83 protein-coding genes are annotated in these 85,030 nt (G+C 58.8%); 38 read left to right on the top strand and 45 right to left on the bottom strand.

Going from position 1 to position 85,030, the window contains the following annotated elements; genetic code table 11:
- Nucleotides 1-157 precede the first annotated feature (157 nt).
- On the top strand, nucleotides 158-1,462 hold the full coding sequence (locus AC1D19_RS09970) for an MFS transporter (protein ID WP_477763101.1): 1,305 nt from the start codon (nucleotides 158-160) through the stop codon (nucleotides 1,460-1,462).
- A 249-nt stretch (nucleotides 1,463-1,711) separates the two neighbouring features.
- On the opposite strand, the gene glmS is transcribed toward AC1D19_RS09970, so the two are convergent.
- From glmS to rpmH, 21 genes are all read right to left on the bottom strand, one after another.
- Entirely contained in the window at nucleotides 1,712-3,544 is a 1,833-nt protein-coding gene (gene glmS / locus AC1D19_RS09975) for a glutamine--fructose-6-phosphate transaminase (isomerizing) (protein WP_477763102.1), read from the bottom strand.
- 1 nt (nucleotide 3,545) lies between these two features.
- Nucleotides 3,546-4,322 (bottom strand): DeoR family transcriptional regulator, encoded by a 777-nt coding sequence (locus AC1D19_RS09980; RefSeq protein ID WP_477763103.1) that lies wholly within the window; start codon nucleotides 4,320-4,322, stop codon nucleotides 3,546-3,548.
- Between the two features lie 173 nt (nucleotides 4,323-4,495).
- Nucleotides 4,496-5,863 carry a bifunctional UDP-N-acetylglucosamine diphosphorylase/glucosamine-1-phosphate N-acetyltransferase GlmU gene (glmU, locus tag AC1D19_RS09985; RefSeq protein ID WP_477763104.1) on the bottom strand — a complete coding sequence of 456 codons (1,368 nt, stop codon included), beginning with the start codon at nucleotides 5,861-5,863 and terminating at the stop codon, nucleotides 4,496-4,498.
- A gap of 113 nt (nucleotides 5,864-5,976) precedes the next feature.
- Nucleotides 5,977-6,402 (bottom strand): F0F1 ATP synthase subunit epsilon, encoded by a 426-nt coding sequence (locus AC1D19_RS09990; RefSeq protein WP_007969909.1) that lies wholly within the window; start codon nucleotides 6,400-6,402, stop codon nucleotides 5,977-5,979.
- Between the two features lie 45 nt (nucleotides 6,403-6,447).
- Complete coding sequence (gene atpD / locus AC1D19_RS09995) at nucleotides 6,448-7,827, bottom strand: F0F1 ATP synthase subunit beta (protein WP_034152182.1); 1,380 nt, start codon at nucleotides 7,825-7,827, stop codon at nucleotides 6,448-6,450.
- A gap of 27 nt (nucleotides 7,828-7,854) precedes the next feature.
- On the bottom strand, nucleotides 7,855-8,715 hold the full coding sequence (atpG, locus tag AC1D19_RS10000; protein ID WP_085723558.1) for a F0F1 ATP synthase subunit gamma: 861 nt from the start codon (nucleotides 8,713-8,715) through the stop codon (nucleotides 7,855-7,857).
- Nucleotides 8,716-8,765: 50 nt separating this feature from the next.
- Nucleotides 8,766-10,310, bottom strand: a complete 1,545-nt coding sequence (gene atpA, locus AC1D19_RS10005; protein ID WP_030132553.1) for a F0F1 ATP synthase subunit alpha — start codon at nucleotides 10,308-10,310, stop codon at nucleotides 8,766-8,768.
- Between the two features lie 21 nt (nucleotides 10,311-10,331).
- Nucleotides 10,332-10,868 (bottom strand): F0F1 ATP synthase subunit delta, encoded by a 537-nt coding sequence (locus AC1D19_RS10010; protein WP_108218799.1) that lies wholly within the window; start codon nucleotides 10,866-10,868, stop codon nucleotides 10,332-10,334.
- Nucleotides 10,869-10,880: 12 nt separating this feature from the next.
- Nucleotides 10,881-11,351, bottom strand: a complete 471-nt coding sequence (locus tag AC1D19_RS10015) for a F0F1 ATP synthase subunit B (RefSeq protein ID WP_116262423.1) — start codon at nucleotides 11,349-11,351, stop codon at nucleotides 10,881-10,883.
- 58 nt (nucleotides 11,352-11,409) lie between these two features.
- A complete protein-coding gene (gene atpE / locus AC1D19_RS10020) occupies nucleotides 11,410-11,667 on the bottom strand; it encodes a F0F1 ATP synthase subunit C (protein WP_003097235.1) in 258 nt (85 codons plus the stop codon).
- A 134-nt stretch (nucleotides 11,668-11,801) separates the two neighbouring features.
- On the bottom strand, nucleotides 11,802-12,671 hold the full coding sequence (gene atpB / locus AC1D19_RS10025) for a F0F1 ATP synthase subunit A (RefSeq protein ID WP_477754448.1): 870 nt from the start codon (nucleotides 12,669-12,671) through the stop codon (nucleotides 11,802-11,804).
- Between the two features lie 16 nt (nucleotides 12,672-12,687).
- Nucleotides 12,688-13,095 carry a F0F1 ATP synthase subunit I gene (locus AC1D19_RS10030; protein ID WP_477763105.1) on the bottom strand — a complete coding sequence of 136 codons (408 nt, stop codon included), beginning with the start codon at nucleotides 13,093-13,095 and terminating at the stop codon, nucleotides 12,688-12,690.
- 148 nt (nucleotides 13,096-13,243) lie between these two features.
- A complete protein-coding gene (locus tag AC1D19_RS10035) occupies nucleotides 13,244-14,116 on the bottom strand; it encodes a ParB/RepB/Spo0J family partition protein (protein WP_108218795.1) in 873 nt (290 codons plus the stop codon).
- Nucleotides 14,117-14,125: 9 nt separating this feature from the next.
- Nucleotides 14,126-14,923: a ParA family protein gene (locus AC1D19_RS10040; protein ID WP_007969897.1), complete on the bottom strand. Its 798-nt coding sequence runs from the start codon at nucleotides 14,921-14,923 to the stop codon at nucleotides 14,126-14,128.
- Nucleotides 14,924-14,941: 18 nt separating this feature from the next.
- The gene (gene rsmG, locus AC1D19_RS10045; protein WP_007969895.1) at nucleotides 14,942-15,586 is read right to left on the bottom strand and encodes a 16S rRNA (guanine(527)-N(7))-methyltransferase RsmG; all 645 of its coding nucleotides are present in this window, start codon (nucleotides 15,584-15,586) and stop codon (nucleotides 14,942-14,944) included.
- Entirely contained in the window at nucleotides 15,583-17,481 is a 1,899-nt protein-coding gene (mnmG, locus tag AC1D19_RS10050) for a tRNA uridine-5-carboxymethylaminomethyl(34) synthesis enzyme MnmG (RefSeq protein ID WP_477763106.1), read from the bottom strand. Before mnmG ends, rsmG begins: the two co-directional genes overlap by 4 nt.
- 550 nt (nucleotides 17,482-18,031) lie before the next feature.
- A complete protein-coding gene (gene mnmE, locus AC1D19_RS10055; RefSeq protein ID WP_477754446.1) occupies nucleotides 18,032-19,402 on the bottom strand; it encodes a tRNA uridine-5-carboxymethylaminomethyl(34) synthesis GTPase MnmE in 1,371 nt (456 codons plus the stop codon).
- A gap of 79 nt (nucleotides 19,403-19,481) precedes the next feature.
- Complete coding sequence (yidC, locus tag AC1D19_RS10060) at nucleotides 19,482-21,161, bottom strand: membrane protein insertase YidC (RefSeq protein ID WP_477763107.1); 1,680 nt, start codon at nucleotides 21,159-21,161, stop codon at nucleotides 19,482-19,484.
- A gap of 2 nt (nucleotides 21,162-21,163) precedes the next feature.
- Nucleotides 21,164-21,409: a membrane protein insertion efficiency factor YidD gene (gene yidD / locus AC1D19_RS10065; protein WP_010207715.1), complete on the bottom strand. Its 246-nt coding sequence runs from the start codon at nucleotides 21,407-21,409 to the stop codon at nucleotides 21,164-21,166.
- Complete coding sequence (rnpA, locus tag AC1D19_RS10070) at nucleotides 21,402-21,803, bottom strand: ribonuclease P protein component (protein ID WP_056727027.1); 402 nt, start codon at nucleotides 21,801-21,803, stop codon at nucleotides 21,402-21,404. The genes yidD and rnpA overlap by 8 nt, the downstream gene beginning before the upstream one ends.
- A gap of 16 nt (nucleotides 21,804-21,819) precedes the next feature.
- A complete protein-coding gene (rpmH, locus tag AC1D19_RS10075) occupies nucleotides 21,820-21,954 on the bottom strand; it encodes a 50S ribosomal protein L34 (RefSeq protein ID WP_003213577.1) in 135 nt (44 codons plus the stop codon).
- Nucleotides 21,955-22,520: 566 nt separating this feature from the next.
- Here rpmH and dnaA point away from each other — a divergent pair.
- Genes dnaA through gyrB form a run of 4 tightly spaced genes read left to right on the top strand, consistent with a single transcriptional unit; the run spans nucleotide 22,521 to nucleotide 28,731 of the window.
- Nucleotides 22,521-24,041: a chromosomal replication initiator protein DnaA gene (gene dnaA / locus AC1D19_RS10080; RefSeq protein WP_477759768.1), complete on the top strand. Its 1,521-nt coding sequence runs from the start codon at nucleotides 22,521-22,523 to the stop codon at nucleotides 24,039-24,041.
- A 39-nt stretch (nucleotides 24,042-24,080) separates the two neighbouring features.
- Entirely contained in the window at nucleotides 24,081-25,184 is a 1,104-nt protein-coding gene (dnaN, locus tag AC1D19_RS10085) for a DNA polymerase III subunit beta (protein ID WP_007969885.1), read from the top strand.
- A gap of 20 nt (nucleotides 25,185-25,204) precedes the next feature.
- Nucleotides 25,205-26,308, top strand: a complete 1,104-nt coding sequence (gene recF / locus AC1D19_RS10090; RefSeq protein WP_007985068.1) for a DNA replication/repair protein RecF — start codon at nucleotides 25,205-25,207, stop codon at nucleotides 26,306-26,308.
- 5 nt (nucleotides 26,309-26,313) lie between these two features.
- Nucleotides 26,314-28,731: a DNA topoisomerase (ATP-hydrolyzing) subunit B gene (gene gyrB, locus AC1D19_RS10095; RefSeq protein WP_057397325.1), complete on the top strand. Its 2,418-nt coding sequence runs from the start codon at nucleotides 26,314-26,316 to the stop codon at nucleotides 28,729-28,731.
- Nucleotides 28,732-28,793: 62 nt separating this feature from the next.
- Here gyrB and AC1D19_RS10100 read toward each other — a convergent pair whose 3' ends face one another.
- A complete protein-coding gene (locus AC1D19_RS10100) occupies nucleotides 28,794-29,510 on the bottom strand; it encodes a response regulator transcription factor (protein ID WP_477763108.1) in 717 nt (238 codons plus the stop codon).
- A gap of 170 nt (nucleotides 29,511-29,680) precedes the next feature.
- On the opposite strand from AC1D19_RS10100, the gene AC1D19_RS10105 reads away from it, so the two are divergent.
- Nucleotides 29,681-31,216 carry a sensor histidine kinase gene (locus tag AC1D19_RS10105; protein ID WP_477763109.1) on the top strand — a complete coding sequence of 512 codons (1,536 nt, stop codon included), beginning with the start codon at nucleotides 29,681-29,683 and terminating at the stop codon, nucleotides 31,214-31,216.
- Between the two features lie 206 nt (nucleotides 31,217-31,422).
- On the opposite strand, the gene AC1D19_RS10110 is transcribed toward AC1D19_RS10105, so the two are convergent.
- The 4 genes from AC1D19_RS10110 to glyQ all read right to left on the bottom strand — a co-directional run bounded on the left by AC1D19_RS10110 (nucleotide 31,423) and on the right by glyQ (nucleotide 35,848).
- The gene (locus AC1D19_RS10110; protein WP_477759767.1) at nucleotides 31,423-32,202 is read right to left on the bottom strand and encodes a lysophospholipid acyltransferase family protein; all 780 of its coding nucleotides are present in this window, start codon (nucleotides 32,200-32,202) and stop codon (nucleotides 31,423-31,425) included.
- 91 nt (nucleotides 32,203-32,293) lie between these two features.
- Nucleotides 32,294-32,839 (bottom strand): D-glycero-beta-D-manno-heptose 1,7-bisphosphate 7-phosphatase, encoded by a 546-nt coding sequence (gene gmhB, locus AC1D19_RS10115; RefSeq protein ID WP_477755072.1) that lies wholly within the window; start codon nucleotides 32,837-32,839, stop codon nucleotides 32,294-32,296.
- Between the two features lie 4 nt (nucleotides 32,840-32,843).
- Nucleotides 32,844-34,898 (bottom strand): glycine--tRNA ligase subunit beta, encoded by a 2,055-nt coding sequence (glyS, locus tag AC1D19_RS10120; RefSeq protein ID WP_477755067.1) that lies wholly within the window; start codon nucleotides 34,896-34,898, stop codon nucleotides 32,844-32,846.
- Nucleotides 34,895-35,848, bottom strand: a complete 954-nt coding sequence (gene glyQ / locus AC1D19_RS10125; RefSeq protein WP_003187265.1) for a glycine--tRNA ligase subunit alpha — start codon at nucleotides 35,846-35,848, stop codon at nucleotides 34,895-34,897. The genes glyS and glyQ overlap by 4 nt, the downstream gene beginning before the upstream one ends.
- 81 nt (nucleotides 35,849-35,929) lie before the next feature.
- Between glyQ and tag the strand changes: the two genes are divergently transcribed.
- On the top strand, nucleotides 35,930-36,487 hold the full coding sequence (tag, locus tag AC1D19_RS10130) for a DNA-3-methyladenine glycosylase I (protein WP_477755066.1): 558 nt from the start codon (nucleotides 35,930-35,932) through the stop codon (nucleotides 36,485-36,487).
- Nucleotides 36,488-36,527: 40 nt separating this feature from the next.
- The gene (locus AC1D19_RS10135; RefSeq protein ID WP_477755065.1) at nucleotides 36,528-37,415 is read left to right on the top strand and encodes a lysophospholipid acyltransferase; all 888 of its coding nucleotides are present in this window, start codon (nucleotides 36,528-36,530) and stop codon (nucleotides 37,413-37,415) included.
- A 108-nt stretch (nucleotides 37,416-37,523) separates the two neighbouring features.
- Here AC1D19_RS10135 and AC1D19_RS10140 read toward each other — a convergent pair whose 3' ends face one another.
- From AC1D19_RS10140 to def, 5 genes are all read right to left on the bottom strand, one after another.
- A complete protein-coding gene (locus AC1D19_RS10140) occupies nucleotides 37,524-37,847 on the bottom strand; it encodes a tetratricopeptide repeat protein (RefSeq protein ID WP_223459118.1) in 324 nt (107 codons plus the stop codon).
- A 110-nt stretch (nucleotides 37,848-37,957) separates the two neighbouring features.
- Nucleotides 37,958-39,334, bottom strand: a complete 1,377-nt coding sequence (trkA, locus tag AC1D19_RS10145; RefSeq protein WP_429386834.1) for a Trk system potassium transporter TrkA — start codon at nucleotides 39,332-39,334, stop codon at nucleotides 37,958-37,960.
- 22 nt (nucleotides 39,335-39,356) lie between these two features.
- Nucleotides 39,357-40,667: a 16S rRNA (cytosine(967)-C(5))-methyltransferase RsmB gene (gene rsmB / locus AC1D19_RS10150; protein WP_477763110.1), complete on the bottom strand. Its 1,311-nt coding sequence runs from the start codon at nucleotides 40,665-40,667 to the stop codon at nucleotides 39,357-39,359.
- Nucleotides 40,664-41,623 carry a methionyl-tRNA formyltransferase gene (gene fmt / locus AC1D19_RS10155; protein WP_477763111.1) on the bottom strand — a complete coding sequence of 320 codons (960 nt, stop codon included), beginning with the start codon at nucleotides 41,621-41,623 and terminating at the stop codon, nucleotides 40,664-40,666. Before fmt ends, rsmB begins: the two co-directional genes overlap by 4 nt.
- 57 nt (nucleotides 41,624-41,680) lie before the next feature.
- The gene (gene def, locus AC1D19_RS10160; RefSeq protein ID WP_477754537.1) at nucleotides 41,681-42,187 is read right to left on the bottom strand and encodes a peptide deformylase; all 507 of its coding nucleotides are present in this window, start codon (nucleotides 42,185-42,187) and stop codon (nucleotides 41,681-41,683) included.
- A gap of 173 nt (nucleotides 42,188-42,360) precedes the next feature.
- On the opposite strand from def, the gene AC1D19_RS10165 reads away from it, so the two are divergent.
- The 3 genes from AC1D19_RS10165 (at nucleotide 42,361) to tsaC (ending at nucleotide 44,985) form a co-directional block, all read left to right on the top strand.
- The gene (locus AC1D19_RS10165) at nucleotides 42,361-43,185 is read left to right on the top strand and encodes a peptidoglycan-binding protein (protein ID WP_477763112.1); all 825 of its coding nucleotides are present in this window, start codon (nucleotides 42,361-42,363) and stop codon (nucleotides 43,183-43,185) included.
- An 81-nt stretch (nucleotides 43,186-43,266) separates the two neighbouring features.
- The gene (dprA, locus tag AC1D19_RS10170) at nucleotides 43,267-44,373 is read left to right on the top strand and encodes a DNA-processing protein DprA (RefSeq protein ID WP_477754535.1); all 1,107 of its coding nucleotides are present in this window, start codon (nucleotides 43,267-43,269) and stop codon (nucleotides 44,371-44,373) included.
- Between the two features lie 54 nt (nucleotides 44,374-44,427).
- Complete coding sequence (gene tsaC, locus AC1D19_RS10175; protein ID WP_347909892.1) at nucleotides 44,428-44,985, top strand: L-threonylcarbamoyladenylate synthase type 1 TsaC; 558 nt, start codon at nucleotides 44,428-44,430, stop codon at nucleotides 44,983-44,985.
- Nucleotides 44,986-45,072: 87 nt separating this feature from the next.
- Here the strand turns inward: tsaC and AC1D19_RS10180 are convergent, their stop codons facing one another.
- Nucleotides 45,073-46,050, bottom strand: coding sequence for an NADPH:quinone reductase (locus tag AC1D19_RS10180; protein WP_477763113.1), 978 nt, complete (start codon nucleotides 46,048-46,050; stop codon nucleotides 45,073-45,075).
- 163 nt (nucleotides 46,051-46,213) lie between these two features.
- On the opposite strand from AC1D19_RS10180, the gene hemF reads away from it, so the two are divergent.
- Both hemF and aroE read left to right on the top strand, forming a co-directional pair.
- Nucleotides 46,214-47,128 carry an oxygen-dependent coproporphyrinogen oxidase gene (gene hemF / locus AC1D19_RS10185; RefSeq protein ID WP_477763114.1) on the top strand — a complete coding sequence of 305 codons (915 nt, stop codon included), beginning with the start codon at nucleotides 46,214-46,216 and terminating at the stop codon, nucleotides 47,126-47,128.
- Between the two features lie 13 nt (nucleotides 47,129-47,141).
- A complete protein-coding gene (gene aroE, locus AC1D19_RS10190; RefSeq protein ID WP_477763115.1) occupies nucleotides 47,142-47,963 on the top strand; it encodes a shikimate dehydrogenase in 822 nt (273 codons plus the stop codon).
- Nucleotides 47,964-48,041: 78 nt separating this feature from the next.
- On the opposite strand, the gene AC1D19_RS10195 is transcribed toward aroE, so the two are convergent.
- From AC1D19_RS10195 to betC, 3 genes are all read right to left on the bottom strand, one after another.
- Complete coding sequence (locus AC1D19_RS10195) at nucleotides 48,042-49,610, bottom strand: SulP family inorganic anion transporter (RefSeq protein WP_477763116.1); 1,569 nt, start codon at nucleotides 49,608-49,610, stop codon at nucleotides 48,042-48,044.
- Nucleotides 49,611-49,800: 190 nt separating this feature from the next.
- The gene (choX, locus tag AC1D19_RS10200) at nucleotides 49,801-50,721 is read right to left on the bottom strand and encodes a choline ABC transporter substrate-binding protein (RefSeq protein WP_477763117.1); all 921 of its coding nucleotides are present in this window, start codon (nucleotides 50,719-50,721) and stop codon (nucleotides 49,801-49,803) included.
- A 16-nt stretch (nucleotides 50,722-50,737) separates the two neighbouring features.
- On the bottom strand, nucleotides 50,738-52,252 hold the full coding sequence (gene betC, locus AC1D19_RS10205) for a choline-sulfatase (protein WP_477763118.1): 1,515 nt from the start codon (nucleotides 52,250-52,252) through the stop codon (nucleotides 50,738-50,740).
- A 114-nt stretch (nucleotides 52,253-52,366) separates the two neighbouring features.
- On the opposite strand from betC, the gene AC1D19_RS10210 reads away from it, so the two are divergent.
- On the top strand, nucleotides 52,367-53,317 hold the full coding sequence (locus AC1D19_RS10210) for a choline sulfate utilization transcriptional regulator (protein WP_150728139.1): 951 nt from the start codon (nucleotides 52,367-52,369) through the stop codon (nucleotides 53,315-53,317).
- Here AC1D19_RS10210 and AC1D19_RS10215 read toward each other — a convergent pair.
- A complete protein-coding gene (locus tag AC1D19_RS10215) occupies nucleotides 53,314-53,976 on the bottom strand; it encodes an NAD(P)-dependent oxidoreductase (protein ID WP_477754527.1) in 663 nt (220 codons plus the stop codon). The two genes, AC1D19_RS10210 and AC1D19_RS10215, sit on opposite strands and share 4 nt — an antisense overlap.
- Before the next feature lie 86 nt (nucleotides 53,977-54,062).
- On the opposite strand from AC1D19_RS10215, the gene AC1D19_RS10220 reads away from it, so the two are divergent.
- On the top strand, nucleotides 54,063-54,389 hold the full coding sequence (locus AC1D19_RS10220; protein ID WP_477754526.1) for a DOPA 4,5-dioxygenase family protein: 327 nt from the start codon (nucleotides 54,063-54,065) through the stop codon (nucleotides 54,387-54,389).
- On the opposite strand, the gene AC1D19_RS10225 is transcribed toward AC1D19_RS10220, so the two are convergent.
- Nucleotides 54,390-54,791, bottom strand: a complete 402-nt coding sequence (locus AC1D19_RS10225) for a GFA family protein (protein ID WP_477754525.1) — start codon at nucleotides 54,789-54,791, stop codon at nucleotides 54,390-54,392.
- Between the two features lie 366 nt (nucleotides 54,792-55,157).
- On the opposite strand from AC1D19_RS10225, the gene AC1D19_RS10230 reads away from it, so the two are divergent.
- The 9 genes from AC1D19_RS10230 to AC1D19_RS10270 all read left to right on the top strand — a co-directional run bounded on the left by AC1D19_RS10230 (nucleotide 55,158) and on the right by AC1D19_RS10270 (nucleotide 65,469).
- Nucleotides 55,158-56,465 (top strand): CitMHS family transporter, encoded by a 1,308-nt coding sequence (locus AC1D19_RS10230; RefSeq protein WP_477754524.1) that lies wholly within the window; start codon nucleotides 55,158-55,160, stop codon nucleotides 56,463-56,465.
- 85 nt (nucleotides 56,466-56,550) lie between these two features.
- Nucleotides 56,551-57,318, top strand: coding sequence for a TerC family protein (locus AC1D19_RS10235; protein WP_477763119.1), 768 nt, complete (start codon nucleotides 56,551-56,553; stop codon nucleotides 57,316-57,318).
- A gap of 292 nt (nucleotides 57,319-57,610) precedes the next feature.
- Entirely contained in the window at nucleotides 57,611-59,269 is a 1,659-nt protein-coding gene (locus tag AC1D19_RS10240) for a Na/Pi cotransporter family protein (protein ID WP_477753455.1), read from the top strand.
- Between the two features lie 56 nt (nucleotides 59,270-59,325).
- A complete protein-coding gene (locus tag AC1D19_RS10245) occupies nucleotides 59,326-60,702 on the top strand; it encodes a M16 family metallopeptidase (protein WP_477763120.1) in 1,377 nt (458 codons plus the stop codon).
- Nucleotides 60,703-60,878: 176 nt separating this feature from the next.
- A complete protein-coding gene (locus AC1D19_RS10250; RefSeq protein ID WP_477763121.1) occupies nucleotides 60,879-61,907 on the top strand; it encodes a DUF5924 family protein in 1,029 nt (342 codons plus the stop codon).
- Between the two features lie 53 nt (nucleotides 61,908-61,960).
- A complete protein-coding gene (locus AC1D19_RS10255) occupies nucleotides 61,961-63,109 on the top strand; it encodes an ABC transporter permease (protein ID WP_477763122.1) in 1,149 nt (382 codons plus the stop codon).
- Nucleotides 63,106-63,909 (top strand): ABC transporter ATP-binding protein, encoded by an 804-nt coding sequence (locus AC1D19_RS10260; RefSeq protein WP_477763123.1) that lies wholly within the window; start codon nucleotides 63,106-63,108, stop codon nucleotides 63,907-63,909. The genes AC1D19_RS10255 and AC1D19_RS10260 overlap by 4 nt, the downstream gene beginning before the upstream one ends.
- Before the next feature lies 1 nt (nucleotide 63,910).
- Entirely contained in the window at nucleotides 63,911-64,849 is a 939-nt protein-coding gene (locus tag AC1D19_RS10265; protein WP_477763124.1) for an MlaD family protein, read from the top strand.
- Nucleotides 64,846-65,469, top strand: coding sequence for an ABC-type transport auxiliary lipoprotein family protein (locus AC1D19_RS10270; protein ID WP_477763125.1), 624 nt, complete (start codon nucleotides 64,846-64,848; stop codon nucleotides 65,467-65,469). Before AC1D19_RS10265 ends, AC1D19_RS10270 begins: the two co-directional genes overlap by 4 nt.
- 121 nt (nucleotides 65,470-65,590) lie before the next feature.
- Here AC1D19_RS10270 and AC1D19_RS10275 read toward each other — a convergent pair whose 3' ends face one another.
- Together AC1D19_RS10275 and AC1D19_RS10280 are read right to left on the bottom strand one after the other, a co-directional pair.
- Nucleotides 65,591-66,241: an HAD family hydrolase gene (locus AC1D19_RS10275; protein ID WP_477763126.1), complete on the bottom strand. Its 651-nt coding sequence runs from the start codon at nucleotides 66,239-66,241 to the stop codon at nucleotides 65,591-65,593.
- Nucleotides 66,242-66,267: 26 nt separating this feature from the next.
- Nucleotides 66,268-66,813 carry a gamma carbonic anhydrase family protein gene (locus AC1D19_RS10280; protein WP_477763127.1) on the bottom strand — a complete coding sequence of 182 codons (546 nt, stop codon included), beginning with the start codon at nucleotides 66,811-66,813 and terminating at the stop codon, nucleotides 66,268-66,270.
- Between the two features lie 88 nt (nucleotides 66,814-66,901).
- Here AC1D19_RS10280 and prlC point away from each other — a divergent pair, with 88 nt between their 5' ends.
- Both prlC and AC1D19_RS10290 read left to right on the top strand, forming a co-directional pair.
- A complete protein-coding gene (gene prlC, locus AC1D19_RS10285) occupies nucleotides 66,902-68,953 on the top strand; it encodes an oligopeptidase A (RefSeq protein WP_477763128.1) in 2,052 nt (683 codons plus the stop codon).
- The gene (locus AC1D19_RS10290) at nucleotides 68,950-69,237 is read left to right on the top strand and encodes a YheV family putative zinc ribbon protein (protein WP_008018424.1); all 288 of its coding nucleotides are present in this window, start codon (nucleotides 68,950-68,952) and stop codon (nucleotides 69,235-69,237) included. The genes prlC and AC1D19_RS10290 overlap by 4 nt, the downstream gene beginning before the upstream one ends.
- A gap of 41 nt (nucleotides 69,238-69,278) precedes the next feature.
- Here AC1D19_RS10290 and AC1D19_RS10295 read toward each other — a convergent pair whose 3' ends face one another.
- The 3 genes from AC1D19_RS10295 to AC1D19_RS10305 form a co-directional block, all read right to left on the bottom strand.
- On the bottom strand, nucleotides 69,279-69,923 hold the full coding sequence (locus AC1D19_RS10295; RefSeq protein ID WP_477763129.1) for a phosphatase domain-containing protein: 645 nt from the start codon (nucleotides 69,921-69,923) through the stop codon (nucleotides 69,279-69,281).
- Between the two features lie 158 nt (nucleotides 69,924-70,081).
- On the bottom strand, nucleotides 70,082-70,666 hold the full coding sequence (locus tag AC1D19_RS10300) for a hypothetical protein (protein WP_477763130.1): 585 nt from the start codon (nucleotides 70,664-70,666) through the stop codon (nucleotides 70,082-70,084).
- A 97-nt stretch (nucleotides 70,667-70,763) separates the two neighbouring features.
- Complete coding sequence (locus AC1D19_RS10305) at nucleotides 70,764-71,069, bottom strand: hypothetical protein (RefSeq protein WP_477763131.1); 306 nt, start codon at nucleotides 71,067-71,069, stop codon at nucleotides 70,764-70,766.
- A gap of 209 nt (nucleotides 71,070-71,278) precedes the next feature.
- Between AC1D19_RS10305 and AC1D19_RS10310 the strand changes: the two genes are divergently transcribed.
- The 3 genes from AC1D19_RS10310 to AC1D19_RS10320 all read left to right on the top strand — a co-directional run bounded on the left by AC1D19_RS10310 (nucleotide 71,279) and on the right by AC1D19_RS10320 (nucleotide 74,932).
- On the top strand, nucleotides 71,279-72,337 hold the full coding sequence (locus AC1D19_RS10310) for a PA0069 family radical SAM protein (protein WP_477763132.1): 1,059 nt from the start codon (nucleotides 71,279-71,281) through the stop codon (nucleotides 72,335-72,337).
- Between the two features lie 243 nt (nucleotides 72,338-72,580).
- Nucleotides 72,581-73,312: a carbonic anhydrase gene (locus AC1D19_RS10315; RefSeq protein ID WP_008045785.1), complete on the top strand. Its 732-nt coding sequence runs from the start codon at nucleotides 72,581-72,583 to the stop codon at nucleotides 73,310-73,312.
- Nucleotides 73,313-73,402: 90 nt separating this feature from the next.
- Nucleotides 73,403-74,932, top strand: coding sequence for a SulP family inorganic anion transporter (locus AC1D19_RS10320; protein ID WP_477763133.1), 1,530 nt, complete (start codon nucleotides 73,403-73,405; stop codon nucleotides 74,930-74,932).
- Between the two features lie 120 nt (nucleotides 74,933-75,052).
- Here the strand turns inward: AC1D19_RS10320 and AC1D19_RS10325 are convergent, their stop codons facing one another.
- Nucleotides 75,053-75,703: a hypothetical protein gene (locus AC1D19_RS10325; RefSeq protein ID WP_477763134.1), complete on the bottom strand. Its 651-nt coding sequence runs from the start codon at nucleotides 75,701-75,703 to the stop codon at nucleotides 75,053-75,055.
- A gap of 370 nt (nucleotides 75,704-76,073) precedes the next feature.
- Between AC1D19_RS10325 and coxB the strand changes: the two genes are divergently transcribed.
- The 4 genes from coxB to AC1D19_RS10345 all read left to right on the top strand — a co-directional run bounded on the left by coxB (nucleotide 76,074) and on the right by AC1D19_RS10345 (nucleotide 80,485).
- Nucleotides 76,074-77,201, top strand: a complete 1,128-nt coding sequence (coxB, locus tag AC1D19_RS10330; protein ID WP_477753439.1) for a cytochrome c oxidase subunit II — start codon at nucleotides 76,074-76,076, stop codon at nucleotides 77,199-77,201.
- Between the two features lie 82 nt (nucleotides 77,202-77,283).
- Nucleotides 77,284-78,882 (top strand): cytochrome c oxidase subunit I, encoded by a 1,599-nt coding sequence (gene ctaD / locus AC1D19_RS10335; protein WP_477753438.1) that lies wholly within the window; start codon nucleotides 77,284-77,286, stop codon nucleotides 78,880-78,882.
- Nucleotides 78,883-79,020: 138 nt separating this feature from the next.
- Entirely contained in the window at nucleotides 79,021-79,572 is a 552-nt protein-coding gene (locus AC1D19_RS10340) for a cytochrome c oxidase assembly protein (protein ID WP_477753437.1), read from the top strand.
- A 25-nt stretch (nucleotides 79,573-79,597) separates the two neighbouring features.
- A complete protein-coding gene (locus tag AC1D19_RS10345) occupies nucleotides 79,598-80,485 on the top strand; it encodes a cytochrome c oxidase subunit 3 (RefSeq protein ID WP_477753436.1) in 888 nt (295 codons plus the stop codon).
- 19 nt (nucleotides 80,486-80,504) lie between these two features.
- Here AC1D19_RS10345 and AC1D19_RS10350 read toward each other — a convergent pair whose 3' ends face one another.
- Nucleotides 80,505-80,708, bottom strand: coding sequence for a twin transmembrane helix small protein (locus tag AC1D19_RS10350; protein WP_223455081.1), 204 nt, complete (start codon nucleotides 80,706-80,708; stop codon nucleotides 80,505-80,507).
- Nucleotides 80,709-80,779: 71 nt separating this feature from the next.
- Between AC1D19_RS10350 and AC1D19_RS10355 the strand changes: the two genes are divergently transcribed.
- The 5 genes from AC1D19_RS10355 to AC1D19_RS10375 are packed head-to-tail and all read left to right on the top strand — an operon-like array spanning nucleotide 80,780 to nucleotide 84,682.
- Nucleotides 80,780-81,520 carry an SURF1 family protein gene (locus AC1D19_RS10355; RefSeq protein WP_477753456.1) on the top strand — a complete coding sequence of 247 codons (741 nt, stop codon included), beginning with the start codon at nucleotides 80,780-80,782 and terminating at the stop codon, nucleotides 81,518-81,520.
- A complete protein-coding gene (locus tag AC1D19_RS10360; RefSeq protein ID WP_477763135.1) occupies nucleotides 81,486-82,079 on the top strand; it encodes a hypothetical protein in 594 nt (197 codons plus the stop codon). The genes AC1D19_RS10355 and AC1D19_RS10360 overlap by 35 nt, the downstream gene beginning before the upstream one ends.
- Nucleotides 82,080-82,089: 10 nt before the next feature.
- A complete protein-coding gene (locus AC1D19_RS10365; protein WP_477753434.1) occupies nucleotides 82,090-83,163 on the top strand; it encodes a COX15/CtaA family protein in 1,074 nt (357 codons plus the stop codon).
- Nucleotides 83,151-84,050, top strand: a complete 900-nt coding sequence (cyoE, locus tag AC1D19_RS10370) for a heme o synthase (protein WP_477763136.1) — start codon at nucleotides 83,151-83,153, stop codon at nucleotides 84,048-84,050. Before AC1D19_RS10365 ends, cyoE begins: the two co-directional genes overlap by 13 nt.
- Nucleotides 84,047-84,682 (top strand): SCO family protein, encoded by a 636-nt coding sequence (locus tag AC1D19_RS10375; protein WP_477763137.1) that lies wholly within the window; start codon nucleotides 84,047-84,049, stop codon nucleotides 84,680-84,682. The genes cyoE and AC1D19_RS10375 overlap by 4 nt, the downstream gene beginning before the upstream one ends.
- A gap of 136 nt (nucleotides 84,683-84,818) precedes the next feature.
- On the opposite strand, the gene AC1D19_RS10380 is transcribed toward AC1D19_RS10375, so the two are convergent.
- Nucleotides 84,819-85,030, bottom strand: a 212-nt coding sequence (locus AC1D19_RS10380; protein ID WP_477763138.1) for an integrase core domain-containing protein, incomplete at its 5' end; no start/stop codon positions are given.

The following is an 85,030-nucleotide window of genomic DNA, read 5'->3' on the forward strand; positions in this document are numbered from 1 at the left end:
CGTCTTGAATATGTTAGAAAAGCCCCCCCTCACGTTCCTCGGGCCCTTCCAGTTACTGTAAGAAAACTCTCTAGTCAGTGAAGGCTGCATCCGTAAATAAAAGATTCTTGAACATCCTGCTTGTGCAGTCGCCCCTATCTGAATCAAAGATACATTCATGAATGGAAATTTTTCAGGTATTACTTGGGGTTTTCCCGATATCGACCGGCGCCTGCTGAAACTGCAATTCAGCTTTTTGCTGATCACTCTGGGTGGACGGTGCAATCAACTGGCGGTGGCCTGGTGGGCCCTGCAGGTAACAGGCTCTGCGACCTACTTCGCCAACATGATTGCCTGTTCCATCGCGGCGGAAGTGTTAGCCAAACCCTTGCTGGGATGGCTGGGCGACAAGTACAACAAAATCCTCATCATCAAACTGACCTCATGGATCAGCCTGCTGACAGCGTTATTGATGGCGGTGCTGTCCGCCACGGAGGCTTTCAACCCTTGGGCGGTTGGCGTGCTGATGATGCTCAGCAGTGCGATCGTCGGCGTTCGCGACCCTCTCCAGGCGTCGATCATTCCTTTGTTTGCAGACGACGATAAAGTCTCCTTGGCCTTTCGGACCAAAAGTGTGATGTCGTCCTTATCTATTCTTCTGGGGCCGGTACTTGCCAGCGGATTGATTTACGGGTTCGGCATCACATTCGCCCTTGCCACCGATTTTTTTGCAATTCTCATCGCCGGCGCATTGATCGCAACCATCCCGGGCCACATCGGTGCGGCTGACGAATTCGAAAAAACACCACGTGCCAGTGGCTTCAGCATGATCTATTCCGGCTTCAAAGTGGTTTATGGTGTGAAAGTCGAATTTTACCTGGCGATTATTTCGATGCTGATCAACTTCGCCCTGTTTCCGTTTTTCACTATCCTAATCCCGCTGTATGTAAAGGACGTCATCCAGTACCCAGTCACTTACATCGGTCTTCTGGATTCGTGCTTCGGGCTGGGCATTTTGGCAGGTAGTTACAGAATCATCGGATGGTTATCCACCCGGTTACCTCGTGACATGTGCGTGTCCGCAGGTTTTGCGCTACTGGGAAGCAACCTCGTGGTGGTTGGGACTGTTTCATCGTCGTTCTTCATACCCGTAGCCTTTTTCTGCGGAGGCGTCGGTCTGATGTTAATCAATATTCCCACCTCTGCCGTGAGGTTGTTGGCGACGCCAAAGCTCCATCGCAACAGGGTTTTCGCCATAGTTTCATTTCTGTCTGCGGCGGCCAGCCCCTTGGGCAGTTTCGCGATGCCCTCCCTGATCGTTTATCTAGGAGTCGCATTGACAATCACGCTGCTGGGCGTATTGGTTCTACTGTTGTCTTTGCTGGTCTTTCTGGTACCCGATTTCACGACTTTCATGCGTTCCCGGGATACGCAGCTCAACGGTGCCTATTCGGTCAAATACCCTAAAGCGTTTACGCAGTGACGTGCCTCGACGTACACCAGCAAAAAGTCATAGGAAAATATCAGAGCTGTGAATAAGTCTGAGTACCAATACCAGACTAATTCCCTAGCAAGATCACAGACAAAATTGGACATATGGTGGAGGATATAAAAAAGCCCCTGAAATCAGGGGCTTTTGGCATTTTTCAAAATCTACTATTTGGCGTCAGAATGTTTTGTCTGTTGTCAAAATCATTTGTCTGAAACCAGGTTTCTTTCATCTGTGGATAACTTATTCCACAGTGACCGACTTCGCCAGGTTGCGCGGCTGGTCGACGTCGGTGCCTTTGAGTACGGCAACGTAGTACGACAGCAGCTGCAGCGGGATGGTGTAGAGGATCGGCGACAGGATGTCGTGGATGTGCGGCATGTGCACCACGTGGGTGCCTTCACCGTTGGTCATGCCGGCCTTCTCGTCAGCGAAGACGATCAACTGGCCACCGCGGGCGCGGACTTCCTGGAGGTTGGACTTCAACTTCTCCAGCAGTTCGTTGTTCGGCGCCACGGTCACCACTGGCATGTCGTTATCCACAAGCGCCAACGGGCCGTGTTTCAACTCGCCGGCCGGATAGGCTTCAGCGTGGATGTAGGAGATTTCCTTGAGCTTGAGTGCCCCTTCCATCGCTACCGGGAACTGCGCACCGCGGCCGAGGAACAGCGTGTGGTGTTTCTCGGCGAACAGCTCGGAGATTTTTTCCACGGTGCTGTCCATGGCCAGCGCTTCGCTCAGACGGGCTGGCAAACGACGCAGTTCTTCGACCAGCGTCGCTTCAACATCTTTGGCCAATGTGCCACGAACCTGGCCCAGGGAAAGCGTCAGCAACAACAGGCCAACCAATTGCGTGGTGAAGGCTTTGGTCGATGCCACACCGATTTCGCGACCGGCCTGGGTCAACAGGGTCAGATCGGACTCGCGTACCAGCGAGCTGATGCCGACGTTGCAGATCGCCAGGCTGGCGAGGTAACCCAGTTCCTTGGCGTTGCGCAGTGCGGCCAGGGTGTCGGCGGTCTCACCGGACTGGGAAATGGTCACGAACAAGGTGTCCGGCTGCACCACCACCTTGCGGTAGCGGAATTCGCTGGCGACTTCGACCTGGCAAGGAATGCCGGCCAGCTCTTCGAGCCAGTAACGCGCGACCATGCCGGCGTGGTAACTGGTGCCACATGCGACGATCTGTACGTTACGCACTTTGGCGAACAGCTCGGCCGCCTGTGGGCCGAATGCTTGAACCAGTACCTGGTTCTGGCTCAGGCGACCTTCCAGGGTGCGCTGCACCACGGATGGTTGCTCGTGGATTTCCTTGAGCATGAAATGGCGGAACTCGCCCTTTTCAGCGGCTTCGGCACCGTCGCGATACTGCACGGCTTCGCGCTCGACAGCCTTGCCGTCAACGTCCCAGATCTGCACGCTGTCGCGGCGGATTTCGGCGATATCGCCTTCTTCCAGATACATGAAGCGGTCGGTGACCTGACGCAGGGCCAACTGGTCGGACGCCAGGAAGTTTTCCCCCAGGCCCAGGCCGATCACCAGCGGGCTGCCGCTGCGGGCTGCGACCAGACGATCAGGTTGCTTCGAGCTGATCACTGCCAGACCGTAAGCACCGTGCAACTCTTTGACGGTCGCCTTGAGGGCCACGGTCAGATCGCGCAGATCCTTGAGTTTGTGGTTCAGCAGGTGCGCGATGACTTCGGTGTCGGTGTCCGAAGTGAACACATAGCCCAAGGCCTTGAGTTGTTCACGCAGGGCTTCGTGGTTTTCGATGATGCCGTTGTGCACCACCGCCAGGTCACCGGAGAAATGCGGGTGGGCATTGCGCTCGCACGGTGCACCGTGGGTGGCCCAGCGCGTGTGGGCGATACCCAGACGACCGACCAGCGGCTCGGTGGCCAATGCCTGCTCCAGCTCACTGACTTTGCCCGGGCGACGCAGGCGCTCGAGTTTTTCATCGTTGGTGTAGACCGCCACGCCAGCGCTGTCATACCCACGGTATTCGAGGCGTTTCAGGCCTTCGACGAGGATGGCGGTGATGTTACGTTCTGCGACTGCGCCGACAATTCCACACATGCTATTTCTCCTGACTGATAGCCGCGCAAATCAAATTGATGCCGCGGGCCTGAATCTGATCGCGAGCCTCAAGCGGCAGGCGTTCATCCGTAATAAGGGTATGGATGCTGCTCCAGGGCAGCTCCAGGTTGGGAATCTTGCGGCCGATCTTGTCGGCCTCCACCATCACGACCACTTCGCGGGCGACTTCGGCCATGACCCGGCTCAGCCCGAGCAGTTCGTTGAAGGTGGTTGTACCGCGAACCAGATCGATGCCATCGGCCCCGATGAACAGCTGGTCGAAGTCGTAGGAGCGTAGTACCTGCTCGGCAACCTGCCCCTGAAAGGACTCGGAATGCGGGTCCCAGGTGCCACCGGTCATCAACAGCACCGGTTCATGCTCAAGTTCGCTCAGGGCATTGGCGACATGCAGCGAGTTGGTCATCACCACCAGACCGGGTTGCTGCCCGAGTTCCGGGATCATGGAGGCGGTGGTACTGCCACTGTCGATAATGATGCGCGCATGCTCGCGAATCCGCGCGACGGCGGCACGAGCGATGGCTTGCTTGTATATGGAAACCGGCTGACCAAGGTCCGCGACCAGCTCCTGAGGCATGGTGATCGCCCCGCCGTAACGACGCAGCAACAGGCCATTGCTTTCAAGTGCTGCCAGATCCTTGCGAATCGTAACTTCCGATGTTTCGAAGCGCTTGGCCAACTCATCCACACTGACTTCGCCCTGCTCATTGAGCAAGGCGAGGATGTTGTGACGACGTTGAGGTGTGTTGCGCTTCGACATGAGCTGATAAGTTTCGTTTCGAAAGATAGCAGAAGCAATCAAAACCTATCAGCGAAACTTCGTCAAGCGCCATGCGATAAAAAGAGTTGTGGATAAAAGCATCGCGGGCAAGCCCGCGAATGCAATGGATCTGGCTGTGAATAACTGCAGCCGAGCATTGGACTGTGGATAACTCAGCTCTTCTTGATCTTCTCCGGCCGCTTCCAGCCGTCGATGTTCTTCTGACGAGCACGCCCGATGGCCAACTGGGATTTATCCACAGCCGAGGTAATAGTCGAACCGGCCGCCGTGGTCGCACCATCCAGGATATCCACAGGTGCTACCAACGAGTTGTTGGAACCAATGAACACATCTTCACCCAACACGGTTTTCCACTTGTTGGCGCCGTCATAGTTGCAAGTGATGGTGCCAGCACCGATGTTGGTGCGCGCGCCCACTTCAGCATCACCCAGATAAGCCAGGTGACCGGCCTTGGCGCCTTCTCCCAAGTGCGCGTTTTTCAACTCGACGAAGTTACCCACATGCGCCCGGGCTTCCAGCACGGTACCTGGACGCAGACGCGCGAATGGGCCGGCATCGCTGCCTTCACCCAGAATGGCGCCTTCGATATGGCTGTTGGCCTTGATGACCACGCCTTTGCGCAAGGTGCTGTCCTTGATCACGCAGTTCGGGCCGATCACCACGTCGTCTTCGATTACCACCTTGCCTTCGAGGATCACGTTGATGTCGATCAGCACGTCGCGGCCTACGGTCACGTCTGCGCGCACGTCGAAACGTGCCGGGTCGCGCAGCGTCACACCTTGAGCCATCAAACGACGACCGGCGCGCAATTGATAATGCCGCTCCAGCTCGGAAAGCTGCTTGCGGTCGTTGGCACCCTGCACTTCCATGGCGTCATGCGGTTGCTCGGTGGCCACCACCAGACCATCGCTCACTGCCATGGCAATGATGTCAGTCAGGTAGTACTCGCCCTGGGCGTTGTTATTGGAGAGGCGACTCATCCAGTCGCCAAGACGGGCAAAAGGCAGCGCCAGAATGCCGGTATTGCCTTCGGTGATCTGGCGTTGGGCTTCATCGGCATCTTTCTGCTCGACAATGGCGGCAACCTTGCCAGCGCTATCACGAACGATTCGGCCGTAACCGGTCGGGTCATCCAGTTCGACGGTCAGCAGGCCCAATTGCTCTGGACCCACTTGCTTGAGCAGGCGCTGCAGGGTTTCGACCTCGATCAACGGCACATCACCATAGAGCACCAGCACGGTGTCGGACTGAATGAATGGCACTGCTTGAGCAACGGCGTGACCGGTACCCAACTGTTTATCCTGCAGGACGAAGTTGAGGTCATCCGCCGCCAGGCGTTCGCGCACGGCGTCGGCACCATGACCGATTACGACGTGGATGCGCTGTGGATCAAGTTGCCGAGCGCTGTGGATAACATGACCGAGCATGGAGTTGCCGGCAATCGGGTGCAAAACTTTTGGCAAAGCGGAACGCATGCGCGTGCCTTGGCCTGCAGCGAGAATAACGATTTCAAGAGACATGACTGGCTACCAATCCTGGGTGGTCAGCGGCTGCGACCGGGTTGTAAAAATCGGAAAAGAAAAAAGGGTAGCCGAGGCTACCCTTTTTAATCAATCACACAACAAGTGCTGCCTTAGTGGCCGAACTTCTTGCGGATCTGCTGGACGGTGCGCAGCTGAGCTGCAGCCTCGGCCAGACGTGCGGCAGCGGAACCGTAATCGAATTCAGCGCCACGTTCATGCAAGGCCTTCTCGGCAGCCTTGACGGCTTCCTGAGCGGAGGCTTCATCCAGGTCGGCAGCACGTTGCACGGTGTCGGCAAGTACCTTGACCATGTTCGGCTGAACCTCGAGGAAACCACCGGAGATGTAATACACCTCCTCTTCCCCGCCCTGCTTGACCAGGCGGATCGGACCTGGCTTCAGATTAGTGATCAGCGGCGCGTGACCCAGAGCGATACCAAGATCACCCAGTGCACCGTGCGCAATCACCATCTCGACCAGACCGGAAAAGATTTCCCCTTCCGCGCTGACGATATCGCAATGGACTGTCATAGCCATCTGATTGCCTCAACCTAAATTAGCGCCCGTTGCCGGGCGCCGGGATTACAGTTTCTTGGCTTTCTCGATCGCTTCTTCGATGCCGCCAACCATGTAGAACGCTTGTTCTGGCAGGTGGTCGTAGTCACCGTTGAGGATGCCTTTGAAGCCAGCAATGGTGTCTTTCAGGGAAACGTATTTACCTGATGCACCGGTGAAGACTTCAGCCACGAAGAACGGCTGCGACAAGAAGCGCTGGATCTTACGAGCACGGTTTACCAACTGCTTGTCGGCTTCCGACAGCTCGTCCATACCCAGGATCGCAATGATGTCCTTCAGTTCTTTGTAACGCTGCAGAACGTACTGAACGCCGCGAGCGGTGTCGTAGTGGTCCTGGCCGATTACGTTCGGGTCCAGCTGGCGCGAAGTCGAGTCGAGTGGATCGACCGCCGGGTAGATACCCAGGGAAGCGATGTCACGGGACAGAACGACGGTAGCGTCCAAGTGGGCGAAGGTGGTCGCTGGCGACGGGTCGGTCAAGTCATCCGCAGGTACGTATACCGCCTGGATCGAAGTGATCGAACCTTCCTTGGTCGAAGTGATACGTTCTTGCAGAACGCCCATCTCTTCAGCCAGGGTCGGCTGGTAACCTACTGCCGAAGGCATACGGCCCAGCAGTGCGGATACTTCAGTACCGGCCAGGGTGTAACGATAGATGTTGTCGACGAACAGCAGAACGTCGTTACCTTCGTCACGGAACTTCTCGGCCATGGTCAGGCCGGTCAGAGCTACGCGCAGACGGTTACCCGGCGGCTCGTTCATCTGACCGTAAACCAGTGCCACTTTGTCCAGAACGTTGGAGTCCTTCATCTCGTGGTAGAAGTCGTTACCCTCACGAGTACGCTCACCCACACCGGCGAACACGGAATAACCGCTGTGCTCGATGGCGATGTTACGGATCAGTTCCATCATGTTTACGGTTTTGCCTACACCGGCACCACCGAACAGACCGACTTTACCGCCTTTGGCGAACGGGCAAACCAGGTCGATAACCTTGATGCCGGTTTCCAGCAGGTCGTTACCGCCTGCTTGTTCAGCGAACGAAGGTGCTGGACGGTGAATGCCCCAACGCTCTTCGGTGTCGATCGGACCAGCTTCGTCGATCGGGTTACCGAGGACGTCCATGATCCGGCCCAGAGTCGCTTTACCGACCGGTACGGAGATGGCTGCGCCAGAATCGGTAACTTCCAGACCGCGCTTCAAGCCCTCGGTGGAACCCATCGCAATGGTGCGAACCACGCCGTCGCCCAGCTGTTGCTGAACTTCCAGAGTGGTTTCAGCCGCGCTCATTACTTTCAGCGCGTTGTAGATGCTCGGTACGCTGTCGCGTGGAAATTCCACGTCGATAACGGCGCCGATGATTTGAACGATACGTCCGCTACTCATAGCTGGATCCTCTGAATATTTGAACCGTTAAACCGCGGCAGCGCCGCCGACGATTTCCGAGATCTCTTGGGTGATCGCAGCCTGACGCGCCTTGTTGTAGACCAGCTGCAAATCGCTGATCAAATCACCGGCGTTGTCGGTAGCGTTCTTCATCGCGATCATCCGCGCAGCCTGTTCAGCCGCGTTGTTCTCGACCACCGCCTGGTAGACCTGCGACTCGACGTAACGGACCATCAAGCCGTCAAGCAGCTCTTTGGCATCCGGTTCGTAGAGATAGTCCCAGTGGTGCTTGAGGTCTTGATCCGGGGTTGCCACCAGTGGAATCAACTGCTCCACGGTAGGCTGTTGCGTCATGGTGTTGATGAACTTGTTGGACACCACGGACAGGCGGTCAATACGGCCGTCCAGGTAGGCATCCAGCATCACCTTGACGCTGCCAATCAGATCATTGATCGACGGCTCTTCACCCAGGTGGCTGATAGCTGCTACGACGTTACCGCCGAAGTTGCGGAAGAAAGCCGCACCCTTGCTACCAACGACACACAGATCGATCTCGACGCCGTTTTCGCGGTTTACCGCCATGTCCTTGACCAGAGCCTTGAACAGGTTGGTGTTCAAGCCACCACACAAACCACGGTCACTGCTCACTACGACATAACCAACTCGCTTTACTTCACGGTCGATCATGAACGGGTGGCGATATTCCGGGTTAGCGTTGGCCAGATGACCAATAACCTGGCGGATGCGCTCCGCGTAAGGACGGCTAGCAGCCATGCGCATTTGTGCCTTGCGCATTTTACTGACCGCCACTTTTTCCATGGCGCTGGTAATCTTTTGCGTGCTTTTGATGCTCGCAATCTTACTGCGAATCTCTTTTGCGCCTGCCATGTAACACCTATCAGGTTAGCAAGCGGGAGCCTTGCGGCTCCCGCTGCGGCTTACCAGGTTTGGGTGGCCTTGAACTTCTCGATACCGGCTTTCATGCCAGCGTCGATTTCGTCATTGAAGTCACCCTTCACGTTGATCTTCGCCATCAAATCGGCGTGATCGCGGTTGAAGAAAGCAATCAGCGCTTGTTCGAAGCTGCCGATCTTGGCGATTTCAACGTCAGTCAGGAACCCACGCTCAGCGGCATACAGCGACAGCGCCATGTCAGCGATCGACATTGGTGCGTATTGCTTCTGCTTCATCAGCTCGGTAACGCGCTGACCATGCTCAAGTTGCTTACGGGTCGCTTCGTCCAGGTCAGAAGCGAACTGGGCGAATGCCGCCAGTTCACGGTACTGAGCCAGAGCGGTACGGATACCACCGGACAGCTTCTTGATGATCTTGGTCTGAGCGGCACCACCCACACGGGATACCGAAACACCGGCGTTCACTGCAGGGCGGATGCCCGAGTTGAACATGGCCGATTCCAGGAAGATCTGACCGTCGGTGATGGAAATCACGTTGGTCGGAACGAACGCGGAAACGTCGCCAGCCTGGGTTTCGATGATCGGCAGTGCGGTCAGGGAACCGGTTTTGCCGGTCACTGCGCCGTTGGTGAACTTCTCTACGTATTCTTCCGAAACGCGGGATGCGCGCTCCAGCAGACGGGAGTGGAGATAGAACACGTCGCCTGGGTAAGCTTCACGGCCTGGTGGACGGCGCAGCAGCAGGGAAATCTGGCGGTAAGCCACTGCTTGCTTGGACAGATCGTCATAAACGATCAGCGCGTCTTCACCGCGGTCGCGGAAGAATTCACCCATGGTGCAACCGGAGTACGGTGCCAGGAATTGCAGCGCAGGAGATTCCGAAGCACTGGCAGCCACGATGATCGTGTTGGCCAGGGCGCCGTTTTCTTCCAGCTTGCGAACCACGTTGGCGATGGTCGATTGTTTCTGACCGATCGCTACGTAGACGCAGAAAATGCCGCTGTTCTTCTGGTTGATGATCGCGTCGATCGCCAGAGCGGTTTTACCGATCTGACGGTCACCGATGATCAGCTCACGCTGGCCACGGCCGACCGGGATCATGGCATCGACAGCCTTGTAGCCAGTCTGTACAGGCTGGTCTACCGACTTACGCCAGATCACGCCTGGAGCAACTTTCTCGACCGCGTCGGTCTCGGTGTTGCCCAGTGGACCTTTGCCGTCAACAGGGTTACCCAGTGCGTCGACTACGCGACCCAGCAGTTCCTTACCAACCGGAACTTCGAGGATGCGGCCAGTGCACTTGGCGCTCATGCCTTCAGCCAGAGACTGGTATGCGCCCAGTACAACGGCACCTACGGAGTCTTGCTCCAGGTTGAGGGCCATGCCGAAGACGCCGCCCGGAAACTCGATCATCTCGCCGTACATTACGTCGGCCAGACCGTGAATCCGCACGATACCGTCAGATACGCTGACGACAGTGCCTTCGTTACGGGCTTGGGAGGTCACATCGAGCTTGTCGATGCGGCCCTTGATAATTTCACTTATTTCGGAAGGATTGAGTTGCTGCATTGCTCTGCTGCCCCTTCAAACTCAAGATTTCAATGCTTCGGCCAGTTTCGCGATTTTGCCGCGAATCGAGCCATCGATAACCAGGTCGCCGGCGCGGATGACGACACCACCAATAAGGGCAGCGTCCTCCGCAACTTGCAGGCGCACTTCCCGGTTGAGTCGTGCACTGAGAACCTTGGCGAGTTTGTCTTGCTGTTCTTGGTTCAATGCAAAAGCACTGGTCACTTCAACGTCTACCGACTTCTCTTGCTCGGCCTTGTACAGGTCGAAAAGAGCGGCAATCTCCGGCAATAGCAGGAGACGGTCGTTTTCGGCAACGACATTGATGAAGTTCTGTGCCTTGGCATCAAACTTGTCGCCACACACGTCAATGAACGTGGTGGCCTTTTCTGCGCTCGTCAGTCGCGGGGCCTTGAGCACGCGCTGCAGAGTGTCGTCTTGCGACACCGCTGCAGCCAGGCCGAGCATGGCTGACCAATTGGCCAGTTGCTGGTGGGCCTGAGCGTGCTCGAAGGCCGCCTTAGCGTAAGGTCGGGCCAACGTGGTCAGTTCTGCCATGATCGCCCTCGCTTAGATTTCAGCAGCCAGTTGGTTAACCAGCTTTGCGTGCGCGTTTTGATCGATTGTGGCACCCAGGATCTTCTCGGCGCCTTCGACTGCCAGCAAGCCCACTTGGGCACGCAGCACGTCTTTGACACTGTTCAGTTCCTGTTCGATCTCGGCCTGAGCCTGAACCTTCACACGGTCAGCGTCGACACGGGCTTTTTCAACAGCCTCTTCGACAATCTGATTACCGCGTTTCTTGGCTTGCTCGATGATTTCAGCTGCCTGAGCTTTCGCTTCGCGCAGTTGCTGACCCGCTTTCTCTTGGGCCAACTCCAGGTCGCGAGCTGCTCGGCTGGCAGCGTCCAGACCATCAGCGATCTTCTTTTGACGTTCGTGCAGAGCCGCAATGACCGGAGGCCATACGAACTTCATGCAGAACAGTACAAAAATCAGGAACGCAACGGACTGGCCAATCAGGGTCGCATTAATGTTCACGCCAACACCTCGCAGTTACGTTGTCCATCACACCAAATTACCCGGAAGATCCGAGTAATCAGCCAGCGATTTGACCAACGAACGGGTTCGCAAAGGTGAAGAACAGAGCGATACCAACACCGATCATGGTTACGGCGTCGAGCAGACCGGCAACGATGAACATTTTAACTTGCAGCATTGGAACCATTTCTGGCTGACGCGCTGCGCCTTCCAGGAACTTGCCGCCCAGCAGGCCGAAACCAATTGCGGTACCCAGTGCGCCCAGGCCGATCAACAGTGCAACAGCGATAGCGGTTAGACCAACTACAGTTTCCATCTTTCCTCCCGACTTTTACGTCGTATGGTTTAGGTTTTTTTAATTTAAAGCGGTAAAACAAATCGTTTCAGAGGCCCCGTTAAGAGCCCCCTCCCGTTTAACGGGGAGGGACATCAGACTAGTCGAGACTGGTCTTAATGGTTTTCTTCGTGTGCCATCGACAGGTAGACGATGGTCAGCATCATGAAGATGAACGCCTGCAGGGTGATGATCAGGATGTGGAACACAGCCCACGCCCACTGCAGAACAACGCCCAGGCCACTAAGCCAGAGCAGACCGCTGCCGAACATCACAGCAATCAGAATGAAGACCAGCTCGCCGGCATACATGTTGCCGAACAGACGCAGAGCCAGGGAGATCGGCTTGGCGATCAGGGTCACGAATTCCAGCAGGAAGTTCACCGGGATCAGCAGCGCCTGAAGGAAGATGTTCTTGCTGCCGAACGGGTGCAGGGTCAGCTCGCCGATGAAGCCGCCGAGGCCCTTGATCTTGATGCTGTAGAAAATGATCAGCGCGAACACCGAGAAGGCCATGGCCAGAGTAGCGTTCGGGTCGGTGGTCGACACGGCACGGAACGGGATGTGGTGATCGCCGGAGATCAGGATGGCCAGCTGAGGAATCCAGTCGACCGGTACCAGGTCGACGGCGTTCATCATGAACACCCAGACGAAGATGGTCAGTGCCAGTGGTGCAACCACCGGGCTACGGCCATGGAAGCTGTCTTTCACGCTGCCATCGACGAATTCGACCAATACTTCAACGAAGTTCTGCAAAGCACCAGGAACACCGGTAGTCGCCTTCTTCGCCGCCATGCGGAAAAGGAGAACGAAAATCAGACCCAATGCGACCGACCAGCCGAGAGTATCGACGTGGAAAGCCCAGAAGCCCATTTCCTTGGCTTCTGCTGCGGTGTGGGCAAAGCCCCAGCCGCCGTTGGGTAGCTGACCGAAGGTCAGGTTCTGCAAGTGGTGCTGGATATAGCCCGAAGCGGTTGTTTCTGCCATGGTTGCCTCAAACGCCCTAAGGTCTCGAAAGTCTTGTTCTCATCAGCAGGGGAGCGAACCAGCTGACCGACTGAGTCAGCACGAAGGCACCGAATACTGCAATCGGCGCCAGTGGCTTCACACCTGCAAACACCAGTGCAAACAGCACTGCCGTCAAAATCAGTTTGCCTGCCTCGCCGGCATAAAAAGACCGGACGATGGACTGGGCTGCTCGGGCGCCGGTAAACCGAAATGCCTTGTGAGCGAAATAAATATTGGGAAGCAAGGCTATCAGGCCTCCGCAAAGTCCCGAGTACCCGGCAACGACTCCATACCGTTGCCAGAGCGCCAAAGCGGCAATGAGCAGAACGACAAATTGAGCCATTAACACCGGAAAAACTGCCAGGCGATGGAAGGGCAGGCGGTTTGGCGTGCGGGTTTCCATCACTTTTACTCCCCAATGGTCGGCTGCCGAAATTCAATAACTTGGCATAATTTGTGCCGACAAAATGCGCGCAGAGTATAGGGGCGGTTCTGCCCCTATTCAACTGTCAGGTAGTGATTTCCGACTGCGCGCTACATGAGGAAATGTTTCAGCGGATATGCGCAAGTACGCCTTGAAGCTCATCCAGTGAGTTGTAGCCAATCACCAACTGCCCTTTACCCTTCTTACCGTGGCGGATCTGCACCGCAGAGCCTAGGCGCTCGGCCAGGCGCTGTTCAAGACGGGCGATATCCGGGTCCGGTTTTGCCGCTTCAACAGGCTCCGGTTTACCACTCAACCACTGGCGAACCAGTGCCTCGGTTTGGCGCACGGTCAGCCCGCGTGCGACAACATGTCGCGCCCCTTCAACCTGTTGAATTTCCGGCAAACCGAGCAAAGCACGGGCGTGACCCATTTCCAGGTCGCCGTGGGACAACATGGTCTTGATGACTTCCGGCAAGGAAATCAGGCGCAACAGGTTAGCCACTGTCACCCGGGACTTGCCCACTGCCTCGGCGACCTGTTGCTGGGTCAGCTGGAACTCCTGCTGCAACCGCTGCAGAGCCACCGCTTCTTCGATCGGGTTCAGGTCTTCGCGCTGGATGTTCTCGATCAGCGCGATGGCAATAGCGGTTTCATCGGGTACATCGCGAACCATCGCCGGGATGGTTTCCTTCCCGGCTTGCTGGCTGGCGCGCCAGCGGCGTTCGCCGGCAATGATTTCAAAACGGCCGCTGCCGATCGGGCGAACCACGATGGGCTGCATGACGCCCTGGGCCTTGATCGACTGCGCCAGCTCTTCGAGCGCCTGCGGATCCATGTCACGACGCGGCTGGTATTTGCCGCGCTGGAGCAGATCCAGGGGAAGGTGCTGCAGCTCACGCTGATCGGCTTGCGCCGCTTGTTCTTCCAGCGAGCTGACAGTCGGACCACTCAACAGAGCATCCAGTCCACGTCCGAGACCTCGTTTCTTGACGGCCATGGGGATTCCTTAAGTTGCCTGAGCAGCGGCGATGCGTGAGTTTTTGCGTTGACGACGAACCATTTCGCCCGCCAATGCCAGATAGGCAACGGCGCCTCGCGATGCTTTGTCGTACGCCAGCGCCGGCATGCCGTAGCTTGGCGCTTCGGCCAGACGGATGTTGCGCGGAATGACGGTGTCGTAGAGCTGTTCGCCGAAGTGTTCCTTGAGCTGCGCCGAGACATCGTTCATCAGGCTCAGGCGCGGGTCGTACATCGTCCGCAGCAGGCCTTCGACCTTCAGGTTCGGGTTCAGCAGTTCAGCGATACGCTTGATGTTATCCACAAGGTCGCTCAAGCCTTCGAGTGCGAAGTACTCGCACTGCATGGGGATAATTACCCCGTCGGCGGCAACCAGTGCGTTCAGGGTCAGCATCGACAGCGACGGTGGGCAGTCGATCAGGATGTAATCGTAGTTTTCCCGGATCGGCGCCAGCGCGCTGCGCAGACGGCTTTCCTTCATCTGCATTTCCAGCAGCACTACTTCGGCCGCGGTGAGGTCGCGGTTGGCTGGCAACAACTGGTAACCACCGTGTTCGGAAAAGTGCATGGCCTGGGCCAGGTCGCACTCACCGATCAGCAGGTCGTAGACCGAGTTTTCCAGGCCATGTTTATCCACACCGCTACCCATGGTGGCGTTGCCCTGTGGATCAAGGTCGATCAACAGCACCCGGCGCTTGGTCGCGACCAGGGATGCTGCGAGGTTGATGCAGGTGGTGGTTTTGCCCACGCCACCCTTTTGGTTCGCAATCGCGAATACCTTAGCCATTCTTGCTTGTGTTCCCAATCATGCCGTGCGGCGCAGTATCAGCAGATGGCGTTGGCCTTGGCAACCAGGTACGGCCAGGGCGTGTTCGCTATCGAGGTGGAAGTCTGCCGGCAATGCTACCAGCTCATCGGCCGGATGAACGCCCTTCATTGCCAGCCAGCGTGTTTCGCTATCGCCGAGGTGGCGAGTCCAGTTGCTGAAGTTCTCCATGCTGCTGAACGCCCGGGAAATGATCCCGTTGAACGGCTGGGCAGGCTGGAAGGCTTCAACGCGACTGTGGATAACTTGCAGGTTATCCAGTTTGAGTTCGAGTTTTACCTGGGTCAGGAAGCGGGTTTTCTTGCCGTTGCTGTCCAGGCAGGTCACCTGGGACTCGGGAAACAGGATCGCCAGCGGAATGCCAGGCATGCCGCCGCCACTGCCGACGTCGAGCCAACGACCGTTTTCGATGAACGACATCACACTCAGGCTATCGAGCAAGTGACGGGAAACCATTTCGTCCGGATCACGCACGGCGGTGAGGTTGTAAGCCTTGTTCCATTTGATCAACAGGGCCAGGTAACCCAGCAGTTGTGCGTGCTGGGTTTCTGTCAGCGTGACGCCAAGCTGGCGGGCACCTGTGGATAACTCTTCTGCGTGTTGCGAAGTGACCAACGAACTCAAGCGCTTTGCTCCAACTGACGGCCCGCGCCGCGTTTTTTCAAATGAATCATCAACAGCGAAATGGCTGCCGGCGTAACGCCCGGGATACGCGAGGCCTGGCCCAAGGTTTCTGGACGGGTCGCGCCGAGCTTGCTCTGGATCTCTTTGGAGAGACCGGAAATATTTGTGTAATCGATATCCACAGGCAATTTGGTGTCTTCGCTGGCGCGCAGGCGGGCGATTTCATCCTGTTGACGATCGATGTAGCCGGCGTACTTGGTCTTGATTTCGACCTGCTCGGCAACCTGTGGATCTTCTGCGCCCCCACCGGTCACGGCGATCAGACCAGCGTAGTCGATTTCCGGACGGCTCAAGAGATTGAGCAGGTTGTATTCGTGAGTCAGTGGCGTGCCGAACTTTTCGGCAATCGCATCGCCTTGTTCGGTGCCCGGGCGTACCCAGGTGCTTTTCAGGCGCTGCTCTTCGAGTTCGATGCTTTCGCGTTTTTTGCAGAAAGCCGCCCAGCGCACGTCATCCACCAGGCCCAGTTCGCGACCTTTTTCGGTCAAACGCAGGTCGGCGTTGTCTTCGCGCAGAATCAGACGGTATTCGGCACGGGACGTGAACATCCGATACGGCTCTTGGGTACCGAGGGTAATCAGGTCGTCGACCAACACGCCAATGTAGGCCTCGTCGCGACGCGGGCACCAGGCGTCTTTGCCTTGCGCACGCAGCGCAGCGTTGGTCCCGGCGAGCAACCCTTGGGCACCGGCTTCTTCGTAACCGGTTGTGCCGTTGATTTGCCCGGCGAAGAACAGGCCGCCGATGACTTTGGTTTCCAGGCTGAATTTCAAATCCCGTGGATCGAAGTAGTCGTACTCGATCGCGTAGCCCGGACGCACGATGTGCGCGTTTTCCATGCCGCGGATCGATTGCACGATCTGCAATTGCACGTCGAACGGCAAGCTTGTGGATATCCCGTTCGGATACAACTCATGGGTGGTCAAACCTTCCGGTTCGATGAACACCTGATGGCTTTCCTTGTCGGCAAAGCGATGGATCTTGTCTTCGATCGACGGGCAATAACGCGGGCCGATGCCTTCGATCTCACCGGCAGCGGAATACATCGGCGAACGGTCGAGGTTCGCGGCAATGATTTCGTGGGTGCGGGCGTTGGTATGAGTAATCCAGCAGCTGACTTGCTTCGGATGCTGCTCTTTGGACCCCATGAACGACATCACCGGGATCGGCGTATCACCCGGTTGCTCGGACATCACCGAGAAATCCACAGACCGGCCGTCGATACGCGGCGGAGTACCGGTTTTCAAACGACCCACACGCAATGGCAGTTCACGCAGACGGTGAGCCAGCGCGATCGATGGCGGATCACCGGCGCGACCGCCGGAAAAATTCTGCAAACCGATGTGGATAAGTCCACCGAGGAATGTGCCAGTGGTCAACACCACGGAATCGGCGAGGAAACGCAGGCCCATTTGGGTGACAACACCACGGACTTGTTCCTGCTCGACGATCAAGTCGTCAGCGGCCTGTTGAAATATCCACAGGTTCGGCTGGTTCTCCAGGATTTCGCGGACAGCTGCCTTGTACAGAACCCGGTCTGCCTGTGCGCGGGTTGCTCGCACGGCCGGGCCTTTGCGGCTGTTCAACACGCGAAACTGGATACCGCCTTTATCGGTAGCCATGGCCATCGCGCCGCCGAGGGCGTCGATTTCCTTGACCAGGTGGCTTTTGCCGATCCCGCCAATGGCCGGATTGCAACTCATGGCACCGAGGGTTTCCACGTTGTGCGTCAGCAACAGGGTTTTAACCCCCATACGTGCTGAGGCCAGTGCTGCCTCGGTACCGGCATGACCGCCGCCGATGACGATCACTTCAAAACGGGAAGGGAAATCCACCACGCACCTCGTGCCTGCTTAAGTAGGTAATTCAGGAATAGTTTGAGCTCAGGTTTTTGGACCTGGTCGACAAGTATAGGGACTTCGCCCTTCCTAAAGAACCCTTTGCACAAAATTTAACCAGCTGTGGAAAAGTCGGAGTTATAGAAATTAAAAAGAAAGAAATTTATTAAATCTTTGTTTTTATGTTTATTTCTATGCAGGCAACTATCTGTGGATAGATCTATGAAGCCCTTTGTTTTCAATGTGTACAGAGATTCAAAACCCTGTGTTCATGTGCCAATGAGGCCCTTGGATAACCGGTGTAAGCCTGTGGATGAAAGGGGTGGTTATCCACAGATGCGGTTATGTTCAGTTTTAGAGCCCTGTTATCAACTGACCTTAGCTGCGGTTATTCACAGGGCTTAATCCACAGAAAAGTGCCGTTCGCTCGAAATTCGGGTACAGGAATTGCGTTCAAACAGACGAAGTCCGCTCGGCACTGGAGGTTTTTTTCAGAAAAGGAGGGAGCAGACAGGCACGAATGGCCTGTCTGTGAATAACAGGAGGGCTACTTACCGATACAGAAGCTGGAGAAAATTCGCCCCAGCAGATCGTCAGAGCTGAAAGCACCGGTGATTTCACCCAGCGACTGCTGAGCCTGGCGCAAATCCTCGGCCAACAACTCGCCAGCGCCGGCCAGGGTCAATTGGGCACGGCCATGCTCGAGGGCAGTACTGGCATGACGTAGCGCCTCAAGGTGTCGCCGGCGAGCACTGAAGCTGCTTTCGGACGTTTGTTCATAGCCCATGCAGGCCTTGAGGTGATCACGCAGCAGCTCTAGCCCGACACCACCAGACTTGGCGCTCAGGCTGATGGTGACATGGCCGTCGTCGCTGACCTCCATGGCAATGGGTTCAGCCGTAAGGTCGGCCTTGTTGCGGATCAGGGTGACTTTCGCGGGATCGGGACGGATTTCGAGAAACTCCGGCCAGAGTGCGAACGGATCGAGGGCTTCAGGTGCCGTGGCATCGACCACCAGCAGTACCCGATCCGCTTCGCCAATGGCTTTCAAGGCACGCTCTACGCCGATTTTTTCCACATGATCATCGGTATCGCGCAGACCGGCGGTATCCACCACGTGCAGCGGCATGCCATCGATGTGGATATGTTCACGAAGCACGTCACGGGTGGTGCCAGCAATTTCGGTCACGATCGCCGCTTCACGCCCGGCCAGTGCATTGAGCAGGCTGGATTTACCGGCATTCGGACGACCGGCAATCACCACGGTCATGCCGTCACGCAGCAAGGCACCCTGCCCGGCTTCGCGCATGACGGTAGATAACTCGTCGCGCACTTTGTCGAGCATGCTCAGGACGTGGCCATCGGCGAGGAAGTCGATTTCCTCTTCCGGGAAATCGATGGCCGCTTCGACATAGATGCGCAGGCCGATCAATTGCTCGGTGAGGTTATGCACACGTGACGAGAAGGCACCCTGCAGGGAGCGCAACGCGTTTCGCGCAGCCTGGGCAGAACTGGCTTCAATCAGGTCGGCAATGGCTTCGGCCTGGGCGAGGTCCAGTTTGTCGTTGAGGAAGGCGCGCTCACTGAACTCCCCCGGTCGGGCGAGACGGCAACCCAGTTCCAGGCAACGCTTGAGCAACATATCCAGAACGATCGGGCCACCATGACCTTGCAGCTCCAGTACATCTTCGCCGGTGAACGAGTTTGGCCCTGGAAAATACAGCGTGATGCCCTGGTCCAGCACCTCGTCGTTTTCACCGAGAAACGGACCGTAGTGGGCAAATCGCGGCTTGAGCTCGCGACCGCTGAAAGCCTTGGCCGCAACGCTGGCCAACGGCCCGGAAATACGCACGATGCCTACACCGCCACGACCTTGAGCGGTGGCGACGGCGGCGATGGTTTCACGAGGAACGCTCATAAACCGGTATCCAGACAAAAGTGACAGATAGCAAAACGCCCCACTAGGGGGCGTTTTGAGTGGTTATCCACAGTGTAAATCAGGCAGCTGCTTTGGTAGCCGCTTCGATCTTACGCGTGATGTACCACTGTTGGGCGATCGACAGGCAGTTGTTCACTACCCAGTACAGCACCAGACCCGCCGGGAACCACAGGAAGAAGAAGGTGAAGATGATTGGCATCAGCTTCATCACCTTGGCCTGCATCGGATCCGGTGGAGTCGGGTTCAACTGCTGCTGGATGAACATGGTTGCACCCATGATGATCGGCAGAATGAAGAACGGATCCTTGATCGACAGGTCAGTGATCCACAGCATGAACGGCGCCTGGCGCATTTCGACGCTTTCCAGCAGAACCCAGTACAGCGAGAGGAAAACCGGCATCTGCACGAGGATTGGCAAGCAACCACCCAGCGGATTGATCTTCTCTTTCTTGTACAGCTCCATCATGGATTGCGACATTTTCTGCCGGTCATCGCCATGTTGCTCTTTCAGCGCGGCCAGTTTCGGTGCCACTGCACGCATGCGCGCCATGGATTTGTAGCTGGCAGCCGACAGTGGGAAGAAAATCCCTTTGATCAGCATGGTCAGGAAGATGATCGACCAGCCCCAGTTACCCACAATGGCGTGGATGTGTTGCAGCAACCAGAAGATCGGTTGGGCGATGAACCACAGAATGCCGTAGTCGACCGTCAGTTCCAGACCTGGGGACAACTCTTTCAGCACGGCCTGGCTTTTCGGACCGGCGTACAGAACAGCACTGGTCTCGGCCTTGGCACCCGGCGCAACACTCATCGATGGGCCGGTGTAGCCGATGATGTAGTTGCCTTTGCTGTCTTTACGGGTCTGGACGACGTTGTTTTCGCCCTTGGCCGGTATCCATGCGGTCACGAAGTAGTGCTGCAACCAGGCAACCCAACCGCCAGTGATGGTTTCTTTCAGCGGCGCCTTGTCCATGTCCTTCATGGACACTTTCTTGTACGGCTCGGAACTTGTCCACAGGGCAGCGCCCAGGTAAGTCGCGGTGCCGGTGGCGGTTGTGGAAGATGGATCGGCGCTGGCGTCACGCTTCAATTGCGCGAACATCGCACCGGTCCAGGGCTGAGCGCTCTGGTTGTCGATCAGGTAGGAAACGGTTACGTCATACAGGCCACGTTTCAGGGTGAAACGCTTGATGTAGTTGACGCCGTCCTTGCTGAACTTCAGGTCCACGACCAATTGGTCCTGACCGTCAGCCAGCTGATAAACCTTCTTCTCCGAGGAATAAACCGGACGACCGGCCGGATTGGCATCCGGACCGTTGGTGCCGATCAGACCGCTTTGCGCCAGATAAGTACGTTCGCCGCCGTTATCGAACAGCTGGAACGGAATTTCCGGGTGATCCTGACGACGCGGATACAGCGGCAGGGTCAGCTGGGCAACATCACCACCTTGTGGGTCGACAGCCAGGTCCAGTACATCCGTTTTGATCTGGATGAGGTCCTTGCTCACAGCCACCGGCGTTTCGGCAGGTGCGCTGGTGTCGCTTGCAGCACGTGGAATGTCGTCACTGGCGGAAGCGTTGGAGCCAGATGCCGTATCCGGCAGGCCCGATGCAGTCGTATTGGTGGCAACATTCTGAGTCGGCAGGGCAGCCTGGCCATAGTCCTGGTTCCATTTAAGAACCATAACGTAGGACACGATTGCCAGGGCGACGATCAGGATCGTGCGTTTGATATCCATGATTACTCGGCCATCGAAGAAGAACGGGAGGTAGGGATAGGTGGAACCGGGTCATAACCACCGGGATTCCACGGATGACAGCGACCTAAACGACGAAAGGTCAGCCAGCCACCGCGAAGAAGGCCATGATTTTCGATGGCTTCTAACGCGTAGCAGGAACAACTGGGGTAGAAACGACAGTGACTGGCCATCAGGGGACTAATGGCATAGCGATAAAACTGGATCGGAACGAGTGCCAGTTTACGCATCTGGACTGTCTACCCCTACAGTTTCGGTTTTGACTGCTGGTACCGGCGAACTGCGAGCCAGACGTTTCCAGAGTTTGCCGAAATGCTGAATCAATTCGGGGTTTTCTACATCACCCAAACCTTTGCGCGCGACGATAACGATGTCCCAACCGACCAGAGAGTCCTGGTTCAGGCGAAACGATTCGCGCATCAGACGTTTGAGGCGATTGCGCTCGACGGAGAGCTTTACGCTCTTTTTCCCGATAACCAACCCGAGACGGGGGTGATCGAGATCGTTGTTGCGCGCAAGGAGCAGGAGATTTTTCCCCGGAACCTTGCCGGTAGGGGAGTCAAAGACTGCCTTGAATTGCCGGGGGGTAAGCAGACGCTTTTCCCGACTGAAGTCCTGACTCACCTCCAGTGCCGGATTATCAAACTGCCAGACGCGCACGACCTTTGGCGCGACGACGCGACAGGACGGCACGACCGTTCTTGGTAGCCATGCGAGCACGGAAACCGTGGGTACGAGCGCGTTTGATAGTGCTTGGTTGGAAAGTACGTTTCATTGTCGTGTTACCTGGTTCGTCCACAACGGGCCGGAATGGCCCCCGTTTTAAGAGACCGGGGATTCTAGAGAAAGCAAGCCTTCAGGTCAATTTCCAACCAGCGTTTCCTTATAAATAGATCTCCGGACGTTTTGCGCTGAACGAACCGTCGGCAAATATAAAAATAAGAAAGGAAAGTATTTAAAGCTTTTCTGTAAAGCTTATAAAAGCTAGGCCCGCGCCCATCTGTGGATAAGTCGATTAAGCCCTTGTGTTACCTGATGTACAGAGAATGACAACTACAGTGGAAAACAGTGTTCAGCCTGTGCTGCGCTGTCGGATAACCTGTGTGTGGAAGGTCGGTTTATCCACAGGCCGGTTATCCACCGAGTTCCGCCCCCACTTGTGCAATGACCTTAACCCCGGTTATCCACAGAGCTTATGCACAGACCACTGGTCGTCTTTTTTGCGTATGAAACGGTGATTCTTCTTGGTCGATGAACCACCTTCGTGTGGATAAGTCGGCGTCTGGTCGCTACAATGGCCGCTTGTTTTTGCCTCACCGGCTTTCAACTTAGGGGATATCCGTGTCAGTGGAACTTTGGCAGCAGTGCGTGGAGCTTTTGCGCGATGAGCTGCCTGCCCAACAATTCAACACTTGGATCCGTCCACTACAGGTCGAAGCCGAAGGCGACGAGTTGCGTGTCTATGCACCCAATCGTTTTGTTCTGGACTGGGTCAACGAAAAGTACCTGGGGCGTGTTCTCGAATTGCTCGATGAGCACGGCAATGGCATGGCGCCTGCGCTTTCCTTGTTAATAGGCAGCAAACGCAGTTCGGCACCCCGTGCCGCGCCCAATGCTCCCCTGGCTGCCGCCGCTTCCCAGGCCCAGGCTGCTCAAGCGCCTGCCAGTCCACCGCCAGCACCTGCCGCCGCATCGACCAAACGTACGACGCGAAAAGTGGATGAGGTCACCGAGCAAGAACCTTCTCGTGACAGCTTCGACCCCATGGCCGGCGCCAGTTCGCAACAGGCCCCGGTTCGCGCCGAGCAACGTACCGTGCAGGTCGAAGGTGCGCTCAAGCACACCAGTTACCTGAATCGCACCTTTACCTTCGAGAACTTCGTTGAAGGTAAATCCAACCAGTTGGCGCGCGCCGCCGCCTGGCAGGTGGCAGACAACCCCAAGCACGGTTACAACCCGCTCTTCCTTTATGGTGGCGTCGGCCTGGGTAAAACCCACTTGATGCACGCTGTGGGTAACCATCTATTAAAGAAGAACCCGAATGCCAAGGTGGTGTACCTGCATTCCGAGCGTTTTGTGGCGGACATGGTCAAGGCTCTGCAACTGAACGCGATCAACGAGTTCAAACGCTTCTACCGTTCGGTGGATGCATTGCTGATCGATGACATTCAGTTCTTTGCCCGGAAGGAGCGTTCCCAGGAAGAGTTTTTCCACACCTTCAACGCCCTGCTCGAAGGTGGCCAGCAGGTCATTCTCACCAGTGACCGCTACCCGAAGGAAATCGAAGGCCTTGAAGAACGTCTCAAATCCCGTTTTGGCTGGGGCCTGACCGTAGCGGTCGAGCCGCCGGAGCTGGAAACCCGCGTGGCGATCCTGATGAAGAAGGCCGATCAGGCCAAAGTCGAGTTGCCGCACGACGCGGCGTTCTTCATTGCCCAACGCATTCGCTCCAACGTACGTGAGCTGGAAGGCGCGCTCAAACGCGTGATCGCGCACTCGCACTTCATGGGCCGCGATATCACCATCGAGCTGATTCGCGAATCCCTGAAGGACTTGTTGGCGTTGCAGGATAAACTGGTCTCTGTGGATAACATTCAGCGCACCGTCGCCGAGTACTACAAGATCAAGATATCCGATTTGCTGTCCAAACGCCGTTCGCGTTCGGTCGCTCGTCCGCGTCAGGTCGCCATGGCGTTGTCCAAGGAACTGACCAACCACAGCCTGCCGGAAATTGGCGATGTGTTTGGTGGTCGCGACCATACAACGGTCTTGCACGCGTGCCGCAAGATCAACGAACTTAAGGAATCCGACGCGGACATCCGCGAGGACTACAAGAACCTGCTGCGTACACTGACCACTTGATGAATACCAGCGCAGCTAATTAAGGCAAGGGACTAGACCATGCATTTCACCATTCAACGCGAAGCCCTGTTGAAACCCCTGCAACTGGTCGCAGGCGTCGTCGAGCGCCGACAGACCTTGCCGGTGCTTTCCAACGTGCTGCTGGTTGTCGAAGGCCAGCAATTGTCGCTGACCGGTACCGACCTGGAAGTCGAGCTGGTCGGTCGTGTTCAACTCGAAGAGCCGGCGGATCCGGGTTCCATCACCGTGCCGGCGCGCAAGCTGATGGACATCTGCAAAAGCCTGCCGAACGATGCGCTGATCGACATCAAGGTCGATGAGCAGAAGCTCGTGGTCAAAGCCGGCCGTAGTCGCTTTACCCTGTCGACACTACCGGCCAACGATTTCCCTACCGTGGAAGAAGGCCCGGGTTCGCTGACCTGCAGCCTGGAGCAAAGCAAACTGCGTCGTCTGATCGAGCGCACCAGCTTCGCCATGGCCCAGCAGGACGTGCGTTACTACCTTAATGGCATGCTGCTGGAAGTGTCCGCTGGCGTGATCCGCGCCGTGGCCACTGACGGTCACCGTCTGGCCATGTGCTCGATGCAGGCCGATATCGGTCAGCCGGATCGTCACCAGGTCATCGTGCCGCGTAAAGGTATCCTCGAGCTGGCTCGTCTGCTCACCGAGCCGGACGGCAATGTCAGCATCGTGCTGGGTCAGCACCACATCCGCGCCACCACCGGTGAGTTCACCTTCACCTCGAAGCTGGTCGACGGAAAATTCCCGGACTATGAGCGTGTTCTGCCTAAAGGCGGCGACAAGCTGGTACTGGGCGATCGCCAGGCGCTGCGCGAAGCGTTCAGCCGTACCGCGATTCTGTCCAACGAGAAGTACCGTGGTATCCGTCTGCAACTGGCCAGCGGTCAGCTGAAGATCCAGGCGAACAACCCGGAGCAGGAAGAAGCGGAAGAAGAAGTGGGCGTTGAATACAACGGTGGCTCTCTGGAAATCGGCTTCAACGTGAGCTACCTGCTCGACGTACTGGGCGTGATGACCACCGAGCAGGTTCGTCTGATCTTGTCCGACTCCAACAGTAGCGCGCTGGTGCAGGAATCGGATAACGACGACTCGGCCTACGTTGTCATGCCGATGCGTCTGTAATCATGCTCAGCAGAAGCTAGATGTCCTTAAGTCGCGTCTCGGTCACCGCGGTGCGCAATCTGCACCCGGTGACCTTCTCCCCCTCCCCCCGCATCAATATTCTTTACGGCGCCAACGGCAGCGGCAAAACCAGTGTTCTGGAAGCCATCCATCTGCTGGGGCTTGCCCGTTCGTTTCGCAGCACCCGTCTGTTGCCGGTGATTCAATACGAACAGCTTGCCTGTACGGTCTTTGGCCAGGTTGAACTGGCGGAGGGTGGGCATAGCGCTTTGGGCATCTCACGGGATCGACAAGGCGAATTCCAGATCCGTATCGATGGGCAGAATGCGCGCAGTGCCGCGCAACTGGCCGAGATCCTGCCGCTGCAACTGATCAATCCGGACAGCTTTCGATTGCTGGAAGGTGCGCCGAAAATTCGCCGGCAGTTTCTCGACTGGGGCGTGTTCCACGTGGAACCGCGCTTCATGTCAACCTGGCAGCGCTTGCAGAAGGCCCTGCGCCAGAGAAACTCTTGGCTGCGGCATGGTACACTTGACGCCGTTTCGCAAGCGGTTTGGGACAGGGAGCTGTGCCAGGCCAGCGCTGAAATTGATGAATACCGCCGCGCTTATATCAAAGCCTTGAAACCAGTCTTTGAACAAACCTTGAGCGATCTGGTTGAGCTTGAAGGCTTGACGCTCAGCTATTACCGCGGCTGGGACAAGGACCGTGAACTGAGTGCTGTGCTCGCTGGGTCTCTTCAGCGGGACCAGCAAATGGGGCATACCCAGGCCGGACCACAACGCGCTGATTTGCGTCTCAGACTGGGTGCGCACAACGCCGCGGACATCTTGTCCCGTGGCCAGCAGAAGTTGGTGGTTTGCGCATTGCGGATTGCCCAAGGGCACTTGGTCAGCCAGGCTCGGCGCGGTCAGTGTATTTATCTGGTGGATGACTTGCCGTCCGAGCTGGACGAGCACCACCGTCGTGCGCTTTGCCGCTTGTTGGAAGACTTACGCTGCCAGGTCTTTATCACCTGTGTAGATCACGAATTATTGAGGGAAGGCTGGCAGACGGAAACGCCAGTCGCTCTGTTCCACGTGGAACAGGGCCGTATCACCCAGACCCACGACCATCGGGAGTGAAGGCATTGAGCGAAGAAAATACGTACGACTCAACGAGCATTAAAGTGCTGAAAGGCCTGGATGCCGTACGCAAACGTCCCGGTATGTACATTGGTGACACCGACGATGGCAGCGGTCTGCACCACATGGTGTTCGAAGTGGTCGATAACTCGATCGACGAAGCTCTCGCCGGCCACTGCGACGACATCAGCATCATCATTCACCCGGATGAGTCCATCACCGTTCGTGACAACGGTCGCGGCATCCCGGTAGACGTGCACAAAGAAGAAGGCGTTTCGGCAGCCGAGGTCATCATGACCGTGCTGCACGCCGGCGGTAAGTTCGACGACAACTCCTACAAAGTATCCGGCGGTCTGCACGGTGTAGGTGTGTCGGTGGTGAACGCACTGTCCAAAGAACTGGTCCTGACCGTTCGCCGCAGCGGTAAAATCTGGGAACAGACTTACGTCCACGGTGTTCCACAAGAACCGATGAAAATCGTTGGTGAGAGTGAAACCACGGGCACCCAGATTCACTTCAAGCCATCGGCCGAGACGTTCAAGAACATCCACTTCAGCTGGGACATCCTGGCCAAGCGGATTCGTGAACTGTCCTTCCTCAACTCCGGTGTTGGCATCGTCCTCAAGGATGAACGCAGTGGCAAGGAAGAGTTGTTCAAGTACGAAGGCGGCCTGCGTGCGTTCGTTGAATACCTGAACACCAACAAGACTGCGGTCAACCAGGTGTTTCACTTCAACATTCAGCGCGAAGACGGCATCGGCGTGGAAATCGCCCTGCAGTGGAACGACAGCTTCAACGAGAACCTGTTGTGCTTCACCAACAACATTCCACAGCGCGACGGCGGTACTCACCTGGTGGGTTTCCGTTCCGCGCTGACGCGTAACCTCAACACCTACATCGAAGCAGAAGGCCTGGCGAAGAAGCACAAAGTTGCCACCACCGGTGACGATGCCCGTGAAGGCCTGACCGCGATCATTTCGGTGAAAGTACCGGATCCGAAGTTCAGCTCCCAGACCAAAGACAAGCTGGTGTCTTCCGAAGTGAAGACCGCGGTCGAACAGGAAATGGGCAAGTACTTCTCCGACTTCCTGCTGGAAAACCCGAACGAAGCCAAGCTGGTCGTCGGCAAGATGATCGATGCGGCGCGTGCCCGTGAAGCGGCGCGTAAAGCCCGTGAAATGACCCGTCGCAAAGGTGCGCTGGATATCGCCGGCCTGCCGGGCAAACTGGCTGACTGCCAGGAAAAAGACCCTGCCCTTTCCGAACTGTACCTCGTGGAGGGTGACTCTGCTGGCGGCTCCGCCAAGCAGGGACGTAACCGTCGGACCCAAGCCATCCTGCCGCTGAAGGGCAAGATCCTGAACGTCGAGAAGGCGCGTTTTGACAAGATGATCTCTTCGCAAGAAGTGGGCACCTTGATCACCGCGCTGGGCTGCGGCATCGGCCGCGACGAGTACAACATCGACAAGCTGCGTTACCACAACATCATCATCATGACCGATGCTGACGTCGACGGTTCGCACATCCGTACCCTGCTGCTGACCTTCTTCTTCCGTCAGTTGCCGGAGCTGATCGAACGCGGCTACATCTACATCGCTCAGCCGCCGCTGTACAAAGTGAAGAAAGGCAAGCAAGAGCAATACATCAAAGACGACGACGCCATGGAAGAGTACATGACGCAGTCGGCCCTGGAAGATGCGAGCCTGCACCTGAACGAAGAAGCTCCTGGCATTTCCGGTGAAGCACTTGAGCGTCTGGTGAATGACTTCCGTCTGGTGATGAAGACTCTCAAGCGTCTGTCGCGCCTGTACCCACAGGAGCTGACCGAGCACTTCATCTACCTGCCAGCGGTGAGCATGGAGCAACTGTCCGATCACGCAGCGATGCAAGATTGGCTGGCTCAGTACGAAGTTCGCTTGCGCACCGTAGAGAAGTCCGGCCTGGTTTACAAAGCCAGCCTGCGTGAAGACCGTGAACGTAACGTCTGGCTGCCAGAGGTCGAACTGATCTCCCACGGCCTGTCGAACTACGTCACCTTCAACCGCGACTTCTTCGGCAGCAACGATTACAAGACTGTCGTTTCGCTAGGCGCTCAACTGAGCACCCTGCTGGACGACGGCGCGTACATCCAGCGTGGCGAGCGCAAGAAGCCGGTGACGGAGTTCAAGGAAGCCCTTGAATGGCTGATGGCTGAAAGCACCAAGCGTCACACCATCCAGCGATACAAAGGTCTGGGCGAAATGAACCCGGATCAGCTGTGGGAAACCACCATGGACCCAAGCCAGCGCCGGATGCTCAAAGTGACCATCGAAGACGCCATTGGCGCGGACCAGATCTTCAACACCCTGATGGGTGATGCGGTCGAACCACGTCGTGACTTCATCGAAAGCAACGCCCTGGCGGTGTCCAACCTGGACTTCTGATCCCGGTCGATGCCAACGAAAAGGCCAATGCATTTGCATTGGCCTTTTTTATTGCCTGAGTTTCACTCGCTCGCCGGCGCCACGCTCTCCAACCGATACCCATACCCGTAAATCGTCAGCAACTGCCAACCGCGATCCGCTGTCAGGCCAAGCTTGTTGCGCAGGCGATAGATGTGGGTGTCCAGCGGCCGTGACGACGACATTTCTTCATGGGGCCAGAGTCGTTCGTACAGGTAATCCCGCGACAGGGGTCGACCGAGGTTGCTGAACAGGCAATGCGCCAGGCGGTATTCGCGTTCGGTCATGACGATTGGTTTGCCGTCGCGAGTGACGGTCAGTTCGGCGTCGTCGAAAACCAGATCATTGAAGCTCAACCCTTCGGCAGCCGCGCGCTGCTGGCCGTGTCGGCGCAGGACCGCGCCAACGCGGGCTTTCAGTTCATTGGGGCGGAACGGTTTGCTGACGTAGTCGTCGGCGCCAGCATTCAGGGCCTGAACGATATCGCTTTCGCCGTCGCGACTGGTGAGCATGATTGCCGCCGGCGGCGCTTCCATATGTTCGCGGGTCCATAGCAGCAATGACAAACCCGTGAGGTCTGGAAGTTGCCAGTCGAGGATCAGCAGGTCGAAGGTCTCCCGACGCAGTTGGCGCAACAGGTCTTCGGCCCGTTCGAAGCTGTGCAGCGACCACGGCTGCTCTCCGGTTTCGGCCATCTGTTGCAGGGTTTGTTCGACCCGGCGCAGTTCGGCGGGCTCATCGTCCAGAATCGCAACGCGCATACACGGTGATTCCTTGTCGCTTGGGCAGCTCTTTATCGACGATAGCGGCTCAATCGATACAGTGAAAGCAAGCGGCCCGCCGTTGGTCGCGGCGTCCGCTATGATTCTTTGAGTCGACACCTCTGGCGTAGGAATCATGAAATCATTCACCCCGCCCTGTCCTGTTGGCCATGTTTGACCAACGCCGCCGTGAAAGCCGAGAGCCAAGCCAGGTACAGCGATTGTTTCGGCAATTGGTCCGCGAGTGGTTGTGGATAAGTCTCGTGCTGTTGCCGCTGACAACGTTGCTGTCCTATCGCGCGCAAATCAACTTGGGCGATGCATCCCCAGGCTTGAGTGCATGGCTTTCCCTTGGTCTGGTGACGTGCGTACTCGGGCTGTTGCTGTGGCGCCCGCGCCTGGCGCTCTGGCTGACGCTCACGGGGATGGCTTGTGCGTTGCTGATCAGCGCCGGCCTTGCGGAGTTCAAGCGCTGGTGGTGGTCTCCGACGCCTGCGGTGCTGGGGATGCTGTTTGGTTATCTGATCTGGAACTGGCGGCGCCTCAGTGTGGTGCTGACCTATTTCGGTTGGGAATTGGCGCGGCTGGACAGCGAGCCGAAAGTGTTTCCGGAGCGCCGTCGTGCCCAGTATCCCGGTGGCGACCGTTTGCAGAAGCAGATCATGGCGCTGGAACAAGCCATGAGCCTGACCCGCGATACCCACCGATTCATCGCCGATGGTCTGGAGTACTTGCCGGTGGCCACGTTGATCAGCGATCCCCAAGGGCAGATTCTGCTCGGCAACCGCAAGGCTCGCGACCTGTTTGGCGGGGATCTGGTCGGCGATGATGTGCTCGGGCGACTTAAACAGCTCGGTTATCCGGATATGAGCCGTGGGCCGGGCTCGTCTTTATCGACACTGCCGCTGCTGGAGTTTCGCGACCTCAAGGAGCGCAGCCTGCGTCTGGAGCGTGCCGGGTTGTTGCCGGTAGACGGTGATATTCCGGTCGGCTGGCTATGGAACCTGACTGATTTGAGTGTTGAGCGCGATGCGGAGGAACAGCGCGCGGTCCTGTTGCGGTTCCTGTCCCACGACCTGCGGGCGCCTCACTCGGCCATCCTTGCGTTGCTCGACGTCCACCGTCATCAGGTGGGCGGTGATTCGCAACTCTTTGATCAAATCGAGCTACAGGTACGTCGGGCCCTGGAACTGACTGACGGTTTCGTACAACTGGCGAGGGCCGAGTCCGAGGCTTATCAGTTTCAGCCGAGCCTGTTTGCGATGCTGGTGCTGGATGTGTTCGACCAGGCGCTGCCCATCGCGCAGCTGAAACAGATCGAACTGGTTCATCAAGTGGAAGAGGAAGCCCAGGAAAGTCTGGTTCTGGCGGATCAGGCGCTGCTGACCCGGGCGTTGTTCAATCTGCTGGAAAACGCCATCAAATACAGTGTTTCAGGTACTCGTATCCGTTTGCGCGTCAGTCAACGCGACGGCTGGCTGATCTGTGAGCTCATCGATCAGGGCAAAGGCATCGCCGCTGAGGAGTTACCCGAACTGTTCAGCCAATACCGACGCTTTTCTTCCGCCCAGGGTATCGATGGTGTGGGATTGGGATTATCGATGGTCAAAGCCGTTGTGGATCGGCACGGCGGGCGAGTCGAGTGTCAGAGCGAGGTGGGTCAGGGCACGACATTCAGGCTGCAATTTCCACTGTTTACAGAATGAAAGCGGTCGCCCTGTCCTGCCGACAATCTGCGATTGTTCCGGGCATAAAAAAACCGGCTATATCAGCCGGTTTTTTTACGTCCGAAAAAAACTTATGCACGTTTTTATGGTTTTTATCTCTCTGAGAAATATGTAAAAAAATCATGAAGTTACGTACAAATAACGACGGTTTTCAATGAAACGGTACACAGGTTATCCACAGAATCTCAGACAGCCACCTGATCGTTTGAAACCGGCGCTTGCGGAGCCGGTGGCAGCGAGCCCATTTCCCGTTGCATCTGCTCGTTCCACGCCTGGACCCGGTCGTTCAATTCGGCAATGGCTCGTGGCCCGTTGCCTTCGGCATACATCGGCTCGCCAATGATCACAGTGATGATGCCCTGCTTCTTCGCCCAACCGGTTTTCGGCCAGAACTTGCCTGCGTTGTGCGCAATCGGCAGCACCGGCAATTCGGCATTGACCGCTAATGCGCTGCCACCGCGCGAGAACTTTCCGACGGTGCCGAAAGGAACGCGCGTGCCTTCAGGGAAGATCAGCACCCAGACATTGTCCTTGAGCAGTTCATCGCCCTTCTTCGCAACATGCTTGAGTGCGGCTTTCGGGTTGTCGCGATCGATGGCGATCGGTCGCAGCATGGCCATGGCCCAACCGAAGAACGGCACATAGAGCAATTCACGTTTGAGCACCTGGCTCAGCGGTGAAAAGTAGGCAGAGAGAAAGAACGTCTCCCACGTGCTCTGGTGGTTCGACTGAATGACGCAAGGCCGTTCAGGTACGTTCTCGGCACCCTTCACTTCGTAGCGGATACCCAGAAACACTTTGCTCAGCCATAAGGCGCAGCGGCACCAGTACACGTTGATAAAGCGGTAACGTGCCTTGAATGGCAGAAACGGCGCGATAAAAAAGCTCAGGCTGCACCACAGCAAGGAGCTGGTGCCCAGCAGCAGGTAAAAGAGGAAGGTTCTGATGGCCTGCAATATCGACATGGTGACGTTTACCGTTGCGGGAATTGCCCGTCCTATATAAAGCGCACTTCCCTTTCATCCCTGGTCAGGACCAATCGAAGCGCACACTTACTCAAGGGCATTTGTGGATAAGTTCTGCGGCAATCGCCGCCAGATCGTCAAAAATCAATGTGCCTACCGGAAGGGTCTTGCCCAAAGTCTTTTCGCCTTTCCCGGTCTTTACCAAAACTGGCTGTGAATCGACGGCTTTGGCGGCTTCCAGGTCACCAAGGCTGTCACCGACGAACCAGAGATTGGTCAGCGACACGTTGTAATGAGCGGCGATGGTTTTCAACATCCCGGGTTTCGGCTTGCGACAATCGCAGCCTTCGTCCGGCCCGTGCGGGCAGTAGACGATCAGGCCGACTTCACCGCCCTGCTCCGCCACCAGCGCGCGCAAGCGCTCGTGCATGGCATCCAGGGTGGCGAGGTCGTAATAGCCGCGAGCGATGCCCGACTGGTTGGTAGCGACCGCTACCGTCCAGCCGGCCTTGCTCAACTGCGCGATGGCTTCGATCGAACCGGGGAGTGGAATCCACTCCTCCACTGACTTGATGTAAGCGTCGGAGTCGTAATTGATCACTCCGTCCCGATCGAGAATCAGCAGTTTCAACAGCAGTCCCTCAACCCAGCAGCGAAATGTCGGCGACGCCGAGGAACAAACCACGCAGACGCGCCAGCAACGCATAACGGTTGGCACGGACTTTTGCGTCCTCCGCGTTGACCATCACGGCTTCGAAGAACGCATCCACCGGCTCGCGCAGTGCAGCCAGGCGCGCCAGCGATTCGCTGTACTGACGGGTCGCAGCCATTGGCTGCACCGCTTGATCCGCTTGCTGGATCGCCGAGTACAGGGAGAACTCGGCGGCGTTGTCGAAGTACTTGGCTTCGACGGTGGTCGGCATGCTGCCTTCGAGTTTGCTCAGCAGGTTCGATACGCGCTTGTTCACCGCGGCCAGTGCAGCGGCTTCCGGCAATTTGCGGAACGCTTCCACCGCTTGTACGCGCTGATCGAAATCCAGGGCCGAACCCGGTTTCAGGGCACGTACCGACAGGTAGGTGGCGACGTCGACGCCTTCGTCTTCGTAACGGGCACGCAGACGGTCGAAGATGAACTCCAGCACCGAATCAGCCAGGCCGGCAGCCTTGACCTTGCTGCCGAACGAGTTGACGGCGAAGGCCACGGCGTCGGTCAGGTCGAGGTCGAGCTTCTTGTCGATCAGGATCCGCAGCACACCGAGCGCGGCACGGCGCAGGGCATACGGGTCTTTGCTACCGGTGGGCAGCATGCCGACACCGAAGATCCCGACCAGGGTGTCGAGCTTGTCGGCGATCGCCACGGCCGCACCGGTCAGGGTGGTCGGCAGTTCAGCGCCGGCACCGCGCGGCATGTATTGCTCGTTCAGCGCCAGCGCGACATCTTCCGGCTCGCCATCGTTGAGGGCGTAGTAGTAACCGGCGACACCTTGCATCTCCGGGAACTCACCGACCATCTCGGTCGCCAGATCACATTTGGACAGCAGACCGGCACGCGCCGCCCATTGAGCGTTACCGCCAATGTGTGGAGCGATGAACGCGGCCAGTCTGGAAACGCGTTCGGCCTTGTCGTAGACGCTGCCGAGTTTTTCCTGGAACACCACGTTTTGCAGGCGCAGGTTGAAGTCTTCGAGCTTCTGCTTCTTGTCTTGCTTGAAGAAGAACTCAGCGTCGGTCAGGCGTGGGCGAACCACTTTCTCGTTACCGGCGATGATCTGCTGTGGATCTTTACTCTCGATGTTGGCCACAGTAATGAAACGTGGCAGCAACTTGCCGTCGGCGTCCAGCAGGCAGAAATATTTCTGGTTGTCCTGCATGGTGGTGATCAGCGCTTCTTGCGGCACATCGAGGAAGCGTTCCTCGAACGAGCACACCAGCGGCACTGGCCATTCGACCAGCGCGGTCACTTCATCGAGTAGGGCTGGCGGAACGATTGCCGTGCCTTCCTGACGGGTGGCCAGCTCCTCGGTGCGCTTGCTGATGATCTCGCGACGCTCGTTGGCGTCGGCCAGCACATAGGCGGCACGCAGGTCGGCCAGGTAGCTGGACGGCGAGCCGATGCGCACGCTTTCCGGGTGGTGGAAGCGGTGACCACGGGAATCGCGGCCGGCCTTCTGGGCGAGGATGGTGCAATCGATGACCTGGTCACCGAGCAGCATCACCAGCCATTGGGTCGGACGAACGAATTCTTCCTTGCGCGCGCCCCAACGCATGCGTTTCGGGATCGGCAGGTCGTTCAGGGAATCTTCGACGATGGTCGGCAGCAGGCTCGCGGTCGCCTTGCCGGCGATGCTCTGGCTGTAGCGCAGCTTCGGGCCGCTCTGATCGATTTCGCTCAGATCGACGCCGCACTTCTTGGCAAAGCCCAGTGCCGCTTGGGTCGGGTTGCCTTCGGCATCGAACGCGGCCTGACGTGGCGGGCCATCGAGGTTGATGCTGCGATCCGGCTGCTGGGTGGCCAGTGCGGTGATCAGCACGGCCAGGCGGCGCGGGGCGGCATAAACGGTTTTGCTTTCGTAGTTCAGGCCGGCGGCTTGCAGGCCTTTGTCGATACCGGCGAGGAACGCCTCGGCCAGGGTGTTCAGGGCTTTAGGTGGCAGTTCTTCAGTGCCCAGTTCAACCAGAAAATCCAGAGCACTCATTGTGCAGCCTCCAGCTTGGCCAGTACTTCATCACGCAGGTCCGGGGTCGCCATCGGGAAGCCCAGCTTGGCGCGAGCCAGCAGGTAGGCTTGCGCAACGGAACGCGCCAGGGTGCGTACACGCAGGATGTATTGCTGACGCGCAGTCACCGAGATTGCCCGGCGCGCATCCAGCAGGTTGAAGGTGTGGGAAGCCTTCAACACCATTTCATAGCTCGGCAACGGCAGCGGCTGGTCGAGTTCGATCAGGCGCTTGGCTTCGCTTTCGTAGAAATCGAACAGTTCGAACAGTTTGTCGACGTTGGCGTGTTCGAAGTTGTAAGTGGACTGCTCCACTTCGTTCTGGTGGAACACGTCGCCGTAGGTCACTTTACCGAACGGACCGTCAGCCCAGACCAGGTCGTAGACCGAGTCCACGCCTTGCAGGTACATGGCCAGACGCTCGAGACCGTAGGTGATCTCGCCGGTCACCGGATAGCACTCGATGCCGCCCGCTTGCTGGAAGTAGGTGAACTGGGTCACTTCCATGCCGTTGAGCCAGACTTCCCAGCCCAGACCCCAGGCGCCAAGGGTCGGCGATTCCCAGTTGTCTTCGACGAAGCGGATGTCGTGGACCAGCGGGTCCAGGCCGACGTGCTTGAGGGAGCCCAGGTACAGTTCCTGGAAGTTGTCCGGGTTCGGCTTCAGGACCACCTGGAACTGGTAGTAGTGCTGCAGACGGTTCGGGTTTTCGCCGTAGCGGCCGTCAGTCGGACGGCGGCTTGGCTGCACGTAGGCGGCGTTCCAGGTTTCCGGGCCGATGGCGCGCAGGAATGTAGCAGTGTGGAAAGTGCCGGCGCCTACTTCCATATCGTAGGGCTGAAGTACCACACAACCTTGCTCGGCCCAGTATTGCTGGAGGGCGAGGATCAAGTCTTGGAAGGTACGCACGGCTGGCGTAGGCTGGCTCACGAAATTCACCTGTTTCTTGGGCTGCGATTTAAAGAGCGGGAGTATACCCGATTCATGGCTGCGCACGCCCCCTGGAGCCTTATGCCACGCTGCTTTTGGTGTTCCGAAGATCCGCTGTACATGGCATATCACGATCAGGAGTGGGGCACGCCGCTACGCGATGCGCAGGGATTGTTCGAGTTGCTTTTGCTCGAAGGGTTCCAGGCCGGCCTTTCCTGGATCACCGTGCTGCGCAAACGCGAGCATTATCGTCAGGTGATGTTCGGTTTTGATGTCCAGCGCGTGGCGCAGATGAGCGATGCCGAAATCGACGAGTTGATGCTCGATCCGGGCATCATCCGCAACCGCCTCAAGCTCAACGCGGCCCGGCGCAATGCCCAGGCCTGGCTGGCGCTGGAGGACCCGGTGGAATTTCTCTGGTCGTTCGTCGGTGGCACGCCTGTGATCAATCATTTCAAGGATCGCAGCGAAGTGCCGGCCGTGACGCCGCCCGCCGTGGAAATGAGCAAAGGCTTGAAAAAAGCCGGTTTCACCTTCGTCGGGCCGACCATTTGCTACGCGCTGATGCAGGCCTCGGGCATGGTCATGGATCACACCCGCGATTGCGACCGCTACGCGCAGCTGGCGAACGCCGGTTAGAATGGCCGCCTCGCGCACAGCACAAGATCAGGAGTGACCTGTGGATAAGTTGAAAGGCGCCTTGCTGGTAGGCGCTCTGCGGCTGTTTGCCCTGCTTCCGTGGCGGGCCGTGCAGGCCGTGGGCTCGGCAATTGGCTGGGTCATGTGGAAAACCCCGAACCGTTCCCGCGACGTGGTACGGATCAATCTGTCCAAGTGCTTTCCGGACATGGACCCCGCTGAGCGTGAACGCCTGGTGGGCCAGAGCCTGAAGGATATCGGCAAGTCCCTGACCGAAAGCGCCTGTGCCTGGATCTGGCCGGCCCAGCGCTCCATCGACCTGGTGCGCGAGGTCGAGGGCCTCGACATATTGAAGGACGCCCTCGCCTCCGGCAAAGGCGTGGTCGGCATCACCAGCCACCTGGGCAACTGGGAAGTGCTCAACCACTTCTACTGCAGCCAGTGCAAACCGATCATTTTTTACCGTCCGCCCAAATTGAAGGCGGTGGATGAATTGCTGCAAAAGCAGCGGGTGCAACTGGGTAACAAGGTCGCTGCTTCCACCAAGGAAGGCATCCTCAGCGTCATCAAGGAAGTGCGCAAAGGGGGGGCAGTGGGCATTCCGGCTGACCCGGAACCGGCCGAATCCGCCGGGATCTTCGTGCCGTTCTTTGCCACTCAGGCCCTGACCAGTAAATTCGTGCCGAACATGCTCGCGGGTGGCAAAGCGGTCGGCGTGTTCCTGCACGCCCTGCGTCTGCCTGACGGTTCGGGCTACAAAGTGATCCTCGAAGCCGCGCCAGAAGCCATGTACAGCACCGATACCGCGGAGTCTTGCGCGGCCATGAGCCAGGTGGTCGAGCGCTATGTGCGGGCGTATCCGAGCCAGTACATGTGGAGCATGAAGCGCTTCAAGAAGCGTCCGCCGGGTGAAGCTCGCTGGTATTGATGCAAAAAATCAAAAGATCGCAGGCTTCGCCAGCTCCTACAAAGGCTCGGCGTACACCCCGTAGGAGCTGCCGAAGGCTCGGGCCGCGTTCGGACGATCTTTTGATCTTTATTGGCCTGCGTGCGCCTGACGCTCGAGCTTCTTCAGGAACACCGTCATTTCCTTCTCGGCCTGTTTGTCACCATGGCCGCGAGCAGCTTCCAGGCCTTGCTCCCAGGCTTGCCGCGCGGCCGCAAAGTCCGCCAGCGCCAGATGGGCCTTGCCCAGTAGTTTCCACGCCGCCGAATACTTCGGATCGAATTCGACGCAGCGCTGGAAATGCTCCACTGCCTTGGCATTCTCTCCCAGATCCAGATAACCCTTGCCCAGGCCGAAGCGCAGCAAAGCGTTATCCACACCCTTGGCGAGCATTTTTTCCAGGGATTCGATCATGTTGGTTCCTTTGGCGCGTTGAAGCGAAGATCAAAAGATCGCAGCCTGCGGCAGCTCCTACACCGATCCATGTAGGAGCTGCCGAAGGCTGCGATCCTGGCAATGTTGGATCAGAAGAAGCTCAACCCCACATGGAATAACTTCTCCACATCGCGAATATGCTTTTTATCCACAAGGAACAAAATTACATGGTCGCCCGTTTCGATCACGGTGTCGTCATGGGCAATGATCACTTCTTCGTCGCGGATAATCGCACCGATAGTGGTGCCCGGTGGCAGGCCGATGTTCTCGATGGCCTTGCCGATCACCTTGCTCGATTTCGCATCGCCATGGGCGATCGCCTCGATGGCTTCTGCCGCACCCCGGCGCAGTGAGTGCACGCTGACGATGTCGCCCCGGCGCACGTGGGCCAGCAAGGTGCCAATGGTCGCCAGTTGCGGGCTGATGGCGATGTCGATGTCGCCGCCCTGGATCAGATCGACATAAGCCGGGTTGTTGATGATGGTCATCACCTTCTTCGCACCGAGGCGTTTGGCCAGCAGCGAAGACATGATATTGGCTTCGTCGTCGTTGGTCAGGGCCAGGAACAGATCGGCGTCGGCAATGTTCTCTTCCATCAACAGGTCGCGGTCCGAAGCGCTGCCCTGCAACACCACGGTGCTGTCGAGGTGGTCCGAGAGATGACGGCAACGTGCCGGATTCATCTCGATGATCTTTACCTGATAACGGCTTTCGATGGCCTCGGCCAGACGCTCGCCGATCTGCCCGCCACCGGCGATGACGATGCGTTTGTAGGTTTCGTCGAGACGGCGCATTTCGCTCATGACCGCGCGAATGTTCGCTTTGGCGGCGATGAAAAACACTTCGTCGTCGGCCTCGATCACCGTGTCGCCTTGGGGCAGGATCGGTCGGTCGCGACGGAAAATCGCCGCGACGCGGGTTTCCACGTTCGGCATGTGTTCGCGCAGCTGCCGCAGTTGCTGACCCACCAGCGGCCCGCCGTAATAAGCCCGCACGGCCACCAATTGCGCCTTGCCTTCGGCGAAGTCGATCACCTGCAAGGCGCCGGGATGCTGGATCAGGCGCTTGATGTAGTTGGTAACCACTTGTTCCGGGCTGATCAGCACGTCCACCGGAATCGCTTCGTTCTGGAACAACTGCTCTTCGCGGGTCAGGTACGCGGCTTCGCGAACCCGGGCGATTTTGGTCGGAGTGTGGAACAGGGTGTGGGCGACCTGGCAGGCGACCATGTTGGTTTCGTCACTGTTGGTCACCGCGACCAGCATGTCGGCGTCATCGGCCCCGGCCTGACGCAGCACGGTCGGGAATGAACCGCGACCCTGCACCGTGCGGATGTCCAGGCGGTCGCCGAGGTCGCGCAGGCGTTCGCCATCGGTGTCGACCACGGTGATGTCGTTGGCTTCGCTGGCCAGGTGTTCCGCCAGCGAACCGCCCACCTGCCCTGCTCCGAGGATGATGATTTTCATCCATTCACTCCATTGAATCCATTTAACCGCGAGCGGCGGCGATCTTGATCAGCTTGGCGTAGTAGAACCCGTCGTGGCCGCCTTCCTGGGCCAGCAACTGGCGACCATGGGGCTGTTTGATGCCGGCCGCCGTGGCGAGGTCCAGTTCACGGGCGCCCGGCGTGCGGGCGAGGAAGGCTGCGATGACTTCAGTGTTTTCGGTCGGCAGCGTGGAACAAGTGGCGTACAGCAGAATGCCGCCCACCTCCAACGTGTTCCACATGGCGTCGAGCAATTCGCCTTGCAGCAGCGCCAGCGCGGCGATGTCGTCGGGTTGGCGGGTCAGCTTGATGTCCGGGTGACGACGAATCACACCAGTGGCCGAACATGGCGCGTCCAGCAGGATGCGCTGGAACGGCTTGCCGTCCCACCACGCCTGGGTGTCGCGGCCGTCGGCGGCAATCAGTTCGGCGCTCAGTTTCAGGCGTTCGAGGTTTTCTCGCACCCGCACCAGGCGCTTGGCCTCCAGGTCTACCGCCACGACGCCGGCCAGTTTTGGCTCGGCTTCGAGAATATGGCAGGTCTTGCCGCCGGGTGCGCAGCAGGCGTCCAGCACCCGTTGGCCCGGCGCCAGATCCAGTAGATCAGCGGCCAGTTGCGCGGCTTCGTCCTGCACACTGATCCAGCCTTCGGCGAAACCCGGCAGGCTGCGTACGTCAGCGGCGGCTTCGAGCACGATACCGTCGCGGCTATAGACACACGCAGTCGCGGCGATACCGGCGTCGGTCAACAAGCCGAGGTAGGCGTCACGGCTGTGGTGGCGACGGTTGACCCGCAGGATCATCGGCGGATGCGCGTTGTTGGCGGCGCAGATGGCTTCCCATTGCTCTGGCCAGAACGCCTTCAGGGATTTCTGCAGCCAGCGTGGGTGAGCGGTGCGCACCACCGGATCACGCTCCAGCTCGGCGAAAATCGTTTCGCTTTCGCGCTGAGCATTACGCAGCACAGCGTTGAGCAATGCCTTGGCCCAAGGTTTTTTCAGCTTGTCGGCGCAACCGACGGTTTCACCAATGGCGGCGTGGGCCGGGACGCGGGTATAGAGCAGCTGATAGAGACCGACCAGCAACAGCGCTTCGACATCGGCGTCGGCGGCCTTGAACGGTTTCTGCAGCAGCTTGGCCGCCAGTGCCGACAGGCGTGGCTGCCAGCGCGCGGTGCCGAACGCCAGGTCTTGGGTGAAACCGCGATCACGGTCCTCGACCTTGTCCAGTTGCGTTGGCAGCGAACTGTTGAGCGAGGCTTTTCCGCTCAGGACGGCAGCGAGTGCCTTGGCGGCGGCCAGACGCGGGTTCATTGAGCGTCCGCCGCTTGACCGAGGACAGTGCCAATGGCGAATTTCTCACGGCGGCTGTTGAACAGGTCGCTGAAGTTCAGCGCCTTGCCGCCGGGCAACTGCAGGCGAGTCAGGCACAAGGCCTGCTCGCCGCACGCGACGATCAGGCCTTCCTTGCTGGCGCTGAGAATTTCACCCGGGGCACCTTTGCCTTCGGCAAGGTTCGCGGCCAGCACTTTCAGTGCTTCGCCGTTCAAGGTGCTGTGGGTGATCGGCCATGGGTTGAAGGCACGCACCAGACGCTCCAGCTCAACCGCCGGTCGGGTCCAGTCGATGCGTGCTTCGTCCTTGTTCAATTTGTGCGCGTAGGTCGCCAGGCTGTCGTCCTGCACTTCGCCCTCCAGGGTTCCGGCGGCGAGGCCGGCAATCGCCTGGACCACGGCCGGAGGGCCCATTTCCGCCAGACGATCGTGCAGGCTGCCGCCGGTGTCTTCGGCGCTGATCGGCGTGGCGACCTTGAGCAGCATCGGCCCGGTGTCGAGGCCGGCCTCCATACGCATCACGGTCACGCCGCTTTCGGCGTCCCCCGCTTCCACGGCGCGCTGGATCGGCGCCGCACCACGCCAGCGCGGCAGCAGCGAGGCGTGACTGTTGATGCAACCCAGGCGCGGAATATCCAGCACCACTTGCGGCAGGATCAGGCCGTAGGCGACCACCACCATCAAGTCCGGCTTCAGTGCAGCCAGTTCAGCCTGAGCATCTTCGTTGCGCAGGGTCGGCGGTTGCAGCACCGGGATATTGTTCTCTAGAGCAAGCTGCTTGACCGGGCTCGGCATCAGTTTTTGCCCGCGACCGGCCGGACGATCCGGTTGGGTGTAGACCGCGACGATCTCGTAAGGGCTGTCGAGCAGGGCCTTGAGGTGTTCGGCGGCGAATTCCGGGGTGCCGGCAAAGACAATGCGCAGTGGCTCAGTCATGGGTGACGTCTCTTGAAAAGAAAAAGGCTTGCCGCAGCAAGCCTTTGAAGATGGGCATCAGGCGTTCTGGCGATGGAGCTTTTCCAGTTTCTTCTTGATGCGGTCGCGTTTGAGCGTGGACAGGTAATCAACGAACAATTTGCCGTTGAGGTGGTCGCATTCGTGCTGGATGCACACGGCGAGCAAATCTTCGGCGATCAGTTCGTAAGGCTGGCCGTCGCGGTCCAGCGCCTTGACCTTGACCCGTTGCGGGCGATCGACGTTTTCGTAGAAACCCGGCACCGACAGGCAGCCTTCCTGATACTGGCCCATCTCGTCGGTCAACGGTTCGAGCTCGGGGTTGATGAACACTCGCGGTTCGGTGCGGTCTTCGGAGAGGTCCATCACGACGATACGTTTGTGCACGTTGACCTGGGTAGCGGCGAGGCCGATGCCAGGCGCTTCATACATTGTTTCAAACATGTCGTCGACCAGCTGACGCACTTCGGCGTCCACTACGGCCACTGGCTTGGCGATAGTGCGCAGGCGCGGATCAGGGAATTCGAGGATGTTCAAAATGGCCATAAGCTTGATGATTGCACGTGTGAAGTAAGGTCGGGTCGATGGCCTGGCGGGTCCGAAGAAATGCAGGCTACCGTTGTAAAACGTAGCTCCCTTCTGTTGACAAGCAAGCCGGGAGCGAGCCACTGACGGCTCTGGCGTTTCACGCGAACGTACATAATAAAGGGATTCACCGCATGAGGAAATCACTACTCGCCCTGCTGCTCCTGGCCTCGGCCGGTCTGGCGTACGGGCAAGTGCAACTTCGGGAAGATATTCCCACCATAAAGCTGTCGCCTCAGGTGCGCAGCAGCCCGGTGACCGAGGCTATCCCCAGCATTGCGCTGAAATCGATCAACAGCTTTCTGCTGAGCAACCGCATCGTCGACAAGGCCGAGGATTTCGACAAGGCGCCCTACATCGTCGCTGGCGATGCCGAACGCGTACTCAGCGGCGCGGGTGACCGTATCTTTGCCCGTGGCCATTTCGATCCGGCGCAACCGGTGTACGGCATCTTCCGTCAAGGCAAGGTCTACACCGATCCGCAGAGCAAGGAAATTCTAGGGATCAACGCCGACGACATCGGCGGCGGTGAGGTCGTGGCCATCGAAGGCGACGTTGCCACCCTGGCGTTGCAACGCACGACCCAGGAAGTGCGCATCGGCGATCGCTTGTTCAGCGGTGAAGAGCACGCGATCAACTCGACCTTCACGCCCAACGCACCGAGTCACGAAATCAACGGTTTGATCATCGATGTGCCGCGTGGGGTCACGCAGATCGGCGAGTTGGACGTGGTTACGCTGAACAAGGGGCAGCGCGACGGTCTGGCCGAAGGCAATCTGCTGGCGGTGATGAAGACCGGCGAAACCGTGCGCGACCGGATCACCGGCCAGCCGTTGAAAATTCCCGATGAGCGCGCTGGTCTGCTGATGGTTTTCCGTACCTACGACAAACTCAGTTATGGGCTGGTGCTTAGCGCTTCACGCTCGCTGTCGGTGATGGACAAGGTGCGAAATCCGTAAGCGTGCTTCACAAGTTACCAACAGAGTTATCCACAGCTTATTCCCGTTTGTACGGGTACTTATTACGATCAAGGATGATCCATGTCGCTGTCTACTGTTACACCGGTTTCCCCCGCGGAACTGGAAGCTCGATTACGCCTGCATCGTTTGCCGGAACTCGGTCCTGCGCGTTTCAAGAAATTGCTCGAAGCCTTTGGTTCGGCATCCAAAGCCATTAGCGCACCGGCCAGTGCCTGGCGTTCGCTGGGTTTGCCACTGGCGTGTTCCGAGGCCAGACGAAGCACCGAGATTCGTGACGGCGCCAGCCACGCATTGGCCTGGTTAGAGCACCCGGCCCAGCATTTACTGATGTGGGACCAACCGGACTACCCGGCACTGCTGGCACAAATCAGCGATGCACCCCCGCTGTTATTTGTCGCGGGCAATCCGGGCATTCTGGAAAAACCACAACTGGCAATGGTCGGCAGCCGGCGCGCGTCCCGGCCGGGGATGGACACCGCTGCGGCGTTTTCCCGCAGCCTGGCCGGTGCCGGTTTTGTCATTACCAGCGGCCTGGCCCTGGGCATTGACGCCGCCGCGCACCAGGCCGCGCTCGACGTCGGTGGGCAAACGGTCGGTGTGCTCGGCACGGGGCTCGAGAAGTTTTATCCACAGCGAAATAGACGCCTGGCGGACGCCATGATCGCTTCGGGCAGCGCAGTGCTTTCGGAGTTTCCGCTGGATGCAGGCCCCAGCGCTGGCAACTTCCCCCGGCGCAACCGGATCATCAGTGGTTTGTCTCTCGGGGTGCTGGTGGTCGAAGCCAGTGTCGCCAGCGGTTCACTGATCACCGCGAGGCTGGCGGCGGAACAGGGGCGCGAGGTGTTTGCGATGCCCGGGTCGATCCATCACCCCGGCGCCCGCGGCTGTCATCAGTTGATTCGGGACGGTGCGGTGCTGGTGGAAACCATCGAACATATCCTTGAAGCCTTGCGCGGTTGGCAACGACTGTCGTTATCCACGCAAACCTGCACTCCTATGACGACTCACCCACTGCTGAAGCTGCTGCATGCCGCGCCTCTCACCAGCGAAGCGCTGGCCGACGCAAGCGGCTGGGCCTTGCCAAAAGTGCTGGCTGCGTTGACGGAACTGGAAATGGATGGCTGCGCCGTGTGCGAAAGCGGACGCTGGTTTGCGCGGGTGAGCTAGGTTTTATAAACAAGATCGGTAAACTGCGCAGAGCCTTATTCTGGAGTGTTTTTCATGGTCAACAGTTGGCGTGTGCAACAAGCCGCGCAAGCAATTCGCGCCGGGGCGGTGATTGCCTACCCAACCGAAGCAGTCTGGGGCCTGGGGTGCGACCCGTGGGACGAGGAAGCGGTGGAGCGTCTGCTGCTGATCAAGGGCCGGTCTGTGGATAAGGGGCTGATTCTGGTCGCCGACAATATCCGTCAATTCGATTTCCTCTTCGAAGACTTTCCCGAGTTGTGGATGGACCGCATGGCCAGCACGTGGCCAGGTCCGAACACCTGGCTGGTGCCGCACCAGAACCTGCTGCCGGAGTGGATTACCGGGGTGCATGAGACGGTAGCGCTACGCGTCAGCGATCACCCGCTGGTGCGGGACTTGTGCGCGCTGGTCGGGCCGTTGGTGTCGACGTCGGCCAACCCGCAGGGGCGCCCGGCGGCACGTACGCGGATTCGCGTCGAACAGTATTTCCGTGGCCAGGTGGATCTGGTGCTGGGTGGCAATCTGGGCGGGCGCAAGAACCCGAGCGTGATTCGCGATCTGGCGACCGGCAGGGTTGTGCGCCCGGACTGATATCACGTCATCGTTCTTCGCTGGCAAGCCAGCTCCTACAGGTTTATCGCGAAACTTGTAGGAGCTGGCTTGCCAGCGAAGGCGTCCTCAGGGCAACAAAATAACCGAGCCCGTCGTACGCCGCGCCGACAACTCGGTCTGCGCCTTCGCCGCTTCAGCCAGTGGATAACGCTGGCTGATGTCCACGGTCAGCTTGCCGCTGATGATCATCTCGAACAACTCGTCGGCCATGCGTTGCAGGTTCTCGGCGTTGTTCGCATAAGTGCCGAGGGTTGGCCGGGTCACGTACAGCGAGCCTTTCCCTGCCAGGATCCCCAGGTTCACGCCGTCGACCGCGCCGGACGCATTGCCGAAACTCACCACAAGCCCGCGTGGCGCGGCGCTGTCGAGTGAAGTCAGCCAGGTGTCTTTGCCAACGCCGTCGTACACCACCGGGACTTTTTTGCCGTCAGTCAATTCCAGCACGCGTTGCGCGACGTTTTCATGACTGTAGTCGATGGTCGCCCAGGCTCCGTTGGCCTTGGCCAGTGCAGCTTTCTCTGCCGAGCTGACCGTGCCGATCAGCTTCACGCCCAAGGCTCTGGCCCATTGGCAGGCCAGGGAACCGACCCCACCGGCCGCCGCATGGAACAAGATGGTTTCGCCACTCTTGAGTTCATAAGTCTGGCGCAGCAGGTACTGCACGGTCAGGCCCTTGAGCATCACGCCGGCGGCCTGTTCGAAGCTGATGGCGTCCGGCAGTTTCACCAGATTGGCCTCGGGCAAGACGTGAACATCGCTGTAGGCGCCCAGAGGGCCGCTGCCATAGGCCACGCGATCGCCAATCTTGAAGCGGGTCACGTCGCTGCCCACTGCCTCGACCACGCCCGCACCTTCTGAGCCAACACCCGACGGCAGGGACGGTGGTGGATACAAACCGCTGCGGTAATAGGTGTCGATGAAGTTCAGGCCGATGGCCTTGTTGGTCACGCGCACTTCCTTCGGACCTGGCTCGGCGGGTTGGTAATCCACATATTCGAGCACTTCGGGGCCGCCATGGGCGCGGAACTGGATACGCTTTGCCATCAGAACTCTCCATAGGTCGTTTTACCAAGCGCCCTATCGGACTCCTAAGCTTGATCTTCGTCAACTGCGAAGGGGTAACTTGCGATGTTATGCTACGGGCCCATTTGCGCAGGCTGAGCTCCAATGGAGCACCGCGTAGTTTTGCCCGATTCAAGGTGATGACATGACGACCCGCACCGAGGCCGTAAAAGCCTACCTGCTCGACCTGCAAGAGCGCATTTGCGCTGCCCTGGAAGCCGAAGACGGCGGCACGCAATTCGTCGAAGACACCTGGACCCGGCCTGCTGGCGGTGGCGGTCGCACCCGCGTGATCGAAAACGGCGCGGTGATTGAAAAGGGCGGCGTCAACTTTTCCCATGTCTTCGGCAGCGGTCTTCCACCGTCTGCCAGCGCTCATCGACCGGAACTGGCGGGCCGTGGCTTTGAAGCCCTGGGCGTGTCGCTGGTGATTCACCCGCACAACCCGCACGTGCCGACTTCCCACGCCAACGTGCGCTTTTTCATCGCTGAAAAAGAAGGTGAAGAACCGGTCTGGTGGTTTGGCGGCGGCTTCGACCTGACCCCGTATTACGGCAACGAAGAAGACTGCATCCACTGGCACCGCGTCGCCGAGCAGGCCTGTGCGCCGTTTGGCCCGGACGTTTACCCGCGTTACAAGGCCTGGTGCGACAGCTACTTCCACATCAAGCATCGCCACGAGCCGCGCGGCATCGGCGGGTTGTTTTTCGACGACCTGAACGAGTGGGACTTTGACACCAGCTTCGCCTTCATGCGCGCCATCGGCGACGCGTACATCGACGCCTATCTGCCGATCGTGCAGCGCCGCAAGAACGATGCGTTCACAGCCAAGCAGCGCGAGTTTCAGGAATTCCGCCGTGGCCGCTATGTTGAATTCAATCTGGTCTACGACCGTGGCACGTTGTTCGGCCTGCAATCGGGTGGACGGACCGAGTCGATCTTGATGTCGCTGCCACCACAAGTGCGCTGGGGTTACGACTGGAAGGCCGAGCCTGGCAGCGAAGAAGCGCGCCTGACCGAGTATTTCCTGCAAGACCGCGATTGGTTGGCCGAAGCCTGAATGAGGAATCCTGATGGACCGTTATGTCGTATTCGGTAACCCGATTGGCCACAGCAAGTCGCCGTTGATCCATCGTCTGTTCGCCGAGCAGACCGCGCAAAAGCTGGACTACAACACGCTGCTGGCGCCACTCGACGACTTTTCCACCTGTGCCCGGACGTTTTTCCTCGAGGGTCGCGGTGCCAATGTGACGGTGCCGTTCAAGGAAGAAGCCTATCGATTGGCGAACAGCCTGACGGCGCGGGCGCAACGGGCCGGAGCGGTGAACACCCTGAGCAAACTGGCCGATGGCAGTCTGCTGGGCGACAATACCGACGGTGCCGGGCTGGTGCGCGATCTGACGGTCAACGCCGGATTCAGCCTCAAGGGCAAACGCATCCTGTTGCTCGGCGCTGGCGGCGCGGTGCGCGGTGCTTTGGAGCCGTTGCTGGCCGAGCAACCGGCATCGGTGATCATCGCTAACCGCACGGTGGACAAGGCCGAGTTGCTGGCGGAACTGTTCTGCGATCTGGGGCCGGTCTCGGCCAGTGGCTACGACTGGTTGCAGGAGTCAGTGGACCTGATCATCAATGCGACCTCCGCGAGCCTGACGGGCGATGTGCCGCCGATTGCGCCCAGCCTGATCGAACCGGGCAAAACAGTGTGCTACGACATGATGTACGGCAAGGAACCGACCTCGTTCTGCCGCTGGGCCAGCGAACACAGGGCGGCGGTGGCGATGGATGGCTTGGGGATGCTGGCCGAGCAAGCGGCGGAAGCGTTTTTCCTGTGGCGCGGTGTGCGACCGGATACGGTGCCGGTGTTGGCTGAACTTCGCCGGCAGTTGGCCCTTTAAAGTCAAAAGATCGCAGCCTTCGGCAGCTCCTACTGGCGATCACACAACCCGTAGGAGCTGCCGAAGGCTGCGATCTCTTTAATCTTCAAACCGGATCGGGCACTTCTGCGCCCCTTCCAGCTTCCTCAGCTCTTCCACCACTTGCGGCCGGGCCCGGCGCAAGGTCAGGCTGCGGTCCTGGCGAAGCAGGCGCCGCGCTTCCTGATGCAGCATTTCCACCCCTGAATAGTCGATGAAGTTGATCTGCTGCGCCTCGATCACCACGCGCGCGCCGTGCATGCGTTGCAGGCGCACTTGCAGGTAATGGCTGGCGCCAAAAAAGATCGAACCGCCCACCCGCAGAATGTCCTCCTCGCCATCTCGCACATGCTGCACCCGTGGTTGCGATGTGCGCTTGAGGTAGAAAAAAAGCGAGGCCAGCACGCCAGCGTAGATCGCTGTCTGCAGTTCCAGCAGCAGCGTGGCGACGCAGGTCAGCGCCATGACCACGAACTCAGCGCGGCTGACCCGCAACAACGCGCGAATGCCGCGATGGTCCACCAGTCCCCAGGCGATCAACAGAATGCTGCCGGCCATGGCCGGAATCGGGATGTGCGCGATCAGGCTCGCGCCGAAGATCGCAAACAGCGCCACCCACAATGCCGAAAAAACCCCGGCCAGTGGCGAACAGGCCCCTGCTTCATAGCTCAGGGCTGAGCGAGTGAAGGAGCCGGCCGACAGCGAGCCGGAAAAAAACGCACCGACGATGTTCGACAGGCCTTGGGCACGAACTTCCTGATTCGCGTCGAGTAATTGCTGCGAACGTGCAGAAATCGAGCGGGCAATCGACAGGCTGGTGACCAGCCCGAGCATTCCGACCGCTACCGCGCTGGGTAGCAGGCGCAGGATCAGATCGAGGTCCAGCGGCAACGGACTGAAGGGCGGCAGTTTGCCAGTGAAGGCGCTGACCAGTTGCACATGGCCAAACATTGATGGCCAGAGCCAAACCAGCAAACCGCCGAGAATCAGGGTGATCAAGAGCGTCGGCCAGCGTGGCAACCACAGCTTGAGGATCACGCCCACCACCACCGTCGCCAGCCCCAGCGCCAGCGAAGGTTTGTCCATTTCGCCTAGATGGCGCAGCAACGTGATGAAACTGTCCAGCGCGGTGGCCTGGCTGGGCAAGTCCAGCCCCAGCAGGTTAGGTAATTGACCGATGGCAATCACCACGGCAGCACCCAGGGTGAAACCCAGCACCACCGAGTGAGAGACGAAATTCACCAGGGCGCCAAACCGCAGCAAACCCAGCAGCCACTGAAAGAGGCCGGCAAGAAACGTCAGCAACAGGATCAGCATGACGTAGTCCTGCGACGCCGGAACGGCCAGAGGACTGACGCTGGCGTACAAGACAATCGAGATGGCCGCCGTAGGACCGCAGATCAGATGCCACGACGAGCCCCACAGGCAGGCGATCAATACCGGGATGATCGCCGCGTACAGGCCGTATTCAGGTGGGAGACCCGCGATGAGTGCGTAGGCAATGGATTGCGGCAACGCGAGAATCGCGCCGCTGAGGCCAACGATCAGGTCACGACCAACACTGGCGCGGGTTTGCCGGGGTAGCCAGGTGAGGAAAGGGAAGAGTGAATGGCGGCTTGGCAGGGCCATGGGGCCTCTCGGGTGGGATTTTTACGAAAGAGTATCAGGACCGGACAATCATTGTGGCGAGGGAGCTTGCTCCCGCTGGACCGCGCAGCGGTCCCAAAAGGGTAATCACGATGTGTCTGTCTCATCGAGGTAACCGGATTGCGTCTGCTGCGCAGCCGAGCGGGAGCAAGCTCCCTCGCCACAGATGGCGTTACAACTTGGCTTTGACCGCCGGCAACGCGTCCTTGCCATCCACGGTCTTCACGCCATCGAGCCATTTATCCAGCACCGCCGGGTTGGCCTTGATCCACGCCTTGGCCGCGTCGGCATTGCTGACTTTCCTGTTCACCACCTCGGCCATGATGCTGTTTTCCATGTCCTGGGTGAAACTCAGGTTGGTCAGCAGTTTGCCAACGTTCGGGCAGGCCTGTGCATAACCTTTACGGGTCAGGGTATGCACACTGCCGGTGTCGCCGAAGTATTTCTCGCCACCCTTCAGATAGTGCATTTTCAGCTGCACGTTCATCGGGTGTGGGGTCCAGCCAAGGAAGGTCACGAATTTCTGTTTTTTCACTGCGCGGGACACTTCTGCCAGCATTGCCTGCTCGCTGGACTCGACCAGTTTCCACTGGCCCATGTCGAAATCGTTTTTCTTGATGATCTCTTGCAGCGAGATGTTCGCCGGCGCGCCGGAGCCGATGCCGTAGATCTTGCGGTCGAACTTGTCGGCGTATTTGTTCAGGTCGGCAAAGTCATGCACACCCGCGTCCCACACGTAGTCCGGAACGGCGAGGGTGAATTCGGTGCCGTCGAGGTTCTTCGTCAGTTGCGTGACATCGCCGTTGGCGACGAACTTGTCATAGAAGCCCTGCTGCGCCGGCATCCAGTTACCCAGGAACACATCGACCTGGCCATCCTTGAGCCCGCCAAAGGTGATCGGTACCGCGAGGGTGTCGACCTTGGCCTTGTAGCCCATGCCGTCGAGCAGAAACCCGGTGATGGCATTGGTCGCGGCGATGTCGCTCCAGCCCGGGTCGGCCATTTTCACGGTCTCGCAACTCTGATCGGCAAACGCCGATGCACTGCCCAGAGTCAGGAGCCCGACCGTCAGTACTGTGGATAACCTTTGCATGGACTTCCCCTTAACATTATTGGTTTTGGCAGGGTTGTGGATAACGTGCTTTACGCTCCAGATCGTCGAGGTCGATGTGGTTGCGCATGTACTGCTGACTGGCGTCCACCAGTGGCTGGTGATCCCAGCTCTTCAGCTTGCCGAGGGTCAGTGCCTCGGCCACGAAGCGCCGACGCCGCTGGCTGGCGAGCACCTGCTGGTGAATCGCCGGAATGTTCCATTTGGCCCGCGCTTCGGCAAGAAAATCGTCGAAAAGATGGTGATTTTGCAGCGAATGACTGAGTTCTTCCAGTTCGCTAGGGTCGTTGTGTACGTCGAAGAGTAGGCAAGGGTCGTCTTCGCTGTAGATGAATTTGTAGGCACCGCGACGGATCATCATCAGCGGGCTGATGGTGCCTTCGGCCATGTATTCGCCGAACACCTCGTCGTGGCCGCCCTGCCCTTGCAGGTGCGGGACCAGAGAGCGGCCGTCCAGCGGCAAGCCCGGTTCCAGCGAGCCGCCGGCCAGTTCGACGAAGGTCGGCAACAGGTCCGCCGTGGAAACACTGGCGCTGACCCGACCAGCGCCGAACTGCCCCGGTGCGCTTATCAGCAGCGGCACCCGTGCGGCCATTTCATACCAGTGCATTTTGTACCAGAGGCCGCGCTCGCCGAGCATGTCGCCGTGATCGCCGGAAAACACGATGATGGTGTCATCGATCAGCCCGGTATCTTCGAGGGTTTGCAGGAGTTTGCCGACGTTGCTGTCGATATAGCTGCACGCGCCGAAATAGGCACGGCGGGCATCGCGGATCTTATCCACAGGCAGCGGCTTGTCCCACAGGTCGTAGACCTTGAGCAGACGTTGCGAGTGCGGATCGAGGGCATGCGGGTCCGGGGTTGTAGGCAGCGGGATATCGGCATCGTCGTACAGATCCCAGAAAGCCTTGGGAATCGTGTACGGATCGTGTGGGTGAGTCATCGAAACAGTCAGGCAGAACGGCTGGTTGCCATCCTCGCGGATATGGTCGAACAGGTACTGCTGGGCCTTGAACACCACCTCTTCGTCGAAATCCAACTGATTGGTGCGCACGCACGGGCCGGCTTGCAGCACCGACGACATGTTGTGATACCAGGTCGGGCGCACGTCCGGTTCATCCCAGTTCACCGCCCAGCCGTAGTCGGCCGGGTAGATGTCGCTGGTCAGGCGTTCTTCGTAGCCGTGCAACTGGTCCGGGCCGCAGAAATGCATCTTGCCCGACAGGGCGGTGCGGTAGCCGAGGCGGCGCAGGTAGTGGGCGTAGGTCGGTACGTCGGCGGGGAAATCGGCGGCGTTGTCGTAGGCGCCGATCTTGCTCGGCAACTGGCCGCTGACCAGGGTGAAACGCGACGGCGCGCACAGGGGGCTGTTGCAATAAGCGGAGTCGAACACCACGCCTTGTGCGGCGAGGCGGCTGAGATGAGGCAGTTTGATGGGCGATGGGCCGTAGAACGGCAACATTGGCGCGGCCATTTGATCGGCCATGATGAAAAGAATGTTCTTGCGCTTCATGTGATCGCGGCATTCCATAGTGGATGTTTATGCGAGAGTGCTGGCTTCGAGAATGAAACCCCAGCACCTTGCGGTAAAGCCCATGCACGGCAATGACTAGGATAAGTACAGCTTATGTATGACGCCCTTGGTGACCTGTCACTGGATCTGCTTCGCGCCTTCGAAGCGGCGGCCCGTCAGCGCAGCTTTACCGCGGCGGCGGTTGAACTGGGCACCACGCAACCGGCCATCAGCCAGCAGATCAAGCGCCTGGAAGAACAACTGGCGACACGCCTGTTCGACCGTATTTATCGCGGTATCGAGTTGACTGAGGCCGGGCAGATACTTTTTGAGCAGGTTCAGCTCGGTTTGCAGAACATAGACGCAGGATTGAGCGCAATCAGCGCACAGCAACAGCATGAAGTGCTGCAGGTGGCCACGGATTTTGCCTTCGCCGCCTATTGGTTGATGCCGCGTTTGCACCGCTTTCACGCGGCCAATCCGCAAGTGGATGTCAGCCTGGTCACCAGTGAACGCAGCCATAACATGCTACGTACCGATATCGATGTGGCGGTGCTGTTCGGCGATGGCCGCTTCAAGCAGGGTGAGAGCCATTGGCTGTTCAGCGAGGAAGTGTTTCCGGTATGCAGCCCGCAGTTGTTGAGCGAACGTCCCCTGCCCTTGCCGGCCCAGGCATTGCTGGAGTTTCCGTTGCTGCACCTGCGTGGGGAACACAGCAGTAACTGGTTCGACTGGAGTGGTGTGTTCCGCGAGCTGGGCATCACCTCGCCCCCGGCGCCCGGGCAGTTGCGCTTCGACAATTACACTTTGTTGATTCAGGCGGCGATTGGCGGCCAGGGCGTAGCCATTGGCTGGCGGCACCTTGTGGATAACTTGCTGGCGCAAGGATTGTTGTGCCGACCGATCGGCGAAACGGTGATGTCGAGGCTGGGTTACTACGTGGTGCTGCCCCAGCGCAAAAGACGCGGAGCGTTAATTCAACAGTTTGTGGATTGGTTGATGGCCGAGCAGGCCAGCAGTGCGCAATCGCTCAACGGCCTGACGCTGCCGTCCATTGCGGTTTAGCTGTCGGTTGCGATGAAGTTGACGTGCTCTCGGATGTGCAGGTTCAAGTGCAATTCATCGGCAATGCCCACGGCGGTGCGGGCCAGCCGTTCCAGCGGTTCGGCCAACCGCGGCTCGAGGTTGCCACCGATTTCGGCAAAATGTTCGATGGTCAGCCCCGGTACCCCGCGCGGTTCGTTAACCAGCGTCCACTTCAAAGGACTGCTTTGCAGTGCCTCGCGGATTTCCTCGGCGGCGTGACGTTGCAAGCTGTCCTCGACTTCCGGATCGTCCAGCACGTCGAAATCACCCACCAGAAACAATCGGGAAATGTTTGCTGTCTGCATGCCATCGATTAGTGCATCCACTGCCAGCACCTGCTCGACTGGGCCCGGTACGATGGTTTTTTCTACGTGTTCGCTGTTGAACGGTAAGCCTGGAGCGTCCAGTAAACAGATGACCACGGAGCTGCCGGCCACACTCTGCTTGACCCGTTGCGCGTCGAACAGATCGCCAGTCTTGGTGCGCAGCCCCGGACGGGGTGCCAGTGCATTGAGGTCATCGAGAATTGCGATCACTTCATGCTGGCGCCGCAGCATTTCAGCCATCAGCGCACTGCCCAGGCTACTCATGGCACCATACAGCACCACTTTCACGACGGGGGTTTCGGCATTTTTCATGGCTGGGCTTCCTGTTTTCCAGCGCCTATATGATGTTTGACCCGCAGGAACCGGCGAGGGTTCGAACAGTTTTCAGAGGGGTTCAGATGCAGCAGATCACGGGTTACCACGCCCACGTTTATTTCGATGCCAGCACGATCGGGCAGGCGCGGGCCTTGTGTGAACAGGCGGCGCGTTTGTTTCCACTGAAAATGGGTCGCGTGCACGAACGCCCGGTCGGTCCGCACCCGGACTGGAGCTGCCAGTTGGCGTTCGAGCCGCAGGTGCTGGGCGACGTGCTGCCGTGGCTGGCGCTGAACCGCAAGGGTCTGGTGGTATTTCTGCACCCGGACACCGGCAACGATCTGCTTGACCACACCGAGCACGCGATCTGGATGGGCGCTATTCGTCCGCTGGACCTGTCTATTTTTTGATCAGAGTGTTTCTCCAGCCTCGCCGGGCAAATGTTCGTCCAGGTGCAGCCATGGCAAACGGTTGTCGGTCCAGATGTGCCGCTCGGCCGGTGCTTGCTCGGGATGGTCGAGGGTGGCGATGGTCAGGTCGATGCTTTCCGGGCTCAGGTGCGTCACCAGCGCCAGTTGCGCCCCACAGTGGCCGCAGAAATATCGCGCACAGGTGGATGAAGAATCGTACCGCGATGGCGTCCCGGCCAGCCATTGAAAGGCTGATGCTGGCACGGTGATCCAGGTGGTCACGATGCCGCCGCTGACCCGCCGGCAAATCGAGCAATGGCAGTGGGCGATGTCGTGCGGCGGTCCGCTGAATTGATAGCGCAGTTGCCCGCAGTGGCAGCCGCCGGTGTGAACTTCGACCATGCTGTTTCCTCCTGAAGTGGATTGACTGACGCCTTCGCGAGCCTGCTTGCGAAGGCCTCAACCCGATTTACACCTCATTGTCCCAATCCGACGACCGGTTGTACTTCCGGTCAACGCTTTCATTCTCGAAAGCTGGCTGAAAGCTTCCCCGATTAGGATCGCCCCCACTACCGGCAACAGACCGGTTGGCCAATGCCAGCGTTTTATTGCTCGCACAGCCCATTTAACAACAACAATGGTGATTCTGATGTCCTCTTCTACCCGCCACTTCGCTGTAACTCCGCCCGTACGTCTCGTGCTTCCCGTTCTGCGCTGATCCCGCCCGATCTGCCCATTCCCTAGTCGCGCTACGCCTGGAGTATTCCCATGCTGACTTTCCTTGGCTTCGCCATGGTCATCACGTTCATGTTCCTGATCATGACCAAGCGCCTGTCCGCGCTGATCGCCCTGATCATCATTCCGATCATCTTTGCCCTGTTCGGCGGTTTTTCGCCGAAGATCGGCCCGATGATGCTCGAAGGCATCACCAAGCTTGCGCCAACCGGCGTGATGCTGATGTTCGCTATTCTGTACTTCGCCCTGATGATCGACTCCGGCCTGTTCGACCCGGCCGTGCGCAAGATCCTCAAACTGGTCAAGGGCGACCCGCTGAAAGTTTCGGTCGGCACCGCCGTACTGGCGCTCGTCGTTTCCCTCGATGGTGACGGCGCGACCACTTATATGATCTGCGTGGCTGCCATGCTGCCGCTCTACAGCCGTATCGGCATGAGCCCGCGGATCATGGCCGGCCTGATCATCCTCGCCGGTGGCGTGATGAACATGACCCCATGGGGCGGCCCGACCGCTCGCGCTGCCAGTGCGTTGCATGTTGACCCGTCCGATATCTTCGTACCGATGATTCCTGCGATGTTGGCCGGTGTGGTGGCGATCCTGGTCATCGCCTACTTCTACGGCAAGCGTGAACGTGCTCGCCTGGGTGAACTGCACCTGGTGGGCGATGAAATCGACCACAGCGAAATCAGCGTTTCGCAGTTCCCGGATGCCCGTCGTCCGAACCTGATCTGGTTCAACGGCGCCCTGACCCTGGCCCTGATGGGCACCCTGATCGCCGGCCTGCTGCCGTTGCCGGTGCTGTTCATGGTGGCGTTCAGTATCGCCATGATCGTCAACTATCCTTGCCTGCAACAGCAGAAGGATCGCGTGGCGGCTCACGCCGGTAGCGTTCTGGCGGTAGTCGGGTTGATCTTTGCGGCCGGTATCTTCACCGGTATCCTGACCGGCACCGGGATGGTCGATGCCATGTCGAAAAGCCTGCTGGCGGTGATTCCGGATTTCCTCGGCCCGTACCTGGCGGTGATCACGGCGCTGGTCAGCATGCCGTTCACCTTCTTCATGTCGAACGATGCATTTTATTACGGCGTGTTACCGGTTCTTGCCGAGGCCGCCAGCCATTACGGTATAACCGCGGTGGAAATGGCACGTGCCTCGATCGTCGGTCAGCCCGTCCACCTGTTGAGCCCGCTGGTTCCATCGACCTACCTGTTGGTGGCCCTGGCCGGCATCGATTTCGGTGACCACCAGCGCTTCACCCTCAAGTGGGCAGTGCTGGTTTGTACCTGCATACTGATTGCTGCATTGCTGTTGGGGACTTTCCCGGTGTTCAGCACTCTATAAGCCCAAGACTCACCACTTCGGGTCCAGGCTTCGCTGTTTGAAGCCCGGGCCCGTTGTGGTTTAACAATTGCTCAAAGGAATACACATGGAATGGCTGACCAACCCTGAAATCTGGGTTGCCTTCTTCACCCTGACCGCCCTGGAAATCGTCCTGGGTATCGATAACATCATCATGATTTCGATCCTGGTCAGCCGCATGCCCAAGCACATGCAGGCGCGCACCCGGATTTTCGGTTTGGCGCTGGCCATGGTCACGCGAATCCTGCTTCTGCTGTCGATCACCTGGGTCATGCGCCTGACGGCGGACCTGTTCGTAGTCTTCGGCCAGGGTATTTCCGGACGCGACCTGATCCTGTTCTTCGGTGGTCTGTTCCTGCTGTGGAAAAGCTCGCAAGAGATGTACCACGCGCTGGAAGGTGAAGATGAAAGCAACGACGAACCTTCGGGCAAGGGCGGCAACTTCCTCTACACCATCATCCAGATCGCAATCATCGACATCGTGTTCTCCTTGGACTCGGTGATCACCGCGGTCGGCATGGTGTCCCACGTACCAGTCATGGTCGCGGCGATCATCGTGGCGGTACTGGTGATGATGTGGGCATCTGGCACCATCAGTGAGTTCATCGACAAGCACCCATCGCTGAAGATGCTGGCGCTGTCGTTCCTGTTGATCGTCGGTACGGTGCTGATTGCCGAATCCTTCGACGTGCACGTGCCAAAAGGCTACGTCTACTTCGCCATGGCGTTCTCGCTGGCGGTGGAAGCGATCAACATCAGGATGCGCACTGCCATCGCGAAAAAGAAGAAACAGCAGGATCCGGTAAAGCTGCGCAAGGACATTCCGGGCCAGTAACCCGAAAGCGCTAAATACGCAAAACCTGTGGGAGCGAGCCTGCTCGCGATGGCGGTCTGTCAGTCAACATCAATGTTGAATCTGGAGGCCTCATCGCGAGCAGGCTCGCTCCCACATTGTTTTGTGTGGCTGGAAGGCCAATGTTTCATGACAGTTTTGTTTCAATCCCTTCTTTGGCTATGCGATGCTGGCGCGCAGACCGTTAGCCAACTACAGCTTAAGTACAGAACGTAGAACGTCGCGCGGTACCGTCAACTTGCTCCATTGGGGCGCTACACCACAGGGGGTCATTATGCTCACCCTGCTCAATTTGCTTTCTGCCGTGGCCCTGCTGATCTGGGGCACGCACATCGTCCGAACCGGCATCCTGCGGGTCTACGGCACCAATTTGCGCCATGTCATCAGCCATAACATGTCCAACCGCTGGCTGGCTTTCGTCTCCGGGATCGCCGTGACGGCGATGGTCCAGAGCAGCAACGCCACCGCCATGCTGGTCACTTCCTTTGTCGGCCAGGGCCTGATGGCGCTGACCCCGGCACTGGTCACCATGCTCGGTGCCGATGTCGGTACGGCCCTGATGGCGCGGGTGCTGACGTTCGATCTGTCGTGGTTGTCGCCCCTGCTGATTTTTGCCGGGGTGATTTTCTTTCTGTCGCGCAAGCAGACCCGACTCGGGCAGATGGGCCGTGTCGCCATTGGCTTGGGCTTGATCATTCTGGCGCTGCAACTGATTGTCGAAGCCGCGCATCCGATTACCCATGCCAAAGGGGTGAAGGTGATTTTCGCCTCGCTCACCGGCGACCTCCTGCTCGACGCCCTGGTCGGCGCGCTGTTCGCGATGGTTTCCTATTCCAGCCTGGCCGCAGTGTTGCTCACCGCGACTCTGGCGGGCGCCAACGTGATCAGCCTGCCGGTGGCCATCGGGCTGGTGATCGGCGCCAATATCGGCAGCGGCGTGCTCGCCTTCCTCAGCACCAGCATGCAGAACGCCGCCGGGCGGCAAGTGGCGCTGGGCAGCCTGCTGTACAAACTGATTGGTCTTTTATTGATCATTCCGGTACTTGATCCGCTGGTGCGCTGGCTCGATGGCCTCGACTTCAGCCCTCAGGAAATGGTCATCGGCTTTCACCTGCTCTACAACACCGTGCGCTGTCTGATCCTGCTGCCCAGTGTCGGGCCGATGGCCAGATTTTGTGCCTGGGTACTGCCGGAGCGCCTGCAGGCCAACGGCACGGCCAAGCCCCGGCACCTTGACCCCACAGCGTTGGTCACGCCCGGTTTGGCGCTGGCCAACGCGGCCCGGGAAACCCTGCGCATGGGCGACCTGATCGACAACATGCTCGAAGCCATGCTCGACGTGTTGCGCGGCAAGCAAACCGCCGTCACCCAGGAAATGCGCCGCCTGACTGACGATGTCGAAGCGCTCTACAGCGCGATCAAGTTGTATCTGGCGCAAATGCCCCGGGAAGATCTCAGCGATCAGGACAGTCGGCGCTGGGCGGAAATCATCGAACTGGCGATCAACCTGAAACTCGCCAGCGATTTGATCGAACGCATGCTGCGCAAGGTCCAGCAGCAGAAAACCTCGCAGCGCCGGTCGTTTTCCGAAGTCGGGCTGGACGAATTGACCGGGTTGCAGACGCAGTTGATTTCCAACCTGCGACTCGGGATGTCGGTGTTTCTCAGCGCCGACCCGGAAAGCGCTCGCCAGTTGGTGCGTGAAAAACGTCGTTTCCGTGCACAGGAGCGGCGCCTGGCCCATGCTCATGTCAGCCGTTTGCAACGTAAAATCGTGCAGAGTATCGAAACCAGTTCGTTGCACCTGGAGCTGATCGCCGACATGAAGCGTCTGAATTCGCTGTTTTGCAGCAGTGCCTACGTGGTGCTGGAAACATCAGACACCGGCGCGCTGGTGGTCGACGATTTGACTGACATTACGCATTCACCCTGAACGTCCACAGTTACTTGAAGTCTGTTGAACTCACGCTAGCCGTACGGAAGCTTGTTATGCGTTGCCTGTTGTTCGCCTGCCTGTTGCTTGGTTCTTTTCCGTCGCTGGCCCTGGATCGCTTCCAGGTCGAGGGCTACACCCTGCGCAACGGTTTGCAGTTGCTACTCAAACCCGGCACTGACCGCGGGCATGTGGCGATCCGGCTGGTGGTCGGCGTTGGCCTGGACGATTTCAATTGCGAAGAAAAGGAATTGCCGCATCTGCTGGAACACCTGTTGTTCAGCGGCATCGACGCCAGTGGCGAAGGTGGCCTGGAAGAACGCATGCAGGCCCTGGGCGGTGAGTGGAACGCCTTCACCAGCAATGCCGATACGACTTTCGTCATCGAAGCGCCGGCGAAAAACCAGCGCAAGGTGCTCGACCTGCTGCTGGCGCTGCTGACCCAGACCCGTTTCGACGACAACGCCATCCACGCGGCCAAGCAAGTGGTCGAGCGTGAAGACGGTGGCCACTACTCGCACCTGCAACGCTGGCTCGATCGTCAGGACCTCGGCCACACGGCTAGCAACCAACTGGCCGTGGAGCTGGGCCTCAAGTGCCCGGAGCGTGCGCAAGTCGATGATCTGACCCATGAGCAACTGGAGCAGGTGCGCAAGGACTGGTATGCGCCGAACAACATGACCCTGATCGTGGTCGGCGACCTCGACAAGTTGCTGCCGGCCTATCTGGAGCGGGCGTACGGCGCGCTGGACGCGATTACGCCTGGCGAGCATCCGCCGCTGCCGCAAATCCAGGCCAGCGCCGCCCATGAGCGCACCTTGACCCACGGTCTGGTCGGCAACAGCGCCAAGTTGCACTGGCTGGTGCCGGAGCCGGTGCTGGACGACGGGCACGACCAAACCTTCGATTTGCTCAAGGACTACCTGGATTGGGCGCTCTATCGGCAGCTGCGCCTGGCTCACGGTTTGTCCTACGGCCCGTGGGCGGAACGCGAGGTGTTCGGCGGCGTGGGTTTCATGAGCCTCAATGCCGACCTTGAACGCGACGACGTGCTCGCGGCCGAACAAGTGCTCGATGACTTGAAGGCCGGACTGCTCAAGGACGGCCTCAATGCCGACACCTTCAACCGCCTCAAACAGGCCGCGATTGCCCGTCAGGCCTGGGCCGTACAAGGCAACAGCGCGTTGGCCGACTACTACTGGAGCGCCATCGGTGATTACGAGGACGGCCGCTTCACCGACCCGGCCCGTGAGCTGCAAGGGGTGACGCTGGAAGAGGCGAACAAGGCCGTGCGTGAGCTGCTGTTGCAGCCGGGGTATTTGCGGATCGAGAAGCCGCTGTTCAGCTATGACCAGTTGATGTGGTTGGCGGTCGGTGTGGCGGGGCTGATCGTACTGATATTGCTGGGCTGGCGTTTGCACCGCCGACAGTAATCATTCCATCTGGCGAGTGACTAACTGTGGTGATCCGACAAGCCCCCTCGCCACATTTGATCTTCTGTCTGCTCACAGGGTTTTATGTTCGGTCAGGCTGAACGGCCCCTCGCCACAGCGCCGCACCAACGGTACCCTGTCGAGGTTTTTTCCTACGACTACTGTGAAACCGCCGAATGCAAAACCTGACCCTATTCGTACAGCGCATCCTCGAATTGATGAAGCGCTACCCTGGGGTTATTGCACTTGGTGGTTTCATCTCCGGGGTGGGCAGTTTCATTCTGGTCGATCGCCAGCAAGGCCTGGCGAGCTGGATCACCACCATCATGCTGATCAGCTGGATCTGGCTGATGCTGGAAAACAGTCTGACCAAGCTGTTCACGCGCATTTTCAAGCGCGAAATTCCGGAACCGTTACTGCGCTATGCAACGCAGATGATCCATCAGGAAAGCCTGTTCTTTGTCCTGCCGTTCTTCTTCATCACCACGACGTGGAACAGCGGCCAGCTGGTTTTCACTGGGCTGCTGGGCGTCGCGGCGCTGATTTCGATCATCGACCCGCTCTACTACAAGTGGCTGGCGCCACGGCGCTGGGCGTTTCTGGCCCTGCACACCCTGACCCTGTTCGCCGCCCTGCTCACTGCGTTGCCGGTGATCATGCACCTGACCACCGCACAAAGTTTCAAATGGGCGCTGGGCATCTCGGTGCTGTTGTCGTTTCCGAGCCTGGCGTCGATCTTCCCGATTCGTACCATACGCAGTGCGTTGGCGATTTTGAGTATCACCCTGGGCATTGGCGTCGTCGGTTGGGAGCTGCGCTCGTGGGTGCCGCCGGCGACGCTGTGGATGACCGACGTGGCCATCAGCACGCAAATGCAGGACCGCACGCCTGGTGCCAGCCTCGAAGAAGTCAGTGCCGAACAGATACGCAATGGCGGGCTCTACGCGTACACCGCGATCAACGCCCCGCGTGGCCTGGACGAGCGGATTTATCACGTCTGGCAGTTCAACGGTAAAGAGGTCGACCGCATTCCTCTGGATATTCACGGCGGGCGCAAGGAAGGTTACCGGGCCTGGACCCACAAGCAGAATTTCCCGGGCAACCCGGCTGGCAAATGGCAGGTTCGGGTGCTGACCGAAGATGGCCAGGTCATCGGCGTGCTGCGCTTCAAAGTCACGGACAGCACAGCGATCAAAGAAAAGTAATCCGGTTCGTGCTATTACGTAGGCTGCGTAATCACTGAACAAGCACGGAGCTTATGATCAGCAGCACGATGGCCGGCAACGCCCGATTAGACACGTCGCTTACCCCTGCGCGGTTGCGGGTGACGGGCGACTGGACGCTTACCCATTACGCTGACCTCAAACTGTTGAGCGAAAAGCTCCACGGCCAGTACGACGCCAACACCCCCATCGATCTCAACGGTCTCGGCGCCCTCGACACCGCCGGCGCCTCGCTATTGGTAGAGCTGCTCGGCTCCGAGCGCCTTGGCCGCTCCGCCGAACATCCTGATTGCACACTCTGCGCCGCCGATCGGGCGTTGCTGCAAACCGTCTACTGCTCGTTGACCGATTTCTGCGTACCGATCAAGGAACCGGAAGTCAGCGTTTCCATTCAGTTACTGACCCGCATTGGCCGCGCGGTGGACACCGTCTGGCAGGACACCCTGCAATTGCTGGGTTTCGTTGGCCTGATCATCGAAACCATCGCCCGCGGCCTGTTCCGGCCCAAACGCTGGCGTGTCACACCGATGATCGCCCATATCGAACAGACCGGCCTCGATGCCGCCCCAATTGTTGCCCTGCTGACCTTTCTGGTGGGCGCCGTGGTGGCGTTTCTCGGATCGACGGTGCTGGCCACTTTCGGTGCCACCGTCTTCACCGTGGACCTGGTGGGGTTCGCCTTTTTGCGCGAATTCGGTGTGTTGCTGACCGCGATCCTGATGGCCGGGCGCACCGCCAGTGCGTTCACGGCGCAAATCGGTTCGATGAAGGCCAACGAGGAAATCGACGCCATCCGCACCCTGGGCCTCGACCCCGTGGAATTGCTGGTGGTGCCGCGGGTGCTGGCGTTGCTGATCGCCCTGCCGATGCTGACCTTTCTGGCGATGCTGTCGGGGATTATTGGCGGTGCCGTGGTCTGCGCGGTGGCGCTGGATATCTCGCCGGCGATGTTCCTGTCGCTGCTGCAAACGGACATCGGCGTTCAGCACTTTCTGGTGGGGATCGTCAAAGCGCCGGTCTTCGCCTTCCTCATCGCTGCCATCGGTTGTCTTGAAGGCTTCAAGGTCAGTGGCAGCGCCGAGTCTGTGGGCGCGCACACCACGTCGAGCGTGGTGCAGTCGATTTTCGTAGTGATCGTAATGGATGCGATAGCCGCGATGTTTTTCATGGAGATGGGTTGGTGAGTCGTATCCCCCGAGCGCCCTCCGAGGCAGTGATTGAAGTACGTGGGCTGTGCAATCGCTTTGGCCGCCAGAGCGTGCACGAGAACCTCGACCTGGACTTGTACAAAGGCGAGATCCTCGCCGTGGTCGGCGGCTCCGGCAGCGGCAAATCGGTGCTGCTGCGCAGCATTGTCGGGTTGCGCCAGCCCAGCGAAGGCGTGGTGAAAGTCTTCGGGAAAAACCTGCCGACCTTGTCCGAACACGAGCGTTCGCTGGTGGAGCGGCGATTCGGCGTGCTGTTCCAGAAAGGCGCGCTGTTCTCTTCGCTGACCGTAACCGAGAACGTCGCCCTGCCGCTGATCGAACACGCCGGCTTGAGCCGCAACGACGCCGAGCACCTGGCAGCGGTGAAAATGGCCCTGGCCGGGTTGCCGCTGTCGGCGGCGGAGAAGTATCCCTCGTCGCTGTCCGGCGGCATGATCAAGCGTGCCGCGCTGGCCCGGGCATTGGCGCTGGATCCGGATATCCTGTTTCTCGACGAGCCCACCGCCGGCCTCGATCCGATCGGTGCCGCTGCGTTCGACCAATTGATCCTGACCCTGCGCGATGCCCTGGGCCTGAGTGTCTTTCTGGTGACTCACGACCTCGACACGCTCTACACCATCACTGACCGGGTGGCGGTGCTGGCGCAGAAAAAAGTGCTGGTGGCGGACGCCATCGACAAGGTGTCGGAAACCAACGATGCGTGGATTCACGAATACTTCCATGGCCCTCGTGGCCGCGCGGCATTGACGGCCGCCCAACAGCTCAACGAGGTCTGACATGGAAACCCGAGCCCATCATGTATTGATCGGCCTGTTCACGGTGATTGTGGTGACGGCCGCGCTGCTGTTCGGCCTGTGGCTGGCCAAGTCCAGTGTCGATACCGAGTTCAAGGACTACGAAGTCGTGTTCAACGAGGCGGTCAGCGGTTTGTCCAAGGGCAGTTCGGTGCAGTACAGCGGGATCAAGGTCGGCGACGTGATCTCGCTGCGCCTGGACCCGAAAGACCCGCGCCGGGTGCTGGCGCGAATTCGCCTGGCCGGCGATACCCCGGTCAAGGAAGACACCAATGCCAAGTTGGCCCTGACCGGCGTCACCGGGACTTCGATCATCCAGCTCAGCGGCGGCACACCACAGAGCCCGACGCTCAAGGGCAAGGACGGCAACCTGCCGACCATCGTCGCCTCGCCCTCTCCCATCGCCCGCCTGCTCAATGACAGCAACGATTTGATGTCCGGCGTGAACACGCTGATGCGTAACGCCAACCTGATGTTTTCCACGGAAAACATCGAGCGCATCAGCAACACCCTGGAGCACCTGGAGCAAACCACCGGGACCATTGCCGAGCAGCGTGGCGATATCCGCCAGGCCATGCAGCAACTGGCCTCGGTGGGCAAGCAGGCCAACACCATGCTGGAGCAGACCACGGCGCTGATGCGCAATGCCAACGGGCTGCTCAACGAGCACGGCAAGGAGGCGCTGGGCAGCGCCGAGCAGGCGATGAAATCCCTGCAGGAGAGCAGCGCCACCCTCAACAAACTGATCACCGCCAATCAGGACTCGCTCAACAGCGGCATGCAAGGCCTCAACGGCCTGGGCCCGGCCGTGCGCGAGATGCGCGAAACCCTGAGTTCGTTGCGCACCATTACCACACGCCTGGAAGCCAACCCCAGCGGTTACCTGCTGGGCAGTGAAAAGACCAAGGAATTCACGCCATGAAGCTGATTCGGATTGCCCTCCTCGCTGGCTTCACGCTGATCAGTTCGTGCTCGATCCTGCCCAAGCCCGAGCCCTTCGAGGTCTATCGATTGCCGTCGGCCAAGAGCGCATCGGCCAGCCATGGCACACCGCAGCGCTGGTCGCTGCGCGTGACCAAATTCCAGTCCAGCGAAGCGTTGAACAGTCCGAACATTGCCGTGATTCCCCAGGGCGATGTGATCAGCCACTACAAGGGTTCACGCTGGAGCGACCCGGCGCCGGTACTGGTGCGCAATCGCCTGTTGGAAGGTTTCCAGCATGACGGACGGGTGCCGTTGCTGAGCACCGATGACAGCATTTTCCAGACCGATCTTGAATTGGGCGGCAGCCTGCAGGCGTTCCAGACTGAATACCAGGGCACGAATGCCAGCGCGGTCGTGCGTCTGGATGCATTGCTGGTGCGCAGTTACGACCAGCGCATCCTCGCCAGCCGCCGCTTTGAAGTGCGCCAGCCACTCAGCGATGTGCAGGTCCCGGCGGTGGTGGTCGGGTTCGGTCAGGCGAACGATCAGTTGACCACGCAGGTGGTGAACTGGGCGGTTGAGCAAGGACAGAAACTCGCCCCGCTGCCCAGACCCTGAAGACTTACGCCGTCCCCCTGTGGGAGCGAGCCTGCTCGCGATAGCGGTGTGTCAGACACTTTGATTTTGAATGTGCGGCCGTCATCGCGAGCGGGCTCGCTCCCACAGGGGTAAAGCCGTATCAGCGCTGCAAAAACGCCTGATGCAGTTCAACCAGCGTTTCAAAATGATACGCCGGCGCTTCGGCGCTCAACTCTCCGTGGCTGCCGAACCCGTAACCCACCGCTGCCGCGTCCAGCCCGTTGCTGCGTGCGCCGATCAGGTCGTGCTTGCGGTCGCCGATCATCAGGGTGTTGGCCGGGTCCAGGTTTTCTTCGGCCATCAGGTGAGCAATCAGCTCGACCTTGTTGGTCCGGGTGCCATCCAGTTCGCTGCCGTAAATCACCTTGAAGTGTTTGGCAAAGTCGAAATGCCGGGCGATTTCCCGGGCGAACACCCACGGCTTCGAGGTCGCAATATACAGCTGTCGGCCTTGCCCGCTCAGGGTTTCCAGCAGCGGCGTGACACCATCGAACACCCGGTTTTCGTAGAGTCCGGTGACCTTGAAGCGCTCGCGGTAGAAATTCACCGCCTCCCACGCCTTCGGCTCGTCGAAATCGTAGAACTGCATGAACGCCTGCAACAGCGGCGGGCCAATGAAGTGTTCGAGTTTGCTCAGGTCCGGCTCATCGATCCCTAGTTTGCTCAAGGCAAATTGAATAGAGCGGGTGATGCCTTCGCGTGGGTCGGTCAGGGTGCCATCGAGGTCGAACAAAACGGTTTGGTAATGCATGTTGAATCCTGAATAAGAGTGCCGGGTCAAAGCTGGTCGTAACCTTCGGCCAGATGCAGGTCCTTGAGCTTCACGTAGTTCGCCGCGCTGTAGGTGAAAAAGGCGCGCTCCTTGTCGGTCAGCGGGCGGATCTGCTTCACCGGGCTGCCCACATACAGGAAGCCGCTTTGCAGATGCTTGCCCGGCGGCACCAGGCTGCCGGCACCAATGATCACATCATCGTCGACCAGCGCACCGTCCATGACGATGCTGCCCATGCCGATCAACACTCGGCTGCCTACCGAACAGCCATGCAGCATGACCTTGTGGGCGATGGTCACGTCATCGCCGATCAGCAATGGAAAGCCATCCGGGTTGAACGGCCCGGCGTGGGTGATGTGCAACACGCAGCCATCCTGCACGCTGGTGCGCGCGCCGATGCGGATGCGGTGCATGTCGCCACGAATCACTGTCAGCGGCCAGATGGAGCTGTCTTCGCCAATTTCAACGTCGCCGATCACCACCGCCGAGCCGTCGACAAAAGCGCCTTTACCCAGCAGCGGCGTGTGGTTCTGATACTTGCGAAGGTTCACGATAGGGTTTCTCTCTGTTGCTGATAGCTGCGGTGAGCGTCGATTGTAATTAAGATGACTGCATGTTTCTCCAGCCAAGGTATCAACCGTGAGCGTGAACAACCCTCTTTTGCAGTCCTATGACCTGCCGCCGTTCTCCGCCATCCGCGCTGAACACGTACAACCGGCCATTGAACAGATCCTGGCTGATAACCGTGCCGCCATCGTCGAGATCCTCAAGACCCAGGTCAAACAGCCAACGTGGGCTGGCCTGGTGCTGGCGATGGACGAACTCAATGACCGTCTGGGTGCCGCCTGGAGCCCGGTCAGCCACCTCAACGCCGTGTGCAACAGCGCCGAACTGCGTGAAGCCTACGAGTCGTGCCTGCCGGTCTTGAGCGCCTATTCCACCGAATTGGGCCAGAACCGCGAACTGTTCCAGGCTTTCGAAGCCCTGGCCAGCAGCCCGGAGGCCGCCGGTTTCGACGTGGCGCAGAAAACTATCCTGGAACACTCCCTGCGTGACTTCCGTCTGTCGGGTATCGACCTGCCGGAAGCCGAACAGAAGCGTTACGCCGAAGTGCAGAGCAAGCTGTCCGAGCTGGGCAGCCGTTTCTCCAACCAGTTGCTCGATGCCACTCAGGCCTGGACCAAGCACATCACCGATGAAGCCGCCCTCGCCGGCCTGACCGACTCGGCCAAGGCGCAAATGGCCGCCGCGGCTCAGGCCAAGGATCTGGACGGCTGGCTGATCACCCTGGAATTCCCGAGCTATTACGCGGTGATGACCTACTCCCATGACCGCGCATTGCGTGAAGAAGTTTACGCCGCGTACTGCACCCGTGCGTCGGACCAAGGCCCGAATGCCGGCCAGAACGATAACGGCCCGGTCATGGAAGAAATCCTCGACCTGCGTCAGGAACTGGCAAAACTCTTGGGTTTCAGTAGTTTTTCCGAGCTGAGCCTGGCGACCAAAATGGCCGAATCCAGCGATCAGGTACTGAGTTTCCTGCGCGACCTGGCCAAGCGCAGCAAGCCGTTCGCCGCCCAGGATCTGGAGCAGCTCAAGGCTTACGCCGCCGAACAAGGCTGCCCGGATCTGCAGAGTTGGGACAGCGGTTTCTACGGTGAAAAACTCCGTGAGCAGCGTTACAGCGTGGCCCAGGAAGCCCTGCGCGCCTACTTCCCGATCGACAAGGTGTTGAGTGGTCTATTTGCCATTGTTCAGCGCCTGTACGGCATCGAAATCGCCGAGCTCAAAAGCTTCGACACCTGGCACCCGGATGTCCGCCTGTTTGAAATCAAGGAAAACGGCCAGCACGTCGGTCGCTTCTTCTTCGACCTGTACGCTCGCGCCAACAAGCGCGGCGGTGCCTGGATGGATGGCGCCCGCGACCGTCGCCGCACGGCTGGCGGCGTGCTGCAAAGCCCGGTGGCGAACCTGGTGTGCAACTTCACCCCGGCCGACAGCGGCAAGCCTGCGCTGCTGACCCATGACGAAGTCACCACCCTGTTCCATGAATTCGGTCACGGCCTGCATCATCTGCTGACCCGCGTCGAGCATGCTGGCGTGTCCGGCATCAACGGCGTGGCCTGGGATGCGGTCGAACTGCCAAGCCAGTTCATGGAAAACTGGTGCTGGGAACCGGAAGGCCTGGCGCTGATTTCCGGTCATTATGAAACCGGCGAACCACTGCCGCAGGACCTGCTGCAGAAAATGCTCGCGGCGAAAAACTTCCAGTCCGGCCTGATGATGGTGCGCCAACTGGAGTTCTCGCTGTTCGACTTCGAACTGCACGCCACCCACGGCGACGGCCGCAGCGTGCTGCAAGTGCTCGAAGGCGTGCGCGACGAGGTTTCGGTGATGCGACCACCGGCCTACAACCGTTTCCCCAACAGCTTTGCGCATATCTTCGCCGGTGGTTATGCCGCGGGTTATTACAGCTACAAATGGGCTGAAGTGCTGTCGGCCGATGCGTTCTCGAAGTTCGAAGAAGAAGGCGTGCTCAATGCCGACACCGGTCGCGCCTTCCGTGAAGCGATCCTGGCACGCGGCGGTTCCCAGGAGCCTATGGTGTTGTTCGTCGACTTCCGTGGCCGTGAGCCATCGATTGACGCACTCTTGCGCCACAGCGGCCTGAGTGAGGGCGCAGCAGCATGAGTGAGGGACCTGTGATTACGAAAAAACGCTTTATCGCCGGGGCGGTCTGCCCGGCATGCAGCGAGCCGGACAAATTGATGATGTGGAATGAAGACCAGGTCCCGCACCGTGAGTGCGTGGCCTGCGGTTACTCCGACACGCTCAATGAACAAGGGCTATCGGTGCCCAAGGAGTTGGGTACGCGGGTTAATACCAGCGCACTCAAACCAGCCGACACCAAGGTTCAGGCGGTTCAGTTCTTCCCGAACCCGAAACTGAAGAAAAAGCCGGACGAACAGCACTGAGTGAAAAAAAGCCCCCTTGCGCCATGCAACGGGGGCTTTTTTTATTCAATATGGGCGGACTTGAACCAGCTCTTCATCGAGCACGTGGCGAACGGGCTGGTGCTGCAATCGCCATTGGCCAGTGCCGTGCGCAGTTTTTCGACGTCGGCCTGCATCATGTAGCGGATGCCGTCCTTGAAGTGGGTACTGTCACCAAAGCCGCCCTGGGTCATTTCGTTCAGGGCCTCTTCCTTGGTCCAGCCCTGGATGACAACCCGGTACATGGCCGCCATCAGGCCGGTACGGTCGGAGCCGTGTTTGCAATGCATCAGCACCGGGCCTTTGGCTTCGGCAGACTTGATGGCGCGCAAGGCCTTGAGTACATCGGCGTCATCCACATGGTTGGTGCGATAAGGCAGTTGTACTTGAGTGATGCCTGGCGTAGACAACCAACTGGAGTCCGCTTCAGGCAGGAAGTTGATCACCGTCCCGACCTTGAGTGTCTCCAGCAGCGGCACCGCCCCCTTGTCCGGCAAGGCGCTGCGATAGAGCGTCGGCGACATCTGGAAGAGGTTGTATTGCTTCTCTACCGGTTGAGCCCAGTCTGCCGGACGGTGCGCAGTACTGTCGTCGGCAAACGCTGGTGTCTGGCTGAACAGAGCGACCAGCGAAAGGCACAGTGCAGGGAAAAGGCGTGGTAGGAACATGCTCGAATGACCGTTCAGAAAGAGTCTGGATATTCACAAGCAGCATCAACTCTCACCGGTCAAAGGCCTGTGAGGGTCGTGTGAATGAAATGTGAAACATCGGCGCGGGTTGATCGTAGAGGTGCCAAAGCGCCTGGACAGCTTTCAGTAAGCCAGATTTACAGTTTGAACTTGATGAATGTTTTGACCAGTTCGTCCAGCCCCGTAATGGTCATCGGAGGGGAATGAGGGTAGAGCCTGCGAGTTTGAAAAGTCGCACCATCGTCAAGGGAGGATGCAATCAGGAGAAAGTCCAGCTCCGGTTGATCTCGATCCTCCATGTTCACTACCTCAACGCTTACTGATATTTTCGCAGGCGGGAGGGGCGGAACGGGTTGTTCCGGATCAAAAATATCAACCAGGTCGGGAGGGTCCAGAGAAATAAACACCCCAGAGTCCAAGTCAATTACCGTTTGATTGTGGTAAACGAGAGCAAGTTTGGTAATGGCCTCGACGTCCTTCTCATCAATGCTGTTATCGCCGTTGATATTCATATCGGACCACGGATCAAAATCGAGTTTATGCTCGTCGGTACCCTCGTAATTAAAATTCAAGCTTATGGTTGTTATGTTGTTGTAGAAGTTGTCAGAGAATGGGTTTGTATTGTTTTCGGTGTTTTCTCTTATCAACTTTATCGTTATTTTTTTATATTGAGGCTTTTGTATTTCTTGTAAAAATACGCCTGCATTTCTGGGCGCCCACATATTAATATCCCTGTTTTTTTCAGTCTACTGCGCATGATCTCCAAGCGCAGCAGATCAGTGTGGTTTCTATTTTCTCTACGTGAAGATCAGTCCCCGATCACGGATTTTTGAAACCTGCATAAGCTTTAGCCAGCGCCAGCAGCTTAGCCTTGTCATCTGTATCGATATCACTGTCACCGTCGATATCTTTATTGGCATTGCGGATACTGAACGTTTGTCCGCCATCATACGAGGCTGCCAGAAGCGTAGTGGAATCCACCAGGGCAGTAGTGACTACAGAGTTTTCCGCATCCCAACCCTCCTGTTTCAATGCAAACTGCATCGATACCAGTACTTCGTCCGGGTTTACAGGCGTTGGGCCGAGTTTTTGCAAAAAGATACCACGACTGTTTAAAACTGACATGATCAAATCCCTTTATGAAATATCAATATTCAAGTTTGTTGCGATGGAAATAGTACCGACGCTTTTGCCATGTCAGCCAGACTTTATATGTGTCTCTTGGTTGCCTGGATATAATGTATTCAATATAAAAAAGAGCAGATGCCGAACGGCACTGGTGATCTGCCATTTTTAGCTATACTGTATGTGCATACAGTTATCAGGATTTTGCCATGCACACGCCATTGCCTCCCCGTGGCCGCGGCACCGCAACCAACCCGCACAACCGCTTTGCCCCCAGCCAGTCGGTGGCCGAAGACGATGGCTGGTATCAGGAAGTGCCGCTCACCCAAGGCACCGAGGTGCGCATCGAAACGGCGAAAACCATCATTACCCGCAACACGTCGCCGGACTTGCCCTTCGATCGCTCGATCAATCCCTATCGCGGCTGCGAGCACGGTTGCATTTATTGCTATGCGCGCCCCAGTCACGCCTATTGGGACATGTCGCCGGGGCTGGATTTTGAGACGAAACTGATCGCCAAGACCAACGCCGTGGATGTGCTGGAGGAGCAGCTGTCCAAACGTGGTTATCAATGCGCACCGATCAATCTGGGTTCCAACACCGACCCGTATCAACCGATTGAGCGTGAATACCAAATCACCCGCCGAACCCTCGAAGTGTTGCTGCGCTACCGCCATCCGGTGACCATCGTCACCAAGGGCTCACTGATTCTTCGCGACCTGGACCTGCTGAGCGAACTCGCGCGGCACAGGTTGGTGGCGGTGATGATCAGCCTCACCAGCCTCGATGACGAACTCAAACGCATCCTCGAACCCCGCGCAGCGGCGCCAAAGGCTCGATTGCGGGCCATCCGGGTGATGCGCGAAGCGGGCATCCCGGTCGGTGTTCTGTGTTCGCCGATGATCCCGATGATTAATGACAGCGAACTCGAAAGTCTGCTTACCAAGGCCCATGCGGCCGGGGCGCAGAACGCCGCCTACATGATGCTGCGCTTGCCGCTGGAAGTGGCGCCCCTGTTCGAGGAATGGCTGGCGGCCCACTACCCTCAACGGGCGGCGCATGTGCTGAGCCTGATTCGCCAGAGCCGTGGCGGCGAGCTTTATGACAGCCGCTTTGGTGCGCGGATGCGCGGTGAAGGCCCGTTTGCGGACCTGCTGGCGCAGCGCTTTGCCAAAGCGATCAAACGGCTGGGACTCAATCACCGGGAAGGCTTCAACCTGGACTGCAATGCCTTTTGTCCGCCCGGTCGCCAAATGTCGTTGATTTGAGGACAATTGGCCTATGGTTGAGTACTGAAGATTGCGCTCACGCCTTAGGCTGGTCACGTTTTTTGTGACCTGGAACACGCGTCCTAGAGCGTTTTATTCAGTTTCAATTAAGATTAGGCCGCTACCTTGTTCATCGAGTGACTGATGGGTCGAGATGTTTGGCCTGGATGTTTTTAACCAGCCACTGGCATCACACCGGACCACACGGGATGACTCCCTGAGCCCGCCAATGAGGATGAATTGATGAGTGACAAGGATAAACAGCCGTTGGCTGCGTCGGCTTCAGCCCAACCCGAGGCAGAAACCGCCGATGCAGCGTTGCAGCATATCGTTGACGGCTTTTTGCATTTTCATCATGAGATCTTTCCTCAGCAGGAAGAGCTCTTCAAGAAACTCGCCACGGCCCAGCGGCCGCGAGCGATGTTCATTGCCTGCGCCGATTCGCGCATTGTTCCTGAATTAATCACTCAAAGCTCCCCAGGCGATCTGTTCGTGACTCGCAACGTCGGCAACGTTGTACCGCCTTACGGGCAAATGAACGGCGGTGTTTCCACGGCGATCGAGTACGCCGTACTGGCTCTGGGGGTGCATCACATCATCATTTGCGGGCATTCCGACTGCGGCGCCATGCGTGCGGTGCTCAACCCGGACAGTCTGGAAAAAATGCCCACGGTCAAAGCCTGGCTGCGTCATGCCGAAGTGGCCAAAACCATGGTGCAGGAGAACTGCAACTGCTCTAGCGAAAGCGAAAGCATGCACATCCTAACCGAAGAGAACGTGATCGCCCAATTGCAGCATCTGCGCACCCATCCGTCGGTGGCTTCGCGCATGGCCAACGGTCAGCTATTTATTCACGGCTGGGTCTACAACATCGAAACCAGCGAAATCAAAGCGTACGACGCCGATCAAGGTTGTTTCCTGCCGCTCAATGGCAGCCTGCCAATTCCCGTGGCGACGCCCAAAGCGCGCTTCTAAACCCTCCTAAATCGTTGTGTGGTTCATCCGAGGCTGCCGTTCAGGCAGCCTGGCTTTGCCATGCCTGAAGAAAACTTCGGGAGACTCACCATGCGTGCTGCTCGACTCAAAGCTGTTCTGCCACGGGAGCTGTTGGCTTCGGTGGTTGTTTTTCTTGTCGCCCTGCCCCTGTGCATGGGCATCGCGATTGCCTCGGGGCTGCCGCCGGCGAAAGGGCTGATCACCGGCATCATCGGTGGTCTGGTGGTCGGTTGGTTGGCCGGCTCGCCACTGCAAGTCAGCGGCCCGGCGGCGGGCCTGGCCGTTCTGGTATTCGAGTTGGTCCGCCAGCATGGCATCGCCATGCTCGGGCCGATTCTGTTGCTGGCGGGTTTGCTGCAACTGGTTGCTGGCCGATTGAAGCTGGGCTGCTGGTTTCGGGTGACGGCGCCTGCGGTGGTGTACGGCATGCTGGCCGGGATTGGCGTGCTGATCGTGCTGTCTCAGGTGCATGTAATGCTTGATGCCGTGCCCAAGCCCTCGGGCCTGGATAACCTGGCAGCTTTCCCGGCAGCGCTGGCTCAGGCGTTGCCCACGTTTGGCTGGCAAGCCGGTTTACTCGGTTTGTCGACGATCGCCGTCATGTGGCTGTGGGAGAAATTCCGTCCGCAATCCCTGCGCTTCATTCCCGGCGCGCTACTCGGCGTCGGTCTGGCCACGCTTGCCAGCCTGGTGTTGGCATTGCAGGTCAAACGGGTTGAGGTGCCGGCCAACCTGACGGAGGCCATCGACTGGCTGAAGCCAGCGGATCTGCTCAACCTGGCTGATCCGACCTTGCTGATCGCGGCGTTTGCCGTGGCCTTCATCGCCAGCGCCGAAACCTTGCTCTCAGCCGCCGCGGTTGATCGCATGCACAGCGGTCAGCGCTCGGACTTCGACCGGGAATTGTCGGCGCAAGGTATTGGCAACATGCTGTGTGGCTTGCTTGGGGCGTTGCCGATGACCGGCGTTATCGTGCGCAGCTCGGCGAACGTTCAGGCCGGAGCAACCACGCGGTTTTCAACCATTTTCCACGGCCTGTGGTTGTTGGCGTTCGTGCTGTTGCTGTCCAGCGTGCTGCAAAGCATTCCGGTGGCGAGCCTGGCGGGCGTGCTGGTGTACACCGGTTTCAAATTGGTGGATCTCAAGGTCTTCCGTGGTTTGGGCCGGTATGGTCGGGCGCCGATGTTCACCTATGCGGCAACTGCGCTCGCCATCGTTTTCACGGACCTGCTGACCGGCGTGTTGATTGGCTTCGGCCTGACGCTGGTGAAGCTGGCGCTTAAAGCCTCGCGATTGAAAATCAGCCTGATCGACCTGCCTCAGGAAGGGCAAATGGAATTGCGCCTGGTGGGCGCGGCGACCTTCCTCAAAGTGCCGGCGCTGACCCAGGTGCTGGGCAGCATTGCACCGGGCACAACAGTGCATGTGCCACTCAACAATTTGAGCTACATCGATCACTCGTGTCTGGAACTGCTGGAGGAATGGGGGCGGGCGAATGCGGCCAAGGGTTCGAAGCTGTTGATTGAATCGCGGGGGTTGAAGCGCAGGCTCGAGGGGCGGGTGCGGACGAATACGGGCGTCGGTTCGACAGTGGTTTAACGACAGTCCTTTGTGGGAGCGAGCCTGCTCGCGATGAACGATAACGCGGTCTGCCTGACAAACCGCGTCGACTGAATCGCGAGCAGGCTCGCTCTTACAGGTACTGTGTTGAACTCTGGATCAAGCTGCCGGCTGATCCAGCTCCAGGCCCACGCCCAAACGGCGCGACATGCACGGCCAGCGCTTCCACGCGGCACCGGTGTCCGGGCTGCTGAGCTTGTCGCGGTAGGCTTCCACCGACTCTAGCGCAAAGCTCTCTTCGGTCAACATTTGATCGAACGCGTGATGTACGACTTCGTCCAGTTGGTTGGCAAACTCCTCGCCGATCAATTGGTGAGCAATCAGGTTGGCGACAGTCATGTCCAAGGGGATCAGTGGCTGGCCGAAATGCTTGATGTACAGGTCGTTCACCTCTTCGACAAACCGGTGCGCCAGATAGGCTTCATCCAGCAGGCTGTCGAGCCCGACGTGGCCGTCCATGATGGCTGGCGGCTGGAGGAAGTACTGCTCGGCGATTTCCAGCACCGGTTTGATCTGTGACTCAATGCCCGCTTCCCTGGCGACTTCATTGGCTGCATCCAGCAGATCAGGCACTTCTTCGATGTAGGCGGCGACAAATCGCGTCAGTACGCCGTTGGTATCGGTCTCCGGCAACTGGATCGCCGGGTGTAGATGAGGCAGTTTACTTTCCAGCTGACGCGTCAGCAGGCCGGTCTCGGCTTCATGTTGTTGGGCTTTTTGGATCTGCTCGCGCAATGCGGCGGTGTTCATGAAAACTCCAGGAAACAAGGCAATGAAATAGGGAAGACATAACTTAGCTGGCTTATGAAAAATGCTAAGACGCATTTGTCATAATTATTTCATCCTTGAGACGGCCCCGTTATATCGATTAGCCACCACTCGTCTGCATCCTTCTCCATTCGTGCCTTGCAAAGCAAGTTAATGCTGTCTCAGATGATTTACGCCTTCGCATTGCGAGGTCAGAGGTGCTGTCTATACTCGGGTTGGAATGGAGCTAGCTGATGACGCCCGACTGCATGTGCAGCAAGGCCCGGCGATTCAAGTTCGTAGTCTGATGCAGCCGCTCCCTTGCCGCAGGTGAAAGCCGGCGGGATAACAAGAACGATAAGGGGAACCCGCAATGATGCGACATCCACATGTCTGGATGGGCCTCCTGTTGTGGTCGATTTTCAGTCAGGCGCAAGCGGCCTGGACTGTGAATATGGCGCCTGGAGCGACTGAAATCAGTCACGCAGTATTCGACCTGCACATGACCATTTTCTGGATCTGTGTGGTGATCGGCATCATCGTTTTTGGTGCCATGTTCTGGTCGATGATTCTCCACCGCCGCTCGACCGGGCAGGTGGCCGCCAAATTTCATGAAAGCACCACCGTCGAAATCCTCTGGACCATCGTGCCCTTCCTGATCCTGGTGGCCATGGCGGTTCCCGCTACCGCAACCCTGATCAAGATGTACGACGCCAGCGAGCCGGAGATCGATATACAGATCACCGGCTACCAGTGGAAGTGGCATTACAAATACCTGGGCCAGGACGTCGAGTTCTTCAGCAACCTGACCACCCCCCAGGATCAAATTCACAACAAGGAAACCAAGAGCGAGCACTACCTGCTTGAAGTCGACAAGCCATTGGTGCTGCCGGTCGGCACCAAGGTGCGCTTCCTGGTGACCTCCGCCGACGTGATCCACTCCTGGTGGGTGCCGGCTTTCGCGGTCAAGCGCGATGCGATTCCCGGGTTCGTCAATGAGGCCTGGACCCGCATCGACAAGCCCGGCATCTACCGTGGCCAGTGCGCCGAGTTGTGCGGCAAGGATCACGGCTTCATGCCGACGGTGGTCGAGGTCAAGGAAAAGGCCGATTACGAAAAATGGCTGGCCGATCGCAAGGTCGAGGCCGCGCAGCTCAAAGAGCTGACCAGCAAGGAATGGACGCTCGATGAACTCAAGGATCGCGGCGACAAGGTCTATCACACCACCTGCGTGGCCTGTCACCAGGCCGAAGGCCAGGGCCTGCCGCCGATGTTCCCGGCGCTCAAGGGCTCGAAAATCGCCACCGGGCCAAAAGAGGCTCACCTGAGCCTGGTCTTCCACGGCAAGCCCGGCACCGCCATGGCGGCGTTCGGCAAGCAACTCTCGGAAGTCGATATCGCGGCAGTCGTGACCTATGAACGTAATGCCTGGGGCAACAACAAGGGCGACATGGTCACGCCTAAAGAAGTACTGGAGCTGAAACAGGCGGAAAGCAAATGACCCGGTCTATTGCGCACGTACGGAACCGGTCGGGGCTATGCACCCCGGCCTGCCCAGCCCATCTGTTTGCAGGAGACAGGACATGACTGCTGTAATCGATGAACATGTTCATACCGCCACCGCCACCGACCACGCCCACGGCCCAGCCAAAGGCTTGATGCGCTGGGTGCTGACCACCAACCACAAGGACATTGGCACGCTGTACCTGTGGTTTGCATTCTCCATGTTCCTGCTTGGCGGCTCGTTCGCCATGGTGATCCGTGCCGAGCTGTTCCAGCCGGGACTGCAAATCGTCCAGCCGGAGTTCTTCAACCAGATGACCACCATGCACGGTCTGGTGATGGTCTTCGGTGCAGTGATGCCGGCTTTCGTCGGCCTCGCCAACTGGATGATCCCGCTGATGATCGGCGCGCCGGACATGGCCCTGCCGCGGATGAACAACTTCAGCTTCTGGCTGTTGCCGGCAGCGTTCCTGCTGCTGGTATCGACCCTGTTCACCGCCGGCGGCGGGCCGAACTTCGGCTGGACCTTCTATGCACCGCTGTCGACGACCTACGCGCCGGAAAGCGTGACCTTCTTCATTTTCGCCATTCACTTGATGGGGATCAGTTCGATCATGGGGGCGATCAACGTGATCGCGACCATCCTAAACCTGCGCGCCCCCGGCATGACGTTGATGAAAATGCCGCTGTTCGTCTGGACCTGGCTGATCACCGCGTTCCTGTTGATTGCGGTGATGCCGGTACTGGCGGGCTGCGTGACCATGATGCTGATGGACATCCATTTCGGCACCAGCTTCTTCAGCGCCGCCGGTGGCGGTGACCCGGTGCTGTTCCAGCATGTGTTCTGGTTTTTCGGTCACCCCGAGGTGTACATCATGATCCTGCCGGCCTTCGGTGCCGTCAGCTCGATCATTCCGGCTTTTTCGCGCAAGCCATTGTTCGGCTACACCTCGATGGTCTACGCCACGGCGAGTATCGCGTTCCTGTCGTTCATCGTCTGGGCGCACCACATGTTCGTGGTCGGCATTCCGCTGGTGGGCGAGCTGTTCTTCATGTACGCCACACTGCTGATTGCGGTGCCAACGGGCGTGAAGGTGTTCAACTGGGCCAGCACCATGTGGCAAGGCTCGCTGACGTTCGAGACGCCGATGCTGTTTGCCGTGGCGTTCGTGATCCTGTTCTCCATCGGCGGGTTCTCCGGGTTGATGCTGGCCATCGCCCCGGCGGACTTCCAGTACCAGGACACCTACTTCGTGGTTGCGCACTTCCACTACGTACTGGTGCCGGGGGCGATCTTCGGGATCTTCGCCTCGGCCTACTACTGGATGCCGAAATGGACCGGCCACATGTACGACGAAACCCTCGGCAAGCTGCATTTCTGGCTGTCGTTCATTGGCATGAACATGGCCTTCTTCCCGATGCACTTCGTGGGGCTGGCGGGGATGCCGCGACGGATTCCGGACTACAACCTGCAATTCGCCGACTTCAACATGGTGTCGTCGATCGGTGCATTCATGTTCGGCGCCACGCAGATCTTCTTCCTGTTCATCGTGATCAAGACCATTCGCGGCGGTCCGCCAGCACCGGCCAAACCGTGGGACGGGGCTGAAGGCCTGGAGTGGAGCATCCCGTCACCGGCGCCGTATCACACCTTCACCACGCCGCCGGAAGTGAAATGAATACCTTGGCCACTGTAGGAGCGAGCTCGCTCGCGATGAATGTGAAAGCGACGCGTTTTTCCAGACAGCATGCGTTTTCGTTTACGCCCATCGCGAGCAAGCTCGCTCCTACAAGGGGCACGGTGGAGGCTGGAAACCATGGCTGACTCGATTTCGTTGAGGAAACTGGTCACGCGCCTGCTGACCGTGGTGATTGCGATGTTTGTGTTCGGGTTTGCACTGGTGCCGATCTACGACGTGATGTGCAAGGCCTTTGGCATTAATGGCAAGACCGGCGGGCAGTACGAGGGTGAGCAGACGGTCGACACCTCGCGGCAGGTGCGTGTGCAGTTTCTGTCGACCAACACTGCCGATATGCCCTGGGACTTCTATCCCAAGCACGATGAACTGACAGCCAACCCCGGGGCGGTGAACGAAATGATCTTCATCGCCCACAACCCCACCGATAAGCCGATGAGTGCCCAGGCCGTGCCGAGCATTGCGCCGAGCACCGCGGCAGCGTACTTCCACAAGACCGAATGTTTCTGCTTTACCCAGCAAGTGCTGCAGCCCGGTCAACGGATCGAGATGCCGGTGCGTTTCATCGTTGACCGTGACATGCCCAAGGATGTGAAGCACCTGACGCTGTCTTACACGCTGTTCGATATCACCGCCCGACATCCACCGGTAGCTGTAAACACTGGCGGCTGAGCGTGCCCGATAAGGAGAACAATAAATGGCAACTCATGAACATTATTACGTTCCCGCCCAGAGCAAATGGCCGATCATCGCCACGCTCGGCATGGTCACCACCGTGTACGGCCTGGCCACCTGGTTCAACGATCTGAAAGCGGCGCGCCCGGAATCCCACGGGCCACTGATCTTTTTCGTCGGCGGGTTGCTGCTGGCCTACATGCTGTTCGGCTGGTTCGGCACGGTCATCAAAGAAAGCCGCGGCGGCTTGTACAGCGCGCAGATGGATCGCTCATTCCGTTGGGGCATGAGCTGGTTCATTTTCTCGGAGGTGATGTTCTTCATCGCCTTTTTCGGTGCGCTGTTTTATGTGCGTCACATCTCCGGGCCGGCGCTCGGCGGTGAAGGCGCCAAAGGCATCGCGCATATGCTGTGGCCGAACTTCGAGTTCGTCTGGCCGTTGCTGAACAACCCCGACTCGAAATTGTTTCCGCCGCCCAAGGAAGTCATCAGCCCCTGGGGCCTGCCACTGCTCAACACCGTGTTGCTGGTGAGCTCCAGCGTGACCGTGACCATCGCCCACCATGCCTTGAAAAAGGGCCATCGCGGCGCACTGAAGCTATGGTTGGCGTTCACCGTGTTGCTGGGCTGTGGGTTCCTCACGTTCCAGGCCGAAGAGTACATGCACGCCTACCGCGAGCTGGGCCTGACCCTGGGCTCGGGCATCTACGGTGCGACATTCTTCATGCTCACCGGGTTCCACGGCGCCCACGTGACCATTGGCACCATCATCCTGTTCGTGATGCTGATGCGGATCATGCGCGGGCACTTCGACAGCGAGCACCAGTTCGGCTTCGAAGCGGCGAGCTGGTACTGGCACTTCGTGGATGTGGTGTGGATCGGGCTGTTCGTTTTCGTCTATGTGCTCTAAAGCAGCTTGTAGGAGCGAGCTACCACGGGACATGGGAGACCAGTTGGCCGCTGAAAAACCCCCAGGCGATCAGACCGAGGGTAAGGGCGGCCAGCGTCACCCGCACACTCAAGGCAATGACGAGGCGGTTTGAGCGGCTGTCGTCCTTGACCAGAAAAAACAGGCCGCTGAACAGGCTGACAACCGTGGCAATCAGCATCAGGACGATGGCTGCTTTGAGCATGGTGAGACTCCGGGGGACAAGCGATGCATTTGAGTATAGCTATCGCGATGACCAGACTTTCTGGCTATGCCATGAAGTGCTTTCGGCCGGGTATCGTGCCAACGCTTGTGGTGGCGCTGTTGCTGCCGCTGCTGGTGTCCCTGGGGTTCTGGCAGTTGAGCCGGGGCGCGGAGAAAAGCGCGCTGCTGCAAACCTACGCCGAGCGCCGTGTCGCCGAGCCGATGGCCAGCACCGAACTGCAACACACTACAGACCCGGCCTTCCGCCGGGTTCGCCTGCACGGCCAGTTCGATGTCGAACACAGCCTGCTGCTGGACAACAGTCAACGCAACGGCAGGGTTGGTGTCGAGCTGTTGCAACCGTTTCACGATCAGGCCAGCGGGCTCTGGCTGCTGGTCAATCGCGGCTGGCTGCCGTGGCCGGAGCGCCGCACGCCACCCCAATTCAAGACACCCACCGAAGCGGTCAGCCTCGACGCGTGGGTCTACGTCTCCCCCGGTGCGACGTTCCAATTGCACGCAGATCCCACAACGTCGACATGGCCGAAGCTGATTACGGCCGTTGAGCCAAACAAACTCTGGACAGTACTGAACCGCGAAGGCTTTGCCTTTGAGCTACGCGCCGAAACCGGCCCCGCCACCTATCAGGCCGACTGGCCGGTGGTAGCCATGGGCCCGGAAAAACACATCGCTTATGCCGTGCAGTGGTTCGCCATGGCGATCGCCCTGTTCGGTCTTTATCTCTATCTCGGCTGGCACAATGCAAAGGAGAAACACCATGGGAGCGGCCATGAATCCACCCAGCATGTCTGAGGCGAAACCTTCGGTGAACCGGCGCAAGGGCCGCATGCAACTGCTGTTGATTTTGCTCGGGGTGATCGGTCCTATGATCCTCGCCACCGGCATGTACAAGCTGAATTTCTGGGTGCCCGAGGGCCGCAGTTATCACGGCGAACTGATCGGCAACGGCCAGACCCGCGCCGATATCGGCGTGCAGGCCCAGGAAGATCGCTGGCAGATGCTGGTGACGGCGCCCAAGGATTGCGCGGTGGACTGCCAGCAACTGGTGTATCTGGCGCGGCAGATCCAGATCGGCCTCGGCCGCGATGCGTCCCGCGCCAGCCATGCATTGGCCGCCACGCAGACGCTGAACAGCGATTACGAGACTAAACTTCAACGCGAGTACCCGCAGTTGCAACGCTATTCACTGGACTTGCCTGCCTACACAAAAGGCGCTCAGAGCAATGATGCGCCGCACCTGTGGATCATCGACCCCCACGGCAATCTGGTGCTGCGCTACGACCCGTCGGTGAAGGGCAAGGACCTGCTCAACGACCTGCGTCACCTGCTGAAACTGTCGAATATCGGATAAGGGCATCGTCATGGCCAAACCTGGATTTCGCCTCGCGTTGTTTGCCACCTTGCTGGCACTGATTGTGGTGTTGCTCGGCGCCTACACCCGCCTGACCCACGCCGGCCTCGGCTGCCCGGACTGGCCCGGCTGCTACGGCTTCATCAGCGTGCCGAAAAGCGAAGCCCAGCTGGCCCATGCCGAATTGCATTTTCCGGACACTCCAGTCGAGGCCCACAAGGGCTGGAACGAGATGATCCACCGCTACTTCGCCGGCACGCTGGGGATATTGATCACGGTGTTGGCCGGTCGTGCGTGGTTGCATCGCCGCCATCCGGGGCAACCGGTGAAGTTGCCGTTGTTTCTGTTGGCGGTGGTTTTTGGCCAGGCCGCGTTCGGTATGTGGACGGTAACGCTCAAACTTTGGCCGCAGGTGGTCACCGGGCATTTGCTTGGCGGTTTCGCGACCTTGAGCCTGTTGTTTCTGTTGACCTTGCGCCTGTCCGGCGTATTGCCGGCGCTGACCGTGCCGCGACGTCTGCAGCACTGGGCGACTGCCGGACTGCTGCTGGTGATCGGGCAAATCGCCCTCGGTGGTTGGGTCAGTTCCAATTACGCCGCCGTGGCCTGTATCGACTTTCCTACTTGCCACGGCCAATGGCTGCCGCCTGCCGACTTCGCCAATGGCTTTCACCTGACCCAACACATCGGTCCGAACTATCTCGGCGGGCAACTGGACAGCGATGCCCGTACGGCCATTCACCTGACCCATCGCATCGGTGCATTGCTGGTCACCCTGGTGTTGCTCGGTCTGGCCTGGCAATTGAAGGTTGTCGGCATGACGCGCCTGGCAGGTCTGGTGCTGATTGCCCTTGGTGCACAAATCACACTGGGCATCAGCAACGTGCTGTTCCATCTGCCGCTGCCAGTGGCCGTCGCGCATAACGCGGGCGGCGCGGCGCTGTTGCTGACCATGGTGCTGGTCAATTACCACGCCAGAACCAGTCTGGTCCGGGTCAAACAGCCAATGCGCTGGCACTTCAGCCCACGTAAACACTCAGCCGGGCCCATAACAATAAAAGGAGAGATGCCATGGCGATTCTGATCGGCGAACGTCCCAGTCAGGCGATCTGGCGTGACTACCTGGAGCTGACCAAACCCAAAGTCGTGGTGCTGATGCTCATCACTTCACTGGTGGGGATGTTCCTCGCGACCCGTGCCGGCGTGCCGTGGACGGTGCTGATTTTCGGCAACCTGGGCATCGCTTTGTGTGCCGGTGGCGCGGCGGCGGTCAATCATGTGGTGGACCGGCGCATCGATGCGATCATGGCGCGCACCCACAAACGGCCGCTCGCCGAAGGCCGGGTTTCGCCGGCCGCCGCGCTGACGTTCGCGCTGGTATTGGCGCTCCTCGGACAAGCCCTGCTGCTGGCGTTTACCAACCCGCTGACTGCGTGGCTGACCCTCGCCTCGTTGCTCGGCTACGCGGTGATCTACACCGGATTCCTCAAGCGCGCGACCCCGCAGAACATCGTCATCGGTGGTCTGGCCGGCGCCGCCCCGCCGTTGCTCGGCTGGACCGCCGCCACCGGCCACGTCAGCGCCGAACCGCTGCTGCTGGTGCTGATCATCTTCGCCTGGACCCCGCCGCACTTCTGGGCACTGGCGATCCATCGCAAGGAGGAATACGCCAAGGCCGACATCCCGATGCTGCCGGTCACCCATGGCGTGCACTACACCAAGATTCATATCCTGCTGTATACCTTCGCGTTGCTCGCTGTCAGCCTGATGCCTTACGTGATCCACATGAGCGGTATGCTGTACCTGGCGTGTGCGCTCGGGCTGGGTGCGCGATTTCTGCAATGGGCCGTGGTGTTGTACCGTGGCACTCGGCCGCACGCGGCGATCAACACGTTCAAGTACTCTATTTACTACTTGTTCTTGCTGTTTATCGCCCTGCTCGTAGACCACTACTTACTGTTGAACCTATGACTCGAACCCAGAAAACCGTCTTCATTCTCGTTGCCCTGGTCGCACTGATCCTGGGCCTGACCGTCAACAAGGTGCTATCCGGGAAGAATCAGGGCGATCCTACAGCGCTGATCGACGCCGGCATCATTTTGCTGCCGCAGAGCCGTAATCTGCCGGACGTGACGATGACCAATCAGGACGGCCAGCCGGTCGCGATCAATGAATTGAAAGGCAAGTGGAGCCTGCTGTTCTTCGGCTACACCTTCTGCCCGGACATCTGCCCGACCACCCTCGCCCAGCTGCGACAGATCAAGAGCGAGTTGCCGCCAGAAGCGGTGGATAAACTGCAAATCGTGCTGGTCAGCATCGACCCCAATCGCGATACGCCCAAGCAGCTCAAGCAGTACCTGGGTTACTTTGACCCACAGTTCATCGGCCTGACCCCAGTGTCGACCGAAGAGCTGCAAAAGGTCGCCAACGCGGTGAGCATTCCGTTCATTCCGGCGGACACCAGCAAGCCGAACTACACCGTTGACCACAGCGGCAACCTCGCGGTGATCGGGCCGGACGGCACCCAGCGCGGCTTCATCCGCGCGCCGTTGAATAATGCGAAGTTGGTGGCGCAATTGCCGGTGATGCTCAAACGCCCGTAGGAGCGGGCTTGCCCGCGAAAGCGATCTGACTGACACAGAAATGTTGGATGTGCCGACGCCTTCGCGGGCAAGCCCGCTCCTACAGTTTCGGTCGTCCAGTGTCTAGTCCTGAAATAGGTTTACACCTGTTTCAGCCTCAAAACGCCCGATGCACCGCATCGGGCGTTTTGTATTTCAGCGACAGATGAGGCCGCTCGTTGTTATAGATCTGCACCGACTCGTCCACCATCCGGATGGCCTCTGCAAAATCTTTGGGGCGATGCAGCAATAACTCGTTTTTCAAAATCCCGTTCACACGCTCAGCCAACGCATTTTGGTAGCAGTCGTAGCCATCGGTCATTGAGCAGG

The sequence above is a fragment of the Pseudomonas sp. P1_C12 genome (genome assembly GCF_056406435.1).

Bases quoted from the DNA above. Each gene is read 5' to 3' on its own strand.
- AC1D19_RS10355 (WP_477753456.1), top strand. From the start codon at position 80,780: ATGAAGTGCTTTCGGCCGGGTATCGTGCCAACGCTTGTGGTGGCGCTG.
- AC1D19_RS10345 (WP_477753436.1), top strand. From the start codon at position 79,598: ATGGCAACTCATGAACATTATTACGTTCCCGCCCAGAGCAAATGGCCG.
- AC1D19_RS10220 (WP_477754526.1), top strand. From the start codon at position 54,063: ATGCAGCAGATCACGGGTTACCACGCCCACGTTTATTTCGATGCCAGC.
- atpG (WP_085723558.1), bottom strand. From the start codon at position 8,715: ATGGCAGGCGCAAAAGAGATTCGCAGTAAGATTGCGAGCATCAAAAGC.
- AC1D19_RS10325 (WP_477763134.1), bottom strand. From the start codon at position 75,703: ATGAACACCGCCGCATTGCGCGAGCAGATCCAAAAAGCCCAACAACAT.
- atpA (WP_030132553.1), bottom strand. From the start codon at position 10,310: ATGCAGCAACTCAATCCTTCCGAAATAAGTGAAATTATCAAGGGCCGC.
- glmU (WP_477763104.1), bottom strand. From the start codon at position 5,863: ATGTCTCTTGAAATCGTTATTCTCGCTGCAGGCCAAGGCACGCGCATG.
- AC1D19_RS09980 (WP_477763103.1), bottom strand. From the start codon at position 4,322: ATGTCGAAGCGCAACACACCTCAACGTCGTCACAACATCCTCGCCTTG.
- AC1D19_RS10270 (WP_477763125.1), top strand. From the start codon at position 64,846: ATGAAGCTGATTCGGATTGCCCTCCTCGCTGGCTTCACGCTGATCAGT.
- AC1D19_RS10315 (WP_008045785.1), top strand. From the start codon at position 72,581: ATGAGTGACAAGGATAAACAGCCGTTGGCTGCGTCGGCTTCAGCCCAA.
- AC1D19_RS10165 (WP_477763112.1), top strand. From the start codon at position 42,361: ATGAGGAAATCACTACTCGCCCTGCTGCTCCTGGCCTCGGCCGGTCTG.
- AC1D19_RS10215 (WP_477754527.1), bottom strand. From the start codon at position 53,976: ATGAAAAATGCCGAAACCCCCGTCGTGAAAGTGGTGCTGTATGGTGCC.
- yidC (WP_477763107.1), bottom strand. From the start codon at position 21,161: ATGGATATCAAACGCACGATCCTGATCGTCGCCCTGGCAATCGTGTCC.
- AC1D19_RS10255 (WP_477763122.1), top strand. From the start codon at position 61,961: ATGATCAGCAGCACGATGGCCGGCAACGCCCGATTAGACACGTCGCTT.
- AC1D19_RS10225 (WP_477754525.1), bottom strand. From the start codon at position 54,791: ATGGTCGAAGTTCACACCGGCGGCTGCCACTGCGGGCAACTGCGCTAT.
- AC1D19_RS10110 (WP_477759767.1), bottom strand. From the start codon at position 32,202: ATGTCGATATTGCAGGCCATCAGAACCTTCCTCTTTTACCTGCTGCTG.
- AC1D19_RS10250 (WP_477763121.1), top strand. From the start codon at position 60,879: ATGCAAAACCTGACCCTATTCGTACAGCGCATCCTCGAATTGATGAAG.
- AC1D19_RS10290 (WP_008018424.1), top strand. From the start codon at position 68,950: ATGAGTGAGGGACCTGTGATTACGAAAAAACGCTTTATCGCCGGGGCG.
- glyS (WP_477755067.1), bottom strand. From the start codon at position 34,898: ATGAGTGCTCTGGATTTTCTGGTTGAACTGGGCACTGAAGAACTGCCA.
- AC1D19_RS10195 (WP_477763116.1), bottom strand. From the start codon at position 49,610: ATGGCCCTGCCAAGCCGCCATTCACTCTTCCCTTTCCTCACCTGGCTA.
- rsmB (WP_477763110.1), bottom strand. From the start codon at position 40,667: ATGAACCCGCGTCTGGCCGCCGCCAAGGCACTCGCTGCCGTCCTGAGC.
- recF (WP_007985068.1), top strand. From the start codon at position 25,205: ATGTCCTTAAGTCGCGTCTCGGTCACCGCGGTGCGCAATCTGCACCCG.
- AC1D19_RS10105 (WP_477763109.1), top strand. From the start codon at position 29,681: ATGTTTGACCAACGCCGCCGTGAAAGCCGAGAGCCAAGCCAGGTACAG.
- betC (WP_477763118.1), bottom strand. From the start codon at position 52,252: ATGAAGCGCAAGAACATTCTTTTCATCATGGCCGATCAAATGGCCGCG.
- yidD (WP_010207715.1), bottom strand. From the start codon at position 21,409: ATGCGTAAACTGGCACTCGTTCCGATCCAGTTTTATCGCTATGCCATT.
- choX (WP_477763117.1), bottom strand. From the start codon at position 50,721: ATGCAAAGGTTATCCACAGTACTGACGGTCGGGCTCCTGACTCTGGGC.
- AC1D19_RS10230 (WP_477754524.1), top strand. From the start codon at position 55,158: ATGCTGACTTTCCTTGGCTTCGCCATGGTCATCACGTTCATGTTCCTG.
- AC1D19_RS10140 (WP_223459118.1), bottom strand. From the start codon at position 37,847: ATGATCGAATCCCTGGAAAAAATGCTCGCCAAGGGTGTGGATAACGCT.
- aroE (WP_477763115.1), top strand. From the start codon at position 47,142: ATGGACCGTTATGTCGTATTCGGTAACCCGATTGGCCACAGCAAGTCG.
- glmS (WP_477763102.1), bottom strand. From the start codon at position 3,544: ATGTGTGGAATTGTCGGCGCAGTCGCAGAACGTAACATCACCGCCATC.
- coxB (WP_477753439.1), top strand. From the start codon at position 76,074: ATGATGCGACATCCACATGTCTGGATGGGCCTCCTGTTGTGGTCGATT.
- AC1D19_RS10365 (WP_477753434.1), top strand. From the start codon at position 82,090: ATGGCCAAACCTGGATTTCGCCTCGCGTTGTTTGCCACCTTGCTGGCA.
- cyoE (WP_477763136.1), top strand. From the start codon at position 83,151: ATGGCGATTCTGATCGGCGAACGTCCCAGTCAGGCGATCTGGCGTGAC.
- AC1D19_RS10010 (WP_108218799.1), bottom strand. From the start codon at position 10,868: ATGGCAGAACTGACCACGTTGGCCCGACCTTACGCTAAGGCGGCCTTC.
- AC1D19_RS10300 (WP_477763130.1), bottom strand. From the start codon at position 70,666: ATGTGGGCGCCCAGAAATGCAGGCGTATTTTTACAAGAAATACAAAAG.
- AC1D19_RS10320 (WP_477763133.1), top strand. From the start codon at position 73,403: ATGCGTGCTGCTCGACTCAAAGCTGTTCTGCCACGGGAGCTGTTGGCT.
- def (WP_477754537.1), bottom strand. From the start codon at position 42,187: ATGGCCATTTTGAACATCCTCGAATTCCCTGATCCGCGCCTGCGCACT.
- rpmH (WP_003213577.1), bottom strand. From the start codon at position 21,954: ATGAAACGTACTTTCCAACCAAGCACTATCAAACGCGCTCGTACCCAC.
- atpB (WP_477754448.1), bottom strand. From the start codon at position 12,671: ATGGCAGAAACAACCGCTTCGGGCTATATCCAGCACCACTTGCAGAAC.
- AC1D19_RS09970 (WP_477763101.1), top strand. From the start codon at position 158: ATGAATGGAAATTTTTCAGGTATTACTTGGGGTTTTCCCGATATCGAC.
- mnmE (WP_477754446.1), bottom strand. From the start codon at position 19,402: ATGAGCGTTCCTCGTGAAACCATCGCCGCCGTCGCCACCGCTCAAGGT.
- AC1D19_RS10240 (WP_477753455.1), top strand. From the start codon at position 57,611: ATGCTCACCCTGCTCAATTTGCTTTCTGCCGTGGCCCTGCTGATCTGG.
- AC1D19_RS10375 (WP_477763137.1), top strand. From the start codon at position 84,047: ATGACTCGAACCCAGAAAACCGTCTTCATTCTCGTTGCCCTGGTCGCA.
- tag (WP_477755066.1), top strand. From the start codon at position 35,930: ATGCCACGCTGCTTTTGGTGTTCCGAAGATCCGCTGTACATGGCATAT.
- AC1D19_RS10035 (WP_108218795.1), bottom strand. From the start codon at position 14,116: ATGGCCGTCAAGAAACGAGGTCTCGGACGTGGACTGGATGCTCTGTTG.
- AC1D19_RS10350 (WP_223455081.1), bottom strand. From the start codon at position 80,708: ATGCTCAAAGCAGCCATCGTCCTGATGCTGATTGCCACGGTTGTCAGC.
- AC1D19_RS10245 (WP_477763120.1), top strand. From the start codon at position 59,326: ATGCGTTGCCTGTTGTTCGCCTGCCTGTTGCTTGGTTCTTTTCCGTCG.
- atpD (WP_034152182.1), bottom strand. From the start codon at position 7,827: ATGAGTAGCGGACGTATCGTTCAAATCATCGGCGCCGTTATCGACGTG.
- AC1D19_RS10295 (WP_477763129.1), bottom strand. From the start codon at position 69,923: ATGTTCCTACCACGCCTTTTCCCTGCACTGTGCCTTTCGCTGGTCGCT.
- AC1D19_RS10275 (WP_477763126.1), bottom strand. From the start codon at position 66,241: ATGCATTACCAAACCGTTTTGTTCGACCTCGATGGCACCCTGACCGAC.
- dnaN (WP_007969885.1), top strand. From the start codon at position 24,081: ATGCATTTCACCATTCAACGCGAAGCCCTGTTGAAACCCCTGCAACTG.
- AC1D19_RS10180 (WP_477763113.1), bottom strand. From the start codon at position 46,050: ATGGCAAAGCGTATCCAGTTCCGCGCCCATGGCGGCCCCGAAGTGCTC.
- AC1D19_RS10100 (WP_477763108.1), bottom strand. From the start codon at position 29,510: ATGCGCGTTGCGATTCTGGACGATGAGCCCGCCGAACTGCGCCGGGTC.
- fmt (WP_477763111.1), bottom strand. From the start codon at position 41,623: ATGACTGAGCCACTGCGCATTGTCTTTGCCGGCACCCCGGAATTCGCC.
- AC1D19_RS10030 (WP_477763105.1), bottom strand. From the start codon at position 13,095: ATGGAAACCCGCACGCCAAACCGCCTGCCCTTCCATCGCCTGGCAGTT.
- atpE (WP_003097235.1), bottom strand. From the start codon at position 11,667: ATGGAAACTGTAGTTGGTCTAACCGCTATCGCTGTTGCACTGTTGATC.
- AC1D19_RS10310 (WP_477763132.1), top strand. From the start codon at position 71,279: ATGCACACGCCATTGCCTCCCCGTGGCCGCGGCACCGCAACCAACCCG.
- AC1D19_RS10305 (WP_477763131.1), bottom strand. From the start codon at position 71,069: ATGTCAGTTTTAAACAGTCGTGGTATCTTTTTGCAAAAACTCGGCCCA.
- AC1D19_RS10040 (WP_007969897.1), bottom strand. From the start codon at position 14,923: ATGGCTAAGGTATTCGCGATTGCGAACCAAAAGGGTGGCGTGGGCAAA.
- ctaD (WP_477753438.1), top strand. From the start codon at position 77,284: ATGACTGCTGTAATCGATGAACATGTTCATACCGCCACCGCCACCGAC.
- hemF (WP_477763114.1), top strand. From the start codon at position 46,214: ATGACGACCCGCACCGAGGCCGTAAAAGCCTACCTGCTCGACCTGCAA.
- AC1D19_RS10210 (WP_150728139.1), top strand. From the start codon at position 52,367: ATGTATGACGCCCTTGGTGACCTGTCACTGGATCTGCTTCGCGCCTTC.
- AC1D19_RS10340 (WP_477753437.1), top strand. From the start codon at position 79,021: ATGGCTGACTCGATTTCGTTGAGGAAACTGGTCACGCGCCTGCTGACC.
- AC1D19_RS10360 (WP_477763135.1), top strand. From the start codon at position 81,486: ATGGGAGCGGCCATGAATCCACCCAGCATGTCTGAGGCGAAACCTTCG.
- AC1D19_RS10265 (WP_477763124.1), top strand. From the start codon at position 63,911: ATGGAAACCCGAGCCCATCATGTATTGATCGGCCTGTTCACGGTGATT.
- dprA (WP_477754535.1), top strand. From the start codon at position 43,267: ATGTCGCTGTCTACTGTTACACCGGTTTCCCCCGCGGAACTGGAAGCT.
- AC1D19_RS10235 (WP_477763119.1), top strand. From the start codon at position 56,551: ATGGAATGGCTGACCAACCCTGAAATCTGGGTTGCCTTCTTCACCCTG.
- AC1D19_RS09990 (WP_007969909.1), bottom strand. From the start codon at position 6,402: ATGGCTATGACAGTCCATTGCGATATCGTCAGCGCGGAAGGGGAAATC.
- trkA (WP_429386834.1), bottom strand. From the start codon at position 39,334: ATGAAAATCATCATCCTCGGAGCAGGGCAGGTGGGCGGTTCGCTGGCG.
- tsaC (WP_347909892.1), top strand. From the start codon at position 44,428: ATGGTCAACAGTTGGCGTGTGCAACAAGCCGCGCAAGCAATTCGCGCC.